The organism is Pseudomonas acericola (SeqCode) (assembly GCF_053456465.1).
Genome location: NZ_JBRFJB010000010.1, coordinates 1 through 113,785, shown reverse-complemented (window position 1 = coordinate 113,785; position 113,785 = coordinate 1). Strand labels below are relative to the sequence as shown.

103 protein-coding genes, 1 rRNA gene and 1 pseudogene (1 of these 105 cut by a window edge) are annotated in these 113,785 nt (G+C 61.5%); 44 read left to right on the top strand and 61 right to left on the bottom strand.

From position 1 onward, the window contains the following. Nucleotides 1-459, top strand: partial view of a diguanylate cyclase domain-containing protein gene (locus tag ACU688_RS25620; protein WP_448186881.1) — the 3' portion only. The gene continues 1,929 nt to the left of window position 1, outside the view; 459 of the gene's 2,388 nt are visible here — the last part of the coding sequence; the start codon falls outside the window, past its left edge; it ends in the stop codon at nt 457-459. A gap of 188 nt (nt 460-647) precedes the next feature. Here ACU688_RS25620 and ACU688_RS25615 read toward each other — a convergent pair whose 3' ends face one another. Then, complete coding sequence (locus tag ACU688_RS25615) at nt 648-1,991, bottom strand: ATP-binding protein (protein WP_448186880.1); 1,344 nt, start codon at nt 1,989-1,991, stop codon at nt 648-650. Beyond that, nucleotides 1,988-2,650 carry a response regulator gene (locus ACU688_RS25610; RefSeq protein WP_448186879.1) on the bottom strand — a complete coding sequence of 221 codons (663 nt, stop codon included), beginning with the start codon at nt 2,648-2,650 and terminating at the stop codon, nt 1,988-1,990. Before ACU688_RS25610 ends, ACU688_RS25615 begins: the two co-directional genes overlap by 4 nt. A 146-nt stretch (nt 2,651-2,796) precedes the next feature. On the opposite strand from ACU688_RS25610, the gene ACU688_RS25605 reads away from it, so the two are divergent. The 5 genes from ACU688_RS25605 to ACU688_RS25585 all read left to right on the top strand — a co-directional run bounded on the left by ACU688_RS25605 (nt 2,797) and on the right by ACU688_RS25585 (nt 7,600). Further along, nucleotides 2,797-3,063: a PepSY domain-containing protein gene (locus tag ACU688_RS25605; RefSeq protein ID WP_448186878.1), complete on the top strand. Its 267-nt coding sequence runs from the start codon at nt 2,797-2,799 to the stop codon at nt 3,061-3,063. Continuing rightward, nucleotides 3,063-3,608 (top strand): cytochrome b/b6 domain-containing protein, encoded by a 546-nt coding sequence (locus ACU688_RS25600; protein ID WP_448186877.1) that lies wholly within the window; start codon nt 3,063-3,065, stop codon nt 3,606-3,608. The genes ACU688_RS25605 and ACU688_RS25600 overlap by 1 nt, the downstream gene beginning before the upstream one ends. Nucleotides 3,609-3,630: 22 nt before the next feature. Beyond that, nucleotides 3,631-4,899 carry a sialidase family protein gene (locus ACU688_RS25595; protein WP_448186876.1) on the top strand — a complete coding sequence of 423 codons (1,269 nt, stop codon included), beginning with the start codon at nt 3,631-3,633 and terminating at the stop codon, nt 4,897-4,899. Next, complete coding sequence (locus ACU688_RS25590; RefSeq protein ID WP_448186875.1) at nt 4,899-5,480, top strand: hypothetical protein; 582 nt, start codon at nt 4,899-4,901, stop codon at nt 5,478-5,480. The genes ACU688_RS25595 and ACU688_RS25590 overlap by 1 nt, the downstream gene beginning before the upstream one ends. 98 nt (nt 5,481-5,578) lie before the next feature. Continuing rightward, entirely contained in the window at nt 5,579-7,600 is a 2,022-nt protein-coding gene (locus ACU688_RS25585; RefSeq protein WP_448186874.1) for an LTA synthase family protein, read from the top strand. Here the strand turns inward: ACU688_RS25585 and ACU688_RS25580 are convergent, their stop codons facing one another. Beyond that, entirely contained in the window at nt 7,601-7,975 is a 375-nt protein-coding gene (locus ACU688_RS25580; protein WP_448186873.1) for a c-type cytochrome, read from the bottom strand. It abuts the gene before it with no gap. 43 nt (nt 7,976-8,018) lie between these two features. Then, nucleotides 8,019-8,540, bottom strand: a complete 522-nt coding sequence (locus tag ACU688_RS25575; protein ID WP_448186872.1) for a demethoxyubiquinone hydroxylase family protein — start codon at nt 8,538-8,540, stop codon at nt 8,019-8,021. Between the two features lie 149 nt (nt 8,541-8,689). Between ACU688_RS25575 and ACU688_RS25570 the strand changes: the two genes are divergently transcribed. The 6 genes from ACU688_RS25570 (at nt 8,690) to ACU688_RS25545 (ending at nt 15,571) form a co-directional block, all read left to right on the top strand. Beyond that, nucleotides 8,690-9,070, top strand: coding sequence for a response regulator (locus tag ACU688_RS25570; RefSeq protein WP_448186871.1), 381 nt, complete (start codon nt 8,690-8,692; stop codon nt 9,068-9,070). Nucleotides 9,071-9,265: 195 nt separating this feature from the next. Further along, nucleotides 9,266-9,880 (top strand): biliverdin-producing heme oxygenase, encoded by a 615-nt coding sequence (locus ACU688_RS25565; protein ID WP_448186870.1) that lies wholly within the window; start codon nt 9,266-9,268, stop codon nt 9,878-9,880. Then, nucleotides 9,877-12,120 (top strand): ATP-binding protein, encoded by a 2,244-nt coding sequence (locus ACU688_RS25560; protein ID WP_448186869.1) that lies wholly within the window; start codon nt 9,877-9,879, stop codon nt 12,118-12,120. The genes ACU688_RS25565 and ACU688_RS25560 overlap by 4 nt, the downstream gene beginning before the upstream one ends. Before the next feature lie 121 nt (nt 12,121-12,241). Beyond that, a complete protein-coding gene (locus tag ACU688_RS25555; protein WP_448186868.1) occupies nt 12,242-12,427 on the top strand; it encodes a hypothetical protein in 186 nt (61 codons plus the stop codon). A 107-nt stretch (nt 12,428-12,534) separates the two neighbouring features. Next, on the top strand, nt 12,535-14,418 hold the full coding sequence (locus ACU688_RS25550) for an alkaline phosphatase D family protein (RefSeq protein WP_448186867.1): 1,884 nt from the start codon (nt 12,535-12,537) through the stop codon (nt 14,416-14,418). Between the two features lie 139 nt (nt 14,419-14,557). After that, nucleotides 14,558-15,571 carry a sensor domain-containing diguanylate cyclase gene (locus ACU688_RS25545; RefSeq protein ID WP_448186866.1) on the top strand — a complete coding sequence of 338 codons (1,014 nt, stop codon included), beginning with the start codon at nt 14,558-14,560 and terminating at the stop codon, nt 15,569-15,571. Between the two features lie 118 nt (nt 15,572-15,689). Here ACU688_RS25545 and ACU688_RS25540 read toward each other — a convergent pair whose 3' ends face one another. Continuing rightward, nucleotides 15,690-16,706 carry an amino acid ABC transporter substrate-binding protein gene (locus ACU688_RS25540; RefSeq protein ID WP_448186865.1) on the bottom strand — a complete coding sequence of 339 codons (1,017 nt, stop codon included), beginning with the start codon at nt 16,704-16,706 and terminating at the stop codon, nt 15,690-15,692. A gap of 186 nt (nt 16,707-16,892) precedes the next feature. On the opposite strand from ACU688_RS25540, the gene ACU688_RS25535 reads away from it, so the two are divergent. After that, nucleotides 16,893-18,143, top strand: coding sequence for a 2-aminoadipate transaminase (locus ACU688_RS25535; RefSeq protein ID WP_448186864.1), 1,251 nt, complete (start codon nt 16,893-16,895; stop codon nt 18,141-18,143). Here ACU688_RS25535 and ACU688_RS25530 read toward each other — a convergent pair. Then, a complete protein-coding gene (locus ACU688_RS25530; protein WP_448186863.1) occupies nt 18,140-20,164 on the bottom strand; it encodes a c-type cytochrome in 2,025 nt (674 codons plus the stop codon). The two genes, ACU688_RS25535 and ACU688_RS25530, sit on opposite strands and share 4 nt — an antisense overlap. 201 nt (nt 20,165-20,365) lie before the next feature. Between ACU688_RS25530 and ACU688_RS25525 the strand changes: the two genes are divergently transcribed. Next, complete coding sequence (locus ACU688_RS25525; RefSeq protein WP_448186862.1) at nt 20,366-20,869, top strand: DUF6622 family protein; 504 nt, start codon at nt 20,366-20,368, stop codon at nt 20,867-20,869. A 71-nt stretch (nt 20,870-20,940) separates the two neighbouring features. Continuing rightward, a complete protein-coding gene (locus ACU688_RS25520; protein WP_448186861.1) occupies nt 20,941-21,645 on the top strand; it encodes a hypothetical protein in 705 nt (234 codons plus the stop codon). Nucleotides 21,646-21,753: 108 nt separating this feature from the next. Here the strand turns inward: ACU688_RS25520 and ptaA are convergent, their stop codons facing one another. The 8 genes from ptaA to hmpA form a co-directional block, all read right to left on the bottom strand. Then, nucleotides 21,754-22,848, bottom strand: a complete 1,095-nt coding sequence (gene ptaA, locus ACU688_RS25515) for a pyoverdine biosynthesis transaminase PtaA (RefSeq protein ID WP_448186860.1) — start codon at nt 22,846-22,848, stop codon at nt 21,754-21,756. A gap of 145 nt (nt 22,849-22,993) precedes the next feature. Next, nucleotides 22,994-23,881 (bottom strand): heme o synthase, encoded by an 888-nt coding sequence (gene cyoE / locus ACU688_RS25510; RefSeq protein ID WP_003194050.1) that lies wholly within the window; start codon nt 23,879-23,881, stop codon nt 22,994-22,996. A gap of 11 nt (nt 23,882-23,892) precedes the next feature. After that, nucleotides 23,893-24,234 (bottom strand): cytochrome o ubiquinol oxidase subunit IV, encoded by a 342-nt coding sequence (cyoD, locus tag ACU688_RS25505; protein WP_017734785.1) that lies wholly within the window; start codon nt 24,232-24,234, stop codon nt 23,893-23,895. Continuing rightward, entirely contained in the window at nt 24,234-24,860 is a 627-nt protein-coding gene (locus tag ACU688_RS25500) for a cytochrome o ubiquinol oxidase subunit III (protein WP_017734786.1), read from the bottom strand. Before ACU688_RS25500 ends, cyoD begins: the two co-directional genes overlap by 1 nt. 3 nt (nt 24,861-24,863) lie before the next feature. Next, on the bottom strand, nt 24,864-26,882 hold the full coding sequence (gene cyoB / locus ACU688_RS25495; protein WP_207041620.1) for a cytochrome o ubiquinol oxidase subunit I: 2,019 nt from the start codon (nt 26,880-26,882) through the stop codon (nt 24,864-24,866). Between the two features lie 3 nt (nt 26,883-26,885). Continuing rightward, nucleotides 26,886-27,827, bottom strand: coding sequence for a ubiquinol oxidase subunit II (gene cyoA, locus ACU688_RS25490; protein ID WP_026136523.1), 942 nt, complete (start codon nt 27,825-27,827; stop codon nt 26,886-26,888). A gap of 791 nt (nt 27,828-28,618) precedes the next feature. Next, on the bottom strand, nt 28,619-29,125 hold the full coding sequence (locus tag ACU688_RS25485) for a disulfide bond formation protein B (RefSeq protein ID WP_017734789.1): 507 nt from the start codon (nt 29,123-29,125) through the stop codon (nt 28,619-28,621). Nucleotides 29,126-29,349: 224 nt separating this feature from the next. Continuing rightward, the gene (gene hmpA / locus ACU688_RS25480) at nt 29,350-30,531 is read right to left on the bottom strand and encodes an NO-inducible flavohemoprotein (protein WP_448186859.1); all 1,182 of its coding nucleotides are present in this window, start codon (nt 30,529-30,531) and stop codon (nt 29,350-29,352) included. A gap of 147 nt (nt 30,532-30,678) precedes the next feature. On the opposite strand from hmpA, the gene norR reads away from it, so the two are divergent. Next, a complete protein-coding gene (norR, locus tag ACU688_RS25475) occupies nt 30,679-32,202 on the top strand; it encodes a nitric oxide reductase transcriptional regulator NorR (protein ID WP_448186858.1) in 1,524 nt (507 codons plus the stop codon). 124 nt (nt 32,203-32,326) lie between these two features. On the opposite strand, the gene ACU688_RS25470 is transcribed toward norR, so the two are convergent. Continuing rightward, nucleotides 32,327-33,229, bottom strand: coding sequence for a DMT family transporter (locus ACU688_RS25470; protein WP_448186857.1), 903 nt, complete (start codon nt 33,227-33,229; stop codon nt 32,327-32,329). A 138-nt stretch (nt 33,230-33,367) separates the two neighbouring features. Here ACU688_RS25470 and ACU688_RS25465 point away from each other — a divergent pair, with 138 nt between their 5' ends. Further along, nucleotides 33,368-34,243 carry a helix-turn-helix domain-containing protein gene (locus ACU688_RS25465; protein ID WP_448186856.1) on the top strand — a complete coding sequence of 292 codons (876 nt, stop codon included), beginning with the start codon at nt 33,368-33,370 and terminating at the stop codon, nt 34,241-34,243. On the opposite strand, the gene ACU688_RS25460 is transcribed toward ACU688_RS25465, so the two are convergent. The 8 genes from ACU688_RS25460 to ACU688_RS25425 form a co-directional block, all read right to left on the bottom strand. Continuing rightward, nucleotides 34,240-36,738 carry a LuxR C-terminal-related transcriptional regulator gene (locus ACU688_RS25460; protein ID WP_448186855.1) on the bottom strand — a complete coding sequence of 833 codons (2,499 nt, stop codon included), beginning with the start codon at nt 36,736-36,738 and terminating at the stop codon, nt 34,240-34,242. The two genes, ACU688_RS25465 and ACU688_RS25460, sit on opposite strands and share 4 nt — an antisense overlap. A 286-nt stretch (nt 36,739-37,024) precedes the next feature. After that, entirely contained in the window at nt 37,025-38,383 is a 1,359-nt protein-coding gene (locus ACU688_RS25455) for a DUF1329 domain-containing protein (RefSeq protein WP_257782551.1), read from the bottom strand. Nucleotides 38,384-38,409: 26 nt separating this feature from the next. Then, a complete protein-coding gene (locus ACU688_RS25450) occupies nt 38,410-40,200 on the bottom strand; it encodes a DUF1302 domain-containing protein (protein ID WP_448186854.1) in 1,791 nt (596 codons plus the stop codon). A 484-nt stretch (nt 40,201-40,684) separates the two neighbouring features. Further along, nucleotides 40,685-41,596 carry an SDR family oxidoreductase gene (locus tag ACU688_RS25445; RefSeq protein ID WP_448186853.1) on the bottom strand — a complete coding sequence of 304 codons (912 nt, stop codon included), beginning with the start codon at nt 41,594-41,596 and terminating at the stop codon, nt 40,685-40,687. A gap of 269 nt (nt 41,597-41,865) precedes the next feature. Then, on the bottom strand, nt 41,866-42,768 hold the full coding sequence (locus ACU688_RS25440; RefSeq protein WP_448186852.1) for an alpha/beta fold hydrolase: 903 nt from the start codon (nt 42,766-42,768) through the stop codon (nt 41,866-41,868). Beyond that, nucleotides 42,768-43,550, bottom strand: coding sequence for a class II aldolase/adducin family protein (locus tag ACU688_RS25435; protein WP_448186851.1), 783 nt, complete (start codon nt 43,548-43,550; stop codon nt 42,768-42,770). The genes ACU688_RS25440 and ACU688_RS25435 overlap by 1 nt, the downstream gene beginning before the upstream one ends. A gap of 151 nt (nt 43,551-43,701) precedes the next feature. Beyond that, entirely contained in the window at nt 43,702-44,388 is a 687-nt protein-coding gene (locus ACU688_RS25430) for an LrgB family protein (RefSeq protein ID WP_448186850.1), read from the bottom strand. After that, nucleotides 44,378-44,749, bottom strand: coding sequence for a CidA/LrgA family protein (locus tag ACU688_RS25425; protein WP_448186849.1), 372 nt, complete (start codon nt 44,747-44,749; stop codon nt 44,378-44,380). Before ACU688_RS25425 ends, ACU688_RS25430 begins: the two co-directional genes overlap by 11 nt. A gap of 98 nt (nt 44,750-44,847) precedes the next feature. On the opposite strand from ACU688_RS25425, the gene ACU688_RS25420 reads away from it, so the two are divergent. Beyond that, nucleotides 44,848-45,744: a LysR family transcriptional regulator gene (locus tag ACU688_RS25420; RefSeq protein ID WP_448186848.1), complete on the top strand. Its 897-nt coding sequence runs from the start codon at nt 44,848-44,850 to the stop codon at nt 45,742-45,744. Here the strand turns inward: ACU688_RS25420 and ACU688_RS25415 are convergent. Beyond that, the gene (locus ACU688_RS25415) at nt 45,725-46,180 is read right to left on the bottom strand and encodes a flavodoxin (RefSeq protein ID WP_257782556.1); all 456 of its coding nucleotides are present in this window, start codon (nt 46,178-46,180) and stop codon (nt 45,725-45,727) included. The genes ACU688_RS25420 and ACU688_RS25415 overlap by 20 nt on opposite strands. Before the next feature lie 129 nt (nt 46,181-46,309). Here ACU688_RS25415 and ACU688_RS25410 point away from each other — a divergent pair, with 129 nt between their 5' ends. Both ACU688_RS25410 and ACU688_RS25405 read left to right on the top strand, forming a co-directional pair. Then, nucleotides 46,310-46,777, top strand: coding sequence for a PAS domain-containing protein (locus tag ACU688_RS25410; protein WP_448186847.1), 468 nt, complete (start codon nt 46,310-46,312; stop codon nt 46,775-46,777). Nucleotides 46,778-46,837: 60 nt separating this feature from the next. Beyond that, on the top strand, nt 46,838-47,443 hold the full coding sequence (locus tag ACU688_RS25405) for a hypothetical protein (protein WP_448186846.1): 606 nt from the start codon (nt 46,838-46,840) through the stop codon (nt 47,441-47,443). A 2-nt stretch (nt 47,444-47,445) separates the two neighbouring features. Here the strand turns inward: ACU688_RS25405 and ACU688_RS25400 are convergent, their stop codons facing one another. Beyond that, a complete protein-coding gene (locus ACU688_RS25400; protein ID WP_448186845.1) occupies nt 47,446-48,405 on the bottom strand; it encodes a MerR family transcriptional regulator in 960 nt (319 codons plus the stop codon). Nucleotides 48,406-48,617: 212 nt separating this feature from the next. Between ACU688_RS25400 and ACU688_RS25395 the strand changes: the two genes are divergently transcribed. The 6 genes from ACU688_RS25395 (at nt 48,618) to ACU688_RS25370 (ending at nt 51,612) form a co-directional block, all read left to right on the top strand. Next, entirely contained in the window at nt 48,618-49,178 is a 561-nt protein-coding gene (locus ACU688_RS25395) for a putative antibiotic biosynthesis monooxygenase (protein ID WP_448186844.1), read from the top strand. A 56-nt stretch (nt 49,179-49,234) separates the two neighbouring features. After that, nucleotides 49,235-49,945 carry a dihydromonapterin reductase gene (folM, locus tag ACU688_RS25390; protein WP_448186843.1) on the top strand — a complete coding sequence of 237 codons (711 nt, stop codon included), beginning with the start codon at nt 49,235-49,237 and terminating at the stop codon, nt 49,943-49,945. Nucleotides 49,946-49,965: 20 nt separating this feature from the next. Further along, entirely contained in the window at nt 49,966-50,526 is a 561-nt protein-coding gene (folE, locus tag ACU688_RS25385; protein ID WP_448186842.1) for a GTP cyclohydrolase I FolE, read from the top strand. Nucleotides 50,527-50,528: 2 nt separating this feature from the next. Continuing rightward, entirely contained in the window at nt 50,529-50,900 is a 372-nt protein-coding gene (folX, locus tag ACU688_RS25380) for a dihydroneopterin triphosphate 2'-epimerase (protein ID WP_003176029.1), read from the top strand. Between the two features lie 84 nt (nt 50,901-50,984). Beyond that, nucleotides 50,985-51,281, top strand: a complete 297-nt coding sequence (locus tag ACU688_RS25375; RefSeq protein WP_048722893.1) for a DUF1244 domain-containing protein — start codon at nt 50,985-50,987, stop codon at nt 51,279-51,281. Further along, the gene (locus ACU688_RS25370; protein ID WP_448186841.1) at nt 51,274-51,612 is read left to right on the top strand and encodes a HopJ type III effector protein; all 339 of its coding nucleotides are present in this window, start codon (nt 51,274-51,276) and stop codon (nt 51,610-51,612) included. The genes ACU688_RS25375 and ACU688_RS25370 overlap by 8 nt, the downstream gene beginning before the upstream one ends. A 173-nt stretch (nt 51,613-51,785) precedes the next feature. On the opposite strand, the gene trxB is transcribed toward ACU688_RS25370, so the two are convergent. Both trxB and ACU688_RS25360 read right to left on the bottom strand, forming a co-directional pair. Further along, a complete protein-coding gene (gene trxB, locus ACU688_RS25365; RefSeq protein WP_448186840.1) occupies nt 51,786-52,730 on the bottom strand; it encodes a thioredoxin-disulfide reductase in 945 nt (314 codons plus the stop codon). Between the two features lie 128 nt (nt 52,731-52,858). After that, nucleotides 52,859-53,014, bottom strand: coding sequence for a hypothetical protein (locus ACU688_RS25360; protein WP_448186839.1), 156 nt, complete (start codon nt 53,012-53,014; stop codon nt 52,859-52,861). Between ACU688_RS25360 and cysZ the strand changes: the two genes are divergently transcribed. Both cysZ and ACU688_RS25350 read left to right on the top strand, forming a co-directional pair. Next, nucleotides 53,013-53,762 carry a sulfate transporter CysZ gene (cysZ, locus tag ACU688_RS25355; protein WP_448186838.1) on the top strand — a complete coding sequence of 250 codons (750 nt, stop codon included), beginning with the start codon at nt 53,013-53,015 and terminating at the stop codon, nt 53,760-53,762. The genes ACU688_RS25360 and cysZ overlap by 2 nt on opposite strands. 54 nt (nt 53,763-53,816) lie before the next feature. Then, nucleotides 53,817-55,019: a glycosyltransferase family 4 protein gene (locus ACU688_RS25350; protein ID WP_448186837.1), complete on the top strand. Its 1,203-nt coding sequence runs from the start codon at nt 53,817-53,819 to the stop codon at nt 55,017-55,019. Here ACU688_RS25350 and ACU688_RS25345 read toward each other — a convergent pair. From ACU688_RS25345 to rplU, 7 genes are all read right to left on the bottom strand, one after another. Continuing rightward, nucleotides 54,988-56,091, bottom strand: coding sequence for an NADH:flavin oxidoreductase (locus ACU688_RS25345; RefSeq protein WP_448186836.1), 1,104 nt, complete (start codon nt 56,089-56,091; stop codon nt 54,988-54,990). The two genes, ACU688_RS25350 and ACU688_RS25345, sit on opposite strands and share 32 nt — an antisense overlap. 221 nt (nt 56,092-56,312) lie before the next feature. Further along, nucleotides 56,313-56,795 (bottom strand): glutathione peroxidase, encoded by a 483-nt coding sequence (locus tag ACU688_RS25340; RefSeq protein ID WP_017735027.1) that lies wholly within the window; start codon nt 56,793-56,795, stop codon nt 56,313-56,315. Between the two features lie 101 nt (nt 56,796-56,896). Continuing rightward, nucleotides 56,897-57,361: a CreA family protein gene (locus tag ACU688_RS25335; RefSeq protein ID WP_015885841.1), complete on the bottom strand. Its 465-nt coding sequence runs from the start codon at nt 57,359-57,361 to the stop codon at nt 56,897-56,899. A 16-nt stretch (nt 57,362-57,377) separates the two neighbouring features. Continuing rightward, nucleotides 57,378-58,496 carry a glutamate 5-kinase gene (gene proB / locus ACU688_RS25330; RefSeq protein WP_207041818.1) on the bottom strand — a complete coding sequence of 373 codons (1,119 nt, stop codon included), beginning with the start codon at nt 58,494-58,496 and terminating at the stop codon, nt 57,378-57,380. A 111-nt stretch (nt 58,497-58,607) separates the two neighbouring features. After that, a complete protein-coding gene (gene cgtA, locus ACU688_RS25325) occupies nt 58,608-59,831 on the bottom strand; it encodes an Obg family GTPase CgtA (protein ID WP_017735024.1) in 1,224 nt (407 codons plus the stop codon). A 193-nt stretch (nt 59,832-60,024) separates the two neighbouring features. Continuing rightward, nucleotides 60,025-60,282: a 50S ribosomal protein L27 gene (rpmA, locus tag ACU688_RS25320; protein WP_003176049.1), complete on the bottom strand. Its 258-nt coding sequence runs from the start codon at nt 60,280-60,282 to the stop codon at nt 60,025-60,027. Between the two features lie 34 nt (nt 60,283-60,316). Further along, a complete protein-coding gene (gene rplU / locus ACU688_RS25315) occupies nt 60,317-60,631 on the bottom strand; it encodes a 50S ribosomal protein L21 (protein WP_003176051.1) in 315 nt (104 codons plus the stop codon). Nucleotides 60,632-60,870: 239 nt separating this feature from the next. Between rplU and ACU688_RS25310 the strand changes: the two genes are divergently transcribed. The 3 genes from ACU688_RS25310 (at nt 60,871) to ACU688_RS25300 (ending at nt 62,771) form a co-directional block, all read left to right on the top strand. Then, nucleotides 60,871-61,839, top strand: a complete 969-nt coding sequence (locus ACU688_RS25310) for a polyprenyl synthetase family protein (RefSeq protein ID WP_017735023.1) — start codon at nt 60,871-60,873, stop codon at nt 61,837-61,839. Between the two features lie 173 nt (nt 61,840-62,012). Next, entirely contained in the window at nt 62,013-62,354 is a 342-nt protein-coding gene (locus tag ACU688_RS25305; RefSeq protein WP_017254008.1) for a zinc ribbon domain-containing protein YjdM, read from the top strand. 159 nt (nt 62,355-62,513) lie between these two features. Next, nucleotides 62,514-62,771 (top strand): PA4570 family protein, encoded by a 258-nt coding sequence (locus tag ACU688_RS25300; protein ID WP_017735021.1) that lies wholly within the window; start codon nt 62,514-62,516, stop codon nt 62,769-62,771. A gap of 157 nt (nt 62,772-62,928) precedes the next feature. Here ACU688_RS25300 and bamJ read toward each other — a convergent pair whose 3' ends face one another. Then, entirely contained in the window at nt 62,929-63,546 is a 618-nt protein-coding gene (gene bamJ / locus ACU688_RS25295) for a BamJ family beta-barrel-assembly machinery protein (RefSeq protein ID WP_017477811.1), read from the bottom strand. A gap of 198 nt (nt 63,547-63,744) precedes the next feature. On the opposite strand from bamJ, the gene ACU688_RS25290 reads away from it, so the two are divergent. The 3 genes and pseudogenes from ACU688_RS25290 to ACU688_RS25280 all read left to right on the top strand — a co-directional run bounded on the left by ACU688_RS25290 (nt 63,745) and on the right by ACU688_RS25280 (nt 71,533). Further along, nucleotides 63,745-69,444, top strand: coding sequence for a membrane-targeted effector domain-containing toxin (locus tag ACU688_RS25290; protein ID WP_448186835.1), 5,700 nt, complete (start codon nt 63,745-63,747; stop codon nt 69,442-69,444). Nucleotides 69,445-69,613: 169 nt separating this feature from the next. Further along, a pseudogene (locus ACU688_RS25285) lies at nt 69,614-70,678 on the top strand (methyl-accepting chemotaxis protein); the annotation flags it as partial. Beyond that, nucleotides 70,670-71,533, top strand: a complete 864-nt coding sequence (locus ACU688_RS25280) for a methyl-accepting chemotaxis protein (protein WP_448186921.1) — start codon at nt 70,670-70,672, stop codon at nt 71,531-71,533. The pseudogene ACU688_RS25285 and the gene ACU688_RS25280, both read left to right, overlap by 9 nt. A gap of 600 nt (nt 71,534-72,133) precedes the next feature. Here the strand turns inward: ACU688_RS25280 and ACU688_RS25275 are convergent. From ACU688_RS25275 to ACU688_RS25260, 4 genes are read right to left on the bottom strand one after another with little or no spacing between them, the layout of a single operon-like run. Next, a complete protein-coding gene (locus tag ACU688_RS25275; RefSeq protein WP_448186834.1) occupies nt 72,134-72,502 on the bottom strand; it encodes a glyoxalase superfamily protein in 369 nt (122 codons plus the stop codon). A gap of 30 nt (nt 72,503-72,532) precedes the next feature. Next, entirely contained in the window at nt 72,533-73,996 is a 1,464-nt protein-coding gene (locus tag ACU688_RS25270) for an N-acyl-D-amino-acid deacylase family protein (protein ID WP_448186833.1), read from the bottom strand. A gap of 1 nt (nt 73,997) precedes the next feature. Next, on the bottom strand, nt 73,998-74,858 hold the full coding sequence (locus ACU688_RS25265) for a MurR/RpiR family transcriptional regulator (protein ID WP_448186832.1): 861 nt from the start codon (nt 74,856-74,858) through the stop codon (nt 73,998-74,000). 12 nt (nt 74,859-74,870) lie between these two features. Further along, entirely contained in the window at nt 74,871-76,220 is a 1,350-nt protein-coding gene (locus ACU688_RS25260) for a GntT/GntP/DsdX family permease (protein WP_448186831.1), read from the bottom strand. Between the two features lie 248 nt (nt 76,221-76,468). On the opposite strand from ACU688_RS25260, the gene ACU688_RS25255 reads away from it, so the two are divergent. After that, nucleotides 76,469-76,849 carry a lysozyme inhibitor LprI family protein gene (locus tag ACU688_RS25255; RefSeq protein ID WP_448186830.1) on the top strand — a complete coding sequence of 127 codons (381 nt, stop codon included), beginning with the start codon at nt 76,469-76,471 and terminating at the stop codon, nt 76,847-76,849. Between the two features lie 124 nt (nt 76,850-76,973). On the opposite strand, the gene ACU688_RS25250 is transcribed toward ACU688_RS25255, so the two are convergent. The 5 genes from ACU688_RS25250 to ACU688_RS25230 form a co-directional block, all read right to left on the bottom strand. Next, the gene (locus ACU688_RS25250; RefSeq protein WP_448186829.1) at nt 76,974-78,419 is read right to left on the bottom strand and encodes a SulP family inorganic anion transporter; all 1,446 of its coding nucleotides are present in this window, start codon (nt 78,417-78,419) and stop codon (nt 76,974-76,976) included. A gap of 203 nt (nt 78,420-78,622) precedes the next feature. Next, complete coding sequence (locus ACU688_RS25245; protein ID WP_448186828.1) at nt 78,623-79,516, bottom strand: NAD-dependent epimerase/dehydratase family protein; 894 nt, start codon at nt 79,514-79,516, stop codon at nt 78,623-78,625. A 103-nt stretch (nt 79,517-79,619) separates the two neighbouring features. Then, nucleotides 79,620-80,516, bottom strand: a complete 897-nt coding sequence (locus ACU688_RS25240; protein ID WP_448186827.1) for a LysR substrate-binding domain-containing protein — start codon at nt 80,514-80,516, stop codon at nt 79,620-79,622. A 30-nt stretch (nt 80,517-80,546) separates the two neighbouring features. Further along, nucleotides 80,547-81,137 carry an NADPH:quinone oxidoreductase MdaB gene (mdaB, locus tag ACU688_RS25235; protein ID WP_448186826.1) on the bottom strand — a complete coding sequence of 197 codons (591 nt, stop codon included), beginning with the start codon at nt 81,135-81,137 and terminating at the stop codon, nt 80,547-80,549. A gap of 118 nt (nt 81,138-81,255) precedes the next feature. Next, nucleotides 81,256-82,020 carry a sulfite exporter TauE/SafE family protein gene (locus ACU688_RS25230; RefSeq protein WP_448186825.1) on the bottom strand — a complete coding sequence of 255 codons (765 nt, stop codon included), beginning with the start codon at nt 82,018-82,020 and terminating at the stop codon, nt 81,256-81,258. A gap of 189 nt (nt 82,021-82,209) precedes the next feature. Between ACU688_RS25230 and ACU688_RS25225 the strand changes: the two genes are divergently transcribed. Next, the gene (locus ACU688_RS25225; RefSeq protein WP_448186824.1) at nt 82,210-83,106 is read left to right on the top strand and encodes a LysR substrate-binding domain-containing protein; all 897 of its coding nucleotides are present in this window, start codon (nt 82,210-82,212) and stop codon (nt 83,104-83,106) included. On the opposite strand, the gene ACU688_RS25220 is transcribed toward ACU688_RS25225, so the two are convergent. Both ACU688_RS25220 and kynU read right to left on the bottom strand, forming a co-directional pair. Continuing rightward, nucleotides 83,052-84,458 carry an amino acid permease gene (locus ACU688_RS25220; protein ID WP_448186823.1) on the bottom strand — a complete coding sequence of 469 codons (1,407 nt, stop codon included), beginning with the start codon at nt 84,456-84,458 and terminating at the stop codon, nt 83,052-83,054. The two genes, ACU688_RS25225 and ACU688_RS25220, sit on opposite strands and share 55 nt — an antisense overlap. A 95-nt stretch (nt 84,459-84,553) precedes the next feature. Then, nucleotides 84,554-85,804: a kynureninase gene (gene kynU / locus ACU688_RS25215; RefSeq protein ID WP_448186822.1), complete on the bottom strand. Its 1,251-nt coding sequence runs from the start codon at nt 85,802-85,804 to the stop codon at nt 84,554-84,556. A 144-nt stretch (nt 85,805-85,948) separates the two neighbouring features. Between kynU and ACU688_RS25210 the strand changes: the two genes are divergently transcribed. Beyond that, nucleotides 85,949-86,422, top strand: a complete 474-nt coding sequence (locus tag ACU688_RS25210; RefSeq protein WP_003176072.1) for an Lrp/AsnC family transcriptional regulator — start codon at nt 85,949-85,951, stop codon at nt 86,420-86,422. A 140-nt stretch (nt 86,423-86,562) separates the two neighbouring features. Here ACU688_RS25210 and catA read toward each other — a convergent pair whose 3' ends face one another. The 3 genes from catA to ACU688_RS25195 are packed head-to-tail and all read right to left on the bottom strand — an operon-like array spanning nt 86,563 to nt 88,965. After that, nucleotides 86,563-87,492 carry a catechol 1,2-dioxygenase gene (gene catA / locus ACU688_RS25205; RefSeq protein ID WP_448186821.1) on the bottom strand — a complete coding sequence of 310 codons (930 nt, stop codon included), beginning with the start codon at nt 87,490-87,492 and terminating at the stop codon, nt 86,563-86,565. A 42-nt stretch (nt 87,493-87,534) separates the two neighbouring features. Then, complete coding sequence (gene catC / locus ACU688_RS25200; protein WP_448186820.1) at nt 87,535-87,825, bottom strand: muconolactone Delta-isomerase; 291 nt, start codon at nt 87,823-87,825, stop codon at nt 87,535-87,537. Nucleotides 87,826-87,837: 12 nt separating this feature from the next. After that, nucleotides 87,838-88,965, bottom strand: coding sequence for a muconate cycloisomerase family protein (locus ACU688_RS25195; RefSeq protein ID WP_448186819.1), 1,128 nt, complete (start codon nt 88,963-88,965; stop codon nt 87,838-87,840). Between the two features lie 114 nt (nt 88,966-89,079). On the opposite strand from ACU688_RS25195, the gene ACU688_RS25190 reads away from it, so the two are divergent. Beyond that, nucleotides 89,080-89,955: a LysR family transcriptional regulator gene (locus tag ACU688_RS25190; protein WP_448186818.1), complete on the top strand. Its 876-nt coding sequence runs from the start codon at nt 89,080-89,082 to the stop codon at nt 89,953-89,955. A gap of 71 nt (nt 89,956-90,026) precedes the next feature. Here ACU688_RS25190 and ACU688_RS25185 read toward each other — a convergent pair whose 3' ends face one another. Then, nucleotides 90,027-91,007 carry an AraC family transcriptional regulator gene (locus tag ACU688_RS25185; protein WP_448186817.1) on the bottom strand — a complete coding sequence of 327 codons (981 nt, stop codon included), beginning with the start codon at nt 91,005-91,007 and terminating at the stop codon, nt 90,027-90,029. Between the two features lie 316 nt (nt 91,008-91,323). Between ACU688_RS25185 and antA the strand changes: the two genes are divergently transcribed. The 4 genes from antA (at nt 91,324) to ACU688_RS25165 (ending at nt 95,824) form a co-directional block, all read left to right on the top strand. Next, nucleotides 91,324-92,715, top strand: coding sequence for an anthranilate 1,2-dioxygenase large subunit (gene antA / locus ACU688_RS25180; protein WP_448186816.1), 1,392 nt, complete (start codon nt 91,324-91,326; stop codon nt 92,713-92,715). Beyond that, nucleotides 92,715-93,206 carry an anthranilate 1,2-dioxygenase small subunit gene (antB, locus tag ACU688_RS25175; protein ID WP_207046508.1) on the top strand — a complete coding sequence of 164 codons (492 nt, stop codon included), beginning with the start codon at nt 92,715-92,717 and terminating at the stop codon, nt 93,204-93,206. Before antA ends, antB begins: the two co-directional genes overlap by 1 nt. Before the next feature lie 135 nt (nt 93,207-93,341). Then, nucleotides 93,342-94,349 (top strand): anthranilate 1,2-dioxygenase electron transfer component AntC, encoded by a 1,008-nt coding sequence (antC, locus tag ACU688_RS25170; RefSeq protein ID WP_448186815.1) that lies wholly within the window; start codon nt 93,342-93,344, stop codon nt 94,347-94,349. 71 nt (nt 94,350-94,420) lie between these two features. Next, nucleotides 94,421-95,824, top strand: a complete 1,404-nt coding sequence (locus tag ACU688_RS25165) for an amino acid permease (RefSeq protein WP_286841554.1) — start codon at nt 94,421-94,423, stop codon at nt 95,822-95,824. A gap of 148 nt (nt 95,825-95,972) precedes the next feature. Here the strand turns inward: ACU688_RS25165 and kynA are convergent, their stop codons facing one another. Together kynA and kynB are read right to left on the bottom strand one after the other, a co-directional pair. Next, on the bottom strand, nt 95,973-96,830 hold the full coding sequence (gene kynA, locus ACU688_RS25160) for a tryptophan 2,3-dioxygenase (RefSeq protein WP_017738408.1): 858 nt from the start codon (nt 96,828-96,830) through the stop codon (nt 95,973-95,975). Next, nucleotides 96,827-97,477, bottom strand: a complete 651-nt coding sequence (kynB, locus tag ACU688_RS25155; RefSeq protein WP_448186814.1) for an arylformamidase — start codon at nt 97,475-97,477, stop codon at nt 96,827-96,829. The genes kynA and kynB overlap by 4 nt, the downstream gene beginning before the upstream one ends. 375 nt (nt 97,478-97,852) lie before the next feature. On the opposite strand from kynB, the gene ACU688_RS25150 reads away from it, so the two are divergent. Beyond that, nucleotides 97,853-98,197 (top strand): cupin domain-containing protein, encoded by a 345-nt coding sequence (locus ACU688_RS25150; RefSeq protein WP_015885872.1) that lies wholly within the window; start codon nt 97,853-97,855, stop codon nt 98,195-98,197. Nucleotides 98,198-98,290: 93 nt separating this feature from the next. Here the strand turns inward: ACU688_RS25150 and mmsB are convergent, their stop codons facing one another. Continuing rightward, on the bottom strand, nt 98,291-99,178 hold the full coding sequence (gene mmsB / locus ACU688_RS25145) for a 3-hydroxyisobutyrate dehydrogenase (RefSeq protein ID WP_448186813.1): 888 nt from the start codon (nt 99,176-99,178) through the stop codon (nt 98,291-98,293). Nucleotides 99,179-99,193: 15 nt separating this feature from the next. Further along, the gene (locus ACU688_RS25140; RefSeq protein WP_448186812.1) at nt 99,194-100,711 is read right to left on the bottom strand and encodes a CoA-acylating methylmalonate-semialdehyde dehydrogenase; all 1,518 of its coding nucleotides are present in this window, start codon (nt 100,709-100,711) and stop codon (nt 99,194-99,196) included. A gap of 132 nt (nt 100,712-100,843) precedes the next feature. Here ACU688_RS25140 and ACU688_RS25135 point away from each other — a divergent pair, with 132 nt between their 5' ends. Then, nucleotides 100,844-101,800, top strand: a complete 957-nt coding sequence (locus ACU688_RS25135) for a LysR family transcriptional regulator (RefSeq protein WP_305431376.1) — start codon at nt 100,844-100,846, stop codon at nt 101,798-101,800. Nucleotides 101,801-101,926: 126 nt separating this feature from the next. Here ACU688_RS25135 and yfiB read toward each other — a convergent pair whose 3' ends face one another. The 7 genes from yfiB to rrf form a co-directional block, all read right to left on the bottom strand. Then, nucleotides 101,927-102,418, bottom strand: coding sequence for an outer membrane lipoprotein YfiB (yfiB, locus tag ACU688_RS25130; protein WP_257782493.1), 492 nt, complete (start codon nt 102,416-102,418; stop codon nt 101,927-101,929). Between the two features lie 5 nt (nt 102,419-102,423). Beyond that, nucleotides 102,424-103,686, bottom strand: a complete 1,263-nt coding sequence (gene dgcN / locus ACU688_RS25125; RefSeq protein ID WP_448186811.1) for a diguanylate cyclase DgcN/YfiN — start codon at nt 103,684-103,686, stop codon at nt 102,424-102,426. Then, nucleotides 103,683-104,249, bottom strand: coding sequence for a regulatory sequestration protein YfiR (yfiR, locus tag ACU688_RS25120; protein WP_448186810.1), 567 nt, complete (start codon nt 104,247-104,249; stop codon nt 103,683-103,685). The genes dgcN and yfiR overlap by 4 nt, the downstream gene beginning before the upstream one ends. Nucleotides 104,250-104,338: 89 nt before the next feature. After that, entirely contained in the window at nt 104,339-106,411 is a 2,073-nt protein-coding gene (gene recD / locus ACU688_RS25115; protein WP_448186809.1) for an exodeoxyribonuclease V subunit alpha, read from the bottom strand. Beyond that, entirely contained in the window at nt 106,408-110,082 is a 3,675-nt protein-coding gene (gene recB / locus ACU688_RS25110) for an exodeoxyribonuclease V subunit beta (RefSeq protein ID WP_448186808.1), read from the bottom strand. Before recB ends, recD begins: the two co-directional genes overlap by 4 nt. Continuing rightward, complete coding sequence (gene recC / locus ACU688_RS25105; protein WP_448186807.1) at nt 110,079-113,531, bottom strand: exodeoxyribonuclease V subunit gamma; 3,453 nt, start codon at nt 113,529-113,531, stop codon at nt 110,079-110,081. Before recC ends, recB begins: the two co-directional genes overlap by 4 nt. 136 nt (nt 113,532-113,667) lie before the next feature. Beyond that, a 5S ribosomal RNA gene (rrf, locus tag ACU688_RS25100) occupies nt 113,668-113,783 on the bottom strand. Nucleotides 113,784-113,785 lie beyond the last annotated feature (2 nt).

Genomic DNA, 113,785 nt, shown 5'->3' with positions numbered 1-113,785 from the left:
AAAACCCATTCCTTCGACATCGCTTATACAGACTTCAAACGACTAATAGATCTTGGCATCAACTCTTCATCCATATATAATCTAGGCGGGTTGACCGCAACCAATCTCGGACTAACATCGGAAGCGCTGAATCACTTTCAAGCTGCGTACACAAAAACCCCAAAAACCACCATATACAAAACCAACTTCGGCACCTCCGCCCTGAAACTTGGAGAGATAGAGTTAGGACTCAAGACACTAAACACCCTCAGCGCAATAGAAATAGAAAACACATACAAAAAACATCCCTATGGCTTTTTCGCATACGCTGCATTGCTAGCAAAAGCAAAGTTATCCGGATCAGTTTTTTTTGATGAGGCACGATTCAACTCCATTGCAGAGAGAGCATTGGCATTATCAGAAGTCTCACAGCACTTACCAAGTTCAAAGCAATCAATTATTAGCGCCTTGGAAACCTAAAACCTTATCCTTTTGATCGTTCCCACGCTCTGCGTGGTAATGCCGCAGGTGACGCTCTGCGTCACGCCTTCAAGAACGGACGCAGAGCGTCCAGGGATGCATTCCCACGCAGAGCGTGGGAACGATCAATCAGCCAGCACTTGTATCGACTGACACGCCGCCTTCGCGGGCAAGCCCGCTCCCACAGGTCAGAATTCCAGGCGGGCGCTCAAGCCGCCGTGTTCGAGGTTGCGCAACGCCAACCGACTCCCAATCTTGCCAACAATCATCTCCACAATCGCCAACCCCAGCCCCGCACCGTTGGCATTCCCCCGGCTATAAAACCGCTCAAACAATCGCCCCAACTCCGCTTCATCAATCCCCGGCCCCTGGTCTTCCACGCTCAAGCAGTTGGCACCAATCACCACCTTCACTTCGCTGCCAGCCGGCGAAAAATTCAACGCATTGGTCACCAGATTCTGCAACGCAATCGCCAGCGCAACTGGCTCAGTCTCCACCCACACCTCCTCCTCACCTTCCAGCACCAGCTCCACGCCTTTCTCCATGGCCAGCGGCGCCAGCTCGGCCAACTCTTCGCGCACCAGCTCGGTCAGTTGCACGCGGCTGCGCACCGGGTTGTTCAGTTGCGGTTCGATGCGGGCCATGGTCAGCAGTTGGCTGCCGATGCGGGTGGCTCGGTCGACGCCGTTGACTAAAAACTCCAGGGCTTCACGGCGTTGCTCCGGGGTCTCGGCGCTTTGTGCGTTTTGTGCGTGGATGCGCAGGATCGCCAACGGTGTGCGCAGTTCGTGGGCGGCGTCGGCGATGAAGCGGCGTTCGCGCTCCAAGAGGTCATCCACTTGCACGAGCAGCCGGTTCAGCGCGGTTTGCATGGGTTCCAGGTCGCTGGGCAGTGGCGCCAAGTGCAGCGGTTGCAAGGTGTCGGTATTGCGCCCGCGAATCGATAGGGCCATGGCGCGCAGCGGTTTGAAGCCCCAACCGATGACCAGCCAGATCAACACCGCCAGCAGCGGCACGCCGATCAACGTGGGCCAGAGGGTGTGGCGCATGATGCGCTGGATCACGTCCTGGCGAATGTCGTCGCGCTCGCCCACCCAAATCAATAACCCTTGCTGCGGGTCGGCGAGGAGGAAGGCGCACCAGTCGTTGCCGTTGTCCAGCAGGTCATGGGAGCCGAGGGTCGCGGGCGGTGCGGCCAGCACCGGTGCTTCGGCGGAGCGCACCAGCAGTTGGCCATCGCTGCTCCAGATCTGGAAGGTCAGGCGGGTTTCATAGGGATGGGCCACGCCCTCTTCCCCCACGCGGCTCATGGCCTGGTCAAAGGCCTCATGCAACCTGTTCCAGTCGGCTTCGCCAGGGTCGCGCTGACGCAATACGCCTTGCAGCAGGCGCGCGCTTTGGGCGAGTTGGGCGTCATAGACTTCTTCGATTTCGTGGTGGCTGTCGCGTAGCACCAGCCAGCTGATAAGCGCGTCGCCGAGCAGGATCAGGACCAATACGGGTATGAGGATGCGCGCGCGAACCGAGCTCATGGTTTAAGCACCAGCACGTAGCCGACACCGCGCACGGTGCGGATCAGCTCTGTGGATAACTTCTTGCGCAGGTTATGGATCAGCACTTCGAGGGTGTTGCTCTCGACCCGGTCCTGCCAGCCGTACAGCGCACGGGACAAGCGTTCGCGAGTCACCACCTTGCCGGGGCGCACCATCAGTTGGTGCAGCAGCTGGTATTCCATGGGAGTGACGATGATGTCCCCGGATTGATAACGCACTTGCTGGGTGGCCGGGTCGAGGCTGATGCCGGCGTGTTCCAGCAGCGGCTGCGCGCGGCCCTGGCTGCGGCGCAACAGGGCGCGCACGCGGGCCTTGAGTTCTTCGACGTCGAAGGGTTTGACCAGGTAGTCGTCGGCGCCGGCGTCGAGGCCGGCGATGCGTTCGGCGGTGCCATCGCGGGCGGTGAGGATCAGCACCGGTAGGTCGTGCTGCTCGGCGCGCAGTTGCTGCAACAGGTCGAGGCCGTCGAGGCGTGGCAGGCCGAGGTCGAGCAGGAGCAGGTCGAAGGACTCCGTGCGCAGCGCATGCAGGGCCGCCACGCCATCTTGCAGCCAATCGAGGGTGTAGCCTTCGGCGCCCAAGGCCACGCGAATCCCCTGGCCGAGGGCACGGTCATCTTCGACAAGGAGTAGGCGCATTACTGATTCTCTGTAGGAAACGGCGAAATCATGCCGGGTTTCAGCGGAGTGCCCCAGGCAAAGATGTTACGGCGCGTTGCCAACTAAGGTTGCACTAAGGTTGGTTTAGCACTGTGAAATCTCCCACATCTGCTGAGAGCTTTTCCATGCGCAAAATTCTCCTGTTGTCCCTCGTCCTCGCCAGCCCCCTGGCCCTCGCCGGCCCGCAGTGCACCACCGCCGAACGCTCGCAATGGCAAGACGAAAAAGCCTTCCAGGACAAGCTCAAGGCCGACGGCTACACGATCAGCAAGTTCAAGGTCACCGACGGCAACTGCTACGAGATCTACGGCTTCGACAAAGACAAGCGCAAGGTCGACATCTACCACGACCCGGTCACCGGCAAGGCCGTGAAGACTGAGATCAAAGGTTGATGCCAGGCGAATCCCTGCGCCTGTGGGACCCGTTGGTGCGGCTGTTTCATCTGTCGATCGCCGGGGTCTTTGTCGCCAATTACTTCTTTAACGAAGCGGGCGATGACTGGCATGTCTGGCTGGGCTACTACGCCATGGGCTGGCTGCTGGTGCGTTTGGTGTGGGGATTCGTCGGGCCGCGTAGCGCACGTTGGGCGGACTTTTGGCCTACACCCAAACGGCTGAATGCCCACCTGCGTTCGCTGCTCAGTCGCCGGCCGCTGCATCGCCTGGGCCATTCGCCGATGGGTGCGCTGGTGATGCTGCTGATGTTGCTCGCATTGCTCACCCTCGGCGTCAGCGGCTTTTTGATGCAGGAAGTCGATGCCCTGTGGGGCGCCGACTGGCCGCAACAAATCCACGAGACCGCCGCCAATGCGCTGCTGGGCCTGGTGGGTATCCATGTGCTGGCGGCGCTGTTTGAAAGTGTCCAGGTGCGCGACAACCTGCCGTTATCCATGCTCACTGGTCGCAGGAAGCGCCTGCCGGATGAACGTGGGCAGTAATCCTTTTATCCACAGGTCTCCTATGCGCTCCGTCCTATTGATTTGCGGTCTGCTGGCGGTGTTTTTCGCCGCCTGGCAAAGCCATCCGCCCCATGTGCTGGCGCCGTTTGCCCAGGCCAGCCCGAATACCGCGAAAGTCGCAGCGGCCCCGCAGTACACCAGCCGCTTTGTGTCGACACAGTTGACCGACTTTGTGCACTCATCCTCCGTCACCGCCCTGCCCGGCGGTGACCTGATGGCGGTGTGGTTTGCCGGCTCCCGCGAAGGCGCCGCCGATGTGCAGGTGCGCACCGCGCGCTTCGATGCCCACAGCGGTGAATGGGGTGCCGAGCAGGTACTGGCCACGCGGGAAAGCACCCGCGACGGCACCAAGCGCTACATCCGCAAACTCGGCAACCCGGTGATCGCCCTCGCGCCGGACAAACGCCTGTGGATGTTTTATGTGTCGGTGTCGGTGGGTGGCTGGGCCGCCAGCGCAATCAATGTGATGGTCTCGGATGACCTCGGCGCCAGTTGGTCGGCGCCGAGGCAACTGGTGACGTCGCCGTTTTTCAATATCAGCACCCTGGTGCGCGCCGCGCCGGTGTTCCACGCCGACGGCTCGATCGGTTTGCCGGTGTATCACGAGTTCATGGGCAAGTTTGCCGAGTACCTGTACTTGAGCGCCGATGGTGCGGTGATCGACAAATTCCGCATCAGCCGCGGCAAGCATTCGTTGCAACCGACCATCGTGCCGCTGGACGGCCAACGCGCCGTGGCGATGTTGCGGTACGCCGGCGACACCCATCACCGCGTGCTGGCCAGCCGCACCACCGACGCCGGGCAAACCTGGAGCGAGCCGTACCCGCTGGAGCCGGCCAACCCCAACTCGTCGTTGGCGGCGGTGGGCACTGAAGACGATGGTTTGCTGGTGGCCCTCAACGACCTGCAAGACGGCCGCTTCAAGCTCAGCCTCTACGGCACCGACGCCCAGCTCAGCCAGTGGCGCACCGTGGTGCAACTGGACCAATCGCCAGACCCGCTGGGCGCGCCGTTCTCCCCCGAGGCCTACAAAGAGATCATCGGCGAAGGCTTCCGCGCCTCCAGCGGCGCGAAACGTTTGCCGCTGGAACAGCGCTTCCTGAGCAACCTGGATTACCGCGTGTGCAAACCCCGTGGCTGCGATTTCGAGTACGAGTACCCGTATTTCAGCCGCAGCCCGGACGGTACTTACCACTTGGTCTATTCGTGGAATAACACCTTTATCAAACATGTCAGCTTCAACGAAGCCTGGCTGGCGGAGCGTCTGTGATGGTTTCTCTGTGGCAGGCCCATTTGAGTTTTGTGTTGCTGGGGTTTGTGGCGCTGTGCGCGCTGCGCGTCACCCAGCCGTGGCGGCCGTGGTTGTTGCCGGTGTTGGTGGCGCTGAGTTTTATCCCGGTCAATGAGTTGCCGTTGGCGGCGTATGTGCGCAGTTTTACGGATGATCTGGCGATCAGCACGCTGGTGTTGCTGGGGTGGGTTGCATTGAGCCGATTGGGCTTGGTGCAGCCGCTTGCTCGCCCGCACCGGGTGCAAATGTTGCTGCTGTTCTGTGTGCTGGGCCTGGTGTTGTACCCGGCGACGATGGGGCTGACGTATGTCGATCCGTATCGTTGGGGGTTCAATCCCCGGCCGATGATTGTGCTGGTGGCGGCCTTGGCACTGCTGATGTTGGCCCTGCGCAATACGCTGGCGGTTTGGATGTTGGTGGTGGGGACGCTGGCGTTTGCGCTGCGGCTGAAGGCGTCGGAGAACTATTGGGATTATCTGGTCGATCCGCTGCTGGCGGTCTACTGCGTCATCGCTGGATTAATGCAATTCAAACTGTGGGAGCGGGCTTGCCCGCGATAGCGGTGTATCAGTCGCCGTTGTTTCAACTGAACCACCGCTATCGCGGGCAAGCCCGCTCCCACATGGGTTCTGCGGCGTTTTGAAGAATGAGGAAGATGATGAGTGCGTTGCAATCACGCCGCCTGCGCTACGGCGTAGGCGCGATCGGCTTGGTGTTTGTGTTGCTGGCGGCGTTGCGGCTGGTGTTCGTGCTGGGCTTTTCCGGCCTGCCGCTAAACACGCCGCACCTGCTGGAAACCCTCGGCATCGGCCTGCGTTTCGACCTGCGCCTGGCGCTGTTGCTCCTGCTGCCGCTGGCCGTGCTGGCCTGGCTGCCGCGCTGGAACCTCATCACCCTGCCCGCCCTGCGCTGGCTGGCGCGCGGTTATCTGGTGGTGGCCTTGGCCGTGGTCGGCCTGGTCTACATCATCGACTTCGGCCACTACGCCTACCTCGGCGTGCGCATCAACGCGACCGTATTGCGCTACCTGCAAGACGCACAGATTTCTCAGCAGATGGTGTGGGAAACCTACCCAGTGCTGTGGATAACGGCCTGTTGGCTAACAGCCGTGTCGCTGTGGGTGTGGGCACTGGTGTGCCTGGAGCGCTTGACCCTGGATCGTCCGGCCCGCCCCATGCGCAAATGGGCGCTGGTGCCCATCTGTATGATCGGCGTTGTCGGCGTGCTGCTGGCCCTGCTCGGCCGCGTCGCCAACCTCAACCTGGAAAACCCGGTGCCCCTGCGCTGGAGCGATGCGTTCTTTTCCGGCAACAGCCAATTGGCCGCCGTGGGCCTGAACCCGGTGTTGTTTTTGTACGACACCGTCAAGGTCGGCCAATCGCAATTCGATGAACACAAGGTGCGCGAGCACTACCCGCAAATCGCCCACTACCTGGGAATTGCTCAGCCCGACTCAGAGCAACTTGATTTCACCCGCGAACAAGCCGTGCAGCCCTATCGCCTGGCTGGCGAACGCCCGCCCAACGTGATTTTCGTGATGCTCGAATCCCTCGGCACCAGTGCCGTCGGCGCCTACGGCAACCCGCTGAACCCCACGCCAAACCTGGACAAACTGGCCACGCAAAGCTGGTTCTTCAAACACTTCTACGTGCCCGTCACCGGCACCGCCAAGACCGTGTGGGCCAGCATCAGCGGCGTACCGGACGTGACCCGCCAGGAGACCGCCACGCGCAACCCGCTGATCACCCGCCAACACACGCTGATCAACGCGTTCGCGGGTTACCAGAAGTTCTACATGATCGGCGGCAATGCCGGCTGGGCGAACATCAACGCGCTGATCCGCCAGAGCATCGACGGTGTGCAACTCTATGAAGAAAGCCACTGGCGCTCGCCACGGGTGGACGTGTGGGGCATTTCCGACCTGGACCTGTTCAAGGAAGGCGACCAATTGCTGCGCGCCGTGCCCGAGGACCAGCCGTTCTTCGCCTACCTGCAAACCTCCGGCAACCACCGGCCGTTCACCATCCCCCAGCACAATGATGGGTTTCAGATGGCCGACGTGACCCTGGAACAAGTCCAGGCCGCCGGTTCACGCAGCGTCGAGCAGTACAACGCGGTGCGCCTGCTGGACTACAACATCGGCCGTCTGATGGAGATCGCCAAGGCCGGCGGCTGGTACGACAACAGCATCTTTGTGTTCTTCGGCGACCACAACACGCGCATCAGCCAGATCCCGCACATGGCGCCGGCCTTCGAACAGCTGGGTTTGGAGAGTAATAACGTGCCGCTGCTGATCCACGCCCCCGGCCTGGCGCCACGGGTGATCGAGGAAGCGGTGGGCCTGGCTGATCTGCTGCCCACCGTGGCCGGCATGGCGGGCATGCCGTTTCGCAATGGCGCGCTGGGCCGCGACATCCAGCAGCCCGCGCCCGAAGGCGAACGCGTGGTGCCGCTGGTCCTGCGCGAAGGTACTTTCCCCATCATCGGCGGCGTGACCCAGCACTTCCTGTTGCAAATGCAACACGACGGCAGCTCGCCGACCCTGCATGACCTGGCCTCGCCAACCCCGCGCGAGGACGTGGCCGCGCAGCATCCGCAAGAGTTTCAGCGCTTGCAGGGGCTGACCCGGGGACTGCATGAAAGTGCGCGGTTGATGTTGTTCAGGAATGTGCGCGAGTGATTACTTGGGCTGGAAGGTTTCGAGGTAGGCCAGGAGGTTGTCGATCTTTTCCTGGTCGCTGATACCCCAGAAGATCATCCGCGTGCCGCTCACCACCTTTTTCGGTGCTTCTATATAGGCGGCGAGTTTGTCGCGGGTCCAGACCACGCCGGAGTTTTTCATCGCGTCGGAGTATTGATAGTCGGTGGTGGTGCCGGCAGGTCGGCCGATGATGCCATTCAGCTCCGGGCCAAACCCGCCCCGCGCGCCTTCGCCCACGCTGTGGCAGCCGCCGCAAGTCTTGGTGAAGAGTTTGCCGCCGGCCTCGGCATCGCCGGCCGCAAAAGCGGGGCTGGCGCTGAGGATCAGGGCAAGGGTGATCAAGGTGTACTTCATGCAGGGCTCCCCATCAGGTGTCGCGGGCGATTATGCCTGTTTGTCAGGAACGCATGCCCATCCAGATCACGGCTTCGGTCCACGCCGTGACCATCGGCGTCAGCCCACGGAACCAGGGGTCGTGCGCATTAATCTGTGCGGCCGAGTGGTCGTGGTGGTGTTGTTCTTCCTCGACAATCGAGGCAATCGCCGCCACGGCCTGTGGGTCGATGTCGCGCAGTGTGTGCAGTTGATGCGCCAGGTGGCGCAGCACCACGCTTTCCACGGCAACGGTGGTGGCAATAATGGCCTTGCGCCCACACAGCCCGGTGATCAAGCCCAGCACCCCGCCGCCCAGGCCACACAGCCAGTAACTGCGGCAGCGCCGGTAACCACGGCGTTGCAACTCGGCCCTGAACACCTCGCGGTGGCGGCGTTCGTGGCTGAGGAATTCCTGGAGTTCCGCCACCATGCTGGGGACAAACAACCGGGCCATGAACAACTGGCCGCTGTAGATGCAGATCGCGCCATGTTCGCCGGCGTGGTCGACTTTGATCATGCGGTTGCCGATATCCGGGTCGGTCACGGTTGACTGCCTTGTGCGGGGGCTTGAGGTGGGCGGAGTATCCAGCAAGCCCATTCTTATGACCACCCATCGCTTCAAACACATCCAATCGAACCTATGCCGGCGTGTTCTACTCCACCCCTATGAACCCTGATGGTGGAGTAAGGATCATGGCTCAGCCATCGATTTTAGTGCTGGAAGACGACGAGATCATTCGTTCGTTAATGGTGGATGTGCTGGAGGAATTCGGGGCGCTGGTGACGTCGTTTCCTTCGGCGGATGAAGGGATGATTTACCTGGAACGCGGCGATGAGCCGGTGGACCTGATTGTCAGTGATATCCAGATGCCGGGGTTGCTCAACGGCTATGACTTGAGCCGGGTGGTGGCGCATCGCTGGCCGGGGGTGCCGGTGTTGCTGACATCCGGCAATACCAAGTTGGCGGCGCAACTGGGCAGCTCCGTGCGGTTCCTGCCCAAGCCATGGAGTGCCGAGCATTTGCTTGAGCAGGTGCAAACGGCTTTGACACCGCAGGGGCCGTCCATGCATTGATAGCTTCACGACATCACTGAAACCGAACTTCGCGACACGCTCTACGGTCATTAATGAGGCATGGAGCGACTTTTCTGATCCGCTGGTCAGCCTTTTCGCCTTGTGCGCACAGTTGACGGCATTGAGGTGTGTAGAATCGTCGCCCATTTCCACGCGTCATTCATGGCCGAAAGGCCCACAGTTCGAGCTTATTGAATGCATTCACAGGCCCATGACGTTGGTGCGCCCACCTTGCTGGAAGCGTTGCGCACAGGCACTGCCCTGCTGCACGTCGCGCTGGAGAAACGTCTGCCGTTTTTCTCTGAACGCCTGGATGCAGACTGGTACGGGCGTCTGCTGCGAGCGTACTACGGCTTTTATGGGCCAATGGAAGCAGCTCTGTATGACATTGGCTTGATCCCCGAGGGATTCGACCCAGTGCTACGCGTGAAAACGCCGACACTGCTGAATGACCTACGCGCCTTGGGCATGGGTGACACGGCCATCTGCGCCCTGCCCCGCTGCGCCGCACTCCCGACATTGGAAACCCCCGAAGCATGCCTCGGCGCCCTGTATGTGCTGGAAGGCGCGACCCTGGGCGGCCAAGTCTTGCGCCGGGAAATGGCCCAGCGCCTGGACCTGGACGCCAACAACGGCGGCGCGTTTCTCAATGTATACGGCGCAGAGACCGGTCGGCGCTGGAAGGATTTCCTCGATTACCTGGGCCGCCAGCCGCTGGATGCTTGTGCAAAACAGCGCGCGGCAGAGGCAGCCCGTTCAACATTCAGCTGTTTTGAGCAATGGCTCGACAGCCAGGAGGTACTGCTATGAAACCCGAAGATTTTGAAGAGCTGCTTGCCAACTGTGCCGACGAGCCCATTCGCTTTCCGGGGGCGATCCAGCCCCATGGCGTGTTGCTGACCTTGTCGGAACCAGGCCTGGAAATCATCCAGGTGAGCGCCAACGTCGGCACCTTGTTCGGCCACGCGCCCGAGGCGCTGCTGGGCCAACCGCTGCACACGCTGATGGGCAGCGAGCAAGCCCAGGCTGTTGCAGCCATGGCCGAAAACAACACGTTTTTTGATGCACCACCGCTGCACGTCACCTTCAACGGCGCGCAATTCGAAGGCTTGCTGCATCGCCATCAAAACGTGCTGGTGCTGGAGTTCGAACCGCTGCTCAAGGATTTCCGTCCACGGGCGTTGAACGGTCGCACCAGTGACCTGGGCAAGATGCTGCAACGTTTGCAGGCGGCGAAAACCCTGCAAGCGCTGTACGAAATCAGCGTGAATGAAATCCAGGCCATGACCGGTTACGACCGCGTGCTGATCTACCGCTTCGAAGACGAAGGCCACGGCCAGGTGATCGCCGAAGCGTCGGCGCCATCCATGGAGCTTTTCAACGGGCTGTTCTTCCCGGCGTCCGACATCCCCGAGCAGGCCCGCGAGCTGTATCGCACCAACTGGCTGCGCATCATCCCCAATGCGGCGTACGAGCCTGTGCCGCTGCTGCCCAAGCTGCGACCGGACACGGGACAGCCACTGGACTTGAGCTTCGCCACCCTGCGCAGCGTGTCGCCGATTCACTGCCAGTACATGCAGAACATGGGCGTGCTGTCGTCCATGAGCATCTCGCTGATGAAGGGCGACAAGCTCTGGGGCTTGATCAGTTGCGGCAATCGCCAGCCCCTGTTGGTGCCCAACGACCTGCGTACCGCCTGCCAGACCATTGGCCAGGTGCTGTCGTTACAGATCAGCGCCATGGAAGCCCTGGACCTGAGCCGCCAGCGCGAGGAAAAAGTCGAGGCCCTGGCGCTGCTGGATCAAGCGATGAAAGCGTCCGAACAGAACGTGTTCGACGGCCTGGCCCAACAAGGCCAGTTGCTGATGGACCTGACCTTGTCCGGCGGCGTGGCGATCATCGAAGACAAGCAACTGCACCGCTACGGCAACTGCCCGGAGCCGGCGCAGATCCGCGCCTTGCACAAGTGGCTGCAACAGAGCGGCGAGCCGGTGTTTTCCAGCCATAACCTGGCCTCGGTGTACCCGCCGGCGGCCGAGTTCCAGCAGGTTGCCAGTGGCGTCTTGGCCATGAGCCTGCCCAAGCCTGTGGATAACGGGGTGCTGTGGTTCCGCCCGGAAGTGAAAGAGAACATCAATTGGAGCGGTGACCCAAAAAAACCACTGGATCTGGAAAACTCCGACGCCGGCCTGCGCCTTCGCCCACGCACCTCGTTTGAAATCTGGAAGGTGGAAATGGCCGGCATCTCTACCAAGTGGAGCCATGGCGACCGCTTTGCCGCCAACGACCTGCGCCGTTCCGCCCTGGAAAACGACTTGGCGCGCCAAGTGCTGCGCGAGCAACAGGCCGTGCGTGCGCGGGATGAGCTGGTCGCGGTGGTTTCCCACGACCTGCGCAACCCGATGACCGTCATCTCCATGCTCTGCGGCATGATGCAAAAGGCGTTCAGCTCGGATGGCCCACATACCTCGCGGCGGATTTCCTCGGCCATCGACACCATGCAACAGGCCGCCGGGCGCATGAATGTGTTGCTGGAAGATTTGCTCGACACTTCGAAGATCGAGGCCGGTCGCTATGTGGTCAAGCCGGTGGCGCTGGATGTCAGCCAGATCTTTGAAGAGGCCTATTCCCTGCTGGCGCCCCTGGCGATGGAAAAAGGCATCGACCTGTCGTTCAACGCCGAGCCTGGCCTGCAGATTAATGCCGACCCGGAGCGCCTGTTCCAGGTGCTGTCCAACCTGATTGGCAATGCCATCAAGTTCACGCCGCGCCAGGGCAATATCGGCATCAGCGCCATGAGCAACGGCGAAGAAATCGTGTTTTCGGTGCGCGACTCCGGTGAGGGTATTGCGCCGGAGCAACTGCCACACGTGTTTGATCGCTATTGGACGCAGACCGAAAACAATCCCACCGGCAGTGGCCTGGGGCTGTATATCACCCAGGGGATCATCCAGGCCCATGGCGGCAAGATTGTTGCTGAAAGTGAGGTGGGGCGTGGCAGTGAGTTCCGCTTTACGGTGCCCAAGGTGACTGGGGACTCCCATACCTGATGGCGTTACGTTTTGAGGTGAGGCGTTTATAGGCTAGCCGCCTCAGGCTCTGTAGGTTCGGCGGGCGTCGCGGTGGGTGCAAACCCGTCACGACGTCCCCTTACATTCAGAGGAATACGCAATGGAATATTTTTGGGTCCCTATCGCAACCTTCGTGAACAACATGCAGCAGCCCAACAGCAAACCAGCGCCAAACGCGTCCACACGGCCGCCGCAGCTCACTCAAAGCGCTACCATCGATTTCAGCGGCGCAAACACCCAGAAAAAGCGCACCATCGACAGCTTGGGCGGTGGAAGGATCATCTGACAACTGCCTGAAAAGGAGGCTGCGGCAAGCGGCCCCCTGCCTATTACCTCGACAAAATACTGACATCCGCTGGGTTAACCTGCGTGTTTATCTTGCACAGGGTCTTCATGCTTATGTTTCAACCGGCCGTTCTTGCGGGCCCACTCCTGCGCCGACTCGAACCCCAACGCCTGGTGTTATGGCTGGTAGGCAGTCGCCAACTGTCGCTGACCCTCCGGCTGCAGGTAACCGGGCAGCCTCTGGAGATCGCGCTGGGCCCCGGCCAATGCCAAGTCGTGCCGGTAGGACGCGATGCCTTTATCCACCTGATCGACGTGCGGCTTGACGAAGCGCTACCCCAGGACGTGGTCATCGGCTACGACCTGCTGGTCGATGGCTGCGGCATCGCCGAGTGGGCACCACACTTGCTGTACGCCGGGACCCCGAACTTCATTCTCCACAGCCGCATCCACCAGTTGGTGCATGGCTCTTGCCGTAAACCACACCACCGTGCCGACGAAGGCTTGCTGTGCGTAGACCGCCTGCTGGCCAGCGCCCACACCCCGGCCGAACGCCCTGCCCTGTTGATGATGAGCGGCGACCAAATCTACGCCGACGATGTCGCCGGGCCGATGCTGCGGGCGATCCATGCACTGATCGAGCGGCTGGGCCTGTTCGATGAATCCCTCGACGGTGCCGTGGTAGAGGACAGCTCCAGCCTCTACGGGCATCGCGCCAGCTACTACCATCGCGCCGACCTGCTGCCCGCACTGGACAGCAACGAGACCCTGCGCGAGCGTTTTTTTGGCGGCGTAAAGAAGCCGATCTTCACCAGCAGCACCGCCGACAATCACTTGGTGACCTTCGCCGAAGTCATCGCCATGTACTTGCTGGTGTGGTCGCCCACGCCCTGGACGCTGATTACCCCTGAACCGCCGCAACTGAACGCCGAAGAACAGCAGCGTTATGCCCACGAACAGGTGCAGATCGAGCGGTTCCGCGATGGGCTACCGGGCGTCGCACGGGTATTTGCCCACCTGTCTACCCTGATGATCTTCGACGACCACGACATCACCGACGACTGGAACCTCAGCGCCCAGTGGGAAGAAACCGCCTACGGCCACCCGTTCTCCAAGCGCATCATCGGTAACGCGCTGCTGGCCTATCTCCTGTGCCAGGGCTGGGGCAACCAACCGGACGTCTTCGACGAGCTGCTGGACCAGGTCCAAGCACTCACCGCCGAGGCCCAGGGCAATCACCTCGACGCACGCACGCAGGATGAATTGCTCGAAACCCTGCTGAAATTCCAGCACTGGCACTACGTATTGCCGACCACGCCCGCCCTGGTAGTGCTCGATACCCGCACCCGCCGCTGGCGCAGCGAGTTCAACCTCACGCAACCCTCCGGCCTGCTGGACTGGGAAGCCTTGAGCGAACTGCAACAGGAGCTGCTAGACCATCCGAGCGCCATCATCGTCTCGCCCGCACCGATCTTTGGCGTGAAGCTGATCGAGACCATACAAAAGGTGTTCAGTTGGTGCGGCTACCCACTGCTGGTGGACGCCGAAAACTGGATGGCCCACCGCGGCGCGGCCCAGGTGATCCTCAATATTTTCCGCCACTCTCGCACGCCGGGTAACTACGTGATCCTCTCCGGGGACGTGCATTACTCGTTCGTCTACGAGGTGCTGATCCGCCACCGCAACGCCGGCCCGAAGATCTGGCAAATCACCAGCAGCGGCATCAAGAACGAATTCCCGCCACGTTTGCTGGAATGGTTCGACCGCCTCAACCGCTGGCTCTATTCACCGCGCTCGCCGCTGAACTGGTTCACGCGCCGACGCACCATGCAGGTGGTACCGCATATCCCGGAGCACGCCGAAGCGGGTGAACGGTTGTGGAACTCGGCGGGGATTGGCCAGGTGTTTTTCAACGAACAGGGCCAGCCTGAGGCAATCTACCAGCACAACGCGGATGGCAAGCCTCGGACGAGGATGGTGGCGCCGCAGTAATAGCCCATCGCCACACCGACTAAAGCACCTCCTCCACCCTATTCAAACCCCGCAAGCCGCGATGTACAGTAGCCCCAGCCACGGAGTATCGGCGTCAACCATGACTGGCCTTGGGAGCCAGCCCACGCAGGAAGCGCAAATGGACGATACATCCAGCAGCAAACCGATGAAGAATGACTTTTCCGACCTGAACGCCGACATGCTGCACGCCGTCATGGAGTTGGTCAGCGACGGGATCTGGGACTGGAACGCCAACACCGGTTTTGTCTACCGCAGCCCCGGCTGGTACGAAATGCTCGGCTACCCCCGCCACTCCCTGGAAAACAGCGTGTTCACCTGGGAGAACGTGATCCATCCCGAGGATTACCCCCAGGTGATGACGGTGTTTGATAACTACATCCACCAACACGCCCCGCACTACCAAGCCGAGTACCGCTGCCGAAAAGCAGACGGCACTTACCTGTGGATCGAAGACCGTGGCTACATCGTTACGCGCAACCCCGACGGTTCGGTCGCGCGCATGGTCGGTGCCCACCGCGATATCCATACGCGCAAATGCTCCATCGAGCAGTTGGAACGGCGCAATCAATCCCTTGAAGCCCTAGTGGCCGAGCGCACCCGCGAGTTGTCACGGGTCAACCAACAGCTGCAGCTGCAACTGGACGAAAATCGCTCCCTGGCCGAGCGCGACACACTCACTTGCGTGGCCAACCGCTACCGTCTGGAAAAAGTGCTGTTGGAGGAATGCGATCGCGCCGAGCGTTTCCGCCTGCCGCTGGCACTGGTGGCCATGGATATCGATGATTTCAAGCCGATCAACGACCGATATGGCCACGCCGTGGGCGATCAGACGCTGGTGCAGGTGGTTGAAACCCTGGAGGCCTGCCTACGCCCGGCAGACCTGCTGGCGCGCTGGGGCGGTGATGAATTCATGGTGGTGCTGCCACAAGGCGACCTGGAGACGGCAAGGGCACTGGCCGAGCGCATTCGCGCAAAAATTGCGCAGATGCCCACCCTGGGCAGCTTCAAAGTGAGCCTGAGCCTGGGCGTGGTGCAACGTCACCCCGGCGAGTCTCCGGCGGAGCTGATGGCGCGGGCCGATCAGGCTTTGTACCGGTCCAAGGCGGCGGGCAAGGATGTGGTTTCGGAGTAGATGCATTTCTGTTGGCCATTAGACCGCCATCGCGGGCAAGCCCGCTCCCACAGGGGATTGCATTCCAAATGTGGGAGCGGGCTTGCCCGCGATGGCGTCAGTATTGACGCCCGAATACTTACCTGACCGGCGGCGCGTACTGGATGCCGCCGTTATTCCACAGTGCGTTAAGACCGCGCTTGATCTTCAGCACACTGCCCTGGCCGATGTTGCGCTCGAATACTTCGCCGTAGTTGCCCACCTGCTTGACGATCTGCACCACCCAATCCTTGCGCAGCTTGAGGTCCTTGCCGTACTCGCCGTCGGCGCCGAGCAAGCGCGCGACGTCCGGGTTCTTGGTGGTCTTCGCCTGTTCTTCGACGTTTTGCGAGGTGATGCCCATTTCTTCGGCATTGAGCATGGCAAACAGGGTCCACTTGACGATGCTGAACCACTCGTCATCGCCCTTGCGCACCAGCGGGCCCAGGGGTTCCTTGGAGATAATCTCCGGCAACACCACAAACTCGTCCGGGTGGGCCATCTTGATGCGTTGGGCGTACAGGCCCGACTGGTCGGTGGTCAACACGTCGCAACGTCCGGCTTCGAGGCCCTTGGCGCTTTCATCGGCGGTGTCGAAGGTGATCGGCGTGTACTTCATGCCGTGGGTGCGGAAGTAGTCGGCGACGTTGAGCTCGGTGGTGGTGCCGGCCTGGATGCACACGGTGGCGCCATCCAACTGCTTGGCCCCGGTCACCCCCAGTTTGTTGTTCACCAGAAAGCCGATGCCGTCGTAGTAGGTCACACCGGTGAACACCAGGCCCATGCCCGCGTCGCGGGAGCTGGTCCAGGTGGTGTTGCGCGAGATCAGGTCGATTTCGCCGGACTGCAACGCCGTGAAACGCTCCTTGGCGGTCAACTGGCTGAACTTCACCTTCGACGCATCGCCGAACACCGCCGCCGCGACCGCATGGCACACGTCCACATCGATGCCGGTCATCTTGCCCGTGCTGTCTGGCACGCCGAAGCCCGGCAGACCATCGCTGACGCCACACTGGATAAAGCCTTTTTTCTGGATCGCATCCAGGGTCACGCCCGCCTGGGCGCTCGCCGCCCAAGCGCAGGTGATGGCGACCAAGGTGTTCTTGAGGTAGTTCATGCGCTGCTCTCCCTGTCGATTCTTATTCGTCGGGCAGTATCAACCCCCTGAGCGCATTGCCACAAACGACCTTTCGGCAACAACTCGTTCCGAATTGGAATGACCCGGCGACTTTATTTCGTTTGCGGCAAGGCACGGCGCGCAGCTTAGATAAAAAGACGCCCGCCACCGCCGAGTCGAGGATTCATGAGCCGCGCAACCATCAGTCAGTCGATTTCCATCGTCCACCCCATCACCCTCAGCCACGGCAAGAACGCCGAGGTCTGGGACAGCACGGGCAAGCGCTATATCGATTTTGTCGGTGGCATTGGCGTGCTCAACCTCGGCCATTGCCACCCCGGCGTGGTGGACGCGATTCGTGAGCAAGCGACGAAGTTGACCCACTACGCCTTCAACGCGGTGCCCCACGCGCCTTATATCGAGCTGATGGAACGCCTCACCGCGTTTATTCCGGTGGACTACCCGGTCAGCGGCATGCTCACCAACAGCGGCGCGGAAGCCGCGGAAAACGCCTTGAAGATCGTGCGCGGCGCCACCGGCCGCACGGCAGTGATCGCGTTTGACGGCGCCTTTCACGGCCGCACCCTGGCCACCCTGAACCTCAATGGCAAGGTGGCGCCCTACAAGCAAAAGGTCGGCGTACTACCCGGCCCTGTGTATCACCTGCCCTACCCCAGTGCCGATAACGACGTGACCTGCGCCGAAGCCCTAAAGGCCATGGACCGCCTGTTCAGTGTGGAAATCGACGTCAACGACGTGGCCTGTTTCATCATCGAACCGGTGCAGGGCGAAGGCGGTTTCCTTGCCCTGGACAGGGAGTTCGCCCAAGCCCTGCGGCGCTTTTGCGATGAGAAAAACATCCTGCTGATTGCCGATGAAATCCAATCGGGCTTTGGCCGTACCGGCCAGCGCTTTGCCTTTTCGCGCCTGGGCATCGAGCCGGACCTGATCCTGCTCGGCAAAAGCATCGCCGGTGGCGTGCCGTTGGGTGCGGTGGTCGGGCGCCAGGCGTTGCTCGACAACCTGCCCAAGGGCGGGCTGGGCGGCACCTACTCCGGCAACCCCATCGCCTGCGCGGCGGCCTTGGCCACCCTGGACGCGATGAGCGATGCCCACCTGAAAACCTGGGGCGCACAGCAGGAAGAAACCATCGTCAGCCGCTATGCACGCTGGCGGGCACAAGGCCTGTCACCCTACTTGGGCCGCCTGACCGGTGTCGGCGCCATGCGCGGCATAGAGTTGGCCCACGCTGACGGCACACCCGCCCCACAGCAACTGGCCCAATTGCTGGGCCTGACGCGGGATGCCGGCTTGCTGCTGATGCCCAGCGGCAAGTCGCGGCATATCATCCGTTTGCTGGCACCGTTGACCATTGAGCCCGCGGTGCTGGAGGAAGGCCTGGATATCCTTGAGGCGTGCCTGCGGCAATTGACCTAGTAGCGGGCATCGACGGGCTTGCCGCCGTTGGGCCAGTCTTTGACCTTGTCCGGGAAGTCCGGGCGCGGTTGCCCCGAGAAGTAGGCCGCCACGTCCACCGCGTCCTGGTCGGACAAGCCGCCCTGGCCCAGCGGGAATTTCTCATGGAAGCCAATCGGCATATTGCGTTTAACGAACGCCGCCGCCGTATACGTGCGGGCCATGCCGGCGCCGATGTTGAACGATTGCTCGCCCCACAGCGGCGGATAGATCAGCTCACCGTCGGCCCGCGCCAGGCCCTGGCCGTTGTCGCCATGGCACACCGCGCATTGCTTGGCGTACACCGCCTGGCCATTGACCAAGTCCGGCTTGATCGCCGGATCGACCTTGCCCACGCCGCGCCCGGCGACTTTGTCTTCGGGGCGGGTGTTGTTTTTCATCCAGTCGAAGTAGGCAACCATCGCTTGCATATCCGCCGATTGCGGCGCCAGTGGCTTGCCATTCATCGAGCGACGGAAACAGCCGTTAATGCGCTCTTCCAGGGTCACGACCTTGCCGGCACGCGGCGCGTAGCTGGGGAAGAAAGCCGACACGCCGACAAACGGCGAACCGTCCGCCACGGTGCCGGCGTTGAGATGGCAACTGGTGCAATTGAGCGCATTGCCGACGTTTTCCGGCAGCAGCGCCTTGGTTTGCAAGTGCAGGCGCATGCCGCGCACCACTTGGTCGGCGTTGGGCGCGGCGAGCAGATCGGCCAGGCGCGGGGTTTCGAACGCCGATGAATCGGTGGTGGCCGGGTTGAGTTGGTCGCGCAGTTTTTTCACCTGGGCGGCGCTGATGGGCGTGCCCTCGTTGCCCCAGCGCGTGCGCACAAAGCTGAGGATCTCGGCGATTTCCTGATCCGCCAGGCGGGCGAAGCCGGGCATGGTGTAGACCCGTGGATGGGCGGCCGTTTGCGCGGTTTCCCAACCGGTGAGGGTGATATGCAGCAGGGACGTAGGGTTGCTGGAAGCAATGCTCGGGTTGCCCGCCAGCGGCGGGAACAGGCCTTTGACACCGGCGCCGTCGCTGCGATGGCAGTCGCTGCAGAACTGCATGTAACCCAGGCCACCACGGCTGGTGAACAGATCCGCCGGCGGCGCAGCAGGTGCGTGGGCCACGGACGGCATCGGCAGATCGTCTTTGCCCGGCGGCAGGGATTTCAGGTAGCGGGCGATAGCCGTGAGGTCGTCGTCGCTGAAGTGCTGGGTGCTGTGGTGAATCACATCGGCCATGTTGCCCGCGACCGTGGCAAAGCGGTTTTGCCCGGTCTTGAGCAATTGCACGGTGTCTTCCACGGTCCACAGGTTGCGCAGGCTCAGGGCACGCCAGTGTTCAACGGTTTCGCCGGCCAGGTAATGCTGGCCGCTGCTGCCTTCATCGCTCAGGGCTTTTTCCTGGAAGGCGATGCCGCGCGGCGTGTGGCAGGAACCGCAATGGCCCAGGCCCTGGACCAGGTACGCGCCACGGTTGAGCGACTCATCCCGCGTCGGGTCAGGTGCGAACGGTCGTTTATCGACAAAGGCGAAATTCCACAGCGCCAGGCCCCAGCGCTGGTTGAACGGGAAACCCATGTCCGCTTCGAGGTTGGCCTGCTGCACCGGCTCGACGCCTTGCATCAGGTAGGCGTACAGGGCACGCATATCCTCCTCGCTCATCTTCGCGTAGGACGGATACGGCATCGCCGGGTAAAGGTTCATACCGCTCGGCGTGACGCCTTCGCGCATGACCCGGTCGAATTGCTCGAAAGTGTAGTTGCCGATGCCGGTTTCACGGTCGGGCGTGATGTTGCTGGAAAAGATCGTGCCCATCGGCGTACTCAGTTCCAGCCCGCCGGCCATCACCTGGCCTTGCTTGGCGGTGTGGCAGGCGATGCAGTCGCCCAGTTGTGCGACGTACTTGCCGTGTTCGATCAGCGGGGTGTCGGCGGGGTTGGCGTGCAGGGGAAGCGCCAGACACAGCGTCGCCCCCAGCATGGCCAGGCGTGCAAGAGAAAGCGCCATCGTGTTAGTCCTTTAATCACCTGGCGTGGGGTGGTCCCCTCGGCGCAGGTCAGTGGTCGTTTTTATAGATTCATCAGGCCTGGCTGTTGTAGCGGATTTACCGGCGGGGGGTTTTGATGTGGGTCAGGGGCAAAACAATGGACAAGAGGACGAGGGCTCAACGACTATCCAGCGCTTACCTCTCTCGCACGGAAGCGCACCATGCTCGACATCCTCCAAGGCACGCCCCTCTGGGTTTACGCGGTTTACCTGTGGATTTGCTACTACGGCATCAAGGCCTGCCTGGGCGGGCGCGAGAATCGGCGCTCGCTGCTGATCCTGCCGGTGGTGTTGGTAGTGTGGTCGCTGATGTCGCTGGCGCCTTCACTGCTGTCGAGCAGCGCCTGGGCCGGCGGCGCCGTGGGCGGCAGCCTGGTGGGGATGCTGCTGTTCAACGCCAATGGCGCCCGCCTCGACGCCAATGGCGAAACCCTGGTGCTGGCGGGCACCTGGAAGACCCTGCTGATCTCGCAGCTGTTCTTCGCGGTGAAGTATTACTTCGGCTACCAACAGGCGGTGCATCCGTTGTTGCTGAGCACACCAGGCATGCTGGCGACCATCGGCGCGGTCTCGGGATTTACCGTAGGTCTGTTTTGCGGGCGGGCCATCAAGCTGCAGCGGGCGCTTGCCGCCTTGCGCCGCGATGAGGGCAATGTGCTGCCTTGACCTGATCCCCCCACGCCTTGAAAATGCGCGACGCTTTTTTGTCTCCCGTTTACTGAAGTAGTGAAATTTCAATGTCTGATTCCCACCACGAAGAATCCGTAGTCGCCTTGCAATCCAAAGCTGAATACGAAAACGCCATCAATCTTTCACAGCATGTGCCCGCCGCCAAGATCATCAGCGAGATGGTGCTGGACGCGTTTCACACCTCCAAGGAAAGCGACCAGATCCGCGAACTGCGCGTGGCCATCCGCCAGGCCCACGATGCCTTTGACGATGACAAAGCCTACGACCTGATGGGCCAGCTCAAGCAACTCAAGGACGCCGAAGCCGCCGACAGCATTGCCCTGGAAGACCTCAGCAGCAAGTTCTCCATCAGCCGCATCCTGTCCAGCTTCAAGGACGACCCCGAGTTCCAGGAGCTGGTCTACCGCCTGGCGTTGAAAGTGCTGAACCAGAGCCACCAGGCCATCAGCAACCCGAGCGCCGGCAAGAGCAAGGCCTCCCGTCCAAAGAAAGAAGCCGAAGTGTTTGTGATCAGCAAGGACGGCATCAGCGTCACCCTGCCATTGCGTACACCGCGCTCGAAGCTGAACGTTGATCGCGAGGCGTTCGAATTCCTCGGTTTCAGCTTTGTCGGTGAAGGCGATGAAGCCGAGCTGGAAGTGGAAAGCTTTGTGGACAACACCGGCGCCGAGCAGCCACTGAGCCGCAAGACGGTGATTGCTGCGCTGCAGCAGCAGAGTGCGTTTGAGGGTTACAGCATCGCGCAGCAATAACGCTTAGCCCGCAACACTGCCGAACCCAATGTGGGAGCTGGCGCTTGTGTGGGAGCTGGCTTGCCTGCTCCCACACAAGCCCGCTCCCACATCTGTTTTTGTAGCGGATTACACAGCCCGCACATCCTGCGCCTCAAACGCCTGCCGAAACCGCTGCATATCCTGCTTGTTCCCCACTGTCACCCGCACCCACTGCGGCCAGTTTTTCCACACCCGCCCGACCATCACGCCCTGCTCCGCCAAGCGCTCGATGACCTGTTCGGCCGGCTGCTTCACGTCGATCATGAAGCAGTTGCTCTGGGACACGGTGCAGGTAAAACCACGCCCCTTCAGCCAGGCCACGGTCTCGTCGCGCAGTTGCGCATTGAGCGCCTTGCGCTGGGGCAGCAGCTTGACGTCTTCCAGGCTGGCCTTGGCGCCCAGCAGGGCGGAGCCGGCAGGGACGTTGTCGCCACCGAACACCGCCAGTTGTTCCAACAAGGCCGGATGGCCGATCGCCAGGCCAACACGGGCACCGGCCATGCCGTAGATTTTCGAGAACGTGCGCAACACCAGCAGGTCGTCGTGGTCCTTGACCCAACTGATCACGCTGGGGGCGTCGGAGAAGTCGATGTAGGCCTCGTCCACCACCAGCACGCTGCCCTTGGGTTTGTTCGCCAAGGCGTGGCGAATCGACTCGGTGGGGGTCATGGTGCCGGTAGGATTGTTGGGGTTGCACAGGTAGAGCATGCCGGCCTGGGGATCGGCGGCGAGCATGGCAGGCACGTCGTGGGCGTGCTCGGCATTGAGGGCGACCTCTTTCACCGGAGACTTGCGCGATTCAGCCGCCTGGCGTGGAACCTCATAGGACGGCGTGACCATCACCAGGCCACGGCTTTCGCTGGTGAACGCCAGCACCGCAAAGCGCAACGCCGCCATGGAGCCTGCAAACACCGCCACCTGATCCTCGGCGATCCCTTGCTGCTGGGCAAACAGCCCGGCCAGCGCGTACATGTGGCCATAGGGATACAACCCGGCCGTGGCAATGCCTCTCTGCATCGCCTCACGCGCAGCGCCTGAAGGGCCGTAGGGGCTTTCGTTGTAGTTGAGCCGCACCTTGTCCGCCTTGCCGGGCTTGGGGCTGGCCACCGCCCAATCCAGGCGCCCCAACAATGGCAGGGCAGCGCCCACGGCGAGAAGGGACCGACGACTAACGCTGACCATGGGGTAACTCCTTGTAAGGCGGGGATGGATTCGCACAACTCATACAGAGGGGTATGACGAGAAAAGCGTAGTCCGATTTAACCGCGCGCCCAAGAAAAAGCCCCGCGCTTCTGTCGAAGGCGGGGCTCTTTCACTGCGTGTCCACTCAGTGAGCGTAGGTCAGCAACAGCTCTTTCGGCACTTGGAAATCCAGGGACATCATCACGCTGAGCGCGGTGATGGTGAAGATCGAGAACACGAACAGCTTGCGCGCCCAGACGGTGTCATCCACCGCCTTGTAGCCGGTCCAGGCCATGTACAACCAGTACATGCCCATCGCGGCGGCGACGGCGAGGTAGCTCATGCCGGCGTAGCCACTGAAGGTCAACATCAAGGTCGCCACGAGGAAGGCCAGGATGTACAGCAGGATGTGTTTCTTGGCCACCTGGATGCCACGCTTGACCGGCAGAACCGGAATCGACGCAGCCAGGTAGTCATTGAAGCGGAAGATCGCAATGGCGTAGGAGTGCGGCATCTGCCACAGGCTGAACATCACCAGTAGCGTCAGCGCGGCCATGTCGAAGCTATTGGTTACAGCCACATAACCAATCACCGGCGGCATCGCCCCCGACAGACTCCCCACCAGCGTGCCGTGAACGGACTTGCGCTTGAGGTACAGGCTGTAGAGACCGACGTAGATGACAAAACCGATCACGGCAAACAGCGCCGCCAGCGGATTGGCCACCTTGTACAACAACGCCACACCGGCAACACCGAGGACGGTCGCATAGATCAGTGCCAGTTTCAGGGAGATGAGGCCCTGGACCAGCACACGATTCTTGGTGCGCTCCATCTTGATATCGATGTCACGGTCGATGCAGTTGTTGAACACGCAACCGGAAGCAACCACCAGGGACGTACCGATCATCGCAGCCAGGAAAATGGCCAGATCGACATGTCCCTTGGAGGCCAGGAAGAAACCGCCCGCCACAGAAAGCACGTTACCGAAAATGATCCCCGGTTTGGTGATTTGGATAAAGTGCTTAAGCGACATCGGGTTTTACCTCACTTCGCCATCATGAACGTATGGATGCTGAACATGATCCATATCGACAGGCCAACCAGCAGCAGGATTACCAACCCTGCGAACACGAACGCAATCACGTTATCGCGCTGCTCTTTGGAACGATCCAGGTGCAGGAAGTACACCAGGTGAACCAGAACCTGAATCACCGCGAATGCCAGCACGATCATCAAGGTGATCGATTTCGGCAGGGTCGGGTACATCACCAGACCAAACGGGATGAGCGTCAGGATTACCGACAGGATGAAGCCGATGGCGTACGACTTAACGCTGCCGTGGCTCGAATCATGGCTGTCATGATCATGGGAGTGTGCATTAGCCATTACAGAGTCCCCATCAGGTAAACAACGGTGAAGACGCAGATCCAGACCACGTCCAGGAAGTGCCAGAACAGGCTCAGGCAGCTCAGGCGAGTCTTGTTGGTGTTGGTCAGGCCGTGTTTATTGACCTGATACATCATCACCGCCATCCACAGCAGGCCGGCTGTTACGTGCAGACCGTGGGTGCCTACCAGCGTGAAGAACGCGGACAGGAAGCCACTACGGTGCGGGCCGTAGCCTTCGGAGATCAGCAGGTGGAACTCGTTGATCTCCATGCCGATGAAGCCCAGGCCGAACAGGAAGGTCAGGCCCAACCAGCTCAGTACGCCCTTCTTGTTGCCCTTGTAGAAGGCCAACATGGCGAAGCCGTAGGTGATCGAACTGAACAACAGCAAGGCGGTTTCGCCGAGCACGTAAGGCAGTTCGAAGATGTCGTGGCCCGACGGGCCACCCGCTACGTTGTTTACCAGTACCGCGTACACCGCGAAGATCGACGCAAACAAGATGCAGTCGGTCATCAGGTAGAGCCAGAAACCGAAAACGGTCATCGGCCCCGAGTCGTGGTGATGGTCATCGTGCCCATGGTCATCGACATGGGCGTGTCCAGCATTGGTCACTAAGTTCGACATGGTTTAAGCCTGTTCCAACGAGGTTTCAACACGGTTGGCCGGGATCTTCTTCTCGGCTACCAGGCGAGCGTGCTGCTCGGCTTCGATGCGTTCGATCTCTTCGACCGGCACCATGTAGCCTTGATCGTCACGGGCAGCGTGAACGATGAAGTAACCGATAGTGCCAACCAGGCTCGCGATTGCCAGCCACCAGATGTGCCAGATCATCGCGAAACCGAACACGGTCAACAGCGCACCCATCACCACGCCAGTGGCGGTGTTGCTTGGCATGTGGATCGGTTCGTACTTGGCCGGCTTCTGGTACGCAGTACCGTCTTCCTTGGCTTCGGTGAACGCATCAATGGTGTTCGCAGTCGGGATCACGGCGAAGTTGTAGAACGGCGGTGGCGACGAGGTCGACCATTCCAGGGTGTGGCCATTCCATGGGTCGCCGGAGTCGCAAGCGTTCTGCTTACGGTCACGGATACTCACGTACAGCTGGATCAGCTGGCAGGCGATACCCACAGCGATCATCACCGCACCGAACATGGCGACGTACAGGTACGGCACCCACTCAGGGTTGGTAGTGGCGTTCAGACGACGGGTCATGCCCATGAAGCCCAGTGCATAGAGCGGCATGAACGCGACGAAGAAGCCCGAGATCCAGAACCAGAATGCAGCCTTGCCCCAGCCTTCGTGCAGCTTGAAGCCGAACGCTTTCGGGAAGTAGAAGCTGAAACCAGCGATGTAACCGAATACCGCACCACCGATGATCACGTTATGGAAGTGCGCGATCACGAACAGGCTGTTGTGCAGGACGAAGTCAGCACCCGGGATGGCCAGCAGTACGCCAGTCATGCCGCCGATGGCGAAGGTCACCATGAAGCCCAGGGTCCACAGAACCTGGCTCGTCATACGCAGACGACCGTGGTAGATGGTGAACAGCCAGTTGAATAGCTTCACCCCCGTCGGGATGGAAATCAGCATCGTCGCCAGGCCGAAGAAGGCGTTGACGCTGGCCCCCGAACCCATGGTGAAGAAGTGGTGCAGCCAAACCATGAAGCCCAGTACAGAGATTGCGCCCGATGCGTAAACCATCGAGTGGTGACCGAACAGGCGCTTGCCGGTAAAGGTCGAGATCACTTCGGAGAAGATACCGAACGCTGGCAGGATCAGGATGTACACCTCAGGGTGACCCCATGCCCAGAACAGGTTCACGTACATCATTGGATTGCCACCAAGTTCATTGGTGAAAATGTGGAAATCCAGGTAACGGTCAAGCGACAGCAGCGCCATGGTAGCGGCCAGGATCGGGAACGAAGCCACGATCAGGACGTTGGCCCAGGTGCAGGTCCAGGTGAAGATCGGCATGTCCATCAGTTTCATGCCAGGGGCGCGCATTTTCAGCACGGTGGCCAAGAAGTTGACCCCCGTCAGCGTCGTCCCGAGTCCTGATAACTGTAGGGCCCAGATGTAGTAGTCCACACCCACGCCAGGGCTGTATTGCAGGCCCGACAATGGCGGATACGCAACCCAACCGGTCTTGGCGAATTCGCCGACGCCCAGGGATACGTTGATCAGCACCACGCCGGAAACCAGCAGCCAGAAGCTCAGGGAGTTCAGGAACGGGTAGGCAACGTCACGCGCGCCGATCTGCAGCGGCACTGCAAGGTTCATCAGGCCGGTGAAGAATGGCATCGCCATGAAGATGATCATGATCACACCGTGGGCGGTGAAGATCTGGTCATAGTGCTCAGGTGGCAGGTAGCCAGGCGAACCCTCGGTGGCCATGGCCAGCTGGGTACGCATCATGATGGCGTCGGCAAAGCCGCGCAGCAGCATGACCATGGCCACGATGATGTACATGACACCGATTTTCTTGTGGTCGACCGAAGTCAGCCACTCGGTCCACAGGTAGGTCCACTTCTTGAAATAAGTGATTGCCGCAAACAGCCCCAGACCACCCAGCGCGATCATGGCGATGGTAATCATCACAATCGGCTCGTGGAACGGGATCGCATCCCAACTTAATTTACCAAACATCGTTTACTCCTCTGCCCCAGCAGTTGAATGCGAGCCCGTGTCAGAACCTTCAACCGCGGCCACTTCTTTCTTCTCGTGCTTGACCGGCTTGCCTGGCTTCATACCTTCGTACTTGTCGACGATTTTCTGAAAGAGGTCCGGCTCATACGTGGAGTACAGGGCGACTGGGTTGTTCTGGCTTGGTTTGGTCAGGGCGTCGTATTCAGCTTGATCAAGCTGTTTAGGTGCGGCCTTGACTTCGGCTACCCAGGCGTTGAAATCTTCCTGGCTTGTCGAGATCGCTTTGAATTTCATGCCGGTGAAGCCAGCGCCGCTGTAGTTCGCGGAGATGCCTTCCATTACAGCTTTTTCGTTGGCGATCAGGTGCAGGCGAGTCTGCATGCCTGCCATCGCGTAGATCTGACCGCCCAGGGCTGGGATGAAGAACGAGTTCATCACGGCGTCGGAGGTGATCCGGAAGTTAAGCGGGGTGTTCTCCGGGAACTGGATCTCGTTGACGGTGGCGATACCCAGGTCCGGGTAGATGAACAGCCACTTCCAGTCCAGCGCGACCACTTCGATGTTGATCGGCTTGACGTCGGAGACCAGCGGACGGTACGGGTCCAGCTCGTGGGTCGACTTATAGGTGATGTAACCCAGGGCGATGATGATGAGGACCGGAACCAGCCACACCGCGATTTCAATCTTGGTGGAGTGCGACCACTTCGGCGCGTAGGTCGCGCTGGTGTTCGACGCGCGGTATTTCCAGGCGAAGGCGAAGGTCATGATGATCACAGGGACCACGACCAGCAGCATCAGCAGGGTAGCGGTGATGATCAGGTTTCGTTGATCCAGACCGATCTGTCCTTTTGGGTCCATCAAGGTCCACTTGCAGCCTCCCAGCATTAACAGCATGCCAATCAGCGGCAAAAAGCCTAGTAATCGGGGGTACCTGTTTTTACTCATCTCACGACCTCTAAAGCAGCTTGCGCAATGCAGTTGGGTTTTGATCGCCAACACTTCACCCTGCCAAGGGTTGGCATTTCTCTTCGATTGAATAAGAGCCTGCCCATCACGCCATAACGGCGCGTTTCACGGACCTGCGGTGAGTTCTTATTCGATTTCGTGGTTAAAGGCCTTGTTACAGACCAATTCCATTTGGTGCGGATAGTTGAAAGGCTGCCGGAACCTTGGGGTCGCACAGAGCCATCCATCTGCCCCTCGACCGCTCCAGTGCTCAAATATTGAACAGCACCGGACATTCAGTGCGGGCGATTGTAGTTAGCTAGCGATGTATAAACCATGTCTTATAAAGAAATAATTTTTATCGATTCCAGCAACAATCCTTCACCAAAACCGCAAAGGTTCGCGATCTTATCGTGTTCGATTCTCAACAAAAACCACAAAAATTGCCGTGTTATTGCGTAATCCACCACAGCCCTTACGCTCTGTAAGGGCATGCAAAACGCAGCAAAGTCCCCATAAAACAAGGCATTCGGACATCACGCAAAGGCTCGGACGGCGTGAGCTGCACACCCCTGCCCAAACCACGAACTGACAGCACAAATTGCGCGTTTTAGGCAAATTTAATGGGGCAATCCGCGAGCGGGAAACGTCCTGCGGCAGCTTCCGTGTGACAACATGTCGCACGCTGCGCGCACCCGTAATTGTCCGGCGTCACGCTCCCTTCACAAAACCCTACAAACAAAAACGCCCCGGCCTTCCCTCAGGAAGACCGGGGCGTTTTGCCGATGGGTTCAGGCCTGGCGTTGACGGTTACGGTAAATGCCCAGGGGCACCAGGATCACGGTCAGCACAAACGCCACCAGCGCCCATTGCGCCAGGGACAGGCCCAGCACCGGTGGATACGGCGTGCTGCAGAAACCATCGACCTGGAAGCCCAGGGGGAACACTTTGGCCAGGGGCAGGTCGTCGACGATCGGTTGCAGCACATCAATGCCGCAACTGACCTGGGGGAAGAACTGGGTGTACACATGATGGCCGGCTGCCGCCACGCCGCCGAGGGCGCTGAGCACCACCAGGCCTTCGAACAGGGTGACCGCCCCTTTACGACGCATCGCCGCGCCGATGAAGGCGAAGATCGCGATCAGCAGCAGCGCGTAGCGTTGCAGGATGCACAGCGGGCACGGTGCCTCGCCCAGCACCACCTGCATATAAAGCGCACCGCCGATCAGCGCCAGGCAGATGATGCCCAGCAACACCAGAAAGCGCCGCTCCCTGCCTAAACGCAATTCGTCACTCATCCCCGTTTCCCTTTGACTGATTATGGGTTTGCCAATGGCGGCAAGTTTACACACAGGCCATGGTTTAAACAGAGGGGGGTTAACAGGAGATTAATCTGGGGAAATGTTGTAGTAGGACTGTGGCGAGGGAGCTTGCTCCCGCTGGGCTGCGTAGCGGCCCCAAGATCTAGGGAGTGCTTCGCACTCCAGCGGGAGCAAGCTCCCTCGCCACAAGATAGGTGTATTTATTCCAGGGCAGCAGCCGGACCGAAAAATTCATACCGGCTTTGCTTCTCTGGCACACCCAACGCCTTGAGGTGGCGCTTGATCGCGCCCATGAAGCCTTTAGGGCCGAGGAAGTAGGCATCGATGTCGCGCTGTTCGGGCAACCACTCAGCCAATTGTTCCTGGCTCAACAGCCCAACCTTATCCGCCGCCGGGCTCACGCCATCGTCCTCGGCATAGCAATAAAAGCGCTGCAGCTGCGGGTGCTTGGCCGCCAAGGCATCCACCCAATCGCGGAACGCATGCACCCCGCCGTTACGCGCACAGTGGATAAAGTGCACCGGCCGCCCGCTCGCCAGCGCCGCTTCAAGCATCGGCAAGGTTGGCGTGATGCCCACCCCACCGCTGATCAGCACCAGCGGTTTGTCGCCAGCGGTCAAGGTGAACTCCCCCGACGGCGGGAACAGGTCGATGGTCGCACCGACCGGCACTTGATCATGCAGGTAGTTGGACACCCGCCCACCCGCCTCGCGCTTGACGCTGATGCGGTACTGCCCGGCATCGCTCAAGGCCGACAGGGAATAGTTGCGACGCACTTCCTCGCCATCCAGCACCAGCTTCATGCCGATGTACTGACCCGGCGCCGCCGCGAGGATCGGGCCGTTATCCACCGGCGCAAAGTAGAAGGAAATGATCTCGGCACTCTCCTCCACGCGCTTGACCAGCGTGAACGCCCGCGCACCGCGCCAGCCCCCGGGGGCCTGGGCTTTCTCGTCGTAGATGGCTGCTTCGGCACCGATCAGGATATCCGCCAACTGGCCATAAGCCGCGCCCCAGGCACTCATCACTTCAGGGGTGGCAATCTCGCTGCCCAGCACTTCGGAAATGGCGCGCAGCAGGCACGCGCCGACGATCGGGTAATGCTCCGGCAGGATCTGCAAGGCCACGTGCTTGTTGATGATCTTCGCCACCAAGTCGCCCAACTGATCCAGCTGATCGATATGCCGCGCATACATCAGCACGCCATTGGCCAAGGCGCGAGGCTGGTCGCCGCTGGCCTGATGGGCCTGGTTGAACAGCGGGCGCACTTCGGGGTACTCGGACAGCATCATGCGGTAGAAATGGGTGATCAGCGCTTCGCCGCCGCTTTCCAGCAGGGGCACAGTGGATTTGACGATGGCACGGTCTTGGGCACTAAGCATGGCAGACTCCTGGGTCTTTTAACTGATTGCCTTTACTTACTCAGTATTCGTGCCAACTTATAAACCCTTATATTTCAATGACTTGAATAAATTGTAGTCAGTATGACTTCCTACACCTTATAGTCATAAGGACTACAAGGAGTCATTATGACTGCGCAATCGCTGCTCACCACCCTGCTGCCCCTGGTCGCCGACCTGTCCCGCGAACTGCCTGAAGGCGAGCGCTATCGCCGCTTGTTGCAAGCCATGCGCGCCCTGCTGCCCTGCGATGCCGCCGCGCTGTTGCGCCTGGACGGTGAGTGGCTGGTGCCGCTGGCGGTGGACGGTTTGAGCCCCGACACCCTTGGCCGGCGTTTCAAAGTCAGCGAGCACCCACGCTTTGAGGTGCTGTTGAGCAGCCCCGGGCCGACGCGCTTTGACAGTGACAGCGAATTGCCCGACCCCTACGACGGCCTGGTCGCCGGCCTGCATGGGCAGTTGGAGGTGCACGACTGCATGGGCTGCCCGCTGTTTGTCGACGACAAGCCCTGGGGCCTGCTGACCCTCGACGCCCTCGACACCGAGCGCTTCGAACGGGTCGAACTGGACGCCCTGCAAGCCTTCGCCAGCCTCGCCGCCGCCACCGTCAACGTCGCCGAACGGATCGAGCGCCTGACCCTGCGCGCCGAAATCTACCGCGAGGCCAGCGGCCAGCAGCACAAGGAAATGATCGGCCAGAGCAAACCCCACAAGCGCCTGGTGGAGGAGATCAAGCTGGTGGGCGGCAGCGACCTTACCGTGCTGATCACTGGCGAAACCGGAGTGGGCAAGGAGTTGGTCGCCCAGGCGATCCACGCCGCCTCACCCCGCGCGGACAAACCGCTGATCAGCCTCAACTGCGCGGCCCTGCCGGAAACCCTGGTGGAAAGCGAGCTGTTCGGCCATGTGCGCGGCGCCTTTACCGGAGCGCTGAACGAGCGGCGCGGTAAGTTCGAATTGGCCAATGGCGGCACGCTGTTCCTGGATGAGGTGGGTGAACTGTCCCTGACCGTGCAGGCCAAGCTGCTGCGCGTGCTGCAAAGCGGCCAGTTGCAACGCCTGGGTTCGGACAAGGAGCATCACGTGGACGTGCGCCTGATCGCTGCCACCAACCGCGACCTCGCCGAAGAAGTGCGCAATGGCCGCTACCGCGCCGACTTCTACCACCGCCTCAGCGTGTACCCGCTGCAAGTCCCGGCCCTGTGCGAACGCGGGCGGGATGTGTTGCTGCTGGCCGGTTTCTTCCTCGAACAGAACCGCTCCCGCATGGGCCTGGGCAGCCTGCGCCTGACCAGCGATGCGCAGGCGGCGCTGCTGGCCTACAACTGGCCGGGCAATGTGCGCGAGTTGGAACACTTGATCGGCCGCAGCGCGCTGAAAGCCCTGGGCAACTGTCGCGAGCGGCCGAAGATTCTCAGCCTCAGCGCCCAAGACCTGGACTTGCCCGACGTCACCGCGCCCGCCATTGAAGCCCCGGCCGACGAGATCCCCGTCGTCACCGGCGACCTGCGCCAGGCCACCGAGCACTATCAGCGCCAGATCATCAGCGCCTGCCTGGAGCGCCACCAGCACAACTGGGCCAGTGCGGCGCGCGAACTCGGACTCGACCGCGCCAACCTCGGGCGCATGGCCAAGCGCCTTGGCCTCAAATAGGCAGGCCAACTCGGTCAAATGTGGGAGCTGGTTTGTGTGGGAGCTGGCTTGCCTGCGATAGCGGTGGATCAATGCCACATGTGCTGGCTGACACACCGCCATCGCAGGCAAGCCAGCTCCCACATTAGATTTGCTGCGCCTTGAGAATGGGGGTAACGGGCTTGGGCTTTCTGAACACCAACACATTCCCCAACATCACCAATACCAACCCTACCAGCGCCGGCCCGGTCCATTGGTAGCCCTCGGCAAACGCCGACACATTCAACGCCACCACCGGGAACAACACCGTGCAATACGCCGCACGCTCCGGCCCCATGCGCCCGACCAAAGTCAGGTACGCAGTAAACCCGATCACCGAGCCCGGAATCACCAGGTACCACAATGCGCCGATATACCGCGCGCTCCAGTCCATCTCGAAGGGAATCCCGCGCACCGCGCAATAGGTCGCCAACATCGCCGAACCATAGGCCATGCCCCAGGCGTTGGTGGTCAGCGGCTTGAGCCCGGCTTTCTGTTGCAGGCTGGACAACATATTGCCCGCCGAGAAACACATGGTTCCCAGCAGCGCCAACCCCAAGCCCAGCAAGGTCTGCGGACTGGCGGTGTGCCCGACCAGTTCCGGCCAGAACAAAAAGCCCAAACCGGCCAGACCCAGACCGCCGCCCATCAACACATTGCGCGCCACCCGCTGGCCGAAAAACACCCGGGCGTTCAGCGCGTTCCACAAGGTCGCCGTGGAAAACACCACCGCCACCAGGCCGCTGGGGATCCACTGGCTGGCGGTCAAAAAGCACATGAAGTTCACGCAGAACAGGCACAAGCCCTGGGCCAGGCAGATCAAGTGCCCACGCCGGTTCATCACCTGCAACTTGCGGCTGAGCAGCAACAGCGCAAACAGCACCAGCGCGGCAAGGCCGAAGCGATAGACGATGGACACCGGAATCGCCACCACGCCCAACTGCCATTTGAGGGCAATCCAGGTGGTGCCCCAGATCAGCACGGTGAGTAAATACAGGGAAAGGTTCATAGCGGGCTCCATCGATTGAGCCTCAGTGTCGCCCCCAACCCGGGCAAGCCTCTTGCAGATTCTTGCGCTTTTGTCGGCCGGCGGGATCACAGCGCCAGCGCCGCGGAGTAGGATGCAAGGCGTCAACGAGTGCTCACCATGCCCGAACTGGAATCCCTGCAAGTCTTCCAAGCCCTTAACCGCTCGCCCAACGCTCGCCTCGAAGCCTGCGCCGAGCTCGGTGACGGTTTGTCTGCGGCCTTGTGGAGCAACCATCACGACGCCCAGGATTACCAGGCACCGAGCCATCACACCTTGTCCTGCTACATCGGCGGTGGCACCGGCACGTTCCGTCGCGACCAGCCCGGCACCAAGGGCGGCCCCGATAAACTGTGCATCCTGCCGGCCGAGCATCAGTCGGCCTGGGTGATCAACGGCGAGATCCGCCTGGCCCACGTGTATTTCAGCCCGGAGCAGTTCGCCCTCGGTTGCGTCACCTTGCTCGACCGCGAACCGCGCACGCTGCAACTGCGCGAAAGCACGTTCCTGGAGGACGCCAGCCAAGCCCGGCGCTTCCACCAGTTGATCGCCCTCAACTGGCACGAACCCGCCGAACGCCTGCTGACCAGCAGCCTGGCCCATGAAATGCTCAGCCACACCCTGCTCAGCCAGGTCGGTGCGCGGGACGGGCTGCGCTTGAAAGGCGGGCTGGCGGCGTACCAGCGGCGGTTGTTGGTGGACTACATCGACCAGCACCTCGAAGACCCCATCAGCCTCGGCCAATTGGCCGGGTTGTGTGCGCTGTCGGAATACCATTTTGCGCGGATGTTCCGCCAAAGTTTTGGCCTGCCGCCCCATCAATACTTGCTGGCGCGCCGCTTGACCCGCGCCCAGGCGCTGCTGCGTGGCGGCTCGCTGCCCCTTGGCGAGATTGCCTTGATGTGCGGTTTCTCCAGCGCCAGCCACTTCACCAGCCGCTTCCGCCAAGCCATGGGCGCCACGCCCGGCGAGTACCGCCAGGCGTTCTGCGCCTAAACCATCAAGCCCAGCGTCTTCGCCTTGGCCACCGCTTGCGTGCGCCGCTCCACGCCGAGCTTGCTGTGGATGCGCCGCGCGTGGGTCTTGACCGTGTGCAGGGAGATAAACAGGCGGTCGGCGATTTCCAGGTTGGAGCTGCCCTGCGCGATCAATTGCAGCACTTCCAGTTCGCGCTGGCTCAGGGGGTTTTCCGCCGTGCCGGCGGGCGACACTGGCGCTTCAAGCCCCACGTCACTCAACAACCCCGGCGAGCGCAGACGCAGCTCGCGAATCGCCTGCTGCACTTGGCAACGTGCCGCCAGTTCCAAGCCGGCCTGCAACGAACGCCGCGCCTGAGTTGCATCGCCGAGTTGCCAAGCCACCTCGCCCAGCACCAGGTGCAGTTCGGTTTCCAGGCACAACATGCCGCGCTGTTGGACAGTCGCCAGCAAGGCGCTCAAGCGCTGCAACGGTTGATCGGCACAGCCCAGTTTCACCTCGGCCAACACCAACAGATATTCCAGACGCGGTATCAACTCCAACGTCGCCGGCGGCGCCTGCTTGGCTTGCGGCCCTCGGAAGTGGCGCAACACCCGGCGCACCGCTTCCACCGTCAACTCGGCACGGCCCTGCTGCAACCAGAAGTGCCCGCTGACCAACAGCAACACCGCGCGATACACCGACTCCGGCACCAGCCGCTGCTGCATCAGCCGCTCGGCGTCGCGCAGTTGGACAAAGGCCTGGGCGTAATCACCGCGATTGGCCGCCAGCAGCGCGAGGCCGAGAAAACCGTAGAGCACGCGTTTGTCCTGGCTGTGCAGACACATCGGCAAGCCGGCGTCGAAACACTCGGCGGCCAGCACGTCCTGCCCTTGGCGCAACGCCAGATGCCCACGGCGCAAGGCGATACGCCCCACCAGCGGCCCGGCCTTGAGGCGCTGCTTGAGCAACATCGCCTGCACGCCTTCCAGCAGGCTTTGCGCGCGGTAAGGTGCGCCGCGCTGCTCCAGCAACTGGGCGTGGTCCAACTCCAGCAATGCTTCCAACACCAACGAGCCGTGGGCGCGGGCCAGGCACAGCGCCTCGCGGCTCAGGGCCTGGGCCACGTCCAACTCGCCGCGCAGCAAGGCTTGTTGGGTGAGCCCCGACAAGCACATCAGGCGCGACGTCCAGGCGCTGTCGGGCAAGGCTTGCAGGGCTTCGAGGAAATGCCCGCGCGCGCCGTCGGCATCGCCGCGCAGGTGCAGCAACCAGCCCCACTGCGCCTGCCAGCGCCCCAGCAGATAGGCCTGTTGCGCCGCCGTGGGTTGCGGCGCGAAACGCGCCAATTGGTCGATGCACAGCGCAGCCTGGTCGAAGCGCCCGGCAAACAGCAAGGCCGCCGTGACCAAGCCGACCAATTGCGCCGAACCCAGCATCAATTCATCGCCATGTTGTTCATGCAGGCGCAACAGCAACACGGCGTTTTGCTGGCGAAACAGGTCCTCGAAGCTGAAGTGTTGCAACAGGCTCACCGCCACCTCGTACTCTTCGGCCAGCAGCGCTTGCTCGAACGCCGCTTGCCAGTCCTGTTCGGCGGTGAACCACTGGCACGCGCGCCGGTGCCAGGAACGTTTGGCCGGCCAGGGCTCATCACGCAGCAAGTGCGCGAGCGGCGGGAACACTTGCAACCAGTCGGCGGCGTCTTCCCACGGCTGGATGTAGGCACCCAGGGCCTGCAAGTCGTGCAGGTACTGATCGCCGTCGCCAAAGCCGAACAGGTGCTCGCACAAGCCGGCGTTGAAACGCGGCAGATGGGCAAGCACGCGCCAGGCCTCGGCGAGTTCGGCCGGCAAGGTGCTGAACAGCTCGTGTTGCAGGTAATCGAGCAGGGTCTTGTCCGGGTGCCCGTCGCCGAGCAAGGCGATGCGCACACCGGCGCACCACCCGGCGCTGAACTGCATGACACTGTCTACGCTGTGCCCGGGGCTCAGCAGCTGGATTTCTGCGCCGTTGAACGCCAACTCGCTGCTGCTGCACTCCAACAACTCATCGTCGAGCAACAAGCGCGGCCAGTTGCAGATCGGCCGGCGCCGGGCGCCGAGCCACCAGGTCAATGCCGGGCTGCTGGCGGTGAGCAGGCGGTCGAGCAGCGCATCCAACTCGGGCGCGGGCAGGCGGCTGAAATCATCCAGGAACAACCACGCCGGGGCCTGCCAACGAGCGAGGTCGAGCAGCAGCGTGGCTTCATCGGTAAACGGCAGGCCCAGATTCAGGGCCAGGCGCTGGCATAGCTCCAGCGGGCTGAGGGTGATGCCATTGAGCGGCAACCAATATACCGGGCAACCGTTGGGCGCCTGCAAGGCGCACTCGGCCAGCAAAGCGCTCTTGCCACTGCCGCCGGGGGCGCAGAGCAACTTGACCCGGGCCTGCGCCGCCAACAACGGCGCGGCCAGGCGCGGGCGCAGCAGATGGTGGGCGGACAGCCGGGGCATGAATCCAGGACGGTCCAGGCAGCGTGTCATGGCGGTCATTGCTGCATCCTGCTTTTTTATTGTTATGCAACCTGATGCGTACCCTAGTCCTGTGGCTAAGGGTTGTTGAAGAAGTATTCAGCGGGGTGATTGGCGGCCATGCACAAAAGCAAATGTGGGAGCTGCTTTGTGTGGGAGCTTTGGCTTATGTGGGAGCTGGCTTGCCTGCGATAGCATCACCTCGGTCCGAATGACATACCGAGGTGTCTGCATCGCAGGCAAGCCAGCTCCCACACAAGCCAGCTCCCACATAAAGCGGCTCCCACCAGGTTGTAGAGTTGAAGAATCAGCGCACGCCTTCAGCCCTCAATGCCGCCGGGGTGTAGTCCGCCGCCTTGGCATTGAAACCAAACACAAAGCTGCTCTTCTCCTCGTTCTTCATGCCCAGCGCGATGTAGCGCCCGGCGATGATGTCGTACAGGGTTTCCACGGTGTACGCCGGGGTCTGGTGGTTGTAGTAGAACTGCGCATGCCCTTCCGCCACTCGCCACAGTTGGCCACGGCCGTCGTAGTGATCCACCAGCGCCACTTGCCAGCTGTCTTCGTCGATGTACATGTGGCGCTTGGCGTAGATGTGCCGCTCGCTCGGCTTGACCGTGCCGACCACTTCCCACACGCGGTGCAGTTCGTAGCGGGTCAGGTCCTGGTTGATATGGCCGGCCTTGATGATGTCGTCGTACTTGAGGGTCGGTTGATCGAGCTTGTAGCTGTTGTAGGGGATGTACATCTCCTTCTTGCCCACGAGTTTCCAGTCATAGCGGTCGGGGGCGCCGGAGAACATGTCGAAGTTGTCGGACGTCCGCAGGCCGTCGGACGCAGTGCCCGGCCCGTCATACGCCACTTGCGGCGCACGGCGTACGCGGCGTTGGCCGGCGTTGTAGATCCACGCCAGGCGCGGTTCTTTCACCTGGTCGAGGGTTTCGTGCACCAGCAGCACGTTACCCGCCAGGCGCGCGGGCGCGGTCACCGATTGCTTGAAGAAGGTCAGCACGTTGGCCGCCTTGGCCGGGTCCATGTCGGGGATCAGTTGCGGCACCGCCACTTCTTCCTCGAAGCGGATCGGCGTGTAGCTGCCGTTGGTCTGCGGTGTGGCCTGGGTGATGATGCGGCGCAGGTTACCGCCGTGGTAGCGGGTGATGTGGTTCCACAGCACTTCCACGCCATTTTTTGGAATCGGGAAGGCGTAGTAGCGGTTGCCGGTGAAATTCTCCAGACCGTTGCCGTCGTTGATCGGCTTGACGTTCAGCGCGCTGCGCTTGATCGACTCATAGATATCCGCCGGCAGGTTGACCGTGCGGTGCGTGGTGTACACCGGGATCTTGTAGGTCTCGGGGTAGCGCTTGAACATCGCCACCTGGCCTTCGGACAGTTTGTCCTTGTACTTGTCGACGGTGGCAGCGGTGATCACGAACAGGGGCTTTTCATTGGCGAACGGGTCTGCGAGGAAGCCTTTGCTGTCCACCGCGCCGGCATTTGTAGGAATGCCACCGGTCCAGGCCGGGATCGAGCCGTCGGCGTTGCCGGCTTTTTCGGCGCCCACCGGGGTGAGGCTAGTGCCGAGCTTGGCGGCTTCTTCGGGCGATACGGCGGCCATGACATGGGCCGCCAGCAAACTCAGAGCCAATACAGCAAGTGTCTTACGCATGGAGTCTTGTCCTTCTTTTAGCCAGATCAGAAGTTCACGCCGAAGCTGAGGGCGAGGAAGTCACGGTCGGTGAGGGTGTTGTAGTCGCCGCCGAAAAAGTCGGTGTAGCTCAGGCTGGCGGTGTAGGTGCTGCGGTAGTCCGCATCCACGCCGACGCTGATGGCCTTGGCGCCCTTGTTGAACAGGCCGTTGGGGCCGTAGCCGGCGACGTCATGGGACCACGACAGGTTGGGCTTGAGGTTCACCCCGAAGATCGCGTTGTTGTAGTCGAGGATCGCCCGGGCGCGGTAGCCCCAGGAGTTGGCCGTGACAAAACCGTCGGTGTCACCCTGGAACCCGTAGGCGCCGTAGACCGAGTCACGGCCGTAACGCAGCTTGGATTTGTCTTCCAGCCCGGCGACGTGGACGAAGGCCGCTTCACCGACCAACGTCAGGCGTTCGGCGCCCAGCACCTGGTCGAAGAATTGGGTCATGGTGCTTTGAATCTGGGTGATTTCCTTGCGGCGGTAGCCTTTGTTGTCGTCGCCGAAGTTGCTGCGGATCGGCGACGCCGCCTGGCCGGCAACCGGGTTGATCAGGGCCAGGGTCAGGTCGGTGGTGTTGAGCTGCACTGGGGCATTCGGGCGGTAGCTGATTTCACCGGTCCATGCCGTGCCGGTGGGCAAGGTGGTGGAGAAACTGGCGCCGAACAGGCGGATGTTTTCCGGGTAGTCGAGGTAGTACTGGCCACGGCCGAGCATCAGGCTCTGGACCAGCCCGGAGCCGGTGCCGGGCGCGATGCCGTTGGCTGCGCCGGAGATAGCGCCGAGCCTGGCCAGCGTGGTGTTGTTGGTGATGGTGCCCACGGTCGGCGTGCGGCTGTGGTAGTTCATGAAGTACAGGCCGTACTCGGTGTCATCCCCCAGCCAACGCAAGGCCGCGCCGAACTGGCCGCCGTCACGGGCCTCGCGGTCCCGGGCGCGCTGCACAATCACCCCTTCACGCGTCACTTGAAAGCCCTGCCCGAACGCAGCGGCCACCGGTTGCAACGGCGCAATCGCCGGGTTGCCCACGGTGTAGTTGCCGTTGCAACCATGGGCCGCGACGTCGCCACCAAAGAAGGTGCCGCAGTTATCCAGCACGGTGTTCTGCCAGTTCAACTGGTAGAAGCCTTCCACCGTCAGTTGGTTGGTCAGGCTCTGGGAGCCGAACAGCATGTTCACCGGGATCAGCCCTTCCTTGATCTCCGCGCCGGGGCGGCGGAAAGCCGATACGTCGATGGGGTTGATGCTGTTGATGGAGTTACCGATAAAGGTGCTCTCGCCCCAACTGACCACCTGCTTGCCCAGGCGCACGTTGCCCGGTTGGTCGCCAATGGAATAGTTGTGATAGACGAAGGCATCCAGCAGTTGATAGCCGGATGAGCGCGCGCCTTCGTCGCGGTGGTGGTTGCTGATCTGTTTGAATTCGCGGTCTTCGTCCTGCAGCTCGAAGTCGTACCAGTACTTGCCGCGGACAAACATGCCGCTGTCGCCGTACTTGAGCTCCAAGTCGTGCAGGCCCTTGAAGATCTTGGAGAAGGTTTCGCCCTTCTTGAAGTTCAGCCGTCCGTCATCCCCGGTAGACGCCTGCCCGGTGCCGCCATTGACGGTGCCCACCAGCTTTTTATCGGCATCGCGCATGCCCCAACTCGCGCCGACCGACAGCGAGGAGTCGAATTGCCCTTCGATCTCGCCAATGTTGAATGAAACAGCCTGCGCCTGCGCACAGCAACCCAGTGCAACCGCAGCGGCCAGCGCCTGAGGCGTGAAGATGGCGCGCATTGTTGTTTTTGTCATGCGTCTTCCCCGGTGAGTGACAGAAGGCCTCACCCTACTGCCGCGCATCAGGAGCGATAAGCGCACCAAGGAGGGATTCGTGTTGTCGCTCGAAAGGATGAGCGCCCGTGCTGGCAGCGGGTTTGCGCGGGGGTATGGATCGAATGGATGGCGGCTTATCAGGCCAATGGATAGCGCGCCCGGCGACTGTTGCTATATCGGTAACAGTCCTTGTCCTGAAGCGCTATTACTCATTTTGTTACAACCGACTATTCTTAGCGCGCTCTCAGGGTGAACTGCCCGCTTCCGCAACCGGAAGAACAGCCAGACTCAGATGGATTGATGCCTGTTTTCAATCTGTTACCGGTGTTCACTGACGTGGATTTGTTGCTCCTTGATCCAACGTCTTACTTCGGCCGCTGCCTATGCAGCGGCCTTTTTTATGCCTGGAATAAAACGGGGCGCCCCTGGCGCCCCGCACGATTCACTGTTGTTCAAGCAACGATCAAAGGCTGTACTTCTGCAGGTTGGCCATCATTTCCTTCAGGGCCTCGATATTGTCCTTGGGATGGGCAGCGCCTTCAAAGTCGCAGATCTGCTGCCAGTGCGCGGCCACGTCATCGGGCGAGAAGCCGGCTTCCGGGTCGAACCCCACGCCGAGACTGCGCTCCCAGCGGGTCTTGCCGATCCAGCCGCCGCCCACTTCGAACAGGCCAGCGGTTTCCTCGCACGCCGCGCTGCCCAGGTACACCACCAGCGGGCTGACCAGCTCCGGCTTGAGGCGCTCGAACACCTGCGGCGGGATCAAGCCTTCGGTCATGCGCGTGCCGCCGGTGGGGGCGATGGCGTTGACCAGGATGTTGTTCTTGCGCCCTTCCAGCGCCAGGGTGCGGGTCAGGCCATACAGGCCGAGCTTGGCCATGCCGTAGTTGGACTGGCCGAAGTTGCCGTAGATGCCCGAGGTGGAGGCGGTGAAGATCACCCGGCCATAACCTTGCTCACGCATATGCGGCCAGGCGGCGCGGGTGACTTTGTAGGCGCCTTCGACATGCACCCGGTAAACCAGGTCCCAATCGCTGTCGTCCATTTTGTGGAAGGTCTTGTCACGCAGGATGCCGGCATTGTTGACCACCACGTCGATGCGGCCGAACACTTCCAGCGCGTGCTGCACAATCTTGTCACCGTCAGTGACAGAGTCATGGTTGGCTTCGGCAATACCGCCAACGGCGCGGATTTCGGCGACCACGCGGTCGGCCGCCGAGGCATTGGCGCCTTCGCCCTGGGTCGAACCGCCCAAGTCATTGACCAGCACTTTGGCCCCGTGCTGGGCGAACAACAGCGCATGGGCCCGGCCCAACCCGCCGCCGGCACCGGTGACGATCACGACCTTATCCTGGAACTGCACTGACTCACTCATACCGAACTCCGCTGGCGATAATGGGAATGGGTCGAGTGTCAGGCACGGGGCCTTTGGTCACAATAAAGTCAGCCAGGGCTGAATGGTGCGCGATAAGGCTGGGGGATGATGGCTAAGGGGCCGGCACTGCTCTCACTGTGGAACAGGCTTTGGTGGGAGCTGGCTTGCCTGCGATGCAAGCACCTCGGTGTGTCAGTCACACCGCGGTGATGCTATCGCAGGCAAGCCAGCTCCCACACAAACCTCTCCCACAGTTGAATTGTGTGCGATCAGGAATAGGCCATGTAGGGCATCGGCCCGGCGATCCGCTCGCGAAACGCCAGGTAGTGCTTGAGCACCTGCACTGGCGCCTCAATCTGCGGGTAGTGGCCAATGTTCGTCAGCAGCACTGCGTCCGCCTCCGGCACCAGTTGTCGATAACGCTCCACCATATGCGCACCGGAAATCGGGTCCGCCTCGCCGTCAATCACCCGCAGCGGTACGTCCTGGCGCTGCATCGCCTCCACCCAACGATCACGCATGCGGCGACGCTGGGGGATATAGGCGATCAGCTTGTGCAGGATCCGCGTGCCATCGTTGCAGTTGAGCAGGCTCCAGAAATCATCCAGTGCGCTTTCGCTGGGGCGGGTATCCGGGCCGAAGATCTGGCGGAAGCTATCGGACAAGGCATTGCGCCCAAAGGCGCGGCCGATCATCCAGCCAAGAGGGCTGAGCAAGAGTTTCTGCACCAGCGCAGGCCGATGGGTTTCGGGGAACAGGCCGCCGTTGAGAAACACGCAGCTGGCCATCAGGAAGCGCCCGTCGTAATGCCGCGCGAGCAATTCCTGGGCGACGCTGTCGCCGTAGTCATGGGCCAGCACATGCACCGGCTGGTCCACACTCAAGTGCTCCAGCAGCGCCTGTTGCACATCGGCCTGCTCCAGCAGGCAGTACTCGTGATCCAGGGGTTTGTCCGAGTCGCCAAAGCCGAGCATGTCGCAGGCAATCACCAGGTTGCGCTGGGCCAGGGGCTGCCACAGGTAATGCCAGTCCCAACTGGCCGTGGGAAAACCATGGATCAGCAGCAACGGTTCGCCCTGCCCCGCCACCCAATAACGGAGGGTGCGGCCACGGAAGACGAAACTCTGGCCGCGCTTGCGCCAGGCTCTCAGCGGGATCTCGGCGAGTGGCATCAGGTTTTATACCCAGGATCGATGCTGTCCAACTTGCGCAGCAACGCCGGCCAGGCCAGCGCGCCCCCCATTCCTTGTGCACTTTTGGTCACGGCCGCCACCATTGCCTTGGCCCCGGCCAGAATCTGCGGGCCGATCGGGATCAACTCGGCGCCGCCGTTTTGCGCCAGCACCTGGATGTCGCAGGCACGCTGGAAGGTGAACATCATCAAGAACGTATCGGCGATGGTGCTGCCGCAGGTCAGCAGGCCGTGGTTGTGCAGCATGAGGAAATTGTTGTCGCCCAGGTCGGCCTGCAAGCGCGCCTTTTCTTCGTGGTTCAGCGCCACGCCTTCGTAGGCGTGATAGGCCAGGCTCGCCAGCACGAAGATCGATTGCTGGCTGATCGGCAACACGCCCTGCTTCTGCGCCGCCACCGCGACACCGGCGGCGGTATGGGTGTGCAGCACGCAGGTGACGTCGTGGCGCACTTCATGGATGGCGCTGTGGATGGTGTAGCCCGCCGGGTTGATCTCGTAGGGGCCGTCCATCAACTTGTTGCCGGCTTGGTCGACCTTGACCAGGCTCGACGCGGTGATCTCGTGAAACATCAGCCCATACGGGTTGATCAGGAAATCATCGGTGCCCGGCACCTTGGCCGAGATGTGGGTGAAGATCAGGTCATCCCAGCCGTGCAACGCCACCAGGCGATAGCAGGCTGCCAGGTCGACACGGGCTTGCCATTCGGCAGCGCTGACCTGATCTTGGACATTCTGTGGCGATAGAACGGGGGCTAGGCTCACGGCAACGACCTCCTTGGCGCACTTTGTTATTGTTTTTTTGAGTGATGGGCCAGTCTAGTCAGACCTCATGACGGAAGGGAGTCGCCTTCGCAGCCAGCTTGATGACCGAACGAGTCAGCCTTGAGAATAGTTCAAATCCGTGTACGCGGCGTCAGAGAAGCGCCGCCAATAAAGGCGCGGCAAACAGGTTGAGCAGCCCCGTCAACACCATCACCAGGCCGGCGACCGAGCCTTCTTCGCCGCCCACTTCCCGCGCCCGGCTGACCCCGGCGCCGTGGGCACCCACGCCAAACAGGGCGCCACGGGCCAGCGGCGTGCGCAACGGCAGCCATTTGAGCAACACGCCACCGAGCATGGCGCCGAACACGCCGGTGAACATCACGAACACGGCGGTCAGTTCCGGCACGCCGCCGAGGTCGGACGACACCGGCATGGCGAACGGCGTGGTAATCGAACGCGGCACCAGCGACATCGTCACCGCGCTGTCCAGCGCCAGCGCCTTGGCCAGGCCAAACGAGGTGGCGATGGACGCGATGCTGCCCGCCAGCATGCCCAGCAGCAATGCCGACCAGTGGCGTGCGAGCAAACGCCGTTGTTGCCAGATCGGCACGGCGAAGGCCACGGTGACCGGGCCGAGGACCAGCATCAGCCAGTGGGTGTCGGCGGCGTATTCGGCATAGGCGGTGTTCATCGGCACGGCCACCGCCAGCAACAGCACCGGCACGAGGATCAACGGCGACAACAGGTAGCGCCCGGTGCGCCGGTACAGCCAGCGGCTGAAGACATACGCGCCCAGGGTCAGGCCAAGCCAGAACAGGGGCATCAGTTCAAGCTTCATGGCGAAGTTTCCAGCGGCACACCCATTCCACGGTAAACGCGGTCACCAGCATCACCGCCAAGGTACTCAGGCCGATCACCAGCAGGATGCGCCAGCCGTCATTACGCACCAGGCCGCCGTAGTCCAACAGGCTCATCAAGGCCGGAATAAAGAACAGCAGCATTTCCGCCATCAATACACCGGCGCCCAATTGCAGGGCGGCGGGCTTGATCAGGCCGCTGGCGAAGGTCGCCAACAGCAAGCCCAGCCCGACCACCCCGCCAGGAATCGGCCAGGCCAGCCACACAGCCAGTTGGCAACCAAGAAAATAGATGGCCAGCAGCACGACCAATTCAATCAACAGACGGGTGAAACGTTTCATGGGCTTGGGTTCCTCGCAGGCGCCCATTTTAAAGAGACGGACCTCATACCCACAGCGAATTGTTAGACTGCAAACTATTCCAAACTGGAATCAAGACCATGGAATTCAAACAGCTGCGCAGCTTTGTCGAAGTCATCCATCGCGGTGGTTTTACCCAGGCCGGCAGAACCTTGCACATCAGCCAATCCGCCGTGAGCAAACAAGTGGCGCAACTGGAGCAGAGCCTCGGCACACCGCTGCTGGAGCGTACCGGTTCACATATCCGCCTGACCGCCGCCGGCGCCGTGGTGTTGCAACGCGCCGAAGCGATGCTGCGCCTGCAAACCGAGTTGCTCAGCGAGCTGGACGACATGCAGCAACTGGCTCGTGGCGAATTGCGCCTGGGCCTGCCGCTGCTGGCCGGTGATACGTTGTTCGCCGGGCTGTTTGCCGAGTACCGCAGGCGCTACCCCAACGTCACCATCCAGCTCCTCGAAGGCGGCAGTCGCACCATTGAACAAGGGATTCTCAACGGTGAACTGGACGTTGGCGGCAGCCTGATGCCCAGCGATCCGGCCTTTGCCTGGCAAGCGTTCTGCGATGAGCCGCTGGACGCCTTGCTGCCGATGGACCATCCGCTGGCGGAAAACGCCCAGGTGCGCCTGGAAGAATTGGCGGACACGCCGTTCCTGATGTACCAGCGCAGTTTTGTGCTGAACGATCGGCTGATGCAGGCGTGTCAGCAGGTGGGCTTTACGCCGAAGGAAATTGGCCGCAGCGGCCAGGCGGACTTTCTCGTCGCGCTGGTCGCCGCCGGCCAGGGCGTGGTGCTGCTGCCCAGCGTGGTCGCCCGTGGGTTGGTGCGCCCGGGCGTGGTGCGCCTGACGCTCAAGGCGCCAGACTTCCTGCGCTGGGACATTGCCTTTATCTGGCGCGACGGCGCTTATCTGTCGCGAGCCGCCCAGGCCTGGCTGGCGTTGTTGCGTGAATACCCGGTCAACCGCGCAGTGCAGTGACCAGTTCCGCCAGCCACGGCTCGGCGTCGGCTTCCGGGGTCACGCTTTCGCTGGCGTCCAGGCGCAGCATCGGCAGCACTTCGCGAACGCCCAACTCGCCGAACAGCTCACGCAGTTGCTCGCCGCCGCCGCAGAAGGTGTCACCGTAGCTAGCGTCGCCCAGGCCGATCACCGCGCCTGGCAGGCCGCGCCAGGCGGCGGGCAGTTGGTCGCGGATGCTCGAATACAGCGGTTGCAGGTTGTCGGGCAATTCACCCATGCCGGTGGTCGAAGTCACCGCCAGGAACGCGTCGGGAGCGAAGGCTTGCACGTCTGCCAGGGTGGCGCGTGGATTGTGCCAGGCTTCAAAACCGGCGGCGTTGAGGATACCGGCGGCGTGGCGGGCGACTTCTTCAGCGGTGCCGTAGACCGAGCCGGAAAGGATGGCGACTTTCATCAATCTGATCCTGTAGTTGAGTGAAAGCGTGGGATATTAGCAGCTGGCGCAAATATTTCAGTGCGCTGCGTGCAACATTCAAACCTTGCCATACACTCCAATCGCCCAAAACAAGCCATGGACCGCTCAATGATTAACGCCAAACTGCTGCAACTGGTCGTCAACGCCTCCAACGACGGCATCGTCGTCGCCGAGCGAGAGGGCAAGGACAAGCCGCTGATCTACGTCAACCCGGCATTCGAACGGCTGACCGGCTACACCCTGGATGACATCCTGTATCAGGATTGCCGCTTTCTACAGTCGGGTGACCGCGATCAACCGGGGCTGATGGCTATTCGTGAGGCTTTGGACAGTGGTGGTGCCTGCCGGGAAATCCTGCGCAACTACCGCAAGGACGGTACCCATTTCTTCAACGAACTGTCGCTTTCGACGGTGTACAACGAGGCTGACAAGCAAACGTATTTTGTCGGCGTGCAAAAAGACGTCACCCTTCAGGTCAAGGCCCAGCAGCGCGTGGCCCAACTGGAAAGCGAACTGGCCGAGGTCAAGGCCCAGTTGGCCGCTCTCCAAGCGACGAGCGGATCTAACAAAGTTTAGAAAATGGGGTCATTAGAGAGGATAATGGCACTTTAACACCCCTTTCATTGAGCACGATCAATGCACCGCGACGCGCTTCTGACCCAGGATGAGCTGGACTTCATTCAGAACATGCAGCACAACCCCCAGCTCAACCTGCGGGATGCATCGTCGAGCCTGACCGTCAACGGTGGGGCGCAGATCCGTGATTTGCTCACCCGGCTGGCCGCTCACGACCACGTCACGATCCAGGCGCAGTTCGATAACCAGCAACTGACCTTCCCGCTGCACCTGGTGGAGGATGAGTTTCATGCTGTGCATTTGCGTCTGGGGGTGCCGAGCATTTTCGAAGACGGGCCGATGATCCGCCCATGGCGCCTGGCGCTTGAAGCGCCGGTGGCACTGGAGAACATCAAGGGCACGCCTGGCGCGCTGTGGGTACACGAAGTGTCATTCAAGGGCGTGCTGGTGGAAATCCGTGGCCGGGTCAAACCGCCCAAGACCTTTGCCCTGTGGTTCAGCCCTTCCGGTTACGAACGCATTGCCCTGCGCGGCACGCTGGAGCGGGAAACCGCGCGCGGCTTGTTCGCCTACCGCCTGAACCAGAGCGATGCGGATGAGATCGAGCGCCTGCGCCAATTCATCCTGCACCAACATCGCCTGGTCCACCCGCATGTGCATGCCTGATCTCAGGTATCCAGTTGGCCGCTGAGAAACTGCTGCAGGCGGCGTTGCATCAAGCGCCCTTCATTGCCCAGGCATCCCACGGAAGAACCGGCCAGGTCGTTCTCGGCCAGGTCCGACGCCGCTCCTGCCAGAAACAGTGGGCAATCCAGGGTCATCGCCAAGCGGTTCAGGCGGCTGGGCAGGTCGTGGCCGTGTGAGTGGTTGGAATACACGATCAAGGCCTGGGGACGGGTTTTTTCACACACCAGCATCAACTCATCCACCGGCTGGCCCATCGCGAGCACCTTCACCACCAGGTCGTCGCGACTGATCAACAGCGCGGCCACCAGCAACTCCAATTTACGACACTCGCCGGGCAGGGCGGCCAGCAGCACCCGTGGCGCCGACGACGCACAGGCTACCTGCAAGCGCTGCAAGGCCTGCACCCGCAGGAAGGCATCGAAGAACAACCATTCACTGGCCTGGCCAAAGCGGCCCTGATGGCGCAGCAGATCCTGCCAGAGGGGCATCAGGATGTCCTGGAACGCCACGCTGAGGGGGTAGGTCGCAAAAATCTGCCCGTACACATGCTCCAGCTGGCGATCATCGAACGCACTGACCGCCTGCATCAACCGCGCCTGCCACTGCGGCCACTCGACCTCTGCGGCCAAGTCACGCTCAGCACGCACGGCTTGCGCTTGCTGCTCGTCACGCGCGAGGAGCTTGCCGACCTTGCTCACGGCCACGCCGCGCTCGATCCAGTCGAGGATGCGATTGACCGTCTCAATATCGGCCTTGGAGTAGAGGCGGTGCCCGCTTTCGGTGCGCGTGGGCTGGATCAGGCCATAACGGCGCTCCCAGGCACGCAGGGTGACGGGGTTTATGCCTGTCAATCTCGACACTTCACGAATCGGAAACAGTTCGTCTGAACCAGGCGTATCTAGATGCAAATTGCTATCAAGCGGAGCAGTAATCACGGGCATTTGAGACCAAAAAACCAACGGTGATCGGGGCAATCATTTAACGCTTTTCGACCTGTCTTTTTCAAGCGCCTCAAGCTTCAGACCAATGCCACTGGCGTATTTCTGCAAAACAGGAATAATCCTTGCCTGTTTTTACATAGCGGCACTACCCCGCCGCTATGTTCGTGCGCCGCCTACCCGGCCCAGCGCACCCGTATATTTGGAGATACACAATGTCTACCTCACCCGTCACCCTGATGGTTGCGCGCCGCGTGGCCAAGGGTCGCTACGAAGAGTTGATGGCCTGGCTGCGCGAAGGCGAGCAATTGGCCACGGACTTTCCCGGTTACCTGGGCTCAGGCGTGCTTGCGCCGCCGCCCAATGATGACGAATTCCAAATCATCTTCCGTTTCGCCGACGAAAAAACCCTGCATGCCTGGGAATTTTCCGCATCCCGCAGTGCCTGGCTGGGCCGTGGCAGCGAGCTGTTCGCCGACCCATCGGAGCATCGTGTGAGTGGCATTGATGGCTGGTTCGGCGCCGTCGGCGCACGGCCACCCCGCTGGAAACAGGCCGTGGCGATCTGGTTGGCATTTTTCCCCGTGTCGTTGATCTTCAACTTTGTATTGGGCCCGTTGCTCGCTGATCTGGAGTTGGTCCCGCGCGTGCTGGTCAGCACCCTGGCCCTGACGCCACTGATGGTTTACCTGTTCATTCCGCTGTCGACCCACCTGCTGGCCAACTGGCTGCATCCCGTGCCCGCACCGCGCAAGGCCAGCGAAGCCGCCGCGTGAGTACAGGGGGCCGCAGCGCTGGTATGATTTGAGCCTGCCAGCGAATCGAGCCCCCCATGACTGCAACACATGCCCCGATCCTGATCACCGGCGCCGGCCAGCGTGTCGGCCTGCATTGCGCCCAGCGTTTGCTCGACGACGGCCATTCGGTGATTTTCAGCTACCGCAGCGAACGCCCTGGCGTGCAGGCCCTGCGCGAGCGCGGGGCGATCGGTGTGTTTGCCGACTTCTCCAGCGAAGCCGGCGTCATGGCATTTATCGCCGAACTGAACTGCCACACCCAAAGCCTGCGCGCGATCATCCACAACGCCTCGGCCTGGGTCGCGGAAACACCCGGCGACGAAAGCCGCGCCTTTACCGACATGTTCAGCGTGCACATGCTTGCGCCCTACCTGATCAACCTGCATTGTTCACCTTTGCTGCAACACTCGACGCCGGCTGACATCGTGCATATCAGCGATGACGTGGTGCGCAAGGGCAGTCGCCAGCACATCGCCTATTGCGCCACCAAGGCCGGCCTCGACAGCCTCACGCTGTCGTTCGCCGCGCAGTTCGCGCCGCTGATCAAGGTCAACGGCATCGCCCCGGCGATGGTGATGTTCAACGACGGCGACGACGCGGCCTACCGAGCCAAGGTGCTGGCCAAGTCGGCACTGGGCATCGAACCCGGGCCCGAGGTGATCTACCAGAGCGTGCGTTACCTGCTGGACAACCCCTATGTCACCGGTACCACCCTGACCGTCAACGGCGGGCGGCATATCAAGTAAGCCGTTTGTGAGGATGTTGTATGACCTTGTCCCTGCCCCAACACTACCGCGAGATCCTCAAGAGCCTGGGCGAAGACCCGGAGCGTGAAGGTTTGCTCGATACCCCCAAGCGCGCGGCCAAGGCGATGCAGTACCTGTGCCACGGCTACGAACAGAACCTGGATGACATCGTCAACGGCGCGCTGTTTACCTCCGACAACGACGAGATGGTGATCCTCAAGGACATCGAGCTGTACTCGCTGTGCGAACACCACCTGCTGCCCTTTATCGGCAAGGCCCACGTGGCCTATATTCCGACCGGCAAGGTGCTCGGCCTGTCGAAGCTGGCGCGTATTGTCGACATGTACGCACGCCGCCTGCAGATCCAGGAAAACCTCACGCGGCAAATCGCCGATGCCATCCAGCAAGTGACCCAGGCCGCCGGCGTGGCGGTGGTGATCGAAGCCAAGCACATGTGCATGATGATGCGCGGCGTGGAGAAACAGAATTCAACCATGAACACCTCGGTGATGCTCGGCGCGTTCCGCGAGTCGAACACCACGCGCATGGAGTTCCTGCAACTGATCGGACGGAGCAAGTAGCAATGCCACAACTTCAACCAGGCATGGCGCGCATCCGGGTCAAGGACCTGTGCCTGCGCACCTACATCGGCATCAACGAGGACGAGATCCTCAACAAGCAGGATGTGCTGATCAACCTGACCATCCTGTATGCCGCCCAAGAGGCGGTGCGCGACAATGACATCGACCACGCGCTGAACTACCGCACCATCACCAAGGCCATCATTGCCCACGTCGAAGGCAACCGCTTTGCCCTGCTGGAACGTCTGACCCAGGAGCTGCTGGACCTGGTGATGAGCAATGAGTCGGTGCTGTACGCCGAAGTCGAAGTGGACAAGCCCCATGCGCTGCGCTTTGCCGAGTCGGTGTCGATAACGTTAGCTGCAAGCCGCTAGCTACAAGCTGCAAGCTAAAGGCCTACCTCATTCCAACTTGCTGCTTGCAGCTTACCCGCTACAAGCTGTCTCGAAGAGACCACTATGACCGACCAACAACGCCTCGAACTCGAAGCCGCCGCCTTCCGCCGGCTGGTGGCCCACCTGGACAGCCGCAAGGATGTGCAGAACATCGACCTGATGAACCTCTCCGGCTTCTGCCGTAACTGCTTGTCCAAGTGGTACAAGGCCGAGGCCGATGAGCGCCAGATCGAGCTGAGCCTCGATGACGCCCGTGAAGTGGTGTACGGCATGCCGTACGCCGAGTGGAAAGCCCAATACCAGAAAGAAGCCAGCGCCGACCAACAGGCGGCGTTCGCCAAAGGAAAAACCCATGACTGACCTGAACACCCTGCGCAACAGCCTGAACAGCGGCGAACACGTATTTGCCGACACCTTGGCCTTTGTTGCCGCAGGTTACGACTACCAGCCGCAAGCCTTCACCAATGGCAACGTGGAAAACGCCGCCGGGCAGAACGAGGGTTCGTGCAAGACCCTGGGCCTGGCTGTGCTGGAAGGCTTGAGTGACCAAGAGGCGCTGCTGGCGTTTGGCGAGCATTACCGTTCGGTGGTGGCCACGCCTGAGGGCAGTGACCATGGCAACATCCGTGCATTGATCGCCCATGGCTTGGCCGGTGTCACGTTCACCGCACAGCCGCTGACCCGCCGCTGATTCAACAGCGGTACACGGTCAAGGTGGGAGCCGGGCTTGCCCGCGATGGCGGTGGTGGCTGATACACCGCTATCGCAGGCAAGCCAGCTCCCACATGGGTCCGTCGGTGTTAGTTAAATCGTGTGCATAAAAAAACCGGCCTCTCGGCCGGTTTTTTATTTTTGCAGCGCGCCTCAGTCGTCGAGGTAACGCTCAGCATCCAGTGCAGCCATGCAACCCGCGCCGGCCGAGGTGATGGCCTGGCGGTACACGTGGTCTGCCACGTCACCGGCCGCGAAGATGCCTTCAACGCTGGTGGCAGTGGCGTTGCCTTCACGGCCGCCCTGCACGATCAGATAACCGTCTTTCAATTCCAGTTGGCCTTCGAACAGCGACGTGTTCGGCGTGTGGCCAATGGCGATGAACACGCCGTCGACTTTCAGCTCGTCGAAGCTGCCGTCGTTGTTTTTCAGGCGGGCACCGGTCACACCCATGTTGTCGCCCAGGACTTCGTCCAGGGTGGCATTGAGCTTGAGAATGATCTTGCCTTCAGCCACACGGGCGTGGAGCTTGTCGATCAGGATCTTCTCGGCGCGGAAGGTCTCGCGGCGGTGAACCAGGGTCACGGTGCTGGCGATGTTGGCCAGGTACAGTGCTTCTTCCACGGCGGTGTTGCCGCCACCGACCACGGCGACCGGTTTGTTGCGGTAGAAGAAACCGTCGCAGGTCGCGCAGGCGGAAACGCCCTTGCCCATGAACGCTTCTTCCGACGGCAGGCCCAGGTAACGGGCGCTGGCGCCGGTGGCGATGATCAGCGCGTCACAGGTGTACACGCCGCTGTCGCCGGTCAGGCTGTAAGGCTTTTTCGAGAAATCGACTTTATTGATGTGGTCAAAGACGATCTCGGTTTCAAAGCGCTCGGCGTGTTCTTTCATGCGCTCCATCAGCACCGGGCCGGTCAGGCCGTGCACGTCGCCTGGCCAGTTATCGACTTCGGTGGTGGTGGTCAACTGACCGCCCGCCTGCATGCCGGTGATCAGCAGCGGCTTGAGGTTGGCCCGGGCAGCGTAGACGGCAGCGCTGTAACCGGCAGGGCCGGAACCGAGAATAATCACTCGCGAATGACGGGTATCAGACATGACTCACTCCTATCGACCACCCGGACAACAAGGCGGCTGGAATAAAAAAGGACCGCGAAGCACTTGGGGAAGGCTTGAACTCGCACGTCCTGAAAAATAATGGGTGCAGCGTATAGAGGGGGGCAAGATTAAGGAAATACGGAATAACAATCCAGCTCATAGGCGGTCTCTATGCAGTCGAGCCGGTTGATCGACGCGTTTGTTACCGCTGATGTCGCCGCTTTCGCCCAGGTTACAAAGCCGGTAAGGTCGGCGCGTTCGTCCCCTTGCTCGGAGTTGTCCATGCCCGCCCCCGCTCTTTCCGGCCCGCAATACCTGCGTGAAGGCCTCAAACTGGTGCTCAGCCCTAGCTTGCGCCTGTTTGTCTTGCTGCCGCTGGCGATCAATCTGGTGCTGTTCGTCGGCTTGATCTATTTCGCCGGCCATCAGTTCAGCCTGTGGGTCGATCACTTGATGCCGACGCTGCCAAGCTGGCTGAGCTTCCTCAACTACCTGCTATGGCCGCTGTTTGTCGTGTTGGTGGTGCTGATGGTGTTTTTCACCTTCACCATGCTGGCCAATATCATCGCCGCACCGTTCAACGGTTTCCTCTCGGAGAAAGTCGAAGTGGTGGTGCGCGGCACCGATGACTTTCCGGCGTTCAGCTGGAGCGAACTGATCGCGATGGTGCCACGCACCTTGGCGCGGGAAATGCGCAAGCTGGGCTACTTCCTGCCACGGGCCATCGGCCTGTTTATCCTGTCGTTCATTCCGGTGGTCAACCTGATCGCCGCGCCGCTGTGGCTGCTGTTCGGCGTGTGGATGATGGCGATCCAGTACATCGACTACCCGGCGGATAACCACAAGCTGGGCTGGAACGAAATGCTCGCCTGGCTGCGCCAGAAGCGCTGGCAGAGCATGAGCTTTGGCGGGATTGTCTACCTGGTGCTGCTGGTGCCGGTGGTCAACCTGCTGATGATGCCGGCGGCGGTGGCCGGAGCCACGTTGTTCTGGGTGCGCGAGCAAGGTGCCGAAGCGATGGCCAAGTCATAAATCCATCATCCCAATGACACAATGACGACACGGCCCACGGCGACACTGTGGGTCATGACGACAGCCTCGCTTCACATCACCCTGATTACCGAAACCTTCCCGCCTGAAATCAACGGGGTGGCCAATACCCTTGGCCGCCTGTGCGACGGTTTGCGCGCGCGCGGCCATCAAGTCGAACTGGTGCGCCCGCGCCAGGGCAGCGACCAGAGCCGCACCAGCGATGACGAATTGCTCTTGTGCCGTGGCTGGCCATTGCCCGGCTATCCGGGCTTGCAGTGGGGCCAGTCGTCGATGCACAAGCTGCTGCGCCGTTGGACCCGCCAACGCCCGGACGTGCTGTACATCGCCACGGAAGGGCCGTTGGGCCTATCCGCCTTGCGCGCGGCACGGCGCCTGGGCATCAGCGTAGTCAGCGGCTTTCACACCAACTTCCAGCAATACTCCAACCAATACGGCTTGAGCATGCTGAGCCGAATGGTCACTCACTACCTGCGCTGGTTTCACAACCGCTCGACCTTGACCCTGGTGCCGAGTGCCAGCCAACGCCTGGAGTTGGAACGCCGGCACTTCGAGCGTTTGGGGATGCTGTCGCGTGGGGTGGACAGCCAGTTATTCCACCCGGCCAAACGCGATAACGCACTGCGTGAGAGCTGGGGCTTGGGCAATGATGATATTGCCGTGCTGCATGTAGGGCGTCTGGCCCAGGAAAAGAACCTCGGCGTGCTCAAGCGCTGCTTCGACTCCCTGCGCAGCACTTATCCACAGCGTCGACTGAAATTGATCATCGTCGGCGATGGGCCGCAACGCGCGATGCTGGAACGTGACCTGCCCGACGCCGCGTTCTGCGGCACCCAGCGCGGCGAAGAACTGGCGCGGCACTATGCATCGGGCGATCTGTTCCTGTTTCCCAGCCTCACCGAAACCTTCGGCAATGTGGTGCTGGAAGCCATGGCCTCGGGGTTGGGTGTGGTGGCGTATGACCAGGCGGCCGCGACCCAGCATATTCGCCATGGCTATAACGGCGTGTCGGCGATGCCGGGCGATGAGGAGGCGTTTTGCGATGCGGCCAACTGGCTGCTGGAGGAACAAGAAAATTTACGCAGGGCGCGCCTGAATGCCCGCCAACACGCCAGCCGCCAGGGCTGGCCGGCGATCATCGAGCAGTTTGAACGCCAGCTGCGTGGGGTGTGCGAGGACGGGCACCCGGTGCCCGCCCTGTCGCCGCTTACACCAGGGTCGTCAGCGCCTCACGACTGAATGGCAGGATGTCGCTCTCGCGACCTTCACGCACCTTCACCGCCCAATCCGGGTCAACCAGCAGGGCACGGCCCACGGCGACCAGGTCGAACTCGTCGTTGTTCAGACGTTCCAGCAGTTTTTCCAGGCTGGCCGGTTGCGCGACCTTGTCGGTGTTGACCATAAACTGCAGGAACTCGCCATCCAGGCCGACGCTGCCCACGGTGATGGTCGGCTTGCCAGTGAGCTGGCGCGTCCAACCGGCCAGGTTGAGGTCGGAACCTTCGAATTCCGGCTCCCAGAAACGGCGGGTGGAGCAGTGGAAAATATCTACGCCGGCGTCAGACAGCGGCTTGAGGAACTCACCCAGCGCCTCGGGGGTTTGCACCAGGCGTGCGGTGTAGTCCTGCTGTTTCCACTGGGAGAAACGGAAAATGATCGGGAAGCCCGGGCCTACGGCGGCGCGGGTGGCCTGGATCAGCTCGATGGCAAAACGCGAGCGGTTGGCCAGGCTGCCACCGTATTCGTCGGTGCGCTGGTTGCTGCCTTCCCAGAAGAACTGGTCCACCAGGTAGCCATGGGCACCGTGGATCTCTACGCCGTCCATGCCGATGCCTTTGGCATCCTTGGCGGCCTGGGCGAAGGCGTTGATCACGTCCTTGATGTCTTGGTGAGTCATGCCGTGGACGACTACGTTACCGTCCTTGAGTTTCTCCATCGGGCCGTAGGCCGGCACACTGGCGTCCGGCTCGGTGCCGATGCGGCGCACGCTGCCTACGTGCCACAGTTGCGGGACGATCTTGCCGCCTTCGGCGTGCACGGCGTCGACCACTTTCTTCCAGCCGGCCAAAGCCGCTTCACCGTAGAAATGCGGGACGTTGGGGTAGCCATTGGAGGCCTGATGGCCGACCACGGTGCCTTCGGTGATGATCAGGCCCACCCCGGCGGCGGCGCGGCGGCGGTAGTACTCGATGACTTTGGAATTGGGCACGCCGCCGGGCGAGAACGATCGGGTCATCGGCGCCATGACCACACGGGTGGACAGTTGCAGAGCACCGAGCTGGAAGGGTTTGAACAGGGCTTGGACAGGCATGGGTGTACTCCACGTAAGGCGGGTTTATGACGTGGATAATATGGGGCGCATGCAGGGCTGAACAGCACTATTGATCTGAGTGATTAAAGGGTAAAAGCGAGGGTGGACGCTTACCTGTGGCGAGGGAGCTTGCTCCCGCTGGGCTGCGTAGCGGCCCCAAAATCTTGGGAGCGCTGCGCACTCCAGCGGGAGCAAGCTCCCTCGCCACAGGTCGGGCCGAGTTAACTCAAGGCTTTTTCGATGGCCTGGACAATCGTGGGATCGTCCGGTGCCGTGCGTGGAGAGAAGCGCGCCAGCACGCGCCCATCCTTGCCCAGCAGGAATTTTTCGAAGTTCCAGGTGATATCCCCTGGAAACTCGGCGCCCTCGCCCGCCAGCAGCCGGTACAGCTGGTGACGATCCGGCCCGTTGACGTCGAGCTTGCTGCCCAACGGGAACGTCACGCCGTAGTTGAGGCTGCAGAACTCGCGGATTTCCTCTTCGCTGCCCGGCTCCTGGCCCGCAAACTGATTGCACGGCAGGCCAAGTACGGTGAAGCCCTGGTCCTTGTATTGCTGGTAGAGGTTTTCCAGCGCCGCGTATTGCGGGGTCAAGCCACACTTGGAGGCCACGTTGACCACCAGCACCACCTGGCCCTTGAAGGGCGCCAGTGGCAGCTCTTGTCCGTCCAAAGCTTTGAGTTTCAGGTCGTGGAAAGCACTCATGACGAACTCCAGATATCCCATGTTCTTAGCAAAGCGGCTCGTCGAGATTACAACCCGCAAGCCTGCAATCATAGACGCCGATTACAAAACCCGCCTGTGGACTACTGAGCGGTCGGCCACGGCAAAATCGGAATCGCGGTCACGGCGTTCTGCGGGCTGCCTTCGATCAGGCGGTCGCTGTACACCAGGTAAACCAGGGTGTTGCGCTTCTTGTCGAGGAAGCGCACCACCTGCATGGTCTTGAATACCAGCGAGGTGCGTTCCTTGAACACTTCGTCGCCATCCTTGAGCTCGCCCTTGAAGCGGATCGGGCCGACCTGACGGCAGGCGATCGAGGCTTCGGCGCGGTCTTCGGCCAGGCCCAGGCCGCCTTTGACGCCGCCGGTCTTGGCGCGCGACAGGTAGCAAGTCACGCCGTCGACCTTGGGGTCGTCAAAGGCTTCGACGACGATCCGGTCGTTGGGGCCGACGAATTTGAACACGGTCGACACCTGGCCGATTTCTTCGGCCGAGGCCAGCAGCGGCATGGCCAACAGCAGGCCGAGCAATCCCTTCATCACGCGCATCGTGTATTCCTTACGTTTAAACCAGGATCAGGTTGTCGCGGTGCACCAGTTCCGGTTCCGCCATATAACCCAACAGACTCACAATCGCGTCAGACGACTGCCCAATGATTTTCTGCGCTTCCAAGGCGCTGTAGTTGGCCAGGCCACGGGCGATCTCACGACCGTCGGGCGCGACACACACCACCATCTCGCCACGGCGGAAGCTGCCTTGCACCAACTTGACGCCCACCGGCAGCAAGCTCTTGTTGCCTTGGGACAACGCCGATACAGCACCCTCGTCCAGCACCAGGGTGCCACGGGTTTGCAGGTGCCCCGCCAGCCACTGCTTGCGCGCCGCCAGCATGCCGCGTTCCGGCGACAACAGCGTGCCGATGCGCTCGCCGGCCTTGAGCCGGTCCAGCACGCGCTCGATGCGCCCGCCGACGATGATGGTGTGGGCGCCGGAACGTGCGGCCAGGCGCGCAGCGCGCAGCTTGGTCTGCATGCCACCACGGCCCAGGGCACCGCCGACGCTGCCGGCCACGGCGTCCAGTGCCGGGTCATCGGCACGCGCTTCGTAGATAAGCTGAGCGTCGGGGTTGTTGCGCGGGTCGGCGTCGAACATGCCGTCGCGGTCGGTGAGGATCACCAACAGGTCAGCTTCCACCAGGTTGGCCACCAGGGCGGCCAGGGTGTCGTTGTCGCCGAAGCGGATTTCGTCGGTGACCACGGTGTCGTTTTCATTGATCACCGGGATGACTTTCAGCTCCACCAGCGCGCGCAACGTGCTGCGGGCGTTGAGGTAGCGCTTACGGTCGGACAGGTCGTCGTGGGTCAGCAGAATCTGCGCCGTGTGGCGGCCGTGCTCGGCAAAGCTGGATTCCCAGGCTTGCACCAGGCCCATCTGGCCGATGGCGGCGGCGGCTTGCAGTTCGTGCATCGCGCTGGGTCGCGCGGTCCAGCCGAGGCGGCTCATCCCGGCGGCAACGGCCCCGGACGACACCAACACCAACTCGACGCCAGCCTCATGCAAGGCCACCATCTGCTCGACCCAGACGCTCATGGCTGCACGATCCAGCCCCTTGCCATCCGCCGTCAGCAACGCACTTCCGATCTTTACGACCCAGCGCTGCGCACCTGTCACTTTGCTCCGCATCATCTTCAACCTTAGATTGAGGGCTGCGCGACCCAGCGCGGCCCATAACGTTAAACCCGGATACTAAAACGCCGCTCTATAAGGAGCGGCGTTCAAGTTTATCGCAACGGATCAGTCGCGCACGTAAATGATTTCCGGACCGTCTTCATCATCCACGTCTTCTTCGTCCCAATCGTCGTCGCCGATGTCATGGACCGACTTCACGCCGCTACGGCGCAGGGCGCGCTGGTCATCCAGGGCCTGCAACTGGGCGCGAGCTTCGTCTTCGATCTGCTGATCGAGTTCGGCCAGCTCAGCCTTGAACACAGGGTCGGCCGCCAGGCGGTCGGCGCGGTCTTCGAGGTAGCGCATGATGTCGCGGGTCAGGCGCTCGGTGCCTTCTTTGGCGATGGCGGAGATCACGTAGACCGGACCTTCCCATTCCAGGCGATCGACGATTTCCTTGACGCGCTCTTCGTGCTCTTCTTCGAGGATCTGGTCGCACTTGTTCAGGACCAACCAGCGATCACGCTCGGCCAGGGCCGGGCTGAACTTGGTCAGCTCGCTGACGATCACTTCGGCGGCGTCCGGTGCGCTGGTGTCATCCAGCGGCGCCATGTCCACGAGGTGCAGCAGCAAACGGGTGCGGGACAAGTGCTTGAGGAAGCGAATGCCCAGGCCGGCGCCGTCGGAAGCACCTTCGATCAGGCCGGGAATGTCGGCGACCACGAAACTTTTCCAGCGGTCAACGCTGACCACGCCCAGGTTTGGCACCAGGGTGGTGAACGGGTAGTCGGCAACTTTCGGCTTGGCGGCCGAGACAGAGCGGATGAAGGTACTTTTACCGGCGTTTGGCAAGCCCAGCAGGCCAACGTCAGCCAGTACTTTCATTTCCAGCTTGAGGTCACGCTGCTCGCCCGGCTTGCCTGGCGTGGTCTGGCGTGGCGCACGGTTGGTACTGGACTTGAATCGGGTGTTACCCAGACCGTGCCAGCCGCCCTGCACAACCATCAGTTTCTGGCCGGCCTTGGTCAGGTCGCCAATCACTTCCTGGGTGGCCGAGTCGATGATGGTGGTGCCGACCGGTACACGCAGTACCAGGTCTTCGCCTTTTTTACCGGTGCAGTCGGTGCTGCCGCCGTTGGAGCCACGCTCGGCATCGAAGTGCCGGGTGTAACGGTAGTCGACCAGGGTGTTGAGGTTTTCGTCGGCCATCATGTAGATGGAACCGCCGTCACCGCCGTCACCGCCGTTTGGGCCACCGTTTTCGATGAACTTTTCGCGACGGAAACTCATGCAACCGTTACCGCCGTCGCCTGCTTTTACTCGGATGGAAACTTCATCAACGAACTTCATAACAAAACGCCTCTCGCCGCACGGACGAGCTTAAGAAACCAAGACATAAGACTCTTGCAAAAATGAGCGCAGCGACCTCAATCAGCGACCGCATATCCAGCGCTTGAGCCCATTACAAACAGCTTTGCAAGAGACTCACTCCACAAACGAAAAAGCCCCGTCGCAAGACAGGGCTTTTCCAGCGATCTCGCAATTAAGCTGCGACAACGCTCACGTAACGGCGGTTGAACGCGCCTTTTACTTCAAACTTGATCACGCCTTCGATTTTCGCGAAGAGGGTGTGATCTTTACCCATGCCTACACCGTAACCGGCGTGGAATTGGGTGCCGCGCTGACGCACGATGATGTTGCCCGGAATGATTTTCTGGCCGCCATACATCTTGACGCCAAGGCGTTTGGCTTCTGAATCGCGACCGTTACGGGTACTACCACCAGCTTTTTTGTGTGCCATGAGTCAATTCTCCTAGTGAGGAATTAGGCTGAAATTAAGCCTGAATACCGGTGATTTTGATCTCGGTGTACCACTGGCGGTGGCCCATACGCTTCATGTGGTGCTTACGACGACGGAACTTGATGATGCGGACTTTATCGTGACGACCTTGGGAGATCACTTCAGCCACAACGGTAGCGCCAGCAACAACTGGAGCGCCGATGTTCACGTCATCGCCATTGGCGACCAACAGAACGCGATCAAAAGTAACGGATTCGCCGGTAGCGATTTCCAGTTTTTCGATCTTCAGGTATTCACCTGGGGCGACCTTGTATTGCTTGCCACCAGTAACAATTACTGCGTACGACATGGTATTTCTCCGATAATCCTGCTCACCCAGCTCTTTATAAGAAGAGGTATTGGCTGGCATGGCTGCATGGGATGGACGTCCCGAATGCAATTGCGTAAGGCAGGTGCTGCCCAGGAAGTTCAGGGTGCGCGATTGTACGCAAGGTAAATGGCTGTTGCAAGTGGCCGCCCATCGCGCCTTGACACCCGGGGGTGAGGGTCCTAGCATGCCGCGCAACCCTTCTGGAGCGACTGTCGCTGATGCAACCCCAAGCCTTCTACCGCGCGGTCGCGGACGATTTTAGCGCCGTCGATGGCATCATCAAGAAGCAGCTGACTTCTAAAGTGCCGCTGGTCTCCAAAATTGGCGACTACATTACGTCGGCCGGCGGCAAACGTCTGCGTCCTTTATTAGTGTTGCTGTGTGGCAAGGCCCTGGGCCGCGAAGGCGATGACCTGCGCCTGTTGGCTGCTACCATCGAATTCCTGCACACCGCCACCCTGCTGCATGACGACGTGGTCGACATGTCCGGCATGCGCCGTGGCCGCGAGACCGCCAACGCCATGTGGGGCAACGCCCCGAGCGTATTGGTCGGCGACTTCCTGTATTCGCGCTCGTTCGAAATGATGGTCGAGCTGGGCTCGATGCCGGTGATGAAGATTCTTTCACAGGCCACGCGCATCATCGCCGAAGGCGAGGTATTGCAGCTGTCCAAGGTGCGCGACGCCAGCACCACCGAAGAAACCTACATGGAAGTGATTCGCGGCAAGACCGCGATGCTCTTCGAAGCCTCCACCCACAGCGCCGCCGCGCTGTGTGGCGCGACCGCCGAACAGGCCGAAGCCCTGCGCACCTTTGGCGACCACCTGGGCGTGGCGTTCCAATTGGTCGACGACCTGCTCGACTACCGTGGCGACGCCGAAACCCTGGGCAAGAACGTCGGTGACGACCTGGCCGAAGGCAAGCCGACCTTGCCGCTGATCTACACCATGCGCGAAGGCACGCCGGAACAGGCTGCCCTGGTGCGCAAGGCGATCCAGAAAGGCGGGATCGAAGACCTGGAAAGCATCCGCGAAGCCGTGGAAGCCTCAGGCTCCCTCGATTACACCGCGCAGTTGGCGCGTGACTATGTCGCTCGTGCAATCAAATGCCTGGAAGCCCTTCCAGCCAGCGAATACCGGGATGCCCTGGTTGAGCTGAGTGAGTTTGCAGTAGCCCGTACCCACTGATTCAGCATTGATTTATGTGGGAGCTGGCTTGCCTGCGATAGCTTTAGTGAATTCACTACCGATATCGCAGGCAAGCCAGCTCCCACATTAGACCGAGTCAAGCCGCCCCTCCCGCCCGTAAAACCCTATATAATGTGCGACTTTTAGCCATCCCTGACTCTCAAGGAGCTTTAGTGAGCACGTTGCCACCCTGCCCGAAATGCAATTCCGAATACACCTACGAAGACGGCGCCCAGCTGATCTGCCCGGAATGCGCCCACGAATGGTCCGCCAATGGCGAAGCCGAAGCAGCCGGCGATGAAACCGTGAAGAAAGACTCGGTGGGCAACGTCCTGCAAGACGGCGACACCATCACCGTGATCAAGGACCTCAAGGTCAAGGGCACGTCCCTGGTGGTCAAGGTCGGCACCAAGGTCAAGAACATCCGCCTGTGCGACGGCGACCACGATATCGATTGCAAGATCGACGGTATCGGCCCGATGAAACTCAAGTCCGAGTTCGTCCGCAAGGTCTGAATAGGCTACATCCATCCCGCGCCCGCCGCGGGATGGCGTTTCGCCCTCCCGTTTGACCCCGCGCAATATCCACACAGAAAAAACCACAAACCGCCAATAGGCACTTGCTATTCTACGAATAAGAATTATTCTCATTGAAACTTATCAAGGAGAACCACCATGACTTATTTGATAGATGCCTGGCTCGACCGCCCACACCCTTACCTGCGGATCCTGCATCGGGAAACCGGGGAAGTCTGTGCGGTGCTGGAAGAAGAAGCGCTCAACGAGCTACAAGACCAGGGCGACCTGGACGTGAATGGCTTGAGTTCAAGTGAACCAGGAGTACTGAAGGAGGTGGTGCGCAATCTGTTTCTGTTCTGCTATGCCCGAGCGTTGCGCCCGGCCACGGAGTTGCATGGCAAGTTCCATCCATGAGCATCCACGCAAAACCTGTGGGGCTGGGCTTTATGTGGAGCGGGCTTGCTCGCGAAGGCGGTGGGTCAGTCAACTCACTTGTAACTGACACTCCGCTTTCGCGAGCAAGCCCGCTCCCACACAAGCCCAGCTCCCACATACAGCGGGGAAGCAGGTCTTACAGAACGTCGAGCAGCTCGACGTCGAACACCAGAACGCTGTGCGGCGGGATGCTGCCAACGCCTTGAGCGCCGTAAGCCAGTTCGCTCGGCACGTACAGGCGCCATTTGCTGCCGGCATTCATCAGTTGCAGGGCTTCGGTCCAGCCAGCGATCACGCCGCCAACCGGGAATTCTGCAGGCTGGCCACGCTCGTAGGAGCTGTCGAACACAGTGCCGTCGATCAGGGTGCCGTGGTAGTGAGTGCGCACTTGATCTTCACGGGTTGGCTTGGCGCCATCACCGGCAGTCAGCACTTCAAATTGCAGGCCCGAAGCCAAGGTGGTGATGCCATCACGCTTGGCGTTTTCAGCCAGGAAAGCCAGGCCTTCGCCAGCAGCCGCTTCTGCCTTGGCAGCCGCTTCGGCTTGCATGATTTCACGGATAACCTTGAAGCTGGCAGCCATTTGCTCTTGGTCAACACGGCTTGGCTTACCGGCGAAAGCGTCGGTCAGGCCAGCCAGGATCGCGTCCAGGCTCACGCCAGGCGGCGGGTTGTCGCGCAGTTGGTCGCCCAGTTGACGGCCGATGCCGTAGCTGACGCGGGTTTCGTCGGTGGACAGATTAACTTCGGACATGAAGGTGCTCCGCTGTAGGACGACACACAAAAAGCCGCACGAAGGCCGCGCTTTCCCTGTCGTCCAGAACTAAAAGGGCCAGCAGACTAGCACACAACACCCGGCCTTGATGAGCGCCCCGGCATACCTATCTACAGCCGGACATCCGCCACGACTCCCCATGCTAAGGATTCCATTCATCACACTGGGGCCGTGCCAATGAGTACGCCGAACTACCCTCACGCCACACCCACCCTGCAACAGATCCACAGCCATCTGCTGGAAATCGCCCCAACGCTGCGTCCCCATAGCCAGCGCCCAGCGCCATTGCCAGATGAGCGACAGGCACTGGACACCCTCAACGCCACCCTCAAGCGCGTCAACCAAACCTATACGAGCCAGGCGCAGGCTTTGTACCAAGGGCTGGACCTGACCAACGCCAGCGTGCGGGGGCAGCTGAAGACCAACCTGAACACACGCCTGCAACACCTGGACGAAACCAGCACCGTCGACGGCCAGAGCCGTCGGACCTACATGACCTCCCCTGCCGGCATCAGGGCGCTGGAGCTGGAGGCCCGACTCAATGTCAACGACGCGCTGCTGTCCCCAAAGGACCAACTGATGCTTGAGGACTGCTCTCGCGGGCCGACGCTCCGGCCCGGCATGTACGCCTTGGCCTTTGACTATCAGCACCACACCGTCGAGTTCGCCGGCGCGTTCGTGCTGACACGTCACGCCAGCCCGGCCGTTGACAGCCTGGACAGCAATGCCGCGGTGGGCCCGGTGCTATTGTTCACGCCTTCTCGCGGGCTGGAGGCCTTTGACTCCCTGCAAGACCTCGACCAGGGCCTGCAAAAAATCATGGCCCAGCTGGCCGGGTATGCAGAGTTCAGTCGCCACTTGCCGGTGGCGTATCAGCACCTCGACGTCGCCAGCATCTGGCCTTTGGCCCTATATCCCATCACTGGCCAACCCCTCTTCGAATACGCTTACCAAGCCCTGCTCGACAAGCGTGAGCAGGACATCACTCACGCCCTGAGCCTGGCCGAAGACGGCCAGCTCAACGCCGAAAAGCTCAAGCAACACTTCGACCAGGCCATCCAGGCCGCACTGCCGGACTTGACCCTTCGCCTGGACTTTCGCGCTCAACGCTTGCTGGAGCGCGATCTGTTCAACACCCTGCCCAACTGGTACCGCAGCGCCAACAAAGCCCAACGCGAAGCACTCGACCAGCATTTGCGCGGCTACAACCAGGCGCGCCAGGCATTCATTGAACTGTTCGGCCCGGCCGCAACCCCCCAAGCCCTGGCCCGTCATCAATGGGCCGAGCAACTCGCCGATGAGCTGGACATCCACGACCTTGACCCAGACCAGTTGTGCATCACGACTCGCCGCACGGTGCTTCAGGTTGGCACCTACGAGCACAAGCGTTCGCTGGTGGAACTGGCCCTGCGCGGCCTGCACCCCGAGGACAGTACGCCCGGCTCGGCCTTCCTCGAACACAGCAGCCTGAGCTACGCCGGCGCGCCGCTCGGCGACGCCCATGCCGACCTCACCGTACAAAACCTGCTCAGCCTGCTGCACGACCTGCAACCGCGCCTGGACTTCGCCAACACCCTGCAAGCCGCCCTGGGTCTCCCCCCCATCAAACTGGCTGCGCGCAGTTTTTTCGATCAACGGCTAGTCGCCATGGCCCACCTCGCCACGCTGCAAGGCCACCTGAACCCTGCGGACTTCCAACTGTTCGAAGACCTGCGGGAACGCCCACGCTCACAGCTGTGCGCCCAGACCGTGCTGCTACACGGTGCGCAGCTCAACGACCTGTGGCTTCTGCGCGAAGATGACGCCGACGGCCAGGTCAAACGGCTGTTGCTGTGCACCCCCGACGCACCCCACAGCCAACAGTTCTTTGCGTTCAGCAGCCTGCGCGAATGCCAGAGCCATATCATCGGCTGGACGGACAGCAAGGCCCGGATCAAAGGTCGCGCCATGACTGACTACTTGCTGGAACAAGTCCCTCTGCGCTTTCAGACGAAGATGCGCGACTTCCTACAGCGCATCACATTGCACCCCGACGCCGCCGAACATCTGGAGGTGACCTTCGGCAAACCCTGCAGCCACACCGACTGCCTGGACGCGATGGCAGCGCATCGGTTGGCAGTGCAGCTCGATGACTATCAATTCAGCTCACCGCCCTGGTATCGCGCCGCCTCGGCGGCCGATCGCATGCGCCTGGTGAGCCTCGCGGACAACGCTGCGGGCGCGTTGCGTACCTACAACGCCAGGCCCGATGCCGAGGCGAATTTCCCAACGTTCGAAAGCTACCTGCATGAACAAGCCAAGCTCAGCCTCAACAAGTTGTTGGGCCGAGGGCAGAACGATGTCGACCCGGACAGCGTGTTTGCCTACTCACCCAAACCCTTGCTCGGCCGACCGCCGGCCCCGGTGTCCTACACCACCCTTTACCGAGACGGCTATGCCGACGGTATCGGTTTCCTCGACGAAAAATTCTCAACCTCCGCGACCTTTCGCGGCCCGCCCGGCATAGACCTGAGCTCACTCACCGCGCAAATCGTCGCACGCTCCGTCACCGGGGTATGGATCGGCCAACGTTATATCGATGAGGTGCGTCGGCGCCTGCAGAACAGCGACAGCCCAGGCTACAACGAACGGCGCAACGCGGTGCTGGCCATCCAGCAACTGCAAATGAAAACCGCCGCACTGGAATCGCGTCTGCAAGGGCATATCGCCAGTACTGATCTGACTTGGCTTGAACGCGCCATCGACAGCCTGTCCGACACCGACAACCACACCCGCAACAGCTACAAGGTCCACCGATTGTCCATCGACGGCGATTGGGTGATCGGCAACTACCTGTTCAGCCATGACGATCACCCCGTGCTGCTCTATACCCCTGACTCGCCGGACGGCATCGGCTTTCGCGAAGCCAGGCTGTTCAATTACCTGTTGAAACATATCGAGGGCATGCCTGCCTACTGGTGCGCGCGGGTACCGTTGCCGTCAGTGGCACGGGTCGGGCTGTTCCTGAAAACCGCCAGCCAGGGTTTGCCGCACGATATCAACCGCTCCACCCCAAGCCCTGCGCGGCATGACGGCACCCAGCACATCTCGCCACTCACCGATCTGCGCCATGAGTTCTACAACATGAGCCTGCAGCGCAAGATCGACGATGTGCAGGCCACCACGATCAATCGCACACAGATGATTACTGGCATCCTCTGGACCTGCATCGAGTGGGTGACCGCCGTGGCGACGATGCCATTCCCCGTGCTCAGCCTGACCCTTGGCGGGTTGCTGGCATTCAAGGACGCCATGCTCGCCCTGAATGCCTATCACCAAAACGACAAGGGTAGCGCCCTGGAACATTACATTGGCTTCCTGGCCAACTTCGGTGGCGCACTGTTGTTTGATGCGCGCCCAGCCCTGAAAGGTGCCTTCAAGTCTCTGCGCCCGGTGATGCGCTCAGGCCCACAAGCTTCGGACAACGTCTTGATCAGGCAGTTGGACGCGCTTACGCCCGAAGGGATGCAGCCGGTGATGTTCGAAGGGCGATCACTGTGGGCACCGCAACAAGCGGACAACCTGGGCCGCTATTTGCTGTACCGCCATGACCCGCTTACCGGGCAACTGCACTCAACCGCACGATTGGTCAGCCGCAATATCGACGGGCAGTGGACGCGCTTCAACGTCGCCGGCGGCGGGCGTAAGAGATATGAAAAACTGTTGGCCGACGAGAGCAGCCCACTGGAAGCCTTTGACGTAACACCTAACGAGGCCAAGACATTCCGCGCCCTGCTCGACCCGGAGTTCAAGCAGAGGCTGCAAAGTATGGAGCCTGGCTTTGGTGACGCCGCCCAAAAAAATGCGTTCATCGAAGCCGCGCCCCTGCGCACGGCTTATTTCAAACAAGTCGAATTATTGACCCAACGCACCAACGCCTTCTTCCAGACGCTGCCCACCCCGCCACCGAAAGCCCCGCTGCCCGCACTCGCGCCCGATGCGGCGCACAGCGACATCCTCAAGGCCCTGTTCAGTCGTGACAAACGCTTGATTATCGGCGCCGCCGACAACGCCATTGCCAGCAAGCAGCTGTTGATCGAGCAACTGCCCGGCCTGGTCGAACAAGGACTCCAGCGCGTGTATATCGAGAACTTGCCCCGCGACCTGTTCCATCGCAAGTTGAAAGTCCTCAACAACCAGCTGGGGGGTAACAAGGCCCACGCGTTGAAGCAGATTGAACGGCATCTGGCACAGGTGGATGAAGCCCTGGGGTTCTCAGCAGATGCACCGTTCACCTATCGCAAACTGCTGCTGGAAACCCAGCGACTGAACATCGCCATCGACGGCCTTGACGGTTCCGCGTCGTACCATATGGAACACGTATTGGCCTTGGGCGATGGCCCGCGGTTTATCCCGCGCAGCAGCAAGTTGCGCAACTTCTATTCCTACTCGACCATTGAGCAAAACCTTAAAAACAACCCAGGTGAAGGCTGGCTGGCATTGGTGGACTCATCGCGCCTGGGCACCGATGAACAGGCCGCTGGCCTTGCGGACCTGCACAATGCTCCTGCTCTGCGCGTTGAAGGGGTCCAGCCCGGTCAACCCCTGGGCATCAGGCCTGACGCCACCACCAGCACGCAATCGCGAGGCGACTACGTCTTATCGATGCCAAGCCCCCGCCCAACGTCGCATATCCCCGGCACATCAGCGAGCCCGCCGACCGCAGCAACGCATTACGCGGAGTTCGATTTGCCCCAGGCTATTCGACGCGATATCGATCTGATCAGACAAGGCCGCTATGGTCTCGACACAAACTACAACCACGGCAACCCGCAGCACGCCGCTGCGCAAAACACCTTCGACCAAACCCGCCGGCGGCTGCTGGCTAAGGCGAAGACTTTTTTCAGTGACTTTTCCATACCGCCCCGCAACCCTGTGGCGAACCTGGCCACGGCAAACAGTGAAGCAGTATTTTTTGAAAGGTTGTATGAACAGAAACTCGGCCTGGTGATCGGTGAAGCGCACATCGCACAGTCAAGCAAACGGCTGTTGATCGACTCGATGAAGCAACTGAAAAAGCAGGGGGTCAAAACCCTTTATATAGAGCACCTGCTCACTGATTTGCATCAGGAGGCCTTAGGCACGTATCAACGGACCCTGAAGATGCCGTCCACCCTTGAGCACTATCTGACTAGCCTGGACAGCGGCCAGATGCCACGTTACAGCGGCCCAAACACCTTCACCAACATCATCAAGGCCGCCAACAAACACGGGCTTCGCATACGTGCGCTGGACTGCACAGCCAGCTACCACGTCAAAGGGATCAATCGCCTGGAGGCACGCACCGAAATGTTCAGCTACTTCGCCAATGAAGTCATCAAGGCTGACCAACTCGCCGAGGGCCCGCACAAATGGGTCGCCTTCGTAGGCAGCAGCCATACCGATATGTATTTGGGTGTACCGGGCCTCGCCCAGTTGCAGGATGCTGTCAGTCTGCACGTCCGCGACACTGCTCCAGAACTGGCAAGACCGCTGCACAGTGGCGGCTGGCAGGCGATTGACGAAGGCCGCGGCGTGGCCTTGCATTGCGACTTCAGGATCGAAAAAGCCGTTGCCGAAGTCTCCATCCCGCGCCCCGTGCCGCGGCCTGATCGCTCCAGGCTTACGGAGCCTGGGCAGTTTTTCATCGAGCGCCCAAGTGCGAATGAGGTCAACCTGGTGCACTTTTCGCGCAGCAATGAAATCCTCACCACGCCCATACAAATCGACGAAAAAGGCCAGTTTTTCATTGAGCGCTGGGAGGCACTCAAGCCCCTGCGCTTCTATTACCTGTCCCAACTGGTCGAGGTCCTTAGAGGACGTCCTCCCACCGGGATGGGGCTCAGACAAGTGACCTGATAAAGCCCCAGGCATCCTGCCCGTTCATCGGGCAGCGTGCGTGTTTGGGCCAACGGCGCAAAAAGCTATTTCAGATTCACGTCTCGCCGCCGATACCCACCTACATACTTTGGCTGGCTCAAACAACAATACCTTCCAGCAAACAGATATCACCTTTGCGGAGCATTCGATGAATAGCTGGTTCGGCAACATTAGCGTCAACCTCAAACTGGGCCTGGGCTTCGGCCTGGTGCTGGTCCTCACCTCGATCCTGGCCCTCACCGGCTGGACCAGCCTGAGCGGTCTGATTGACCGCAGCAACTGGATGAGCGATATCACCCAGCTCAACGCCTCGCTGACCAAGCTGCGCATCGTGCGCCTGCAATACATGCTGGCCAACGGCGACGAAGCCGTGGCCCAGAACGTACAGACCAACCTGGATGCCTTCGCCGCCCAGCAACAGAAATTGCTGGACAGCTTCAAGAGCCCGGAAAACCTCAAGCTGCTCAACGACCAGAAAGCCGTCATCACCGCCTACCAGCAGTCGTTGAATAAAATGCGCGAGGCCTACCGTAACGGTAACGCCGCCCGCCAGGTCATGGGTGACAAGGCCGACATCGCCAACGCGCAGATCAATGCCCTGGACACCAGCGTGCAGCAGATGGCCGACAGCCCGGAGCGTTTCACTCAGTTCCAAGCCGTGACCCAGGCCAAGGAAGATTTCCAACTGGCCCGCTACGAAGTGCGCGGCTACACCAATAACGTCAACGTCGACACCGAAGCCCGTGCCGCCGCCCAAATCGAAAAAGCCATTGGCGGTTTGAAAAAACTCAGCGCTGTCTTTGGCGCCGACCAACAAACCGCACTGGCCTCGCTGGAGACCGCTCTCGGCGCCTACCGCACCGCGGTACAAAGCTACAAGGCCGCCAACGCCAACATCGTCAGCGCCCGTGCCGAAATGACCACCCAAGGCGCTGATATCGTCACCATCAGCGACAAGCTCTACGATATCCAACTGGACCGCCGCGACGCCGAAAGCGCCCAGGCCCGCAGCCTGCAATTGGTCAGCACCTTGCTGGCCCTGCTGGTGGGCATCATTGCCGCGCTGGTCATCACCCGCCAGATCACCCGCCCGTTGCAGGAAACCATGGCAGTGGTCGAGCGCATCGCTTCCGGCGATTTGAGCCACAACATCCAGGTCACCCGCCGTGATGAACTGGGCGTGCTGCAACAAGGCATCCAGCGCATGGGCACGACCCTGCGCGAGCTGATCAGCGGTATCCGTGACGGCGTGACGCAAATCGCCAGCGCCGCCGAAGAATTGTCAGCCGTGACCGAGCAGACCAGCGCCGGCGTGAACAGCCAGAAGATCGAAACCGATCAAGTCGCCACCGCCATGCACGAGATGACCGCCACCGTGCAGGAAGTCGCGCGCAACGCCGAACAGGCCTCCCAAGCCGCGTCCGACGCCGACGGCCAAGCCCGCGAAGGCGACAAGGTGGTGGCCGAAGCCATCGCCCAGATCGAACGCCTGGCCGCCGAAGTGGCACGCTCCACCGACGCTATGGCGCACCTGCAACAAGAGAGCAACAAGATCGGCAGCGTGATGGACGTGATCAAGGCCGTGGCCGAGCAGACCAACCTGTTGGCGCTCAACGCGGCGATCGAAGCCGCACGTGCCGGTGAAGCCGGTCGCGGCTTTGCCGTGGTCGCCGACGAAGTGCGTGGCCTGGCCCAGCGCACACAAAAATCCACCGAAGAAATCGAAGGCCTGGTCGCCGGTCTGCAGAACGGCACCCAGCAAGTGGCCACGGTGATGAACAACAGCCGCAGCCTGACCGACAGCAGTGTCGAACTGACGCGCAAGGCTGGCGTGTCCCTGGAAAATATCACCCGCACGGTGTCGAATATCCAGTCGATGAACCAGCAGATCGCCGCCGCCGCCGAGCAGCAGAGTGCCGTGGCTGAAGAGATCAGCCGCAGTATCGTGAATGTGCGGGATGTGTCGGAGCAGACGGCGACGGCGAGTGATGAGACGGCCAAATCGAGTGTTGAATTGGCGCGTTTGGGCAGCCAGTTGCAGCAGATGGTCAGCCACTTCCGGGTGTAAGCAACATCATTGTGGCGAGGGAGCTTGCTCCCGCTGGGTCGCGCAGCGGCCCCAACAATATTGGGAGCGCTTCTCACTCCAGCGGGAGCAAGCTCCCTCGCCACAGGCAAACTTAGACATACTCGGCCCTCCGTGAGTTGGGCCTTACCTCCAGCGCACTTACCGGAACACGTGAGCCTTCGGAAGCAGGTCATCGCTTCCAGTGAGGTGGCCAGGCTTTGGTTCCTCCCGCATGAATCCGGCACGGATTACTAGCCCGTGGCGTTCGGTCCATAATTCCGCGCGCATACCCAGCCACCTGCAAAACGACATACTTTGAACGAGGGGAATACTAACCAACATCCTGAACGAAGGTGTGACAGAGAACGATAAAACGGCGGCACAGACCAGCTGATTTATTGCAAATTTTTGCCGTCAACTTTCAGTAAAAAAATGATGCAGGCAAAGATATAAACCGATGGTCGTCAAGCCTTGCGAAATGCGATAACCGGAATTAGTATCCCACTACAGGTCATCGCTTCCAGTGAGATCGCAAGCCCAGCCACTAACTGGGATTGCAAAAAAACCGCCCTACTAAGGCGGTTTTTTATTGCCCGCGATTTACCCTTCACCTTCCTCAACAAACACCAGCCGATTCCCAAACGGGTCCTTGATGCTCATCTCCCGCGAGCCCCAAGGCGTCTCTTCAACCTCAGGCTTGGCATAACGGTAATCCTTGCCCGCCAACTGCTGCTGGTAACCGTCCACCCCTTGCGCCTGAATTCGCACCGCCGCCCCCGGCGATGCGTCGCCGTGATGCTCGGACAAATGCAGCACGCACTCACCCAACGACACCTGCAAGTACAACGGGAAATTCGCCTCGAAGCGATGCTGCCAGTCCACCTTGAACCCCAGGAAATCGACGTAAAACTCCAGCGCCTTGGCCTCATCGAAAATCCGCAAAATGGGGGTGACTTTTCCTAAGTGCATGGCGACCGCTCCGTGTATGAAAAGCGACCACTATAGAGACGAAAACCCCTTACGCAAATCCCCGCTACGCGCCAGGAACCGACCCGGCCGTTGGCCATTGGCCTGCCCGTCGCTGTAGCTCAACACGCCGTTGACCCACACCCCATCAATCCCTTCTGCCGCAAGCTGCGGCGCCTTGAAGTCGGCCACGTCACGCACACGCAGCGGGTCGAATAACACCAGGTCAGCCCAATGCCCTTGGCGAATCTCACCCCGCTCGGCCAAGCCGAAGCGCGCCGCCGACAACCCGGTCATCTTGTGCACCGCCGTGTGCAGCGGGAACAACCCCACATCCCGGCTGAAATGCCCCAACACCCGTGGAAACGCGCCCCACAAGCGCGGATGGGGAAACGGGTCTTCCGGCAACCCGTCCGACCCCACCATCGACAGCGGATGCGCGAGGATACGTCGCACATCCGCCTCATCCATCCCGTAGTACACCGCCCCCGCCGGTTGCAGGCGACGCGCCGCGTCCATCAGCGAAACGTCCCACTCGGCGGCGATGTCCTGCAAATCGCACCCGCCCAGTTCAGGGTGCGGTGTTGACCAGGTGATGGTGATACGAAACGCATCGGTGACCTGCTTGAGATCCAGGGTCGAGGAACTGGCCGCATAGGGATAACAATCACACCCCACCGGGTGGGTTTTCGCCGCCGATTCCAACGCCGCCAACAGCTGTGGACTACGCCCCCAGTTACCCGCGCCGGCACACTTTAGGTGGGAAATGATCACCGGCACCTTGGCGTGCCGGCCGATCAGGAACGCTTCGTCCATGGCCTCCAGCACCGGTTCGAATTCACTGCGCAAATGGGTGGTGTACACCGCACCAAACGCCGTCAGTTCTTCAGTGAGTTGCAGCACCTCATCGGTCTCGGCATTGAAGGCGCTGGCGTAGGCCAGCCCTGTGGATAACCCGAGGGCGCCGGCTTCGAGGCTCTCTTGCAGCTGCACGCGCATGGCGGCGATTTCATCCGGCGTGGCCGTGCGGTGCAGGTCGTCCATGTGGTTGCTGCGCAGCGCCGTATGGCCGATCAGTGCGGCGACGTTGACCGCCGGATGGGCGTTTTCGACTGCTGCCCGATAGTCGCTGAAACGCGGATAAACAAACGCCTCACGCTTGCCGAGCAAGTTCATCGGGTCCGGCGGATCACTGCGCAAGCTCACCGGCGAGGCGCTGATACCGCAGTTACCGACAATCACCGTGGTCACGCCCTGGCTCAGCTTGGGCAGCATCTGCGGCTGGCGGATTACCACCGTGTCATCGTGGGTGTGCACGTCGATAAAACCCGGTGCCAACACACGGCCGTTGGCATCGACCTCATGCTCGGCCGTCGCTGCCGACAGGTCACCAATCGCCGCGATGCGCCCCGCACGCAGCCCCACATCGGCGAGGTAGCCGGGGGTGTTGCTGCCATCAATGATCAGCGCCTGGCGAATCAACGTGTCGTACTTCATTTCAGTCTCCAAGCGGCAGGCTGTCGGGGCCGCCGCGGTAATCGTCGAGGGCCAGCTTGATCCGGCGCAGGCGTTCCCGGTTGTCGTCCGGCATCGCCAGCGCCAGCTCGGTGGCGAGCAGGTCGATGGCCAGCAGCATGCCGTAGCGCGCCGCCGTGGGTTTGTAGATAAAACTGGTTTCGGCCGGTTGCAGCGGCAGCAGCACATCCGCCAAGTGCGCCAGGGGTGAATCGGCCAAGGTGATGGCGATGATGCGCGCGTCGTAGTTGCGCGCCAGCGCCACCACATCGAGCAACTCGGGGGTGCGCCCGGTCAGGGAGCACACGATCGATACATGCTCCGGGCCCAAGGTTGCCGCCGTGACGCGCATCATCACCGGGTCATGGCAGGCCGCTATCGGATAGCCCAGGCGCACCAGGCGCACTTGCAACTCGTCGCTGCACAGGCTCGACGGGCCGCCCATGCCAAACGCGTGGATCATCCGCGCCTGGCCCAGCAGGCTCACCGCATCGACAAAACTTGCCTGGTTGAAGCCGGACAGGTGCTGACGCAACGTCGCCTCGATATCGCCGAGAATCTGCCGATGAAACGCCGACTGTTCCGGCTTGCCCGCCGGGTCGAGGAAGCGGCTACCGACGCCACTGGCCTGGGCCAGTTGCAGGCGCAGGTCGCGCAAATCGCGACAGCCGACGCTACGGGCAAACCGCGACAACGTGGCGGTGCTGACCTCGGCCCGTTGGGACAACTCTTCCAGGCTGGCCGACGCGGCAAAGCCCACGTCATCGAGCATCAGCCTGGCGATACGGCCTTCGCCGGCGCTGAAGGAATCCTGGCGGGCGCGGATCTGGTAGAGGATGTCCATGAGGTCTCCGGGTTAAAGGATGCAGGACAGACCATAGGTAAGACCGAAGGCGACCAAAGAAATCAGCGTCTCCAACACGGTCCAGGTCTTGAAGGTCTGGATCACCGTCATATTGAAGTATTCCTTGATCAGCCAGAAGCCGCCGTCGTTGACGTGGGAAAAGATCACCGAGCCCGCACCAGTGGCCAGCACCAGCAATTCCGGGTGGGGATAACCCAGGCCCATGGCCACAGGCGCGACCACACCGGATGCGGTGGTCATGGCCACCGTCGCCGAACCCGTGGCGATGCGCATCAATGCGGCGAACAGCCAGCCCATCACCAGCGGCGACAGCTGGAAGGCGTGGGCCAGGCCGAGGATTTCATTGGTAACGCCGGCATCCACCAGGATCCGGTTCAAGCCACCGCCCGCGCCCACCAGCAAGGTGATGCTGGCGGTCGGCGCCAGGCATTCGTTGGTGAACTTGAGGATCGACTCGCGGTTGAAGCCCTGGGCAATGCCCAAGGTCCAGAAACTCACCAAGGTCGCCAGCAGCAGCGCGATCACCGAGTTGCCGATAAACAACAGGAACTGGTTGAAACCGCTGCCCGGCGTGGACAGCACGTTGGCCCAGCCGCCGATCATCATTAACACCACCGGCAACAGAATCGTGCCCATGGTCAGCGCAAAGCTCGGCAGGCGGGTGCGCGGTTCACGCTCGATGAACTGGCGTTCCAGCGGGTTTTCCGCCGGCAGGTGAATGCGCGGCACGATGTATTTGGCATACACCGGGCCGGCGATGATTGCCGTCGGGATGCCGATCAAAATCGCATAGAGCACGGTCTGCCCCACCGACGCGTTATACGCCAGCACCGCCATCATCGCCGCCGGGTGTGGCGGCACCAGCGCATGCACCACCGACAAGCCGGCGACCATGGGCAAGCCGACCATCAGGATCGACACGCCCACACGCCGCGCCACGGTGAAGGCAATCGGCACCAGCAACACAAAACCGACCTCGAAAAACAGCGGCAACCCCACCAAGAACGCGATGCACACCATCGCCCAGTGCGCGTTGCGCTCGCCAAACCGGTTGATCAGGGTGCGCGCCACCTGCTCGGCGCCGCCGGACTCGGCCATCATCTTGCCGAGCATGGTGCCCAGCGCGACGACCAGGGCGATATGCCCCAGGGTCTTGCCGACGCCCGCCTCGTAGGAGCCCATGATGGTGTCTGCCGGCATCCCGGCCGTCAGCGCCAGGCCGATGGACACCAGGGTGATGACGATAAACGGATTGAGCCGGTAACGTGCAATCAGCACGATCAAAGCAATGATGGCGATGGCAGCGTATGCCAACAGCCCGAAGCCCAGTGATGCGGCCATGCGGTACTCCTCGGAAAGGGTCACGTCGAATTGGTTGTGAAACTCATAAATCATTACCGAGGAGTATTTTCAATTTTAATGAAAGTAATTTTCGCCCACAGACACGCGCTGTCGCGTTGGGATATGCCCGACGGCCGCTGATGAAAATGCGGGGGGTGTTCTTACATGAAGATCAGAGGATGGCGGAAACTCAAGCGTCGCCATCCAGTCATAGAATGCGCAACCACTCACAGCCAGGAAAACCGCCCATGATTCGCACATCCCTCGCCGCCAGCGCCCTGCTCCTTGCCCTGTGCGGCAGCGCCTCGGCCGCCGATAACGCGGCGCTGAAAAAATGCATGGACGGCGCCAACACCACCGCCGACATGGTCAATTGCAACGCCCAGGAAACCAAGGTGCAGGACAAGCGCCTGAACACGGCCTACAAGACCGCCCTCGCCGCCCAGGAAGGGGCGCGCAAGCAGCAACTGCAAGACGTGCAGCGCCTGTGGATAAAGTACCGCGATGCCAACTGCGCCTTTGCCGGCAGCGCCACCGGCGGCAGCATCGACCAGGTCAACGGCTCCGGCTGCGTACTGGACATGACCCAGACCCGCGCCCAGGAACTGGAAGACCTGGTCGGGCCATGAAACTATTTGTGGCGAGGGAGCTTGCTCCCGCTGGAGTGCGCAGCGCTCCCAAGTTTTTTGGGGCCGCTACGCAGCCCAGCGGGAGCAAGCTCCCTCGCCACAAGTATTCCAGCTCACCACTCAATCAGTCGTGATGAACCTTGGCGCGCTTGAGCAGCTTCTTGCAGCGCTCCGACAAATGCAGCACCCGCAGGTGCTTGCCGGCCTTGGTGTAGCGCTCGCGCAGGGTCATCAGCGCGGCAATCGCTGAATAATCGACAAAGCTCAGGTGACGGCAATCCAGCGTCACCTGGGCCGGGTCGTTGGCCGGGTCGAACTGGTTCAGAAACGGCGTGGTCGAGGCGAAGAACAATGTGCCGTGCAGGCGATAGAGCTTGCTGCCATCGGCCTCCAGATGCTCATCGGCATACAACTCCCGCGCCTGCTGCCAGGCAAAGTTCAGCGCCGCAATCACAATCCCGCACAACACCGCCGTGGCCAGGTCGGTGAATACCGTGATCACCGTCACCGCGATAATCACCAGCACATCGTTGAGCGGTACCTTGTTGATCACCCGCAAGGAAGCCCAGGCGAAGGTCTGCTGGGACACCACGAACATCACCCCCACCAGCGCCGCCAGCGGAATCCGCTCGATAAACGGCGACAGAAACAAGATGAACAACAGGATCATCACCCCGGCAAACACCCCGGAGAAACGCCCGCGCCCACCGGAACTGAGGTTGATCACGGTTTGCCCGATCATCGCGCAACCGCCCATGCCGCCAAACACGCCGGAAACCATGTTCGCCGCGCCCAGGGCCACGCTTTCGCGGTCGGGGTAGCCACGGGTCTCGGTGATTTCGTCGGTGAGGTTCAGGGTGAGCAGGGTTTCCAGCAGGCCGACCATGGCCATCAGGAACGCGTACGGCGCGATGATGCCGAGGGTTTCCAGGGTCCAGGGAATTTGCGGCAGGGCAAAGGTGGGCAGGCCGCCGGCGATGTGGGCCATGTCGCCCAACGTGCGCGTCGGCAGGCCGAGTAGGTACACCGCCAGACCGACGCCGAGGATCGCCACCAGCGCCGGCGGCACAGCACGGGTGATACGCGGCAACAGGTAGACAATCGCCATGGTCACCAGCACCAGGCCAATCATCACGTACAACGGCGTGCCGCTGAGCCAGTGTTCACCGCTCTTGAAATGCTCCAGTTGCGCCAGCGCAATGATGATCGCCAAGCCATTCACGAAGCCGAGCATCACCGGGTGCGGCACCATGCGCACCAGCTTGCCCAGGCGCAACAGGCCGAACGCGATCATGATCAACCCGCCCAGCAGCACCGTGGCCAGCAGGTACTCCACGCCGTGCTGCACCACCAAGGCGACGATCACCACCGCCATCGAGCCCGCCGCACCGGAGACCATGCCGGGCCGGCCACCGAACAATGCGGTGAGGGTGCAGATGATAAAGGCGCCGTAGAGCCCCATCAGCGGGTTGAGGTGGGCCACCAGGGCAAAGGCGATGCATTCGGGTAGCAGCGCAAAAGACGTGGTGAGGCCGGCCAGGGCATCGGCGCGCAGACGGGTGAGGTTCATGAGGTACCAGGGTAATGCGGGGGATAAGGCTGGGGATGGTACGGAATTGAGCGGGGTGGGGCTAGTCTGGAGGACCGAGTGGCCTTCATCGCAGGCAAGCCAGCTCCCACACTTGAATGTGTTCACAAATTTAAATGTGTTCACAAATCAAACTGTGGGAGCTGGCTTGCCTGCGATGGCCGCGACGCGGTACTAAGCGAACCTCAAACCATCTCGCCCCGAATCCACTCAACCACCGAAGTCCGCTTCGGCACCCACCCCAACACCTCCCGCGCCCGCTGCCCACGCACCCGGCTGTTGGAGCCCAAACCATAGTTCGCCATCTCATAACCCCACTCGGCCTCAGCCTCGGCCAACGGCCAATCCTGTGGTTGACCCAGGCCCAAGGCTTCGGCAATCGCCGTGGTCATGCCGATAAACGACGCTTCACTGCTTTCGACAAAGTAGAACGTGCCCGGCACATTCTTGGTCAGCGCCAGCAAATACAACGCCACCACATCCTCAATATGCACGTTGGACCAGATGTTCTGCCCCGGCCCCACATGGCGCACAACCCCACTCTTGCGCGCCTGCTTGAGCAAACGCGGCAATTGCACGCTGTCACGCTTCACGCCCAGGCTGTGGCCGTAGATCAGGGTGTTGCAGATCACCGCCGAATTCACGCCGTCGTGGGCGGCGGCCAGGATCAGGTTGTCGATGGCGACGCGGGCGGCTTTATCCACCGTCGGTTCCGGCAGATTGTCTTCGAAGTAGATGACCTCGCTGGCCTTGCCGCCCGACGCATCACCGACGATGCTCGAACCGCTGGTGTGCAGGAACGGTTTGTTCGAACCTTTCAGCGCCGCCAGCAAGGTTTCCACGGCCGCACGATGATCGCTGCTGGCGGCGTTGATCACCGCGTCAGCCTTCTGCGCCTGCTCGGTCAATACGGCCGCGTCCTCCAGGCTGCCGATCACCGGGGTGATGCCCAAGGCGGTCATTTCAGCGGCTTGTTCGGCGCTGCGTATCAGGCCAGTGACGGTGTGGCCAGCCTTGACCAGACCAGTGGCAATGGAACCGCCGATAAAACCGGCGGCGCCGGTAACGAATACGTTCATGGAAGGTGCTCCTGACGAGGTAAGTGATGGGCCCAGTATCAATGCCCACTCCCCGCCGAATAAGCCCGTGCCGCCCAATTCACTCTTGCGTGGCGGTCACGAATCAGCAGGCATACCGCGCCAGTTTGGCCTGGATAAAGTCGAGGAAGCACTGGATGCGCAGCGCCAACTGCGAGTTGCGGTAATACACCGCGTGGATCGGCTGGCGATAACCACTGTTGAACGCCTCAAGCACCGGCACCAGGCGGCCGGCGTCGATGTCGGCGCTGGTCATGAAGTTCGACAGGCAGCAAATGCCCTGCCCTTCCAGCGCCAACTGGCGCAGGGTTTCGCCACTGGAAGCGGCAATGCCCGGCTGGATCAGCCAGCGGTCGCCTTCCACATGGCGCAGCGGCCAGTGGTTGAGGGTTTCGGTCTGGGTGAAGCCCAGCAAGGTGTGATCGGCCAACTCGGCCACCGTGGTCGGTGCGCCGAACTGCGCGATGTAGTCGGGGCTGGCGAGGATATGCAGCGGCGTACAGCCGAGGGAACGGGCATGCAGGGTGGAATCGGCCAATACGCCGATACGGATTGCAATGTCGGTGCTCTGTTCCAGCAGGTCGATGATCAAGTCATCGCTGTTCAGCTCCAGCTGGATTTCCGGGTACAACCGGCGAAACTCGGCGATGTACGGCACGATCCCATGCAGCATAAACGGCACCGCCGCATTGATGCGCAGGCGCCCTGCCGGGTTTTTCTGGCGCGACGACAGGCGTTCTTCCAGCTCATCCATCTGCGCCAGGATCACCTTGGCCTGCTCGAAGAAGTACTTGCCCTCTTCGGTCAGGTCCATGCGCCGCGTGGTGCGGTTGATCAGCGTGGTGTCGAGCTTGGCCTCCAGGCGCGACAGCGTGCGGCTGACCGCCGACGGCGTCTGCCCGACCTGCTCCGCCGCCGCGGAAATCGAGCCGCACTCAATCACGCTGACAAAGATTTGTAGCTCGTCGGATCGGGCTTTCACAGGCGGTCCTCGTTATCGGTTCGCAGCAGCTTACACCGAGAGGTTGAACACCTGCGCCAAGTGCTGTTCGTAGCGCGCCACGTCGGCTTCGATGGCCGGGCGTTTCATCACGTCTACACAGAGGAAGGTCGGCAGGCCGGTCATGCCGAGGAATTCGTTGGCCTTGTGGAATGGGAAGTACACGGCGTCCACGCCCTTGGCTTCAAAGAAGTCGCTCGGGTCGTCGAAGGCTTGCTGCGGCGCGTTCCAGGTCAGCGACAACATGTACTGCTTGCCCTGGATCAGGCCGCCGCTACCGTACTTCTGCGACGCATCGGAACGGGTGCGGCCATCGCTGGCATACAGGCTGCCGTGGCCTTCGGTGAAGACTTCGTCGATGTACTTCTTCACGATCCACGGCGCGCCCATCCACCAGCCGGGCATTTGGTAGATGATCACGTCGGCCCAGAGGAACTTGGCGACTTCTTCGGCCACGTCGTAGCCGGCGTCGATATGGGTGACCTTGACGTCGATCCCACCACGGTCCAGCACGGCCAGGGCGGTGTCATGCAGGGTGGTGTTGTAGCGGCCATCGGAGTGGGCGAACTGTTTGCCGCCGTTGAGCAGGAGTACTTTTTTCATGGAAGGGTGTCCAGAGGTTGAAAATGTCTGGACGCAGACTAACGACCTCAGCCCCTCGGAATAAGCCGCGGCGCGGCAAAATACATTTGACTGAAATGCACGAATACCCAGGCGATTGTTAACCACTGATCAGCAGATGAGCGCCCAACAGCGCCATGCCGATAAAAAATACGCGCTTGAACAGCTGCGCACTGATGCGCTGACGCACCACCTGGCCGAGCCACATGCCCAGCAAGGCCGGAAGCAGCGCCAGCAGCGAGGCATTGAGTTCACCGCCGTCCAAACCACCGCGCCAGGCCAACCCGGCGGCCAGCGCCAGGGTCGAGACGGTGAATGACAGCCCCAACGCCTGCACCAGCTGATCGCGGTTCAAACCCAGCGCCTGCAAATACGGCACCGCCGGAATCACAAACACGCCGGTGGCCGAGGTAATAACGCCGGTGATCGCGCCACACAGCGGGCCCAGCCAGCGTTCGTTTGCGGGCTTGACCCTGAACGTGGGCAAGAACAACCCGCTCAACGCATACACCAGCAATGCCCCGCCCAATGCGTGAACAACCCAACCGCCGCCGTCCATCCCCAACCACAAGGTACCGAGCCCGGTGCCGAGAGAGATCAGCAACAGCATCGGCCACAGGCGTTTGAGCAACGCACTCAAGTGGCCGCCGAATGCCAGTTGCCAGAGGTTGGTGACCGTCGAAGGGATGAGCAGCAGCGCCGCAGCCTGCGCCGGCAGCATAGCCAGGCCGAGCAGGCCCATGGCGACGGTGGGCAGGCCCAGGCCGATCACGCCCTTGACCGTGCCGGCCAGCAGGAAGGTGGCGAACACCAGCAGGGTCAGGGCGGGGCCGATATCTTGGTAGAACGCGAGGAAGGTATTCATGGGGCGATTGTGCGGGGTTGGGGCGCGGTTGGAAATTCGCCATATACTGAGGCAGCCTCTTGTTTTGTGTGAGGCTGAGATCGCTATCGCAGGCAAGCCAGCTCCCACCTTTGAAAGTATTCACAAATCAAAATGTGGGAGCGGGCTTGCCCGCGATGAGGCCAGTCCAGTCACCGGAAGCCCCAAGCCATGCACTTTGACCTGATCGACCTACGCCTCTACCTGCACATCCTCGACACCGGCAACATCACCGCCGGCGCAGCCCGCAGCCATTTATCCCTGGCCGCCGCCAGCGCACGCATCCGCGCCATGGAAGCCTCGCTGGGCATCGAATTCCTTGAGCGCGGCCGCCGGGGCGTCACCCCGACACCCGCCGGCATTGCCCTCGCCCGCCACGCCCGCCTACTGCTGCAACAGGCCGAACACCTGCAACAGGACCTGGCGGAATACGCCAACGGCAGCAAAGGCCAGGTGCGCCTGCTGTGCAACACCACCGCCCTCAGCGAATACCTGCCGGAGTTGCTGGCGGCGTTCCTGCGCGAACACCCCAACCTCGATATCGACCTGCAAGAGCTGCCCAGCCTGCGCATCACCCAAGCGTTGCGCCAGGGCACGGCAGACCTTGGGATCATTTCCGACGCGGTAGACACCCACGGCTTGCAGACCCTGCCCTTTCGCGACGACCCGCTGGTGTTGATCATGCCGCTGGACCATCCCCTGGCCACGGGCAGCGTGAGTTTTATCGACAGCCTGCAACACGACTACGTCGGCCTGGCCGCCAGCAGCGCACTGGCGGTGTACCTGGAGGAACAGGCGCTGCACGCCGGGTTTCGCCTGCACACACGGCTTCGTGCCGAGGGGTTTGACGGGGTGATCCGCATGGTCGCCGGTGGCGTCGGCCTGGGCATCGTGCCCGAGGCCGCCCTGCAGCGTTGGCCGGCGGCGCAGCGCTTCAAGGCCCAGCCGCTCAATGAGGCCTGGGCCCGACGCCGCTTGCTGTTAGCCGCTCGCGCGTTCGAACAACTGCCCGGTTACGCCAAAGCCTTGTCTGCCGCCTTGGCCCGGCCCTTGCGGAAGAACCCGTAATACACCGCCGACAAAATCAGCAGGAACGGCACACCAAACACCAGGGTCATCTTGAACGCCTCGGTGAAGTACGTGGTGATCATCACCGCGCCCATCAGCACCAGGCCCAGCAACGTGCTGTAGGGAAACAGGCGCAGCTGGAACGACAGCTTCGGCCCGCCATGGCGCTTGCGATAGCGGCGGAAGAACAGGTGCGTGAGAAAGATCATGAACCAGGTGAAGATCGCGCCAAACATCGAGATGGCCATCATCAGGGTGAACGAGCTTTCCGGGTACACCACGTTGAGCAAGGTCGCCAAGGCAATGCCCGAGCTGGACAGCAGCAGCGCGTTCAACGGGATGCCGCTCTTGCTCAGGGCACCCATGGACTTGGGCGCGAACCCGGCACGGGACAGGCTGAACATCATGCGCGTGGTGATATACAGCTGGCTGTTCATCGCCGACAGCGCCGCGATCAGGATCACGAAGTTCATCACCCCGGTGGCACCGGGAATGCCGATGGTCTGCATCACCGTGACGAACGGGCTCTGGGTCTGCCCGGCCTGGTTCCACGGCACGATGGCGAGCATCAGCGCCAGGGTCAGCAGGTAAAACACCACCAGCCGCACGATGGTGGCGCGGAAGGCTTTTTTCACCGCCTGCTCCGGGTCGGCCGCTTCACCGGCCGCCACGGCGATCATCTCCACGCTCAAGTAGCTGAAGATCGACACGATCACCGCCATCCACATGCCGCTCAGGCCATGGGGGAAAAAGCCGTCGTGGGCCGTGTAGTTCTGCACGCCGTATTCCGGGTTGCCGGAACCGAACACCACGTACACCGCGAGGATGATGAAACCGACGATGGCGCTGATCTTGATCGTCGAGAACCAGTATTCGAAGTTACCGAAGGTCTTCACGCTGATGGCGTTGAGCAGGATCAGCACGCTGGAAAACGACACGATCCACACCCACTCCGGCACGTTGGCGAACCAGTACTTCATGTACATCGCCACCGCCGTGACCTCGGCGCCCACCGCCAACACAATCGCCGCCCAGTAGGCGTAACGCACCAGGAACCCGGCCAACGGGCTGATATAGAACTCGGCATACGCGCCAAAGGAGCCAGAGGTGGAATGGGCCACCGTCATCTCCGCCAGGCAGCCCATTAACAGCAAGGTGATCAACGCGCCGATGGCGTAGCTCACCAGCACGCTGGGCCCGGCATATCCGATGGCGTAGGCGCTGCCCATGAACAGCCCGGTGCCAATGGCGCCGCCGATGGCGATCATGCTCATCTGGCCGGAAGTGAGCTGGCGCCTCAGGCCCAGTTCGCGTTGGGTGATTTCTGCAAAGCCGGTGTCTGGCGTGGTCACGTGGTGTGCCCCTTTATTATTGTGATTGCACTGTTTTAGGCGGTTGTCACAGATCCCCTGTGGGAGCCAGCTCCCACAGTTTGATCGGTGTTGTGTCAGGTCACGCTGTTGCGGACTTTGAATTGCGGCTGGTTCCAGGTGTTGTTATCGAGGATTTCACCGAGGATTTCCACGGCATCAAATACCTCGGTAAAGCTCGTGTACAACGGCGTAAACCCAAACCGCATGATGCGCGGCTCGCGGTAGTCACCGATCACGCCCCGGGCGATCAGCGCCTGGATCACCGCATAACCTTCGGGATGTTCAAAGCTCACATGGCTGCCGCGCTTGGCGTGTTCACGCGGGGTGATCAGCTCCAGGCCATGGGCGGCGCAACGTGCTTCGACCAACGCGATAAACAAGTCGGTCAACGCCAGGGATTTGCGGCGCAGGCTGGCCATGTCGGTCTGCGCAAAAATCTCCAGGCCGCATTCCACCATGGCCAGCGAGGTGATCGGCTGGGTGCCGCACAGGTAACGGGCAATTCCGGCGCTCGGCGCATAGGTCGATTCCATGGCGAACTGCCGCGTATGCCCAAACCAACCTGCCAATGGCTGGCGCACCAGGTCCACCAGCGCCGGGTTGACCCACACAAACGCTTGGGAACCCGGGCCGCCATTGAGATATTTGTAGGTGCAACCAATCGCGTAATCCGCCTCGGCCTGGTGCAGGTCGATGGGCACCGCACCCGCCGAATGCGCCAGGTCCCAAATACTCAGCGCGCCGCATTCGTGGCTCAGCGCGGTGAGCGCCTGCATGTCGTACATGTAGCCGGTCTTGTAGTTGACGTGGGTCAGCATCACCACCGCCACGTCGCTGTCGATGGCGTGTGGCAACTCGTCCGGGCTGTTGACCAGCCGCAGGGAGTAACCCTGTTGCAGCAACTCGGCCAGGCCTTCGGCGATGTACAGGTCGGTGGGAAAGTTGCTCGCTTCGCTGACGATCACTTTGCGCTGCGGTTGGCGCTGGCGCTGCACCGTCAACGCGGCGCTGAGCACCTTGAACAGGTTGATCGAGGTGGTATCGGTGATCACCACTTCGCCATCGCGCGCGCCGATCAGCGGGGCCAGGCGATTGCCCAGGCGCTGGGATAATTCGGCCCAGCCGGCGCTGTTCCAACTGCGAATCAAGCCATTGCCCCACTCGTCGCTGATCACCTGTTGCGCCCGCGCCAGCGCCGTCACCGGGCGGGCGCCGAGGGAGTTGCCGTCGAGGTAGATCACGTCCTCCGGCAAGGCGAACTGCTGGCGCAGCGGCGCCAGCGGGTCTTGATCGTCGAGGGTTTGGCAATGGCTTCGGGTGGTCATGGTCTGTCCTGGTTTTTATAAGTGAAGATGAACCAAATAATGAACGAAGATTTAGAGAATTTTCGTGCAAAGTGCTGGGTAACAAGCTAATTAAGCTGTAGGAAATTCGAATTAAACCTCTAAACACGCGGATTTATTCTAAGCATGATTCTCGACGCCACCGACCTGCGCCTCCTGCATTTCCTGCAACAGGATGGGCGTATCAGCAACCAGGAACTGGCAGAGAAAGTCGCGCTGTCACCGTCCGCGTGCCTGCGCCGTTTGCGCCTGCTGGAAAGCGAGGGAATCATCAGCGGCTACCGCGCCGTGCTGAATGCCGAGCAGTTGGGCATCGAGCTGGAAGCCATCGTCCACCTGTCCCTGCGCCAGGACGTGGAGGATTGGCATGAGACGTTCATCAAGAAGGTGCAAGGCTGGCCGGAAGTGGCCAGTGCCTATGTGATCACCGGCGCGAGCAACTATGTGCTGCGGGTGCAGGCGCGCAATCTCAAGCACTTTTCGGACTTTATCGTGAACCACCTGAACCGCACGGCGGGGGTGATGGATATTCGTTCAGAGATTGTGTTGCAGAAGATCAAGGATCGGGATGAGGTGTTGGATCTGGTAGTGCGCAAATAACCGCAACACCACAAAAAACCCGTGAACACTGAAACCTATGGGAGCTGGCTTGCCTGCGATAGCGGTGGTGAATGTCACATAGCTATCGCAGGCAAGCCAGCTCCCACAGGGTCCAGCTCACACATTTTGTACCGTGTTATTCAGTCTTCGAGGGCGCGTACGCGCTGCATGCGCTTTTGCTCTACCGGCGCGGCAGAGGACTGCAACTCAAAGTCAAAATCAATCTGCGCAAACCGCCCTTCTACCCCAAACTCCCGCGCCAACTGCTGATCGTCACTGAAACGAATCTCGGCAATCAACTCATCCCGCGTCGCGTAGGCAAAGTCATCATGCAGGTACGGATCATCCGACAGGTTGATCTGCGTAGTCAGGTGCCGATGCCCCGGCGCCGAGATAAAGAAGTGAATATGCGCCGGCCGTTGCCCGTGGCGGCCCAGTTGATCGAGCAATTGCTGGGTCGGCCCGGTCGGCGGGCAACCGTATCCCGACGGCACGATGCTGCGGAAACGGTAGTTGCCCTGGGCATCGGTCTCGATGCGGCGGCGCAGGTTGAACTCGGACTGGGACGCGTCAAACCACGAGTAAGTGCCGCCCGTGTTGGCCTGCCACACATCGACAATCGCCCCGGCCAACGGCTTGCCGTCGGTGTCGCGCACCTGGCCGCGCATGAACAGCGGCACCGCCGCGTCCGTGCCATCGTCCAACCGCGCCTCGAACTTGGAGAGCGGCGCACCGGCCACGTACAGCGGGCCTTCAATGGTGCGTGGCGTGCCGCCGGATTTGCCGGCTTCTTCGTCGGCGGCGTCCATCAGCAAGTCCAGGTAGTGCTCCAGGCCCAACCCGGCGGCGAGCAGACCGGCTTCCTGGTTCTTGCCCAATTCGTTGAGGTAGTTGACCGCCTTCCAGAACTCTTCCGGGGTCACTTCCAGGTCTTCGATGATATTCACCGTGTCCCGCAGGATTCGGTAGATCAACGCCTTGGTGCGCGGGTTACCGCCGTCGTTGAGGTTGCCGCTGGCTTCTTCGAGAAACTGTTGGGCGTGGGCAGTCTGGGAAATTCGGATGGACATGGTGCAATCCTCATCTTGTAATTATTAGTGTTGAAAACAGGCTTAACGGTCGTCCTCATGGATCGACGAAGGGTGCCGGCACAGCGCGTTCACTTCGATGGCCATGTAGGGGTAAAGCGGCAGTTGCATCAGCAGGTCGTGCAGTTCTTGCACGCTGTCGACATCAAACACGCTGTAGTTGGCGTAGAACCCGGCGATGCGCCACAGGTGGCGCCATTTGCCCTCGTGTTGCAGGCGCTGGGCCAACGCTTTTTCTTCGGCCTTGAGGGCGGCGGCACGCTCGGGGTGCATGTCCAGCGGCAGGTTCACGGTCATTTTTACGTGGAACAACATGGCAGGCGCCTCTTAGTGTTTGTCACGACGGAAGAACGCCAGGCGCTCTTCATCAATGGCCAGGCCCAGGCCCGGGGCGGTGGAGACATGCAGGTGGAAATCGCGGTACACCAGCGGCTCGGCGAGGATGTCTTCGGTCAGCAGCAGCGGGCCGAACAGCTCGGTGTCCCACGCCAGTTTATTCAAGGTCAGGAACGCATGGGCCGAGGCCAGGGTGCCGACGCCGCCTTCGAGCATGGTGCCGCCGTACAGGCCGATGCCGGCCGCTTCGGCAATCGCCGCGGTGCGCAGCACGGCGCGCGGGCCGCCGTTCTTGGCGATCTTGAGGGCGAACACCGAGGCCGCGCCTTCGCGGGCCAGGTTGAAGGCGTCTTCCACGCATTCGATGGACTCATCGGCCATGATCGGTGCAGGGCTCGACAGGTTGAGCCGGGCCATGCCGCCCCGGTTGTTGCGCGAGATCGGCTGTTCGATCAGGTCGATACCGTTGTCGCCCAACACCTTGCAGGCACGCAGGGCGACGGCTTCATCCCAGGCCTGATTGACGTCCACGCGCACACTGGCGCGGTCGCCCAGGGCTTTTTTGATCGCGATCACATGGGCCAGATCCTGGCTGACTTCGCCAGCGCCGATCTTCAACTTGAAGATGCGGTGGCGGCGCAGGTCGAGCATCTTCTCGGCCTCGGCGATGTCTTTTTCGGTGTTGCCGCTGGCCAGCGTCCAGGCCACTGGCAGCGCATCGCGCACACGGCCGCCGAGCAGTTCGCTGACCGGCAGGTTCAGGCGTTTTCCCAAGGCGTCTAGCAAGGCGCTTTCGATGCCGGACTTGGCAAAGGTGTTGCCTCGGATGCTGCGTTCCAGGCGCAACATGGCGGCGTTGATATTGCTCGCATCCTGGCCGATCAGCAGCGGGGCGAAGTGGCGATCGATGTTGACCTTGATGCTCTCCGGGCTTTCGTTGCCATAGCTCAAGCCGCCGATGGTGGTGGCTTCGCCGATGCCTTCGATGCCATCGGCGCAGCGCAGGCGGATGATCACCAGCGTCTGGTTTTGCATGGTGTGCATCGCCAGCTTGTGCGGGCGGATGGTAGGCAGATCGACAATAATCGTCTCGATCGACTCGATGGCGCAAATCGGCATGGCAATACCCGTTGGGTTCTTTATAGATTTGCGTCGATTCTGTCCCGCATTTTTTCTGGGTTCCAATATAGAATTAGTCTCAAACAATACTCTCAAGGTATGAAGGGAGCTGACATGGAACTGCGTCACCTGCGCTATTTCCAGGTGCTGGGCGAAACCCTCAACTTCACCCGCGCCGCCGAACGTCTGCACATCGCCCAGCCGCCGCTGAGCCGGCAGATCCAGCAATTGGAAGAGGAATTGGGCGTGATCCTGCTGGAGCGCGGCCGCCCGTTGCGGCTGACCGAGGCCGGGCGGTTTTTCTATGAACACGCCAATGTGTTGCTGGAGCAACTGCACAAGGTGTGCGACAACACCCGCCGCATTGGCCAGGGCGAGAAGACGTGGCTGGGCATCGGCTTTGCGCCCTCGACGCTGTACGGCGTGCTGCCGGAGTTGATCCGCCGCCTGCGCAACCACGACGCGCTGGAGCTGGAGCTGGGGCTGTCGGAAATGACCACCTTGCAGCAGGTCGAAGCGCTCAAGGCCGGGCGCATCGATGTGGGCTTCGGGCGGATTCGCATCGACGACCCCGCCATCGTCCAGCGCGTGTTGGTGGAAGACCGCCTGGTGGCCGTGCTGCCCGCCGGCCACCCGTTGCTCGCCGCGCCCGCCACGCTGGCGCAGTTGGCGGCCGAGCCGTTTGTGCTCTACCCCGGCAACCCGCGCCCCAGCTATGCCGACCACGTGATTGCCTTGTTCGACGCCCATGGCTTGAGCCTCCAGGTGGCGCAGTGGACCAACGAGCTGCAGACCGCCATCGGCCTGGTCGGCGCCGGGATGGGCGTGACGCTGGTGCCGGCGTCGGTGCAGGTGCTGCATCGCGCGGATATCGGCTATACGCCGGTGGTGGAGGCCACGGCGACGTCGCCGATTATCCTTAGTCGGCGAGTGAATGATCAGTCGCCAGGGCTGAGGCATTGTTTGCAGTTGGTAGAGGAGCTGATCTGATTTCTCAAAAACACCGCAAGTCCCCTGTGGGAGCAGACAAGCCAGCTCCCACAGTTTGATCTCCATAGTTCTCAGGTACCGCGCAGGCGCTTGCGTTGCAGCGTCTGGCTGGGGGATTCGTCAAACAACTTGCGGTACTCCGCCGAGAACCTGCCCAAATGCGTAAAGCCCCACCCCAACGCAATCTCGGAAATAGTCCGCGTCGCACCATGCTCAAGAATCTCCTGGCGCACCGCACTCAACCGGAACTTCTTCAAATAGACCATGGGCGACAGGGCAAAATACTTGCGAAACGCATCAAACAACTTGAACCGCGACACCCCAGCCGCAGCTTCCAGATCTTCCAGATGCACCGCTTCGCGGGCGTTGTCGTGGATAAACTGCCGCGCACGGATCAGGTAGTGCGGCAATTTCACCCCCAGCACATCGCGCAGTTCTTCTGAATAGTTGTTCGGCTGCGCGAGGATCAAGCCCTTGATCAGCGAGCTTTCCAGGTCGCGGGTGAACGCCGCCTGTTCATAAAGTTCGCTGCTGCATTCCAGTTCGGCAATAAAGTAGCGCGCCATGCGCCACCACGACGCCGACGCGCCCTCCACCGCATCCATCACCGACTCAAAGCGCAGCGGCGTCTCGATCGGGCGTTGCAGCAAACCCTCCAGGGACTCGCTCATCGCCGCCCGCGTGATGACCACCTGCAACTTGCGGCAGTCGCCGGAAATCGCCAGCACCTGATGTTCGTTGGGCGAGATGATCACGCCTTGGTCACGGTTGGAACTCAGGCGCTCGCCGTTCTTGCTCAGTTCCTGCTCGCCCTCCAGCGGCAGGCTCAGGCTGTAGCTGCTGAAGTGCTCGGCGTCTTCGATGTCGATGGTCACGTCGGTGCCGTATTCGATCACGCCCAAGGTGGTGGCGCGGGACTTGAGCACATTGGCGCTGTGGTGGAAGCGCAGGCGCTCGGGTGTGGCGGTGGTCAGGCGATGGGGCCCGCAGATACCGGACATCCAGCTGCGGGCGCCCTCCAGGTCGAAACGTTGAATCGTTTGGCTGCTCATCAGGATGCACCCACGGCGGTTAGGCGTTTGCGCGCTCTGGCGGCGCGTCATTGTTAGTGTTCGACAGCAAATTCCACGCCACGCCGGGGGCATTGCCACTGAGTGGATAGCACCGGCGGACTATGTGGATAAACGTAGGACTTTTCCGGCAATTGCCCGCGAAGACAGTAGCGCATTGCGTCACCGTCCTGCACCGCCGTGGGTATTTGCTGCCCAATTATCCGGCGCACCTTCCCCGATTAAGCGGATAGCCCGCGCCCTGCCCCGCTGCCTCTAATAAACCACCGATTAGCCCCTATCAAAAAAGGTGCCTCCCATGAGTGGTGCAAGAAGCGTCGAGCAGTGGAAAACGTTTATCGAAGGTTGCCTGGATTTTCGCCCGGCCGATGAGGTGTTCCGCATCGCCCGCGACATGTTCACCGAGCCGCAGCTGTTCGATCTGGAGATGGAACTGATCTTCGAGAAAAACTGGATCTACGCCTGCCACGAAAGCGAACTGGCCAACAACCACGACTTCGTGACGATGCGCGCCGGGCGCCAGCCGATGATCATCACCCGCGACGGCGAGGGTCAGCTGAATGCGCTGATCAACGCCTGCCAGCATCGCGGCACCACGTTGACGCGGGTCGGCAAGGGCAACCAGTCGACCTTTACCTGCCCGTTCCACGCCTGGTGCTACAAGAGCGATGGCCGGCTGGTGAAGGTCAAGGCACCGGGGGAATACCCCGAAGGTTTCGACAAGGCGACGCGCGGCCTGAAAAAAGCCCGTATCGAGAGCTACAAGGGCTTTGTGTTTATCAGCCTCGATGTGAATGGCACGGACAGTCTGGAAGACTTCCTCGGCGACGCCAAAGTGTTCTTCGACATGATGGTCGCCCAGTCCGCCAGCGGTGAGCTGGAAGTGCTGCCGGGCAAGTCCGCCTACACCTACGACGGCAACTGGAAGCTGCAGAACGAAAACGGCCTGGACGGTTATCACGTCAGCACCGTGCACTACAACTACGTGGCCACGGTGCAGCATCGCCAGCAGGTGAATACGGAAAACGGCACCGGCTCCGCCAGCACCTTGGACTACAGCAAGCTTGGCGCCGGCGATGCGAATACCGATGACGGCTGGTTTGCCTTCAACAACGGTCATAGCGTGCTGTTCAGCGACATGCCCAACCCGAGCGTGCGCTCCGGCTACGCCACCATCATGCCGCGCCTCGTTGAAGAACACGGCCAGCAAAAAGCCGAATGGATGATGCACCGCCTGCGCAACCTGAACATCTACCCGAGCCTGTTCTTTCTCGACCAGATCAGCTCGCAACTGCGCATCATCCGCCCGGTGGCGTGGAACAAGACCGAGATCATCAGCCAATGCCTGGGGGTGAAGGGCGAGTCCGACGCCGACCGCGAAAACCGCATCCGCCAGTTTGAAGACTTCTTCAACGTCTCCGGCATGGGCACGCCGGACGACCTCGTAGAATTCCGCGAAGCCCAGCGCGGCTTCCAGGGCCGCCTGGAACGCTGGAGCGATATCTCCCGCGGCAGCCACCGCTGGCAAACCGGGCCCACGCCCAACAGCGAAGCCATCGGCATCCAACCGGCGATGACCGGCACCGAATTCACCCACGAAGGCCTGTACGTGAACCAGCACCGCAACTGGCAACGCTTCCTCCTCAACGGCCTCGACAAACAAGCGCTGACACTGCGGGAGGTGGAGTGATGAATGCCCAATTGCAGTACCAGATCGAGCAGTTCTTCTACCGCAAGTCCGAGCTGTGCGACGCCCAGGACTGGGACGCCTACGTGCAACTGTTCGACCCGCAAAGTGAATTCCACCTGCCGCAATGGGACTCGGAACACGTCTACACCCGCGACCCCAAGCGCGAGATGTCGCTGATCTACTACGCCAACCGCTCGGGCCTGGAAGACCGCGTGTTCCGCCTGCGCACCGGCAAGGCGGCGTCGGCGACACCGATGCCGCGCACCTTGCACCTGATCAACAACGTGCGCATTGCCGAGCAGGCCGACGGCACGCTGCAAGTGAAGTTGAACTGGCACACGCTGTTTTATCGCCTGGCCACCTCGGAGCAGTTCTACGGACACGCCACTTATAGCCTCAAGCCCCATGGCGACAGTTGGCTGATCACGCGCAAGCATGCGTTGTTGCTCAACGACACGATCAACTCGGTGCTGGATTTCTATCACCTCTAACCACGAAGCGCTTTTTGTGGCGAGGGAGCTTGCTCCCGCTGGAGTGCGCAGCGCTCCCAAGCTTTTTGGGGCCGCTTCGCAGCCCAGCGGGAGCAAGCTCCCTCGCCACAAGGTTGAGCGTGTGGAGTTTGGAAAATGAATCACAAAGTGGCGTTCAGTTTTGCCGACGGCAAGACCCTGTTCTTTCCAGTGGGCAGCCATGAAATCCTGCTGGATGCGGCACTGCGCAATGGCATCAAGATCCCCCTGGATTGCCGCGAAGGCGTGTGCGGCACCTGCCAGGGTCGGTGCGAATCCGGCGATTACAGCCAGGACTATGTGGACGAAGAAGCCCTCTCCAGCCTCGACCTGCAACAGCGCAAGATGCTCAGTTGCCAGACGCGGGTGAAGTCCGACGCGACCTTCTACTTCGACTTCGATTCGAGCCTGTGCAATGCGCCGGGGCCGGTGCAGGTACGCGGGACAGTGAGCGCAGTGGAGCAGGTCTCGGCCAGCACGGCGATCCTGCACGTGCAGTTGGACCAGGCGCTGGATTTTCTGCCCGGCCAATATGCGCGCATTGCGGTGCCGGGCACGGACAGTTGGCGCTCGTACTCGTTTGCCAACCGGCCGGGCACCCAGCTGCAATTCCTAGTGCGCCTGCTGCCCGACGGCGTGATGAGCAACTACTTGCGCGAACGCTGCCAAGTCGGCGATGAACTGCTGATGGAAGCGCCGCTGGGGGCTTTTTACCTACGCCACGTGACCAAGCCATTGGTGCTGGTGGCGGGCGGCACCGGGTTGTCGGCGTTGCTGGGCATGCTGGATGAGCTGGCCGCCAACGGTTGCGAGCAGCCGGTGCACCTGTACTACGGCGTACGCGGCGCCGAGGACTTGTGCGAAGCGGCGCGCATCCAGGCCTATGCCGAAAAAATCCCGGGGTTTCGCTACACCGAAGTCCTCAGCGCGCCCTCGCCGCAATGGCCCGGCAAACGCGGCTACCTCACCGAGCATTTCGACCTGGCGCAATTGCGGGACAGTTCGGCGGATATGTACCTGTGCGGCCCCCCTCCAATGGTCGAATCCATCCAACAATGGCTGGCGGATCAGGCACTTGTTGGCGTTCAGTTGTATTACGAAAAGTTTACGCAGAGTAATATCTGACCCTCAGCACTTCTGAGGGGCTGATGCGGCGTGCACTCAACCCTGAGAAAAACAAGTAGAAGGGAATGTTAATGGCGGATGACATGGTTAACCCGGTAGGCCTCAAGCGAGGCCTGAAGAACCGGCACATTCAGCTGATCGCCTTGGGAGGGGCGATTGGCACGGGGTTGTTCCTCGGCTCGGCCGGGGTGCTCAAGTCGGCGGGCCCGTCGATGATCCTGGGCTACGCAATCGCGGGTTTTATCGCGTTCCTGATCATGCGCCAGCTCGGCGAAATGATCGTCGAAGAGCCGGTGGCCGGCTCCTTCAGCCACTTCGCCCACAAGTACTGGGGCGGTTACGCAGGCTTCCTCGCGGGCTGGAACTACTGGGTGCTCTACGTCCTGGTGGGCATGGCCGAACTGACGGCGGTGGGCAAGTACATCCAGTTCTGGTGGCCGGAAATTCCGACCTGGGTCAGTGCGCTGGTGTTCTTTGTCGCGGTGAACCTGATCAACACCCTGAACGTGAAGTTCTTTGGTGAAGCCGAGTTCTGGTTCGCGATCATCAAAGTGGTGGCGATTGTCGGCATGATCGTGCTCGGCTGCTACCTGCTGTTCAGCGGCACCGGCGGCCCGCAGGCGTCCATCAGCAACCTGTGGAGCCACGGCGGGTTCTTCCCGAACGGCGGCATGGGGCTGTTGATGTCGATGGCGTTCATCATGTTCTCGTTTGGTGGCCTGGAACTGGTGGGCATCACTGCCGCCGAGGCCAGCGAGCCACGCAAGGTGATCCCGAAAGCGATCAACCAGGTGGTGTACCGGATCCTGATTTTCTACGTCGGCGCCCTCACCGTGCTGCTGTCGCTGTACCCGTGGGACCAACTGCTGCAAACCCTCGGCGCGTCGGGCGATGCCTACAGCGGCAGCCCGTTTGTGCAGATCTTCTCGCTGATCGGCAATGACACTGCGGCGCACATCCTCAACTTCGTGGTGCTGACCGCGGCGTTGTCGGTGTACAACAGCGGCGTGTACTGCAACAGCCGCATGCTGTTCGGCCTGGCCGAGCAAGGCGACGCGCCGAAAGCGCTGATGAAGCTGAACAAACAAGGCGTACCGCTGCGTGCCCTGGCGATCTCGGCATTGGTAACGATGCTGTGCGTGGTAGTCAACTACGTGGCGCCGCACAGTGCGCTGGAGTTGCTGTTTGCGCTGGTGGTTGCGTCCTTGATGATCAACTGGGCGCTGATCAGCCTGACCCACATCAAGTTCCGCAAGGCCATGGGCGAGCAAGGCGTGACGCCGTCGTTCAAGACCTTCTGGTTCCCGTTCAGCAACTACCTGTGCCTGGCGTTCATGGTGGTGATCATCAGCGTGATGCTGGCGATTCCAGGGATTCGCAATTCAGTGTTTGCGATGCCGGTGTGGGTGGGGATTATCTATGTGGCGTATCGGTTGCGCGTTCGTAAAAGCAACGCGGTAGTGAACGCACAGTGATACCTGTGGGAGCCGGGCTTGCCCGCGATGGCGGTGGGTCAGCCACTGGATATGTTGGCTGATAGATTGCTATCGCAGGCAAGCCAGCTCCCACAGTTTTGATTGCATTCCAAAATGAAGAAGCCCCGGTGATCCGGGGCTTTTTTGTTTAGAGGGTTGAACGTACTCGCCACAGTTCGGGAAACAACACCGTGTCGAGCATCTTGCGCAAATACCCCACGCCTTCAGTGCCGCCGGTGCCCGGCTGGAAACCGATAATCCGCTCCACCGTGGTCACATGCCGGAAGCGCCACTGGCGGAACGAATCCTCCAGGTCGATAAACTTCTCGGCCAACTGATACAAATCCCAATACCGGCTTGGATCGCGATACACCTCGCGCCACGCCGCTTCCACGGATTCATCGTGCACCGTCGCCGCCGTCGGGTCGCGCTCGGCGCGTTTTGGGTCGATCGCCAGGCCGGCCTTGAGCATCAGATTGATCGCCTCGTCATACAGCGACGGCGTGGCAATCGCCACTTTCAACTCGTTCAACAGTTCTGGCCGATGCGCGTGGGGCCGCAACAGCGCCGCGCTTTTATTGCCGAGGATAAATTCGATCTCCCGGTACTGGAACGACTGGAACCCCGACGACTGCCCGAGGAACGGGCGGATCGCCTTGTATTCCGATGGCGTCATCGTCGCCAGTACCGCCCAGGCGTGTACCAGTTGATCAAAGATCCGCGACACCCGCGCGAGCATCTTGAACGCCGGCGGCAGTTCGCCCAGGCGCACGTGTTCGCGGGCGGCCTTGAGTTCGTGGAGCATCAGTTTCATCCACAGCTCAGACGTCTGGTGCTGGATGATGAAGAGCATTTCGTTGTGGTCCGGCGACAGCGGGTGCTGGGCACTGAGGACTTTGCCCAGGTCCAGGTAATCGCCGTAGCTCATGGACTCGGAGAAATTCAGCTCGGCGTTATGCCATTCTTCGGGCGGTTGGTAATCGGCAGAAAAGGGACATTGGCTCATCGCGTGGGCTCCTTGAGCGGGCGCAGGATTGCGCGGACCGGGCTGGCATCGAGGTTGGCAAAACGTAGCGGCAGGGCGATCAGTTCATAGTCGCCCTCCGGTACGTCGTCGAGCACGATGCCTTCGAGAATCGCCATGCCATGGCGCGCCACGGCGTTGTGGGAATCCATGGTCTTGGACTGTTGCGGGTCCAGGGACGGCGTGTCGATACCGATCAAACGCACACCCAGGCTGGCCAGCAGCTCGATAGTTTGCGGGGCGATGGCGGTGAAGTTCGCATCCCACTCGGTGAGCGGCGCTTGTGGATAAGTGCGCAGCAGCACGCGCTCGGGCACGTTATCCACACGGCCTTCGAGCTGATGCGGCTGCACCAGCGCGCCGCTGCCCAGGCAATGCAACACGCGGCACGGGCCCATGTACACGTCCAGCGGCACTTCGCCGATCGGCGCACCGTCCGCGCTGTAATGCAGCGGCGCATCCACATGGGCGCCGGTGTGCGGCGACAGGGTAATGCGCCCCACATTCACCGGGCATTCCGGGCCGAACTGCCACACGCGTTCTTCCTGGAACGGCGTATCTCCCGGCCAGGTCGGAGTCGCCGTACTCAAGGGCGGGCTGATATCCCACCACGTTTTTATTGGGTTCATTTCAAGGCTCTCGGCGGTTACTGGGGTGAATGATACGAGGGCCGGGTGCGAATTTTCTTGCGAATTCTGGCGTGAGACGGGAAATCTTTCGCACTTACTGCGAGGAAATGGCTGATATACGCACAAACCTATCGCTCGCACACACCCCAATCCCTTGTGGGAGCCGGGCTTGCCCGCGATAGCGGTGTATCAGGCGATAAAGATGCAAGCTGGGCCGCCGCCATCGCGGGCAAGCCCGGCTCCCACAGAGATCTGTGGTGTTGGTGGGATCATCACCCGGCTGCGCTTCTGGGCATCCCGATGTCGAGTTCAGACCACTGGCCCTGCGCCCAAGGCCTTAGGGTGGACCTTTCCATTCCCTGCCTCGGAGACATCATGTCCAAGCCCATCACCGTACTGCGTGACACCCATCCCTTGCCGGTCCTGGATGCCTGCAAATGGGAAAAGCTCGAAGGCGACCCGCACACCGTCAACCTCAACGCCTACACCAGCGAAGACGGCAGCAAGATCATGGGCACCTGGATCTGCACACCGGGCAAGTGGTACGTGGACTACGTGAAGTGGGAATACTGCCACTTCCAGGAAGGCTACTGCATCATCACCCCAGAAGGGATGGAGCCGATTCACCTGCGGGCTGGGGATATCTTTGTGGTGGAACCGGGGATGAAGGGGACGTGGGAAGTGGTTGAGACGGTGCGTAAGTATTTTGTGTTTGCCTAAACAACACCTTGCTCCCGCTGGGCTGCGCAGCGGCCCCAAAAAAGATGGGAGCGCTGCGCACTCCAGCGGGAGCAAGCTCCCTCGCCACAGTGTTTATTTGGGTTTGCGATAGCTGTTGATAATCGCCGAGAAGTCCTTGCCCCCTTCCCCACGCTGACTCATCGACTGGTACAACTGCTGCGCCACCGCGCCCAGAATCACAGGTTGCTTAGCCTGGCGTGCCGCTTCAGTCGCCAGCCCCAGATCCTTGAGCATCAGGTCAGCACCAAACCCACCGCTATAACCACGGGACGACGGTGCAGTTTCAATCACGCCCGGCCATGGGTTGTAGGTATCAGAACTCCAGCAACGCCCGGTGGAGCTGTTGATGATCCCCGCCAGCACCTGGGTGTCGATCCCCAGCGCATCGCCCAACGCCATGGCTTCGCTGACGCCGACCATGCTGATACCCAGCAGCAGGTTGTTGCAGATCTTGGCGATCTGACCGGTGCCGACTTCACCGCAGTGCACGATGTTGCGGCCCATCTGCGCCAGCACCGGTTGCAGGGTGGCGAACAGTTCCGGGTTGGCGCCGACCATGAAGGTCAGCGTCCCTGCCTGGGCGCCGCCGGTGCCGCCGGAGACCGGGGCGTCGGCCACTGCAACGCCTTGTTTCGCCGCCGCAGCGGCGACATCACGGATGGTCTGCGGGTCGATGGTGCTGCAATCCACGGCCGGCACGCCTTGGCCGATGCCGGCCAATACGCCGTCTTCGCCGAGCCAGACGCTGCGCACATGGGCCGCTGCCGGCAGCATGGTGATCACCAGTTCCGCGCCGCTTGCCGCGTCACGCGGTGAATCGCTGATGCTGCCGCCCAGTTCGGCCAGTTCCTTGAGGACCGTCTGGTTCAGGTCAAACAGGTTCAGCGCGTGGCCAGCCTTGATCAGGTTGCGGGCCATGGGCGCGCCCATATTGCCCAGGCCGATAAATGCAATCTTCATGGTCGTCTCCCGGAATCAGCGCAGGTTGATGGTGGTGTTGACGCCATCGTTGACCGTGTCGTCGTCGAACCAGCGGCTGGTGACAGTCTTGGTCTGGGTGTAGAACTGCACCACTTGCTTGCCGTACGGGCCGAGGTCGCCGAGCTTGGAACCACGGGAACCGGTGAAGCTGAAGAACGGCACCGGCACCGGGATCGGGATGTTGATGCCGACCTGGCCTACATCGATTTCACTCTGGAACTTACGCGCCGCCGCACCGCTTTGGGTGAACAGGCCGGTGCCGTTGCCGAATGGGTTGGCGTTGACCAGCGCGATGGCTTCATCAAGGGTCGCGACTTCGAGCACCACCAGCACCGGGCCGAAGATTTCCTGGGTGTAGATCTGCATATCGGTAGTCACGCCCGAGAACAGGGTCGGGCCGACGAAGTTGCCGTGCTCGTAGCCCGGCACCTTGATATCGCGACCATCCAGCTCCAGTTTGGCGCCTTCTTTCACACCGCTTTCGATCAAGTCCAGGATGCGTGCCTTGGCGCGCTTGGAGATCACCGGGCCAACATCCGTGCCCGCTTCGCTGCCGGCATTGACCTTGAGTTTCTGCGCCAGCGCCTTGAGGTCCGGCAGCCATTGCTTGGCCGCGCCCACCAGCACCACCACCGAGGTGGCCATGCAGCGCTGGCCCGCCGCGCCGAAACCGGCACCGACCAGGGCGTTGAGGGTGTGTTCGCGGTTGGCATCAGGCAGCACCACGGCGTGATTTTTCGCGCCCATCATCGACTGCACGCGCTTGCCGTGTTTGCCGGCCAGGTCGTAGACGTGGGTGCCGACGGCGGTCGAGCCGACGAAGGACACGGCCTTGATGTCTTTATGGGTGCACAACGCATCCACCACATCCTTGCCGCCGTGGACCACGTTCAGTACGCCAGGCGGGACACCCGCTTCGAGGGCCAGCTCAACCAGCAGCACGGTGGACAGTGGGTCCTGTTCGGACGGTTTGAGCACGAAGGTGTTACCGCAGGCAATCGCCATCGGGAACATCCACAACGGAATCATCGCCGGGAAGTTGAACGGGGTAATCCCGGCGCACACGCCGATGGGTTGGCGCAGGGTGTAGGTATCTACGCCACCGGCGACGTTCTCGGCGAATTCGCCCATCTGCAAGGTGCCAATGGAGCACGCGTGTTCGACCACCTCCAGGCCACGGAAAATATCGCCTTCGGCATCGGCAATGGTCTTGCCCTGCTCGGCGCTGAGGACGACGGCGATGCGTTTGGAATGCTCGCGGATCAAGGCTTGCAGCTTGAGCATGATGCGCATGCGCGCGCCGATCGGCGTCAGCTTCCAGGTCTGGAAGGCGCGGTGGGCGGCGTCGATGGCGGCATTGACTTCATCGGCCGTGGCGAACGGCACTTTGGCCAGCACCTCTTGGGTGGCCGGGTTGACGATGTCGTGCCATTCGGTGGTCCTTGACTCGACCCATTCACCGTTGATCAGCAACTTGACCTGTTGTACGGAAATATCGGCAGATGCGTTCATGGGGTCTCCAATTCTTATTGATATGCAGAGAACCAAGGCGTTGAACCGCCTTGAAGAATGAGGCGTTCGGACTGTTTTTGGAGTATAGATGTGCAAACTTCTAATAAGAACGCACATAAAAGCCGGTCCAATATGCAAAAAAACATCACGTCACTGGGCTCCCTGAACTGGGATGACCTGAAGTTTTTCCTCGAAGTGGCCCGCACCCGCAAGGCCAGCGTCGCCGCCAAGCGCCTGGCGGTGGACTACACCACGGTGTCGCGGCGCATCAGTTCGCTGGAAGTGTCACTCGGCACCCTGCTGTTCGAAAAATCCCGCACCAGCGGTTTCGTCCTCACCCCCGAGGGGCAACGTTTGCTGGGTTACGCGGAATCCATCGAAAGCACCTTGCACATGGCCTGCGAGCAAGTCTCCGGCTCCGGCGTGGCGCTGTCCGGCCATGTGCGCATGGGCTGCACCGAAGGCTTCGGCAGTTTCTTCGTCACCCCGCAGTTGAGCCATTTTGTCGACACGTACCCGGCAATCTCGGTGGACATCCTGCCCCTGCCCCACTTCATCAGCCTGTCCAAGCGCGAAGCCGACATCGTCATCGCCCTGGAACGCCCGGAACACGGGCCCTACGTGTGCTGCAAACTGTGCGACTACAAATTGCAGCTGTACGCGACCCAGGACTACCTCGACCAACACCCGCCGATCCGCAAACCGGCGGATTTGGCCGAGCATCCGTTTATCAGCTATGTGGATGATCTGGCCTTCAGCTCGGAGCTGCTGTACCTGGCGAATGTGGTGCCCGGCGCCAGCGCCAGCCTGCGCAGTACCAGCGTGATTGCGCAGTACGTGGCGGCGCAACAGGGCCGGTCGATGGCGATTTTGCCGTGCTTTTTGGCCGCGCAGGACCCACGGTTGTTGCCGGTGTTGGGGGAGGAGATAACGATTACGCGGCAGTTCTGGATGTATTGCCGGGAGGATTTGCGGAAGTTGAAGCGGATTACGTTGTTGTGGGATTACATCCGCGAGGTGACGGAGCAGAACCAAGGGTTGTTGATGGGGCAGACGCGAGAGATGCGATTTAAAGCTCACCCCAAATAAAGTGTGGGAGCTGGCTTGCCTGCGATGGCGGTGTGTCAGTCAGCATATTCATTGCTGATAGACCGCTATCGCAGGCAAGCCAGCTCCCACAGTTGATTGGGTTTCAAATTGAAATGGGGGACTGACTCAGTCCGCGATCACTACGATCGACACCCGGCGATTCTCCGTGCGCCCCGCCACCGTGGTGTTCGGCGCCACCGGTTCGCTGCTGCCCAGGCCACGCAGCTGGATGTTTTCTTCCTTCATGCCCACGCCCGTCAGCACCTTGGCCACGCTCTTGGCACGACGCAGGGACAGTTGCTGGTTGTAGGCTTCTTTGCCCGAGGCATCGGTGTGGCCGTCCACGCGCACGCGTTCGATGCCGACACCCAGCAGGGCCTTGCCGATGCGTTCGACGATATCGGTGCTGGGTTTGTTGAGCGCTTCGACATCGCTGCCAAACAGCACTTTGCCCGACAAGCCAAACGCCCAGCCTTCATCAGTCAGTTCAAAACCCTGTTGCTTGAGCACGGCGACTTGCGCCGGGGTCAGGCCTTTGGGTGGGGCGGTCTGGCAGCCGCCGAGGGCGAGCAGTGCCACCAGCAGGGTGATAAACATAAAACGTGCGGTCGAGAACAAGGGGGTCAACTCCTGTGTTGAACATTGACGACGGGGCTCTCCGGCTCCGCCGTTTGCTGGCCGCCCAGCGACAGGCGCTTGGCCTGGTACATCGCTGCGTCGGCGGCATTGAGCAAGGTGCCAGGGGTGGCGCCATGATCGGGGTAGATGGCGATGCCGATGCTGAGGGAGGTCAACACCTGGGTGTTGCCCGGCACCGGGATCGGCTGGTCCATGCTGGCGATGATTTTGTCGGCGATGCGCTGGGCATCTTCAAGCTTGTGCAGGGGCGCCAGCAGGATGGCGAACTCATCGCCACCGAGGCGCGCCACCAGGTCGTCTTCACGCAACTGCGCACGCACGCGCTCGGCCACGGCGACCAGGACCGCATCGCCGGCGGCGTGGCCGAAGTTGTCGTTGATGTCCTTGAAGCGGTCGCTGTCGAGGAACAACACGGCGACGCGCTCGTTGAGTTTGGCGGCGCTGCGCAGGGCACGGATCAGGCGGCCTTCGAAAAAGGCGCGGTTGGGCAGGCCGGTGAGGCTGTCGTGGTTGGCCTGGTGCGCGAGGGTTTCGTTTTCGCTTTGCAAGTGGTTTTGCCAGGCTTCCATTTCGCCGAGCAAGGCGTTGAAGTCGCTGCCCAGGCTGTCGAGTTCGGCGATTCGCGCCGGTGGCACGCGCCGGTCGAAATCACGCTCGCTACGGGCAGCGTGAGCCACGGCGGCGAGGCTTTGCAGCGGGCCGGTGATACCGCGCAGCAGGCGCTGCGCCAGGTGCAGGGCGACCCAGGCGCTGAGGGCAGTGCAAATCAGGATGCCGGCCAGGCCGCTGAGCAAAAAGCGCAGCAGGCTGGCGCCGTGACCGGTCAGGTGGATGCTGCCCACGGTGCGCCCTTGATGGAGGATCGGCTGGCTGATGGGCTGTTCGAGCAGGGTATGCGCCAGTTCCAGTTCAACCCGCGAGAGCATGCCGGTGTCCGGGCGTACCCATTGCGCCAGCAGCTTGCCGTTGGCGTCGAAGACTTCGGCCCGCGCCACTTCTTCGGTGGAGGCAATCAGGCTCAAGGCTTCGGTGGCAGCGGCACTGTCGTTGAACACCACCGCCGCTTCCACGGTGTAGTTGATGGAGCGCGCGATCAGGTGCAGGTTGTGCTCGGCGTACACCCGCAGCGCCAGCACGCCGAGCAGGGTCAGGGACACGCTGGCCAGGCTCACCGCCACCAGCGCCAGGATCATGTGCCCACGCCCGATGACAGAGCGCAGGGTCGGGCGTACGTTTACCGCGCTCATGGCTCAGGCGCTCGGCGACGCGACAGTTGCAGCACGCTGGGGTGAATGCGCACGCCGCTGCGCGCCACGGAGTCGAGATTGACCTCGAACGACACTTGCTCATCCCCCACCCTCAGGCAGAACAGGCTGCCCACCGTGCATTGGTCGCCGCCTTCACTGATGCTGAGCACCGGGTGCCCGATCAGCGAGGCAAACAGCTGGCTGCGTTCATCGCCGCTGAGCTTGCCGATATACACGGCGTTGCAGGCATTGACGATATCGGGATGGTCCGCCAGCAACCGCTGCACCAGCACCGGACGACCGGTGGCTTGGGTGGTGCCTTTGATCAGGTCGTCGGTGTACTGGGTCGGGCCGACAATGCACAGGCGCAACTGCGCCGGCTCTACCGGCCAACGGGCATAGCTGAGGATGCCAAGGACCACTTGGGTCACCGCCTGGGCGCGATGATCTGCCGGGCTCGGCGCCTGGGCAAATACGCGGGGCGCGAGCATGCCAAGAACCGCCACCAGTAACATGCGTCTCCAGCTCAAACTACGCTCTGTGGACGAGCCAGCCACCTTCATGCAGCGATTCTCTCAGGTCTTTTCAAGATGATGCCGCAACGATAGCACAGCGACGGAAACCCCCGCGATATGGCGCCAAAAATGACCTATCAGTCAGTTTTTTCCGCGTCATGTTCCAACTCCAGCATCAGCCCGCTCAAGCGCTTGACCTTGCGCGCCACGGCCTCTTCAAACACGCCGCCACGGGGCTCGATCAGGCTGAACCAACGCTTGGCCCGGGTAATGCCGGTGTAGATCAGTTCTTTGGTCAGCACCGGGTTCAGCGCGTCCGGCAGGATCAACGCGGTGTGCGTAAATTCCGAGCCTTGGGATTTGTGCACAGTCATGGCGTACACGGTTTCCACATCATTCAGACGGCTAGGCAGTACAAAGCGTACGCCGCCCTGGCCATCGTTACGTGGGAAGGCTACGCGCAGCACTTGGGGCCCGCCGTCGCTTTCCGGCAGTTTGAGGGCGATGCCGATATCGCCGTTCATCAAGCCCAAGCCGTAGTCGTTGCGGGTCATCAGCACCGGGCGGCCTTCGTACCATTGCTCGTCACCGTCGATCAGCCGCACTTTGCGCAAGGCGGCGGTGATGCGCAGGTTCAGCCCTTCCACACCCCACGGGCCTTTGCGCACGGCGCAGAGCAGTTGGAAGGCGTCGAAGGCTTGCAGCAGCTGTTGGGCCCAGTGGGTCCAGGCCGCGTCTTCGCGCGGGGTGTCGAGGGCCGGACGTGCGCTGCGCAGCAGGTCGAGGTAGTAGCGATAACCCTGGGCACCGTCGCTGCCCTGCCCGTCCAGCACCAGGCGCTCCAGGGCGTGGTCGTGCTCGCCTTTGAGCCGGACGCAGGCCAGGTCGCTGTGGCTGCCGGCATTCAACAGTTGCCGGGCTTGTTCGGCGTTTTGCTGGTTGACCAGGCGCGCCAGCTGGCCGATGCCGCTGCCTTCACCAAAACGCCGCGAGTAGCGCAACATCACCACTTGCTGGGCCAGCGGGTGGCTGCCATCGCGGTCTTCCTGCAAGCCACTGGCGCCGAGGTCTTCACCACTGACCGCTTGCAGCCATTGACGGGTCTCGGCGCTGTACCAGCCGTCTTCGGCGTCACGGCACAAATCGCCGAGTACGGCACCGGCCTCGACCGAGGCAAGTTGGTCCTTGTCGCCCAGCAGCACCAGGCGCGCGTGCGGCGGCAAGGCATCCAGCAGGTTGGCCATCATTTCCAGGTCGATCATCGAGGCTTCGTCCACCACCAGCACATCCAGGGGCAAGGGGTTGCCCAGGTGATGACGGAAGTGGCGCGTGCCCGGGCGACTGCCCAGCAGACGGTGAACGGTTGTGACCTGGGTCGGGATTTTTTCGCGCACAGTGTCGGGCACCGTCAGCGACTGCACTTGCTGGCTGATGGACTCGGTGAGGCGCGCGGCGGCTTTACCGGTCGGCGCGGCCAGGCGGATGCGCAGCGGGCTGCCGGCTTCCACCGCCGGGGCCTGCAACAGTGCGAGCAAGCGCACCACGGTGGTGGTCTTGCCCGTGCCGGGGCCGCCGGTGACGATGCTGAACGCACCGCGAGTGGCCAGGGCGCAGGCGAGTTTTTGCCAGTCGATCACGCCATCGGGCGGCGGCTGGTCGAACAGGCCGTTGAGGCGCTGGGGCAAGTCGGCGGCGACGCTTTCCTGGGTGGCGAGGCGCCGGCGCAAGGCGCTGTCGATGCGCCGCTCGTAGGCCCAGTAGCGGCGCAGGTACAGGCGCGTGCCGGACAAGACCAGTGGACGACTTTGGGCCGACTCGCTGCCATCGCCGCCCAGCGCGACCAGGCGACTGGCGGCCAGGGCCTGGCACCAGTGATTGCCATCGAGGCCGCTGAGCAGTTGCGACGGCAGCAACATGGCACCGGTTTGCAGATCGCCTTCGGGCGGCAAGGACAGGGCGAAGTCCGGCGCCTTGAGGGTTTCGACCAGGTCCAGGCACACGTGGCCGTGGCCCAGTTGGTGGCTGGTCAAGGCGGCGGCCAGCAGCACCACGGGGTCGGCCTGGGGATCGAGTTCGTGTAGGAAGCCGATGAAGGCCTTGTCCAGGGCACGCAACCAGCCACGGTCGACCCAGCGCTCAAGCAGTTGCACAAGGTCGGCGGCACGGCTGAGGGGTTCCAACGCCTCAAGCGGCAGGGGCGACAGGCTCATAACAGGACTCCTTGTTCCCAGGCGGGCTCAACCTTGGGCGGGATGGGCTTGCCCTGGAACAACAGGTCCAGGCTTTCGATCAGTTCACGGGGTGGGCGCGTGAAGTACGCGCCCCGGCTGGCGGATTGCACGCCGCGCAGGAACACATACAGCGCGCCGCCGACATGGCGATCGTAGTCATAATCCGGCAGGCGCGCCTTCAGTTGGCGGTGCAGGGCCAGTAGGTAAAGGACGTATTGCAGGTCGTACCGATGATCGAGGATCGACTGTTCCATGGCATCGACGGTGTAGGCCGAATCGTCAGGGCCAAGCCAGTTGGACTTGTAATCCGCCACGTAATAGCGACCGTCGTGTTCAAACGTCAGGTCGATAAAGCCCTTGAACATACCGTTGAGCAACACCGGCTCAGCGGCGACCCGCGAGACGCCTTTGTGGGTGTGCTGGCATACCAGTTTGTCGAGGGCGAGCACGTCGACTTTGTGGCTGGCGAACCAGAACTCCATTTCGATCTGGTACTGCTGCAGGCTGCTGAGGGTGACCTGGTCGTTATCCACCGGCAGCGGGGTTTGCAGCAACTGGCCGAGCCAACCGCTGAGGGTAGTGATCCAGCCTTCCCAGTTGCGGCGGTTGCAGCGCGCGCCGACGGCTTGTTCGATGGCCTGCGGCGTGACATTGAAGCCGTCTTCGCCGGCCCACTCCAGCAGGCCGTGGAGGAAAGTCCCCGGATTCGGACCGCGTGGGAAACGGTGAATATCACCGCCAGACGCCGCCACTTCGCGCGGTGCGTCGGGATCGAGACGCTCGTCATCGAACAACTTTTGCGCTTGTGGGCTTTCTGGCGCTTCCGGCGTGGCCACACTCATGCTGTCACCAATGCGCAAGGCGCTGTAGGAGGCGATCCACCAGTTCTCCGCAGCCTTGCGTTTGGGCAGCAGCGGCGCGAGCAGCGTGGCTTCGTTGCGCGGAGGGTGGAAGAGGACGTCTTGCGCCTCGGGCACTTGCCCGTAGTGCATGGCGGGGCAGCCTTCCTGCAAGTCCAGCAACCAGCGCGCCAGGGCGGCGGATTCGCCCAACGAAGCGCCGGCGCCGAGCAGGTAGCCCAGCGCAGACAAGTGCAGCACAGAACTGCTGCTATTGCCGCGTTTGAGGTCGGCGATACCCAGCCAGCAGGCGTGTTTGGCGCGGGTCAGGGCGACGTAGAACAGGCGCAGGTCTTCGGCCAGGCGCTCGTCATCGGCCTGGGCGATCAGCTCGGCGGTCGGGCGCAGGCTGACTTGGGGTTTGCCGTTTTCATCGTGGTAATGCAGCGGCAAGCGGCTGCCGTCCACCGGTTTGGCTGAGCAGATGAACGGCAGGAAGACCAGGTCGTATTCCAGGCCCTTGGACTTGTGGATCGTCACGACCTTGACCAGTTGCTCGTCGCTTTCCAGGCGCAGGATCTGCTCTTCGCCGGCCTGCCCCGACAGTGCCAGGTGTTCGGCCAGGTGACGGATCAGCGCTTGCTCGCCATCCAATTCCGAGGCGGCCTGTTGCAGCAACTCGCTGAGGTGCAACAGGTTGGTCAACACGCGTTCGCCATCGCTGCGGGCGATCAGGGTTTGCGGCAGTTTGAAGTCGTGGAGCAGGCGGCGCAGCATCGGCAGCACGCCTTGGCTGCGCCAAATCGCACGGTAGCCACGGAACTGCATCACGCGGGTTTCCCACACCAGTTCGTCCTGGTTCAGACGCTCCAGTTCCGGCAGTGACAGGTTCAGCGTCACGCAGGCCAGGGCGGCGCGCAGCGGGCGTTCGACGTCCGGCTCGGCACAGGCCTTGAGCCAGGCCAGCAGGTCGTGGGCTTCCTGGGCGGCGAAGACCGAGTCTTTGTCCGACAGGTACACGCTGCGCACACCACGGGCGGCCAGTTCAGCGCGTACGGCCTGGGCTTCCTTGCCGTCGCGTACGAGGATGGCGATGTCTGACGGCAGCACGCCGATGAAGCTGTCATCCGCTTGCCGGAAACCCGCCGTGCCCTGCTGCCCGCCGTTGAGTAATTCGACAATCTGCGTGGCACAGGCTGCGGCCAATTGTTGGCGGTACACCACGTTGGAAATCGGCTGGTCGGTGGGCAGGTGCCACAGGTTCATCGCCGGCAGCGTTTGCCCATTGACCTGCAATTGCTCTTTGCGGCCCTGGGACAATACCGGTTGGAACGGCACCGGGTTTTCACCGTCCGGCTTGCGGAACAGGAACGCGCCACGCCCGCTTTCGGCACGTTGGAACACATGGTTGACCGCCTCGACCATCGCATGGCTGGAGCGGAAGTTGGTGCCCAGGGTGTGATGGCGGCCGGTGGTGGCCTCACGTGCGCGCAGGTAGGTGTAGATGTCGGCGCCACGGAAGGCGTAGATCGCCTGCTTCGGGTCGCCGATCAGGAATAGGCCGCTGTCGCGGTGGTTTTCTTGGATGCGGTAGATGCTGTCGAAGATGCTGTATTGCACCGGGTCGGTGTCTTGGAATTCGTCAATCAACGCGACGGGAAACTGTTCACGAATCACACTCGCCAAACGCTCGCCGCCTTCAGCCTTTAGGGCGCTGTTGAGGCGGGTGAGCATGTCGTCGAAGCCCATTTCGGCGCGGCGCCGTTTCTCTTCTTCGAAACGTTTGCCGACCCAACCGGCGGCATGTTGCAGCACGGCGGCATCGGGGGTTGGCAGGGCGTCGAGGGCAGCCTTGAGGCCGGCCATCGCGTCGATACCGGGGTGATGCGGCGGGTCGCCCTTCCAGGCTTCGGCCATGCCATCGGGGGTCAGGCGGGTAAAGCCGGTGCCGATGTCGAGTTGTTCGAGGGTTTCGTCAGCGGCCCAGGCGCTGATCTTTTCGAACCAGGGCTCGAAGTAACGCGCCTGCATCTTACGGCCGTCGACGGCTTTGGCGGCCACGGCTTGTAGGCAGATGTCACGGAGTTCGATGGCCCATTGTTGCCAGGGCGCCTTGAGTTCCCTCAGGGCTTCGCGGCGCTCTTGCAGGCAGGCGTTGATCAGCTCGGCAGGGTCGCGGGTTTCACCGGTGGGGCGTTCGCTGCCGAACAGCGCGCGCACCCGTGGCATCAACGCGGCCGGCCCACCCCAGTTGTTGCGCACCCAGGTGAGCGCGTCGTCGTGCATGGGGTAGCAGAACAGCCGCCAGTAATCGCGCAGGACTTCACCGAGCAAGTCGCTGTGGTCGGTTTCCAGGGTCTGGGTGAACAGGCTGCCGCTGTCGAAGGCGTGTTCGCGCAGCATGCGCTGGCACCAACTGTGGATGGTCGAGACGGCGGCCTCGTCCATCCACTGCGCGGCGATGTCCAGGCGGTTGGCACAGGCGGGCCATTGCTCCGGTGGGTATTGGTCACGCAGGTCGGTGATCAACGGGTCGAGTTTGTCGATTTCACTGCGGAAGAAACGCGCCGCTTCGGCCAGCCGGATGCGAATGCGCTCACGCAATTCCTTGGTCGCGGCGTCGGTAAACGTCACCACGAGGATTTGTGGCGGTAGCAGTTCGCGGCCAAAACCGGACTCATCGCCACCATTTCCCAGCACCAGGCGCAAGTAGAGGGCCGAGATGGTGAACGTTTTGCCAGTGCCCGCGCTGGCTTCAATCAGCTGGCTGCCTTTTAGCGGGAAGGCCAGGGCCAAAGGTTTGCTGCTCATGCGCTGGCCTCCGCGCTGGTGAGTGATCGCCACGGGGCGTTGATCAGCGGGCGATACAGGGTTTCGCACCAACCATCGAACTCTTCGCTGGCGATGAGCGTGGCGAAGTCGGGGAATTGTCGGGTGAGCGCGGGGGTTTCGCGGCGCTCGCCGTCGGTGTTCACGCCGTCGCCTTCGTAGGCTTTTTGGGCGGCGGCTTCTGCCTTCGCGGGGTCCGATTGACCGAGCCAAGCGAACGCAGTTTTGACCGCGACCGGCAGCGGCTTTTTCATTCCTGCGTGCCAGGCCAACAACAGGTTACCGAGGATCTCCTGAGCGGTACTTGTTTCCAGTGGCGGCAATAGCAAGGTGTCATCGCTGGCCACCAAGCCGGTGCTCAACGAAAGGCCGCAGGCACACGCGACGACGTGATTGACCCAAGGGCGAATCAGGCGATGCCACTTGCGGGTCTTGATCGAGCCGATGCTGTTGGGGATGGTGGTCACGCTTAACAAACCGCCATCACTGCGCCGATGCAGGCCGCTGATCCAGCCTTCCAGTTGAATACCTTGATGCTCAAAACTGACCGGTTCGGCGCCGGTGTGTGGCGTCGGCCAGAGGGCCAGCAACTGTTGGTAGCGTTGCACCAGGTCGGGCAAGGGTTCGATCAATTCGTTGCGCAGGCATTCGCCGAAACCGACCATCGGCAGCAGGCCGCTGCCTTGCAGGCGCAAGGCCTGGGCATTGAGGGCCTGGTCGAGATGTTCGGGCCGGGCCAGCGCTGCGTTCAGCAGGCTATCGCTGAGGCTGTAGCGTTGCAGCGCATCGAGAACGAAGGGCTCTTCATCGGCAAGGGGCACTTCGGCCGCTTCAAAGAACACTTTCAGGCGTTGGCTGAAGAAGTGTTTGACCGGATTGCGTAGGAAATCTTGCAGCTGGCCGAGGCTCAGGGGTTCTTCTTGTTGGTGCTCCGGTAGCTCGTCTGCCTTGGGTTCGGCTTCGGATGCTTCGTGCAGCAACTGCCATTCGCGAGCGTAGCTGAACAGCGGGTCGCCTTCGTGGAAGTAGCGGGCGCTGAAGGGCTGCAGTGGATGCTCTTGGGTCATCGCTTCGAGGAGCGGCTCCTCGCTTTGGGCGTGGTGCCAGCCGCTGGCGAGATGGTCGCGTAATTGACCGATCAGCACCGATGCCGGGCGCTCGCTGTTGTCGCGGATGCTGCGGCCAACCCAGCTGATATAGAGCTGGTCCCGGGCGGAAAGCAGGGCTTCGAGGAGCAGGTAGCGGTCGTCTTCACGACGTGAACGGTCACCGGGGCGGTAATCGCTGCCCATCAGGTCGAAGTCCAGCGGTGGCTGGGCGCGCGGGTAGTCGCCGTCGTTCATGCCGAGCAGGCAGACGAGCTTGAACGGGATCGCGCGCATGGGCATCAGGGTGCAAAAATTGACAGCTCCGGCGAGGAAGCGCTGGGACAGACGGCCTTGGTCCAGGCCGGCGAGCCAGGCTTCGCGGACGACGGTGAGCGGTAACTCGTCTTGCAGGCCGACGGACTCACAGGTTTCCAGCCAGGTTTCGCGCAGCTGTTCGAGTTGGCCGAGCAGGTAGTCGTCATGCTCGCTGCTGGGCAGGAAGAACAGTTGCATCAGGCGTTGCAGGCGCTCGCCCCACGCTTGGGGAGCAGCCGGCTGGGACAGAGTTTTATGCGCGTCATTGAGCGCATCGAGCAAGGCAACCAGCGGGCCGATCAGCGCCGCGTCGAGGCCGCCGATTTCGTCGTAGGGTTCGATGCCGTCACAGGCAGCGCCGGTGCCTACGGCGTAACCGAGCAACATCCTACGCAAGCCGAATCGCCAGCTGTTCTGTTCCAGCTCTTGTGGCAGCCCAAGCCCCGCGCGTTGTTCCGCGTTTAGCCCCCAGCGAATACCGGCGCCTTCGATCCAGCGGTGCAGCGTGGGCAGGTCGCGCTCTTTTATGGCGAACCGTTCACGCAGCGCCGGGACGTCGAGCAGGTCAAGGATTTCACTGACCGGGAAGCGGCTGTCGGGGAGTTTCAGCAGGTGTTCCACGGCAATCAGCAAGGGGTCGCGGCCGCGCTGGCCCTGGTCGGTCAGCGTGAAGGGGATGAAGCGCGGGTCGTTGCGCTCAAGCTGGCCAAACACTGCGCGAATGTGCGGCGCGTAACTGTCCACGTCGGGGACCATGACGATGATGTCGCGGGGGCGCAGCGTGGGGTCGGCGCTGAAGCGTTGGAGCAGTTGGTCGTGGAGGATCTCCACTTCGCGTTGGGCGCTATGGGCGATGTGGAAGCGGATTGACGTATCACGCGACAGATTGACAGCGGGCCAGTGTTCGCGGGTTTCATTCAGTGGACGCAGTTCGAGGATGTCGTCCTGGAGTTGGTTGAGCAGTGTGGTGGGTTCGCTGTCGCTGAACAGATCGATGCGACCATCGCGGAACGCGGCGCGGTAGCTGTTGGGATCGTCGTAGCTGTCCAGCAAGCTGATGTAGTCACGGCCTTGTTTGCCCCAGGCGGCCAGCAGCGGGTGGGCGTGCTGGTGCAGGGTTTGCGGGTCGATGGTGACCGGCATGCCGGTCTTGCGCGCCTGGCGTTTGTATTCGTTACGCAGCAGGTCTTTGTCGGCGACGATGTCGGACCAGTGGTGACGGCAAGGGTTGTGTACGCAGAGCAGGACTTGGCTGAAACGTGCCAGGCCGGCGAGGGCTTCCAGCGCTTGGGCGGGCAACGATGAAATGCCGAAGACGATCACTCGGGAAGGTAGGCCTGGAGGGGCTTTTTCCAGGGTATTGATGCGTTCGATGAAGCGCTGATGCACGCCGGCGCGGCTTTCGGCCATGCCTTCCTCACCCACATCCAGCAACAGCGCACGCCATAATTCGGCTTGCCAGCAGTTGGCCGGGTCTAGGGGTTTTGACTCGCCTCGACCGTTACGCAATTGGTGGCTGCCTGCAGCCCAGTCTTCCAGCCAATCGGCACGGTAGACCTGGTATTGGTCGAACAGGTCAGCCAGGCGTTCGGCGAGTTGGTAGCGCTTGCGCAGGTCGGTGTCGTGGGTGAGGAAGCGTTGCAGCGGTTCGAAGTGCGGTTGATCGATGAGTTCCGGGAGCATGCGCATGAGGCGCCAGGTTAGCGGGGCTTTGTCGAGCAGGGACTTGAGCGGAATTTCGTCACGGCCAAGAACCATTCGGTAGAGCTGCCACATGAAGCTGCCGGGGAGTTGCACATCGATTGCTGCGGCGATGCCACAGCCACCCATGTCGTCGTCTTCTGGGTCTTCGGCCAGGGCCAGTTTGAGCCATTGGGCGATGCCGTTGCTTTGTACGAGGGCGATTTCGTTTTCCAGGGGGGCCAGGGGATAGCGGCGCATCCAACTGACGACCAGGCTGCGCAGCTCGTCCAGGCGGTTGCCATGAACCACCATGAACCCAGCGCTGAGGGGCGTCGCATCCGGCATAACGGCTTCCTTGGGAAAACAAAATCGAGGCGTGGACTTTAGCATTGAAGGTCACCGTAATGGCCCTTCACGTACTTTTCGACCGCCCAAAACAAAACCCCTGACTGCGTTAGCAATCAGGGGTTCTGGAATTTAATCTTGACGATGACCTACTCTCACATGGGGAAACCCCACACTACCATCGGCGATGCATCGTTTCACTGCTGAGTTCGGGATGGGATCAGGTGGTTCCAATGCTCTATGGTCGTCAAGAA

Excerpts from the sequence above, each read along its gene's own strand:
- ACU688_RS25615 (WP_448186880.1), bottom strand. The coding sequence starts at position 1,991 with ATGAGCTCGGTTCGCGCGCGCATCCTCATACCCGTATTGGTCCTGATC.
- ACU688_RS25610 (WP_448186879.1), bottom strand. The coding sequence starts at position 2,650 with ATGCGCCTACTCCTTGTCGAAGATGACCGTGCCCTCGGCCAGGGGATT.
- ACU688_RS25605 (WP_448186878.1), top strand. The coding sequence starts at position 2,797 with ATGCGCAAAATTCTCCTGTTGTCCCTCGTCCTCGCCAGCCCCCTGGCC.
- ACU688_RS25600 (WP_448186877.1), top strand. The coding sequence starts at position 3,063 with ATGCCAGGCGAATCCCTGCGCCTGTGGGACCCGTTGGTGCGGCTGTTT.
- ACU688_RS25595 (WP_448186876.1), top strand. The coding sequence starts at position 3,631 with ATGCGCTCCGTCCTATTGATTTGCGGTCTGCTGGCGGTGTTTTTCGCC.
- ACU688_RS25590 (WP_448186875.1), top strand. The coding sequence starts at position 4,899 with ATGGTTTCTCTGTGGCAGGCCCATTTGAGTTTTGTGTTGCTGGGGTTT.
- ACU688_RS25585 (WP_448186874.1), top strand. The coding sequence starts at position 5,579 with ATGAGTGCGTTGCAATCACGCCGCCTGCGCTACGGCGTAGGCGCGATC.
- ACU688_RS25580 (WP_448186873.1), bottom strand. The coding sequence starts at position 7,975 with ATGAAGTACACCTTGATCACCCTTGCCCTGATCCTCAGCGCCAGCCCC.
- ACU688_RS25570 (WP_448186871.1), top strand. The coding sequence starts at position 8,690 with ATGGCTCAGCCATCGATTTTAGTGCTGGAAGACGACGAGATCATTCGT.
- ACU688_RS25565 (WP_448186870.1), top strand. The coding sequence starts at position 9,266 with ATGCATTCACAGGCCCATGACGTTGGTGCGCCCACCTTGCTGGAAGCG.
- ACU688_RS25560 (WP_448186869.1), top strand. The coding sequence starts at position 9,877 with ATGAAACCCGAAGATTTTGAAGAGCTGCTTGCCAACTGTGCCGACGAG.
- ACU688_RS25555 (WP_448186868.1), top strand. The coding sequence starts at position 12,242 with ATGGAATATTTTTGGGTCCCTATCGCAACCTTCGTGAACAACATGCAG.
- ACU688_RS25550 (WP_448186867.1), top strand. The coding sequence starts at position 12,535 with ATGCTTATGTTTCAACCGGCCGTTCTTGCGGGCCCACTCCTGCGCCGA.
- ACU688_RS25545 (WP_448186866.1), top strand. The coding sequence starts at position 14,558 with ATGGACGATACATCCAGCAGCAAACCGATGAAGAATGACTTTTCCGAC.
- ACU688_RS25540 (WP_448186865.1), bottom strand. The coding sequence starts at position 16,706 with ATGAACTACCTCAAGAACACCTTGGTCGCCATCACCTGCGCTTGGGCG.
- ACU688_RS25535 (WP_448186864.1), top strand. The coding sequence starts at position 16,893 with ATGAGCCGCGCAACCATCAGTCAGTCGATTTCCATCGTCCACCCCATC.
- ACU688_RS25530 (WP_448186863.1), bottom strand. The coding sequence starts at position 20,164 with ATGGCGCTTTCTCTTGCACGCCTGGCCATGCTGGGGGCGACGCTGTGT.
- ACU688_RS25525 (WP_448186862.1), top strand. The coding sequence starts at position 20,366 with ATGCTCGACATCCTCCAAGGCACGCCCCTCTGGGTTTACGCGGTTTAC.
- ACU688_RS25520 (WP_448186861.1), top strand. The coding sequence starts at position 20,941 with ATGTCTGATTCCCACCACGAAGAATCCGTAGTCGCCTTGCAATCCAAA.
- ptaA (WP_448186860.1), bottom strand. The coding sequence starts at position 22,848 with ATGGTCAGCGTTAGTCGTCGGTCCCTTCTCGCCGTGGGCGCTGCCCTG.
- cyoE (WP_003194050.1), bottom strand. The coding sequence starts at position 23,881 with ATGTCGCTTAAGCACTTTATCCAAATCACCAAACCGGGGATCATTTTC.
- cyoD (WP_017734785.1), bottom strand. The coding sequence starts at position 24,234 with ATGGCTAATGCACACTCCCATGATCATGACAGCCATGATTCGAGCCAC.
- ACU688_RS25500 (WP_017734786.1), bottom strand. The coding sequence starts at position 24,860 with ATGTCGAACTTAGTGACCAATGCTGGACACGCCCATGTCGATGACCAT.
- cyoB (WP_207041620.1), bottom strand. The coding sequence starts at position 26,882 with ATGTTTGGTAAATTAAGTTGGGATGCGATCCCGTTCCACGAGCCGATT.
- cyoA (WP_026136523.1), bottom strand. The coding sequence starts at position 27,827 with ATGAGTAAAAACAGGTACCCCCGATTACTAGGCTTTTTGCCGCTGATT.
- ACU688_RS25485 (WP_017734789.1), bottom strand. The coding sequence starts at position 29,125 with ATGAGTGACGAATTGCGTTTAGGCAGGGAGCGGCGCTTTCTGGTGTTG.
- hmpA (WP_448186859.1), bottom strand. The coding sequence starts at position 30,531 with ATGCTTAGTGCCCAAGACCGTGCCATCGTCAAATCCACTGTGCCCCTG.
- norR (WP_448186858.1), top strand. The coding sequence starts at position 30,679 with ATGACTGCGCAATCGCTGCTCACCACCCTGCTGCCCCTGGTCGCCGAC.
- ACU688_RS25470 (WP_448186857.1), bottom strand. The coding sequence starts at position 33,229 with ATGAACCTTTCCCTGTATTTACTCACCGTGCTGATCTGGGGCACCACC.
- ACU688_RS25465 (WP_448186856.1), top strand. The coding sequence starts at position 33,368 with ATGCCCGAACTGGAATCCCTGCAAGTCTTCCAAGCCCTTAACCGCTCG.
- ACU688_RS25460 (WP_448186855.1), bottom strand. The coding sequence starts at position 36,738 with ATGACCGCCATGACACGCTGCCTGGACCGTCCTGGATTCATGCCCCGG.
- ACU688_RS25455 (WP_257782551.1), bottom strand. The coding sequence starts at position 38,383 with ATGCGTAAGACACTTGCTGTATTGGCTCTGAGTTTGCTGGCGGCCCAT.
- ACU688_RS25450 (WP_448186854.1), bottom strand. The coding sequence starts at position 40,200 with ATGACAAAAACAACAATGCGCGCCATCTTCACGCCTCAGGCGCTGGCC.
- ACU688_RS25445 (WP_448186853.1), bottom strand. The coding sequence starts at position 41,596 with ATGAGTGAGTCAGTGCAGTTCCAGGATAAGGTCGTGATCGTCACCGGT.
- ACU688_RS25440 (WP_448186852.1), bottom strand. The coding sequence starts at position 42,768 with ATGCCACTCGCCGAGATCCCGCTGAGAGCCTGGCGCAAGCGCGGCCAG.
- ACU688_RS25430 (WP_448186850.1), bottom strand. The coding sequence starts at position 44,388 with ATGAAGCTTGAACTGATGCCCCTGTTCTGGCTTGGCCTGACCCTGGGC.
- ACU688_RS25425 (WP_448186849.1), bottom strand. The coding sequence starts at position 44,749 with ATGAAACGTTTCACCCGTCTGTTGATTGAATTGGTCGTGCTGCTGGCC.
- ACU688_RS25420 (WP_448186848.1), top strand. The coding sequence starts at position 44,848 with ATGGAATTCAAACAGCTGCGCAGCTTTGTCGAAGTCATCCATCGCGGT.
- ACU688_RS25415 (WP_257782556.1), bottom strand. The coding sequence starts at position 46,180 with ATGAAAGTCGCCATCCTTTCCGGCTCGGTCTACGGCACCGCTGAAGAA.
- ACU688_RS25410 (WP_448186847.1), top strand. The coding sequence starts at position 46,310 with ATGATTAACGCCAAACTGCTGCAACTGGTCGTCAACGCCTCCAACGAC.
- ACU688_RS25405 (WP_448186846.1), top strand. The coding sequence starts at position 46,838 with ATGCACCGCGACGCGCTTCTGACCCAGGATGAGCTGGACTTCATTCAG.
- ACU688_RS25400 (WP_448186845.1), bottom strand. The coding sequence starts at position 48,405 with ATGCCCGTGATTACTGCTCCGCTTGATAGCAATTTGCATCTAGATACG.
- ACU688_RS25395 (WP_448186844.1), top strand. The coding sequence starts at position 48,618 with ATGTCTACCTCACCCGTCACCCTGATGGTTGCGCGCCGCGTGGCCAAG.
- folM (WP_448186843.1), top strand. The coding sequence starts at position 49,235 with ATGACTGCAACACATGCCCCGATCCTGATCACCGGCGCCGGCCAGCGT.
- folE (WP_448186842.1), top strand. The coding sequence starts at position 49,966 with ATGACCTTGTCCCTGCCCCAACACTACCGCGAGATCCTCAAGAGCCTG.
- folX (WP_003176029.1), top strand. The coding sequence starts at position 50,529 with ATGCCACAACTTCAACCAGGCATGGCGCGCATCCGGGTCAAGGACCTG.
- ACU688_RS25375 (WP_048722893.1), top strand. The coding sequence starts at position 50,985 with ATGACCGACCAACAACGCCTCGAACTCGAAGCCGCCGCCTTCCGCCGG.
- ACU688_RS25370 (WP_448186841.1), top strand. The coding sequence starts at position 51,274 with ATGACTGACCTGAACACCCTGCGCAACAGCCTGAACAGCGGCGAACAC.
- trxB (WP_448186840.1), bottom strand. The coding sequence starts at position 52,730 with ATGTCTGATACCCGTCATTCGCGAGTGATTATTCTCGGTTCCGGCCCT.
- cysZ (WP_448186838.1), top strand. The coding sequence starts at position 53,013 with ATGCCCGCCCCCGCTCTTTCCGGCCCGCAATACCTGCGTGAAGGCCTC.
- ACU688_RS25360 (WP_448186839.1), bottom strand. The coding sequence starts at position 53,014 with ATGGACAACTCCGAGCAAGGGGACGAACGCGCCGACCTTACCGGCTTT.
- ACU688_RS25350 (WP_448186837.1), top strand. The coding sequence starts at position 53,817 with ATGACGACAGCCTCGCTTCACATCACCCTGATTACCGAAACCTTCCCG.
- ACU688_RS25345 (WP_448186836.1), bottom strand. The coding sequence starts at position 56,091 with ATGCCTGTCCAAGCCCTGTTCAAACCCTTCCAGCTCGGTGCTCTGCAA.
- ACU688_RS25340 (WP_017735027.1), bottom strand. The coding sequence starts at position 56,795 with ATGAGTGCTTTCCACGACCTGAAACTCAAAGCTTTGGACGGACAAGAG.
- ACU688_RS25335 (WP_015885841.1), bottom strand. The coding sequence starts at position 57,361 with ATGCGCGTGATGAAGGGATTGCTCGGCCTGCTGTTGGCCATGCCGCTG.
- proB (WP_207041818.1), bottom strand. The coding sequence starts at position 58,496 with ATGCGGAGCAAAGTGACAGGTGCGCAGCGCTGGGTCGTAAAGATCGGA.
- cgtA (WP_017735024.1), bottom strand. The coding sequence starts at position 59,831 with ATGAAGTTCGTTGATGAAGTTTCCATCCGAGTAAAAGCAGGCGACGGC.
- rpmA (WP_003176049.1), bottom strand. The coding sequence starts at position 60,282 with ATGGCACACAAAAAAGCTGGTGGTAGTACCCGTAACGGTCGCGATTCA.
- rplU (WP_003176051.1), bottom strand. The coding sequence starts at position 60,631 with ATGTCGTACGCAGTAATTGTTACTGGTGGCAAGCAATACAAGGTCGCC.
- ACU688_RS25310 (WP_017735023.1), top strand. The coding sequence starts at position 60,871 with ATGCAACCCCAAGCCTTCTACCGCGCGGTCGCGGACGATTTTAGCGCC.
- ACU688_RS25300 (WP_017735021.1), top strand. The coding sequence starts at position 62,514 with ATGACTTATTTGATAGATGCCTGGCTCGACCGCCCACACCCTTACCTG.
- bamJ (WP_017477811.1), bottom strand. The coding sequence starts at position 63,546 with ATGTCCGAAGTTAATCTGTCCACCGACGAAACCCGCGTCAGCTACGGC.
- ACU688_RS25290 (WP_448186835.1), top strand. The coding sequence starts at position 63,745 with ATGAGTACGCCGAACTACCCTCACGCCACACCCACCCTGCAACAGATC.
- ACU688_RS25280 (WP_448186921.1), top strand. The coding sequence starts at position 70,670 with ATGGGCACGACCCTGCGCGAGCTGATCAGCGGTATCCGTGACGGCGTG.
- ACU688_RS25275 (WP_448186834.1), bottom strand. The coding sequence starts at position 72,502 with ATGCACTTAGGAAAAGTCACCCCCATTTTGCGGATTTTCGATGAGGCC.
- ACU688_RS25270 (WP_448186833.1), bottom strand. The coding sequence starts at position 73,996 with ATGAAGTACGACACGTTGATTCGCCAGGCGCTGATCATTGATGGCAGC.
- ACU688_RS25265 (WP_448186832.1), bottom strand. The coding sequence starts at position 74,858 with ATGGACATCCTCTACCAGATCCGCGCCCGCCAGGATTCCTTCAGCGCC.
- ACU688_RS25260 (WP_448186831.1), bottom strand. The coding sequence starts at position 76,220 with ATGGCCGCATCACTGGGCTTCGGGCTGTTGGCATACGCTGCCATCGCC.
- ACU688_RS25255 (WP_448186830.1), top strand. The coding sequence starts at position 76,469 with ATGATTCGCACATCCCTCGCCGCCAGCGCCCTGCTCCTTGCCCTGTGC.
- ACU688_RS25250 (WP_448186829.1), bottom strand. The coding sequence starts at position 78,419 with ATGAACCTCACCCGTCTGCGCGCCGATGCCCTGGCCGGCCTCACCACG.
- ACU688_RS25245 (WP_448186828.1), bottom strand. The coding sequence starts at position 79,516 with ATGAACGTATTCGTTACCGGCGCCGCCGGTTTTATCGGCGGTTCCATT.
- mdaB (WP_448186826.1), bottom strand. The coding sequence starts at position 81,137 with ATGAAAAAAGTACTCCTGCTCAACGGCGGCAAACAGTTCGCCCACTCC.
- ACU688_RS25230 (WP_448186825.1), bottom strand. The coding sequence starts at position 82,020 with ATGAATACCTTCCTCGCGTTCTACCAAGATATCGGCCCCGCCCTGACC.
- ACU688_RS25225 (WP_448186824.1), top strand. The coding sequence starts at position 82,210 with ATGCACTTTGACCTGATCGACCTACGCCTCTACCTGCACATCCTCGAC.
- kynU (WP_448186822.1), bottom strand. The coding sequence starts at position 85,804 with ATGACCACCCGAAGCCATTGCCAAACCCTCGACGATCAAGACCCGCTG.
- ACU688_RS25210 (WP_003176072.1), top strand. The coding sequence starts at position 85,949 with ATGATTCTCGACGCCACCGACCTGCGCCTCCTGCATTTCCTGCAACAG.
- catA (WP_448186821.1), bottom strand. The coding sequence starts at position 87,492 with ATGTCCATCCGAATTTCCCAGACTGCCCACGCCCAACAGTTTCTCGAA.
- catC (WP_448186820.1), bottom strand. The coding sequence starts at position 87,825 with ATGTTGTTCCACGTAAAAATGACCGTGAACCTGCCGCTGGACATGCAC.
- ACU688_RS25195 (WP_448186819.1), bottom strand. The coding sequence starts at position 88,965 with ATGCCGATTTGCGCCATCGAGTCGATCGAGACGATTATTGTCGATCTG.
- ACU688_RS25190 (WP_448186818.1), top strand. The coding sequence starts at position 89,080 with ATGGAACTGCGTCACCTGCGCTATTTCCAGGTGCTGGGCGAAACCCTC.
- ACU688_RS25185 (WP_448186817.1), bottom strand. The coding sequence starts at position 91,007 with ATGAGCAGCCAAACGATTCAACGTTTCGACCTGGAGGGCGCCCGCAGC.
- antA (WP_448186816.1), top strand. The coding sequence starts at position 91,324 with ATGAGTGGTGCAAGAAGCGTCGAGCAGTGGAAAACGTTTATCGAAGGT.
- antB (WP_207046508.1), top strand. The coding sequence starts at position 92,715 with ATGAATGCCCAATTGCAGTACCAGATCGAGCAGTTCTTCTACCGCAAG.
- antC (WP_448186815.1), top strand. The coding sequence starts at position 93,342 with ATGAATCACAAAGTGGCGTTCAGTTTTGCCGACGGCAAGACCCTGTTC.
- ACU688_RS25165 (WP_286841554.1), top strand. The coding sequence starts at position 94,421 with ATGGCGGATGACATGGTTAACCCGGTAGGCCTCAAGCGAGGCCTGAAG.
- kynA (WP_017738408.1), bottom strand. The coding sequence starts at position 96,830 with ATGAGCCAATGTCCCTTTTCTGCCGATTACCAACCGCCCGAAGAATGG.
- kynB (WP_448186814.1), bottom strand. The coding sequence starts at position 97,477 with ATGAACCCAATAAAAACGTGGTGGGATATCAGCCCGCCCTTGAGTACG.
- ACU688_RS25150 (WP_015885872.1), top strand. The coding sequence starts at position 97,853 with ATGTCCAAGCCCATCACCGTACTGCGTGACACCCATCCCTTGCCGGTC.
- mmsB (WP_448186813.1), bottom strand. The coding sequence starts at position 99,178 with ATGAAGATTGCATTTATCGGCCTGGGCAATATGGGCGCGCCCATGGCC.
- ACU688_RS25140 (WP_448186812.1), bottom strand. The coding sequence starts at position 100,711 with ATGAACGCATCTGCCGATATTTCCGTACAACAGGTCAAGTTGCTGATC.
- ACU688_RS25135 (WP_305431376.1), top strand. The coding sequence starts at position 100,844 with ATGCAAAAAAACATCACGTCACTGGGCTCCCTGAACTGGGATGACCTG.
- dgcN (WP_448186811.1), bottom strand. The coding sequence starts at position 103,686 with ATGAGCGCGGTAAACGTACGCCCGACCCTGCGCTCTGTCATCGGGCGT.
- yfiR (WP_448186810.1), bottom strand. The coding sequence starts at position 104,249 with ATGAAGGTGGCTGGCTCGTCCACAGAGCGTAGTTTGAGCTGGAGACGC.
- recD (WP_448186809.1), bottom strand. The coding sequence starts at position 106,411 with ATGAGCCTGTCGCCCCTGCCGCTTGAGGCGTTGGAACCCCTCAGCCGT.
- recB (WP_448186808.1), bottom strand. The coding sequence starts at position 110,082 with ATGAGCAGCAAACCTTTGGCCCTGGCCTTCCCGCTAAAAGGCAGCCAG.
- recC (WP_448186807.1), bottom strand. The coding sequence starts at position 113,531 with ATGCCGGATGCGACGCCCCTCAGCGCTGGGTTCATGGTGGTTCATGGC.